At 44.4% G+C, this 97,843-nt stretch carries 80 protein-coding genes; 50 read left to right on the forward strand and 30 right to left on the reverse strand.

What is annotated here, in order from left to right; all coding sequences use genetic code 11:
* Window positions 1-109 precede the first annotated feature (109 nt).
* The 3 genes from KL866_RS04655 (at window position 110) to KL866_RS04665 (ending at window position 3,140) form a co-directional block, all read left to right on the forward strand.
* Window positions 110-1,564, forward strand: a complete 1,455-nt coding sequence (locus KL866_RS04655; RefSeq protein ID WP_214993804.1) for an Ada metal-binding domain-containing protein — start codon at window positions 110-112, stop codon at window positions 1,562-1,564.
* A gap of 2 nt (window positions 1,565-1,566) precedes the next feature.
* The gene (locus KL866_RS04660; RefSeq protein ID WP_251139840.1) at window positions 1,567-2,181 is read left to right on the forward strand and encodes a methylated-DNA--[protein]-cysteine S-methyltransferase; all 615 of its coding nucleotides are present in this window, start codon (window positions 1,567-1,569) and stop codon (window positions 2,179-2,181) included.
* Between the two features lie 74 nt (window positions 2,182-2,255).
* A complete protein-coding gene (locus KL866_RS04665; RefSeq protein ID WP_025257350.1) occupies window positions 2,256-3,140 on the forward strand; it encodes a DMT family transporter in 885 nt (294 codons plus the stop codon).
* Between the two features lie 17 nt (window positions 3,141-3,157).
* Here the strand turns inward: KL866_RS04665 and KL866_RS04670 are convergent, their stop codons facing one another.
* Window positions 3,158-4,579 carry a diguanylate cyclase domain-containing protein gene (locus KL866_RS04670; RefSeq protein WP_025257351.1) on the reverse strand — a complete coding sequence of 474 codons (1,422 nt, stop codon included), beginning with the start codon at window positions 4,577-4,579 and terminating at the stop codon, window positions 3,158-3,160.
* 232 nt (window positions 4,580-4,811) lie between these two features.
* On the opposite strand from KL866_RS04670, the gene glmU reads away from it, so the two are divergent.
* The 9 genes from glmU (at window position 4,812) to KL866_RS20540 (ending at window position 16,352) form a co-directional block, all read left to right on the forward strand.
* Entirely contained in the window at window positions 4,812-6,170 is a 1,359-nt protein-coding gene (gene glmU / locus KL866_RS04675) for a bifunctional UDP-N-acetylglucosamine diphosphorylase/glucosamine-1-phosphate N-acetyltransferase GlmU (protein WP_214993716.1), read from the forward strand.
* 352 nt (window positions 6,171-6,522) lie between these two features.
* Entirely contained in the window at window positions 6,523-7,563 is a 1,041-nt protein-coding gene (locus KL866_RS04680; RefSeq protein WP_025257353.1) for a Gfo/Idh/MocA family oxidoreductase, read from the forward strand.
* A 203-nt stretch (window positions 7,564-7,766) separates the two neighbouring features.
* Entirely contained in the window at window positions 7,767-8,576 is an 810-nt protein-coding gene (locus KL866_RS04685; protein ID WP_214993718.1) for a DeoR/GlpR family DNA-binding transcription regulator, read from the forward strand.
* A 2-nt stretch (window positions 8,577-8,578) separates the two neighbouring features.
* Window positions 8,579-10,411 carry a glutamine--fructose-6-phosphate transaminase (isomerizing) gene (glmS, locus tag KL866_RS04690; RefSeq protein WP_025257355.1) on the forward strand — a complete coding sequence of 611 codons (1,833 nt, stop codon included), beginning with the start codon at window positions 8,579-8,581 and terminating at the stop codon, window positions 10,409-10,411.
* Between the two features lie 187 nt (window positions 10,412-10,598).
* Window positions 10,599-10,955, forward strand: a complete 357-nt coding sequence (locus KL866_RS04695; RefSeq protein ID WP_311236122.1) for a lipid A-modifier LpxR family protein — start codon at window positions 10,599-10,601, stop codon at window positions 10,953-10,955.
* A 145-nt stretch (window positions 10,956-11,100) separates the two neighbouring features.
* Entirely contained in the window at window positions 11,101-12,087 is a 987-nt protein-coding gene (locus KL866_RS04700; protein ID WP_214993719.1) for an LLM class flavin-dependent oxidoreductase, read from the forward strand.
* Between the two features lie 124 nt (window positions 12,088-12,211).
* Window positions 12,212-13,234, forward strand: a complete 1,023-nt coding sequence (locus tag KL866_RS04705; RefSeq protein WP_025257364.1) for an ABC transporter substrate-binding protein — start codon at window positions 12,212-12,214, stop codon at window positions 13,232-13,234.
* Window positions 13,235-13,253: 19 nt separating this feature from the next.
* Window positions 13,254-15,179 carry an ATP-binding protein gene (locus KL866_RS04710; protein WP_025257365.1) on the forward strand — a complete coding sequence of 642 codons (1,926 nt, stop codon included), beginning with the start codon at window positions 13,254-13,256 and terminating at the stop codon, window positions 15,177-15,179.
* A 102-nt stretch (window positions 15,180-15,281) separates the two neighbouring features.
* The gene (locus tag KL866_RS20540) at window positions 15,282-16,352 is read left to right on the forward strand and encodes a GGDEF domain-containing protein (RefSeq protein ID WP_025257366.1); all 1,071 of its coding nucleotides are present in this window, start codon (window positions 15,282-15,284) and stop codon (window positions 16,350-16,352) included.
* Between the two features lie 47 nt (window positions 16,353-16,399).
* Here KL866_RS20540 and KL866_RS04720 read toward each other — a convergent pair whose 3' ends face one another.
* Window positions 16,400-17,398: an NADP-dependent oxidoreductase gene (locus tag KL866_RS04720; RefSeq protein ID WP_214993721.1), complete on the reverse strand. Its 999-nt coding sequence runs from the start codon at window positions 17,396-17,398 to the stop codon at window positions 16,400-16,402.
* A 402-nt stretch (window positions 17,399-17,800) separates the two neighbouring features.
* Between KL866_RS04720 and KL866_RS04725 the strand changes: the two genes are divergently transcribed.
* Window positions 17,801-19,135, forward strand: a complete 1,335-nt coding sequence (locus tag KL866_RS04725) for an OmpP1/FadL family transporter (protein ID WP_025257368.1) — start codon at window positions 17,801-17,803, stop codon at window positions 19,133-19,135.
* A 106-nt stretch (window positions 19,136-19,241) separates the two neighbouring features.
* On the opposite strand, the gene KL866_RS04730 is transcribed toward KL866_RS04725, so the two are convergent.
* Complete coding sequence (locus KL866_RS04730) at window positions 19,242-20,126, reverse strand: LysR family transcriptional regulator (RefSeq protein WP_025257369.1); 885 nt, start codon at window positions 20,124-20,126, stop codon at window positions 19,242-19,244.
* A gap of 277 nt (window positions 20,127-20,403) precedes the next feature.
* The gene (locus KL866_RS04735; RefSeq protein WP_025257370.1) at window positions 20,404-20,847 is read right to left on the reverse strand and encodes a DUF2721 domain-containing protein; all 444 of its coding nucleotides are present in this window, start codon (window positions 20,845-20,847) and stop codon (window positions 20,404-20,406) included.
* A gap of 310 nt (window positions 20,848-21,157) precedes the next feature.
* On the opposite strand from KL866_RS04735, the gene KL866_RS04740 reads away from it, so the two are divergent.
* The 6 genes from KL866_RS04740 (at window position 21,158) to KL866_RS04765 (ending at window position 26,956) form a co-directional block, all read left to right on the forward strand.
* On the forward strand, window positions 21,158-23,227 hold the full coding sequence (locus KL866_RS04740) for a TonB-dependent receptor (protein ID WP_214993729.1): 2,070 nt from the start codon (window positions 21,158-21,160) through the stop codon (window positions 23,225-23,227).
* A gap of 185 nt (window positions 23,228-23,412) precedes the next feature.
* Entirely contained in the window at window positions 23,413-24,705 is a 1,293-nt protein-coding gene (locus KL866_RS04745) for an NAD(P)/FAD-dependent oxidoreductase (protein WP_025257372.1), read from the forward strand.
* A 233-nt stretch (window positions 24,706-24,938) separates the two neighbouring features.
* On the forward strand, window positions 24,939-25,268 hold the full coding sequence (locus KL866_RS04750; protein WP_251139841.1) for a hypothetical protein: 330 nt from the start codon (window positions 24,939-24,941) through the stop codon (window positions 25,266-25,268).
* A 35-nt stretch (window positions 25,269-25,303) separates the two neighbouring features.
* Window positions 25,304-25,867 (forward strand): CBS domain-containing protein, encoded by a 564-nt coding sequence (locus tag KL866_RS04755; protein WP_025257374.1) that lies wholly within the window; start codon window positions 25,304-25,306, stop codon window positions 25,865-25,867.
* A gap of 135 nt (window positions 25,868-26,002) precedes the next feature.
* Entirely contained in the window at window positions 26,003-26,446 is a 444-nt protein-coding gene (locus KL866_RS04760) for a hypothetical protein (protein ID WP_025257375.1), read from the forward strand.
* Between the two features lie 75 nt (window positions 26,447-26,521).
* Complete coding sequence (locus KL866_RS04765) at window positions 26,522-26,956, forward strand: hypothetical protein (RefSeq protein ID WP_025257376.1); 435 nt, start codon at window positions 26,522-26,524, stop codon at window positions 26,954-26,956.
* Here KL866_RS04765 and KL866_RS04770 read toward each other — a convergent pair.
* Complete coding sequence (locus KL866_RS04770) at window positions 26,953-27,894, reverse strand: alpha/beta fold hydrolase (RefSeq protein ID WP_214993730.1); 942 nt, start codon at window positions 27,892-27,894, stop codon at window positions 26,953-26,955. The genes KL866_RS04765 and KL866_RS04770 overlap by 4 nt on opposite strands.
* Window positions 27,895-28,039: 145 nt before the next feature.
* Here KL866_RS04770 and arfB point away from each other — a divergent pair, with 145 nt between their 5' ends.
* The 4 genes from arfB to KL866_RS04790 all read left to right on the forward strand — a co-directional run bounded on the left by arfB (window position 28,040) and on the right by KL866_RS04790 (window position 31,511).
* Complete coding sequence (gene arfB / locus KL866_RS04775) at window positions 28,040-28,456, forward strand: alternative ribosome rescue aminoacyl-tRNA hydrolase ArfB (protein WP_025257378.1); 417 nt, start codon at window positions 28,040-28,042, stop codon at window positions 28,454-28,456.
* 126 nt (window positions 28,457-28,582) lie between these two features.
* On the forward strand, window positions 28,583-29,260 hold the full coding sequence (locus KL866_RS04780) for a hypothetical protein (protein WP_025257379.1): 678 nt from the start codon (window positions 28,583-28,585) through the stop codon (window positions 29,258-29,260).
* 122 nt (window positions 29,261-29,382) lie between these two features.
* Window positions 29,383-30,234, forward strand: a complete 852-nt coding sequence (locus KL866_RS04785) for a hypothetical protein (protein WP_214993732.1) — start codon at window positions 29,383-29,385, stop codon at window positions 30,232-30,234.
* Window positions 30,235-30,497: 263 nt separating this feature from the next.
* Window positions 30,498-31,511: an outer membrane beta-barrel protein gene (locus KL866_RS04790; RefSeq protein WP_214993734.1), complete on the forward strand. Its 1,014-nt coding sequence runs from the start codon at window positions 30,498-30,500 to the stop codon at window positions 31,509-31,511.
* Between the two features lie 42 nt (window positions 31,512-31,553).
* Here KL866_RS04790 and KL866_RS04795 read toward each other — a convergent pair whose 3' ends face one another.
* Both KL866_RS04795 and KL866_RS20160 read right to left on the reverse strand, forming a co-directional pair.
* Window positions 31,554-32,603, reverse strand: coding sequence for a S8 family serine peptidase (locus KL866_RS04795; protein WP_251139842.1), 1,050 nt, complete (start codon window positions 32,601-32,603; stop codon window positions 31,554-31,556).
* Window positions 32,604-32,704: 101 nt separating this feature from the next.
* Entirely contained in the window at window positions 32,705-32,992 is a 288-nt protein-coding gene (locus tag KL866_RS20160) for a hypothetical protein (RefSeq protein WP_251139843.1), read from the reverse strand.
* A gap of 315 nt (window positions 32,993-33,307) precedes the next feature.
* Here KL866_RS20160 and KL866_RS04800 point away from each other — a divergent pair, with 315 nt between their 5' ends.
* Genes KL866_RS04800 through KL866_RS04810 form a run of 3 tightly spaced genes read left to right on the forward strand, consistent with a single transcriptional unit; the run spans window position 33,308 to window position 35,188 of the window.
* Entirely contained in the window at window positions 33,308-33,805 is a 498-nt protein-coding gene (locus KL866_RS04800; protein ID WP_214993735.1) for an RNA polymerase sigma factor, read from the forward strand.
* Entirely contained in the window at window positions 33,802-34,677 is an 876-nt protein-coding gene (locus tag KL866_RS04805; protein ID WP_214993737.1) for an anti-sigma factor, read from the forward strand. The genes KL866_RS04800 and KL866_RS04805 overlap by 4 nt, the downstream gene beginning before the upstream one ends.
* Complete coding sequence (locus tag KL866_RS04810; protein WP_025257385.1) at window positions 34,667-35,188, forward strand: CC0125/CC1285 family lipoprotein; 522 nt, start codon at window positions 34,667-34,669, stop codon at window positions 35,186-35,188. The genes KL866_RS04805 and KL866_RS04810 overlap by 11 nt, the downstream gene beginning before the upstream one ends.
* Before the next feature lie 214 nt (window positions 35,189-35,402).
* On the opposite strand, the gene KL866_RS04815 is transcribed toward KL866_RS04810, so the two are convergent.
* From KL866_RS04815 to KL866_RS04825, 3 genes are all read right to left on the reverse strand, one after another.
* Window positions 35,403-35,594: a CsbD family protein gene (locus tag KL866_RS04815; RefSeq protein WP_012519989.1), complete on the reverse strand. Its 192-nt coding sequence runs from the start codon at window positions 35,592-35,594 to the stop codon at window positions 35,403-35,405.
* Between the two features lie 199 nt (window positions 35,595-35,793).
* On the reverse strand, window positions 35,794-36,567 hold the full coding sequence (locus KL866_RS04820) for a siderophore-interacting protein (protein WP_214993739.1): 774 nt from the start codon (window positions 36,565-36,567) through the stop codon (window positions 35,794-35,796).
* 421 nt (window positions 36,568-36,988) lie between these two features.
* The gene (locus tag KL866_RS04825; RefSeq protein ID WP_285801302.1) at window positions 36,989-38,152 is read right to left on the reverse strand and encodes an MFS transporter; all 1,164 of its coding nucleotides are present in this window, start codon (window positions 38,150-38,152) and stop codon (window positions 36,989-36,991) included.
* 896 nt (window positions 38,153-39,048) lie between these two features.
* Here KL866_RS04825 and KL866_RS04830 point away from each other — a divergent pair.
* From KL866_RS04830 to KL866_RS04840, 3 genes are read left to right on the forward strand one after another with little or no spacing between them, the layout of a single operon-like run.
* Window positions 39,049-39,630 carry a DUF3299 domain-containing protein gene (locus KL866_RS04830; protein ID WP_025257391.1) on the forward strand — a complete coding sequence of 194 codons (582 nt, stop codon included), beginning with the start codon at window positions 39,049-39,051 and terminating at the stop codon, window positions 39,628-39,630.
* Window positions 39,631-39,635: 5 nt separating this feature from the next.
* Window positions 39,636-40,082 (forward strand): hypothetical protein, encoded by a 447-nt coding sequence (locus KL866_RS04835; protein ID WP_214993741.1) that lies wholly within the window; start codon window positions 39,636-39,638, stop codon window positions 40,080-40,082.
* A 16-nt stretch (window positions 40,083-40,098) separates the two neighbouring features.
* Window positions 40,099-40,827: a DUF3299 domain-containing protein gene (locus tag KL866_RS04840; protein WP_214993743.1), complete on the forward strand. Its 729-nt coding sequence runs from the start codon at window positions 40,099-40,101 to the stop codon at window positions 40,825-40,827.
* An 18-nt stretch (window positions 40,828-40,845) separates the two neighbouring features.
* Here KL866_RS04840 and KL866_RS04845 read toward each other — a convergent pair whose 3' ends face one another.
* The 4 genes from KL866_RS04845 to KL866_RS04860 all read right to left on the reverse strand — a co-directional run bounded on the left by KL866_RS04845 (window position 40,846) and on the right by KL866_RS04860 (window position 43,941).
* Window positions 40,846-41,643 carry a 5'-nucleotidase, lipoprotein e(P4) family gene (locus tag KL866_RS04845; protein ID WP_214993745.1) on the reverse strand — a complete coding sequence of 266 codons (798 nt, stop codon included), beginning with the start codon at window positions 41,641-41,643 and terminating at the stop codon, window positions 40,846-40,848.
* 63 nt (window positions 41,644-41,706) lie between these two features.
* Window positions 41,707-42,648 (reverse strand): GTP cyclohydrolase FolE2, encoded by a 942-nt coding sequence (gene folE2, locus KL866_RS04850; RefSeq protein ID WP_025257395.1) that lies wholly within the window; start codon window positions 42,646-42,648, stop codon window positions 41,707-41,709.
* A 92-nt stretch (window positions 42,649-42,740) separates the two neighbouring features.
* On the reverse strand, window positions 42,741-43,217 hold the full coding sequence (locus tag KL866_RS04855; protein WP_251139844.1) for a MerC domain-containing protein: 477 nt from the start codon (window positions 43,215-43,217) through the stop codon (window positions 42,741-42,743).
* A 70-nt stretch (window positions 43,218-43,287) separates the two neighbouring features.
* Window positions 43,288-43,941, reverse strand: a complete 654-nt coding sequence (locus tag KL866_RS04860) for a DUF2796 domain-containing protein (RefSeq protein ID WP_251139845.1) — start codon at window positions 43,939-43,941, stop codon at window positions 43,288-43,290.
* A gap of 90 nt (window positions 43,942-44,031) precedes the next feature.
* Here KL866_RS04860 and KL866_RS04865 point away from each other — a divergent pair, with 90 nt between their 5' ends.
* Window positions 44,032-46,455, forward strand: coding sequence for a TonB-dependent receptor (locus KL866_RS04865; RefSeq protein WP_251139846.1), 2,424 nt, complete (start codon window positions 44,032-44,034; stop codon window positions 46,453-46,455).
* 39 nt (window positions 46,456-46,494) lie between these two features.
* A complete protein-coding gene (locus KL866_RS04870; RefSeq protein WP_214993749.1) occupies window positions 46,495-47,895 on the forward strand; it encodes a 5-methyltetrahydrofolate--homocysteine methyltransferase in 1,401 nt (466 codons plus the stop codon).
* A gap of 224 nt (window positions 47,896-48,119) precedes the next feature.
* Here the strand turns inward: KL866_RS04870 and KL866_RS04875 are convergent, their stop codons facing one another.
* Complete coding sequence (locus KL866_RS04875; protein WP_214993751.1) at window positions 48,120-48,542, reverse strand: DUF4440 domain-containing protein; 423 nt, start codon at window positions 48,540-48,542, stop codon at window positions 48,120-48,122.
* Between the two features lie 614 nt (window positions 48,543-49,156).
* On the opposite strand from KL866_RS04875, the gene KL866_RS04880 reads away from it, so the two are divergent.
* Complete coding sequence (locus KL866_RS04880; RefSeq protein WP_214993753.1) at window positions 49,157-49,927, forward strand: sulfite exporter TauE/SafE family protein; 771 nt, start codon at window positions 49,157-49,159, stop codon at window positions 49,925-49,927.
* Between the two features lie 78 nt (window positions 49,928-50,005).
* Here KL866_RS04880 and KL866_RS04885 read toward each other — a convergent pair whose 3' ends face one another.
* The 3 genes from KL866_RS04885 to KL866_RS04895 form a co-directional block, all read right to left on the reverse strand.
* On the reverse strand, window positions 50,006-52,123 hold the full coding sequence (locus KL866_RS04885; protein WP_025257402.1) for a TonB-dependent receptor: 2,118 nt from the start codon (window positions 52,121-52,123) through the stop codon (window positions 50,006-50,008).
* Window positions 52,124-52,193: 70 nt separating this feature from the next.
* Window positions 52,194-52,604: a hypothetical protein gene (locus KL866_RS04890; protein WP_025257403.1), complete on the reverse strand. Its 411-nt coding sequence runs from the start codon at window positions 52,602-52,604 to the stop codon at window positions 52,194-52,196.
* Between the two features lie 62 nt (window positions 52,605-52,666).
* A complete protein-coding gene (locus tag KL866_RS04895) occupies window positions 52,667-54,001 on the reverse strand; it encodes a sigma-54-dependent Fis family transcriptional regulator (protein ID WP_214993811.1) in 1,335 nt (444 codons plus the stop codon).
* Between the two features lie 151 nt (window positions 54,002-54,152).
* Between KL866_RS04895 and KL866_RS04900 the strand changes: the two genes are divergently transcribed.
* The 6 genes from KL866_RS04900 (at window position 54,153) to KL866_RS04925 (ending at window position 61,471) form a co-directional block, all read left to right on the forward strand.
* Window positions 54,153-54,761, forward strand: coding sequence for a DUF3365 domain-containing protein (locus KL866_RS04900; protein WP_214993755.1), 609 nt, complete (start codon window positions 54,153-54,155; stop codon window positions 54,759-54,761).
* Window positions 54,762-55,098: 337 nt separating this feature from the next.
* Complete coding sequence (locus tag KL866_RS04905; RefSeq protein WP_025257406.1) at window positions 55,099-56,679, forward strand: cytochrome ubiquinol oxidase subunit I; 1,581 nt, start codon at window positions 55,099-55,101, stop codon at window positions 56,677-56,679.
* The gene (gene cydB / locus KL866_RS04910; RefSeq protein WP_214993757.1) at window positions 56,676-57,812 is read left to right on the forward strand and encodes a cytochrome d ubiquinol oxidase subunit II; all 1,137 of its coding nucleotides are present in this window, start codon (window positions 56,676-56,678) and stop codon (window positions 57,810-57,812) included. Before KL866_RS04905 ends, cydB begins: the two co-directional genes overlap by 4 nt.
* Window positions 57,813-57,822: 10 nt before the next feature.
* The gene (cydX, locus tag KL866_RS04915; RefSeq protein WP_012519975.1) at window positions 57,823-57,936 is read left to right on the forward strand and encodes a cytochrome bd-I oxidase subunit CydX; all 114 of its coding nucleotides are present in this window, start codon (window positions 57,823-57,825) and stop codon (window positions 57,934-57,936) included.
* A gap of 179 nt (window positions 57,937-58,115) precedes the next feature.
* The gene (locus tag KL866_RS04920; protein WP_081765866.1) at window positions 58,116-59,888 is read left to right on the forward strand and encodes an ABC transporter ATP-binding protein/permease; all 1,773 of its coding nucleotides are present in this window, start codon (window positions 58,116-58,118) and stop codon (window positions 59,886-59,888) included.
* Window positions 59,885-61,471 (forward strand): ATP-binding cassette domain-containing protein, encoded by a 1,587-nt coding sequence (locus KL866_RS04925; protein ID WP_214993765.1) that lies wholly within the window; start codon window positions 59,885-59,887, stop codon window positions 61,469-61,471. The genes KL866_RS04920 and KL866_RS04925 overlap by 4 nt, the downstream gene beginning before the upstream one ends.
* On the opposite strand, the gene KL866_RS04930 is transcribed toward KL866_RS04925, so the two are convergent.
* Genes KL866_RS04930 through KL866_RS04940 form a run of 3 tightly spaced genes read right to left on the reverse strand, consistent with a single transcriptional unit; the run spans window position 61,461 to window position 65,417 of the window.
* Window positions 61,461-63,035, reverse strand: a complete 1,575-nt coding sequence (locus tag KL866_RS04930; protein WP_025257410.1) for a sugar porter family MFS transporter — start codon at window positions 63,033-63,035, stop codon at window positions 61,461-61,463. The two genes, KL866_RS04925 and KL866_RS04930, sit on opposite strands and share 11 nt — an antisense overlap.
* A gap of 1 nt (window position 63,036) precedes the next feature.
* Window positions 63,037-64,038: a LacI family DNA-binding transcriptional regulator gene (locus tag KL866_RS04935; protein ID WP_025257411.1), complete on the reverse strand. Its 1,002-nt coding sequence runs from the start codon at window positions 64,036-64,038 to the stop codon at window positions 63,037-63,039.
* A 20-nt stretch (window positions 64,039-64,058) separates the two neighbouring features.
* Window positions 64,059-65,417: a GH1 family beta-glucosidase gene (locus KL866_RS04940; protein ID WP_025257412.1), complete on the reverse strand. Its 1,359-nt coding sequence runs from the start codon at window positions 65,415-65,417 to the stop codon at window positions 64,059-64,061.
* Window positions 65,418-65,621: 204 nt separating this feature from the next.
* On the opposite strand from KL866_RS04940, the gene KL866_RS04945 reads away from it, so the two are divergent.
* Together KL866_RS04945 and KL866_RS04950 are read left to right on the forward strand one after the other, a co-directional pair.
* On the forward strand, window positions 65,622-66,884 hold the full coding sequence (locus KL866_RS04945) for a sugar MFS transporter (RefSeq protein WP_025257413.1): 1,263 nt from the start codon (window positions 65,622-65,624) through the stop codon (window positions 66,882-66,884).
* 12 nt (window positions 66,885-66,896) lie between these two features.
* Complete coding sequence (locus KL866_RS04950; protein WP_214993767.1) at window positions 66,897-69,449, forward strand: exo 1,3/1,4-beta-D-glucan glucohydrolase; 2,553 nt, start codon at window positions 66,897-66,899, stop codon at window positions 69,447-69,449.
* Window positions 69,450-69,525: 76 nt separating this feature from the next.
* On the opposite strand, the gene KL866_RS04955 is transcribed toward KL866_RS04950, so the two are convergent.
* The 4 genes from KL866_RS04955 to KL866_RS04970 form a co-directional block, all read right to left on the reverse strand.
* The gene (locus tag KL866_RS04955) at window positions 69,526-69,957 is read right to left on the reverse strand and encodes a DUF3015 family protein (protein WP_214993769.1); all 432 of its coding nucleotides are present in this window, start codon (window positions 69,955-69,957) and stop codon (window positions 69,526-69,528) included.
* A 32-nt stretch (window positions 69,958-69,989) separates the two neighbouring features.
* Window positions 69,990-71,825, reverse strand: coding sequence for a DUF4105 domain-containing protein (locus tag KL866_RS04960; protein ID WP_214993771.1), 1,836 nt, complete (start codon window positions 71,823-71,825; stop codon window positions 69,990-69,992).
* Window positions 71,826-71,971: 146 nt separating this feature from the next.
* Window positions 71,972-74,920 (reverse strand): TonB-dependent receptor, encoded by a 2,949-nt coding sequence (locus tag KL866_RS04965; RefSeq protein WP_025257417.1) that lies wholly within the window; start codon window positions 74,918-74,920, stop codon window positions 71,972-71,974.
* Window positions 74,921-74,987: 67 nt separating this feature from the next.
* Complete coding sequence (locus KL866_RS04970; protein ID WP_214993773.1) at window positions 74,988-77,672, reverse strand: glycoside hydrolase family 16 protein; 2,685 nt, start codon at window positions 77,670-77,672, stop codon at window positions 74,988-74,990.
* Window positions 77,673-78,065: 393 nt separating this feature from the next.
* Between KL866_RS04970 and KL866_RS04975 the strand changes: the two genes are divergently transcribed.
* On the forward strand, window positions 78,066-79,013 hold the full coding sequence (locus KL866_RS04975) for a cation diffusion facilitator family transporter (protein WP_025257419.1): 948 nt from the start codon (window positions 78,066-78,068) through the stop codon (window positions 79,011-79,013).
* A gap of 121 nt (window positions 79,014-79,134) precedes the next feature.
* On the opposite strand, the gene KL866_RS04980 is transcribed toward KL866_RS04975, so the two are convergent.
* The 4 genes from KL866_RS04980 to KL866_RS04995 form a co-directional block, all read right to left on the reverse strand.
* Entirely contained in the window at window positions 79,135-81,543 is a 2,409-nt protein-coding gene (locus KL866_RS04980; protein WP_025257420.1) for a TonB-dependent receptor, read from the reverse strand.
* Window positions 81,544-81,833: 290 nt separating this feature from the next.
* Window positions 81,834-83,561 carry a solute:sodium symporter family transporter gene (locus KL866_RS04985; RefSeq protein WP_214993775.1) on the reverse strand — a complete coding sequence of 576 codons (1,728 nt, stop codon included), beginning with the start codon at window positions 83,559-83,561 and terminating at the stop codon, window positions 81,834-81,836.
* 16 nt (window positions 83,562-83,577) lie between these two features.
* On the reverse strand, window positions 83,578-85,644 hold the full coding sequence (locus KL866_RS04990) for an alpha-xylosidase (protein WP_214993777.1): 2,067 nt from the start codon (window positions 85,642-85,644) through the stop codon (window positions 83,578-83,580).
* A 187-nt stretch (window positions 85,645-85,831) separates the two neighbouring features.
* Complete coding sequence (locus KL866_RS04995; RefSeq protein ID WP_025257423.1) at window positions 85,832-86,584, reverse strand: sulfite exporter TauE/SafE family protein; 753 nt, start codon at window positions 86,582-86,584, stop codon at window positions 85,832-85,834.
* 98 nt (window positions 86,585-86,682) lie between these two features.
* On the opposite strand from KL866_RS04995, the gene KL866_RS05000 reads away from it, so the two are divergent.
* The 9 genes from KL866_RS05000 (at window position 86,683) to KL866_RS05040 (ending at window position 97,200) form a co-directional block, all read left to right on the forward strand.
* The gene (locus KL866_RS05000; protein ID WP_025257424.1) at window positions 86,683-87,432 is read left to right on the forward strand and encodes a GntR family transcriptional regulator; all 750 of its coding nucleotides are present in this window, start codon (window positions 86,683-86,685) and stop codon (window positions 87,430-87,432) included.
* 422 nt (window positions 87,433-87,854) lie between these two features.
* A complete protein-coding gene (locus KL866_RS05005) occupies window positions 87,855-88,808 on the forward strand; it encodes an aldo/keto reductase (protein WP_029661573.1) in 954 nt (317 codons plus the stop codon).
* A gap of 9 nt (window positions 88,809-88,817) precedes the next feature.
* Window positions 88,818-89,825 carry a TauD/TfdA family dioxygenase gene (locus KL866_RS05010; RefSeq protein WP_214993779.1) on the forward strand — a complete coding sequence of 336 codons (1,008 nt, stop codon included), beginning with the start codon at window positions 88,818-88,820 and terminating at the stop codon, window positions 89,823-89,825.
* A 4-nt stretch (window positions 89,826-89,829) separates the two neighbouring features.
* On the forward strand, window positions 89,830-90,834 hold the full coding sequence (locus tag KL866_RS05015) for a YeiH family protein (protein WP_214993781.1): 1,005 nt from the start codon (window positions 89,830-89,832) through the stop codon (window positions 90,832-90,834).
* 67 nt (window positions 90,835-90,901) lie between these two features.
* Window positions 90,902-92,200, forward strand: a complete 1,299-nt coding sequence (locus KL866_RS05020; RefSeq protein ID WP_409173979.1) for a sulfite oxidase — start codon at window positions 90,902-90,904, stop codon at window positions 92,198-92,200.
* 51 nt (window positions 92,201-92,251) lie between these two features.
* Entirely contained in the window at window positions 92,252-92,650 is a 399-nt protein-coding gene (locus tag KL866_RS05025; protein WP_251139847.1) for a hypothetical protein, read from the forward strand.
* A gap of 148 nt (window positions 92,651-92,798) precedes the next feature.
* On the forward strand, window positions 92,799-93,881 hold the full coding sequence (locus KL866_RS05030; RefSeq protein ID WP_214993788.1) for a methyl-accepting chemotaxis protein: 1,083 nt from the start codon (window positions 92,799-92,801) through the stop codon (window positions 93,879-93,881).
* 77 nt (window positions 93,882-93,958) lie between these two features.
* The gene (locus KL866_RS20545; RefSeq protein WP_214993790.1) at window positions 93,959-95,464 is read left to right on the forward strand and encodes a sensor histidine kinase; all 1,506 of its coding nucleotides are present in this window, start codon (window positions 93,959-93,961) and stop codon (window positions 95,462-95,464) included.
* A gap of 152 nt (window positions 95,465-95,616) precedes the next feature.
* Entirely contained in the window at window positions 95,617-97,200 is a 1,584-nt protein-coding gene (locus tag KL866_RS05040) for a PAS domain-containing methyl-accepting chemotaxis protein (protein WP_214993792.1), read from the forward strand.
* A 25-nt stretch (window positions 97,201-97,225) separates the two neighbouring features.
* On the opposite strand, the gene KL866_RS05045 is transcribed toward KL866_RS05040, so the two are convergent.
* Window positions 97,226-97,843 (reverse strand): FtsX-like permease family protein (locus tag KL866_RS05045; protein ID WP_214993794.1); only part of this gene is annotated, 618 nt, incomplete at its 5' end.

The following is a 97,843-nucleotide window of genomic DNA, read 5'->3' on the forward strand; positions in this document are numbered from 1 at the left end:
TCATCTATACTTACCTATTTTTATAGAGTGCCGATTTTGTCGCACTTATAGCGCAAATGCACGATACACTATGTTCAGATATTGAACTAAAGGCGAGCGCTGTATGCTTATGTCAGATAATGGTGCTGTACAGGATGATAGGGCTTTAGCTAACGAGGTGTTAGATGAGTCTCTATTTTCGAAGGCTAGACTTAGCAGAGATCCGCGTTTTGACGGGCGGTTTTTTGTTGCGGTGAAAACAACGGGCATTTTTTGCAGACCCATTTGCCCAGCGCGTCTTCCTAAAGAAGAAAACGTTACCTATTTTGAGCATGCCACGCAGGCTATGGCACAAGGTTATCGGCCTTGTTTTCGCTGCAGACCCGACAGTGCGCCTCGTTCTGCGGCTTGGAAAGGCGTGGGGGCAACAGTAAGCCGAGCGCTATCGCTATTATCTGCCATTCCTATTGAGAGTGTGTCAGATATTGCCTGCCGATTAGGTATAAGTGAGCGCTACTTAAATAAGCTGGTCGTCAATGCCGTAGGTATATCGCCCAAACAGTTTCAAAATATGCAACGGGCTTTGTTTGCAAAGCAGCTTATTCAGCAAACCCATTTATCTATGACAGATGTATCTGTAACGGCGGGCTATCAGTCTCTTAGACAGTTACAGCGCGCAATGGAACAATATTGCGCAACCTCGCCTACGCAACTTAGAAAGAAGCAATGCGCTGAACAAAAAACGATATCTTTATTTTTATCTTATCGCCCCCCGTATAATTGGTATAACGTGCGAGATTTCTTAGCAACCCGCGCAATCGAAGGAATGGAGCACGTAACCGAAAACAGTTACCAGCGCTATTTTTCAAACCAATCTTGTGTTGGCTTTTTCAAAGCAGTACATGATGAAGCGCGCTGCGGGTTCAATGTTCATATTGATATGCCTAATTTAAGCAGTCTTCATAATGTTATAGAAAACATAAAGCTTGTTCTTGACCTTCACGCTGATCCGTTATTAATTGAGCAAAGCCTAATGCAGGCAGGGCTGTCAAAAAAGCAATTAACATCAGGCTTACGCCTTCCCAGCGCGTGGAGTGTATTTGAAAGCGGTTGCCGCGCTATTGTCGGGCAACAAGTTAGCGTAAAAGCGGCTATCGGTCAGGTTACGCTGCTAGTGCATCAGCTTGGCGAAAGGGTACCAAATGTCGTTTCTTCGCAAGACTTTGATACCGAGACGGGTGAGCGTTATAGCTTTCCTACACCAGAGGCCGTTGTGAGCAACAGCCTTGAGTTTTTGCGTATGCCGCAGGCCCGAAAAAGCGCGCTGCACAGTTTTGCACAATTATTTGTTGGCGATAACATGCCGGCCCATGAAGATATCCTTGCAATTAAGGGCGTGGGCCCGTGGACACTAGATTATTTGAAAATGCGTGGCGAGAGAGACCCCGATATTTACCTTGGTGGCGATTTAATTGTTCGTAAAATTGCGCAACAATTTCCTATTGATCCGGAAAAGGCAGCGCCATGGCGCAGTTATTTAACCCTTCAACTTTGGCAACTTAGCAACCAGCAAAAAGAGTCTTAATCATGATATACACAGGTTTCGCAAATAGTGTGCCAGGCCCGCTCAAAATAGAAGCTACTGACGAAGGGGTAACGGCTATCGCGTTTTTAAACTCAGATGAAACTGAGCAATTTCCCCCAGTGAATCCTTTTAAGCTAAGTGATAAAAGTGAAGTGACCACTTACACCGATGATGCTTTGAAAGCGATTCAAAAGCAAACCAATGAAAAGCAAAGCAACCTCCATGATGATAAGGTTTACGCGCATCCCCGTTCACGCACTAATGCAATCACCGATGAAGCGTGCCGTCAACTTGAGGCATACTTCGATGGGCAGCTTCATGAATTTGACTTACCGCTTGCTCCTAAGGGTACTGAGTTTCAGAATCAAGTTTGGCGTGCTTTACAACAGGTAAAGTATGGTGAAACGGCCAGCTATTTAGATATTGCAAAAGCAATAGGCAACCCAAAAGCAGTACGGGCCGTGGGAATGGCAAATGGTCGTAACCCTATTGCCATTGTAGTGCCATGCCATCGTATAATCGGTAGTAATAGAACCCTAACGGGCTATGCGGGTGGGTTACCCCGCAAGCAGTATTTACTTAATTTAGAGGGAGCCCAAGGGGTGTTGTGGTCATAAGAGAATGGTCATAAAAGAGCGGTGATAAAAAAATGGTTCATAAGAGATAGTGATAAGGGAATGGTGATAAAAGAATGGCAATAAAAGACATTATCTCGCTGTTGGTGTTAGCAGGTATTTGGGGCGGTTCGTTTATTTTTATGCGTGTTGCGGCACCTGAATTTGGTATCTATGTGTTGGTGGCTATTAGAACCGTACTGGCTACGGCAGTATTGCTACCTTTGCTGTTACTGCGAGGATCGGTTAGAGATATAAAGCGCCACTGGCTGGCCATTGCTTTAGTAGGCTTGGCAAATACAGCAGTTCCCTTTGTACTATTTAACTACAGCAGCTTGCATTTAGAGGCAGGCGTTAACGCCATTTTAAATGCAACTGCGCCCATGTTTGGGGCCATTGTTGCGTGGCTGTGGTTAGGTGACAAATTGACAAAGTCAGCGGTTGCTGGGCTTTTTGTTGGCTTTGTGGGCGTTACCGTTATTAGTCAGCAAAAACTAGGCGAGGGAGATATTAGTTTTGTTCCCATTTTAACGGCGCTTTTGGCCACTACGGGCTACGGTATTGCGGCGTGTATGATGAAAAAATGGCTGCAAGGGGTTAAACCTTTGGTTGTTGCTACGGGCAGTCAAGCTATAGCTAGCGTTATGTTAGCACCGTTTGCACTAGCAACCTTGCCAGATACAATGCCTAGCGTGAATGCATGGGTAAACGCAGTGGCATTAGCCATCGGTGGTACGGGCATAGCGTACATCTTGTATTTCAAACTTATTGCCGATATTGGCCCGGCAAAGGCCATTACCGTCGCTTACTTAGTACCGCTATTTGGTATTATTTGGGGTGTACTTTTCTTACACGAGCACTTGTCGGTACAGACTATTGTGGGCGGTTTAATGATTTTATTTGGTGTGGCGCTAACCACAGGCGTTCTCAAACGAAAACGCCTTAAGGTTAAACCTGCTTAAAGTGAAGTCAGCTTAGGTTAGTCTATTAGCTGCATTCTAACTAAATTGCTGCCGTCGCGCTTGGCTTGATAAAGCGCGTCTTCAGCATGTGCCGTTACCTCGTGCATGGCGCGAGGTGACGCAGTATATGAAATACCAATAGAAGCGGTAATTACAATTTCTGGTAGCTCTGGCAGGGGAGGAAGCGTAGCAATGCCATGGCGAAGGTTTTGTGCCATATCAAACGCCACATGAGGGCCAGTGTGAGGCAATAAAATGATGAACTCCGCGCTACTCCATCTACCCAGAACATCTTGTTCACGCATATTATCAGCTAAGTAAGTTACTACTTTATCGAGAATATCGTCGCCTGCGTTACGGCCATGGGCATCTACAATATCAGAAAGCTCGTCAACGCTTACCAACATAACGCTAAGCGACTTGTGCTCAGCCAACAGCGACTTATAAATTAGCTGCAAATTATCTTTCTCAGGAAGACGGTTGCTGTGACGTACCACTAAGTCTGGTTGCATGTCTTTTCTGAAATAATACAGAAGGTTGTAAATAAGTAAGAATAGCGAGAATACAACAACAAGCAGCGTTACTACGCTAAAAATAAACGCTTGAGAGATTTCTGCTTGGCGATCTTCTAGCGGGCTTAACAAAAATACGGTCCACCCGAATTGATTCAGCTTAACTTCGGCAATAAGGAAGTCTTTTTGGTCAATAGTGACTAACTTATTATTCAACGCTTGCTCGCTTTGAATAGTCATGGGAAGACTGGCGTACCAAGGTAGCTCAGATAAGTTAGTGAAGTCGGAATAAGAGGCAATTAAGCTTGGGTCTGAAGACAGCATAATGTCGCCTTCACCGTCTACAAATAAGAAATCATAGCCGTATTCCTGTTTGTATGTATCAAACACTTCGATAAAACTACGCAGGCTTTTTCCTACGCCAAAGAAGCCTAAAAAGCGGTCGTCTTCATCGTGAATTTTAATATCGATATAAAAGTGAGTATCTTCCCATTTACCTATATCGGCCACGGCATCAGTGGGGTAATCGCGATACTTGAAGTACCAGCTTACTTCACCTTCAATAAGGTTAATGATGCTGCCGTCAGAATTATACTGCTTTCTGTCTGCTTCACTGGCTATGAAAAAAGACAATCCGAATTCATTTTCAAGGCGATCCAATGTCTTGAAAACAGCTTCTTGGTCAATGGTTTCACCGTCCATTAAATCAACCAGTTCAGTCGAATGACCTAAGGCTTCAGAAATATGTAACGGCTTGAGAAGTTGCTCTACGATAAGCGATATAGCAGGCGATAATGACTGCTGCTGCGCTCGACTTTGTTCGGCAACAATTTTTGAAATACTGAAATGTACTAGTGTAACAATAGCGATAACCACTACCGCAAATAACACTAGAATACTTCTATGTAGTGTACGAAATGTGTTCACAGACTGCGCATGCTCCCTTGCCTGGCTGAACCTAACCTAAGTCCTGAGTATACCTGTTGCAATAATGAACTACTAGGCGGTTTGTTTTAACTTTAGACTAAATAACGAAGAACAAAAGGCCAAAGCAAAGCCATCCCGCCAGACCTCGCAATGAATATGTCACTGACATATTCATTGTGCTTGGTTAAACTATGCCTTGGTTTTCATTCTCTTTGCGAAATAAAGGAATTATATGGCTTTCTCAGTGGTTGTTTTAGCGGCGGGTAAAGGTACCCGTATGAAATCGTCGTTGCCAAAGGTTTTACACAAAGTGGGTGGTGTGCCTATGGTGCAGCGCATTATCAACACTGTTAAATCATTGGGTGCTGACAATATCCACTTGGTATACGGTCATGGCGGCGACCAGCTTAAGGCAACGGTTGTTGAAGATAACCTTAACTGGTGTTTGCAGGCTGAACAGCTAGGTACGGGCCATGCCGTGCAGCAAGCAGCTCCGCATATTAAAGACGATGAAGATGTACTTGTCCTTGTTGGCGATGCACCACTTATTCGTGAAGAAACATTAAGTGCACTAAAAGCTGCGAAGGAAAGCTGTGACTTAGCCTTGTTGACCGTGAATTTAGACGACCCTACAGGTATGGGCCGCATTATTCGCGAAAATGACAATATTACCGCGATAGTAGAGCACAAAGACGCTACAGAAGCACAGCGTGAAATTAGAGAAATCAATACCGGCATGATGATGATGTCTGGCAAAGACCTTAAGCGCTGGCTGGGCGAGTTAAGCAACGACAACGCACAGGGCGAATATTACCTTACTGATGTTATTGCAATGGCCGCCGCTGAAGGCAAGATTATTCAATCGGCTCAGCCGCAGTCGGCTGTAGAAGTGGAAGGCGTAAATAACCGTTTGCAGCTGGCTAACTTAGAACGAGCGCTTCAGCACCGTCAAGCCGATGAGTTAATGACGAACGGGGTTACCTTGTTGGATCCCACTCGTTTTGATTTACGCGGCCAGCTAGAAACCGGTAACGATGTAATTATCGACGTTAATGTGATTATTGAAGGTAAGGTTACGCTTGGCAGTAACGTTACTATTGGCGCTAACTGTATCCTTCGAAACTGTACCATTGCCGATAACGCCGTGATTGAAGCAAATTCTATTGTTGAAGAAGCCAGTGTTGGTGAAGCTTGTACAGTTGGGCCTTACGCAAGATTACGCCCTGGAGCAGTAATGCAGAAAAATGCCAAGGTGGGTAATTTTGTAGAAATGAAGAAGGCCACGTTAGGAGAAGGTGCCAAAGCGAACCATTTAACCTATTTAGGCGATGCAGAAGTTGGTGCCAAAGCGAACATTGGCGCAGGTACAATTACCTGTAACTATGATGGCGTGAATAAATCAAAAACCGTGATAGGCGAAAACGCTTTTATCGGCTCCAACTCATCACTTGTTGCGCCAGTAAACATTGGTAAAGGCGCGACTGTGGGCGCTGGCTCAGTAATTACGTCAACAGTAGACGAAAACGCACTAGCCGTGGCCCGTGGAAAACAGCGCAACATTCAAAATTGGCCTCGACCGACTAAAAAATAAAAACACTTCTTGGCCATAGATTGCTTTACAGCACTCAAGAATTAGGGCTGGCAAATACAAACCGTTATTTGCTAGCCCAATAACTTCAGCAGTTTTATCAAAAAACTTTACCGATACAACATACGGCTGATGTAAGCCTCTGGTGTAGGACATTAAAGCAAACATCTAGCGCTGGGTTTCAGCGCAAGGTTTCAGCACTAGCATTTAGCGCGTAGTCGCAAGGTTAACTATTTTAGTTAACCTTCCCACTTCAAGTTTTTCAAATAATGAACCATCCATAATTCTCACTATCTACATTTACTGATAGTGTGTGTTCACTTACTTTAAAATATTTATCTTTCATGGAGCTGCTATGATATCTACACTACTTGTCGGCTTTGGGTTTTCAGCCACTACGTTCCATTTACCGTTCCTAAATTACCTTCCGCAGTTCTCAGTAGATGTGGTTATTTCCTCAAAACCCGATGCGGTCAAAGCGGTTCTACCCCATGCTGAAGTGTACAGCTCGTTGGAAGAAGCGCTAAAAATTCACGATGTAGACTTGGTGGTTATTACAACACCGAATCATCTTCATGGTGCGCAAGCTCAAATGGCGTTAGAGCATAGTTGTCACGTGTTAGTAGAAAAGCCATTCACACTAAATAGCGAAGAAGCAGAAGCGCTAGTTGCTCTTGCAAAAGCACACAATAAACAGCTTTGTGTATACCAAAACAGGCGTTTTGATGGCGACTTTCTTACAATTAAGCTGCTTATCGATGACGGTCGGCTAGGTGAGATTAAACGCTTGGAAAGCCGCTTTGACCGGTTTCGGCCAGTACCACGGGATAGATGGCGTGAAAACGAAGGCCCGGGTAGCGGTATTTTCTGGGATTTAGGCCCGCATTTAATCGACCAAGCATTACAGCTTTTTGGTGAGCCAAAAGCAGTGTCTGCAAATATATTGACGTTACGTGAAAACGGGCAATCAGACGACACCTTCGAAGTTACGCTTCACTATAGTGATAAGGTTATACAGCTAGGTAGCTCAGCCTTTCAGGCAGGCGCAACACTTCGTTACGACCTACAAGGCACAAAAGGCAGCTTTCGAAAGTTTTATCTAGATCCACAAGAAAACCAGCTGCGTGCAGAGCTATCGTTTGACAATGAAAGCTGGGCGAAGACAGATGAAAAAGAACATGGCGTGCTAGCTATGCTCGCCAAAAATGGCGAGCTGGTGGAAGAAGTTATCGAAACACGAAAGGGGGAATACTTAACGTTTTTCAATCGTCTAGCTCACGCCATTGAAGACGGGAAGTTTTCGCCTGCTGATGCAGTCACCGTTGTACCTGTTATAAAGGTAATTGAATTAGCTATACAAGCAAGTGAGCAGAAGAAGACGCTGGTGTTTAAGTAAACAATTACCTTGATCAACGTTTCAATTTGACTTACGATGCTTTCACTTTGTAATTCATAGCTTTCGTTTTGAAAGATATGGGTTGTGATAAGCATATTTTTTACGAAATATTTATGGGGGTTGTGCGCTAATGTGTTGCGCTGGAGTGCCCCAAGGCGTAAGCAAAATCTAAATAAGTAATTCGTAAAGCCATCGAGGTTATATTGAAAAGTAGTAAATCAGTTGAACAGCGCCGCCAGCAGATAGTGGCCTGGGTTAAAGAACACGGTCATTCACAAGTTGAAGATTTAGCCGTGCGTTTTGCTACCTCTGAAGTCACAATTAGAAAAGATCTTGCAGCGCTTTCCCAGCAAGGCTTACTTATTCGCCAGTTTGGTGGTGCAGTGCCTGTACCGTCTATAGCTTCAGATACTCTTTCTTCTCAAGCTATCACTAATGAAACTTACCCAATCCAGACGACTAGCCCGATAATTAAAGCCATAGGCCAGTGCGCCGCAGGTTTAGTTAAACCGGGCAATAAGACAGTAATAGATTGCGGCTCAACCACCGCATCAGTTTTGCCTTTCCTATCGGATATCGATGATTTAGTGGTAATGACCAATACGTTATCGACTGCAAATTACCTTACCCAAAGTGCTAAAGAGCCTACGGTGTTAATGGTAGGTGGTACATGGGATGTGCAGTCTCAATCGTTTCAAGGTGCCATGGCTGAACAGTTAGTTAACGCCTATAGTTTTGATATTGCATTTATTGGTGCTGCGGGCATAGATGTAAATAGAGGCACTACCACCTTTAACGAACTTATTGGTGTGACCCGTGCCATGGCCAAGGCTGCTACAAAGGTGGTGGTATTAGCCAGCTCGAAAAAATTAACGCATAAAATGCCTAACCTAGAGCTGAGCTGGAAAAACATTTCTGTTTTGATCACTGATGAAGGCATTAGTGAGCAGGACAAACTTAATATTGAAAATCAGGGCGTGACTGTACTTATTGCAGCGCCGAGTGGAGAATAATTATGTGTGGAATTGTTGGCGCTGTTGCTGAACGTAACGTGGTAGAAATTCTTCTAGAAGGGTTAAAAAGACTAGAATATCGCGGCTATGATTCAGCCGGTGTAGCGCTATTGCAAAACGATGGCACATTGTCTCGTATTCGCCGTACAGGTAAAGTGCAAGAACTTGCTGATGCCGTAGCAGAAGGCGAAGCTTTGGGTACTACTGGTATTGCGCATACCCGTTGGGCAACCCACGGTGGCGTAACTGAAGCGAACGCTCACCCTCACTTTTCAACCGAACGTGTTGCCGTTGTTCACAACGGTATTATTGAAAACTACGTTAATCTAAAAGCCCAATTAAAAGAGAAGGGCTACACCTTTACCAGCGATACTGACACTGAAAGCATTGCTCACACGGTTCACGAAGAACTTAAATCGGGCAAAGATCTGCTTGATGCAGTACAAAGCGCGGTTAAAACTTTTCACGGTGCTTATGGCACCGTCATCATGGATAAAGAAGACCCAAGTCGCGTAGTGGTTGCACGCTCGGGCAGCCCATTAGTAATCGGTTTAGGGCTTGGTGAAAACTTTATCGCATCAGACCAAATGGCACTTTTACCAGTAACACGCCGCTTTATCTTTTTAGAAGAAGGCGATGTAGCTGAGATTACGCGCCGTGACGTTAAAATTTTCGATAAAGACGGCAATGCCGTCGAGCGCGAAGTAATTGAGTCAAACGTAGAGCACGATGCCGGCGATAAAGCGGGTTATCGTCACTACATGCTTAAAGAAATTCACGAACAGCCAACGGTTGTGCGCAACGCACTTAAGGACCGTATTGATGAAAACGGTCTTATCGCAGATGTATTTGGTCAAGGTGCTGACGAGATATTTAAAAAAGTACAGCACGTACAAATTATTGCCTGTGGTACTAGTTACCATGCGGGAATGACGGCGCGCTACTGGCTAGAGCAGTACGCAAACGTGTCGTGTAACGTAGAAATTGCATCAGAGTTTCGTTACCGAAAATCAGTGGTTCACCCAAACAGCCTGCTTATTACTATTTCGCAATCAGGCGAGACAGCCGATACGCTAGCCGCACTTCGCTTAGCCAAAGAGCTTGGCTATATGTCTAGTTTGACCATTTGTAACGTTCAGGGCTCGTCGCTAGTTCGCGAGTCAGACCTAGCCTTTATGACCCGCGCTGGCGCGGAAATTGGTGTAGCGTCTACCAAAGCCTTCACTACCCAGCTTGCTGCTTTCCTTATGCTAACCCTTGCATTAGGCAAAGAGAATAGTATGACTGAGGCCGACAGCAAGGCTATAGTTTCTGCGCTTCACAGCTTACCTGCCAAGCTTGAAGAAACCTTAGCTATCACTGGCGGCATCGAAGATTTAGCTGAAGAGTTTGCCGATAAAAACCATAGTTTGTTCCTAGGTCGTGGCGATCAATATCCCATCGCCATGGAAGGAGCGCTTAAGCTTAAAGAGATTTCTTACATTCACGCCGAAGCCTACGCGTCGGGTGAATTGAAACACGGCCCACTCGCGCTAATTGATGATGAAATGCCGGTAATTGTGGTTGCACCAAATAACGAACTGCTTGAAAAGCTAAAGTCGAACGTTGAAGAAGTGCGCGCTCGTGGCGGTATTATGTACGTATTTGCTGATAAAGATGCCGCGTTTGCAGGGGATGAAACCATGCGTGTTATTGACGTACCGCACTGCGACGAGCCAATTGCACCTATCATTTATACCTTGCCGCTGCAGCTATTGAGCTACTACGTAGCGCTTATTAAAGGTACGGACGTTGACCAGCCACGTAACTTGGCGAAGTCGGTTACGGTGGAGTAAAATGACAAATCTCTCACTTGTTGAGTTCTTCTATTCTTTTTTCAATTTCCTGAGCGAATAGCTGATAGTAATTCATATCGGGCAAGCTCCAACTTATGTAACCGGTGAGGTAAGTCTCCTCACCGGCTTATGAAAAGCTAGAAGAATTCAAACAAAAATCTGTCTAGTAAAGTCTGGTCGATTCAGAATAGGAAATACCGGTATATCTGAATTCTATGAACACGATTTTATAGCATTAGGACCACAAGTTGAAATGGTTGAAAGTGAGCCTCATTATGACAAAGGCATGTATTTTTATTTGGGGTATCGACTTTCTGGAAACATTTACAATGTAGGATTACAGGGGCAGTTTAGAAGTAACGACTACGAAATCGATGCTGGCGACATTAAGCGTATTACACATACTTACGGCTTTGGTATCGTAGCTAGGCCGTTTCAAAAAGTTGGTTTCTCTTTTGGTTTTACATGGCGCACGCCTGAGTTCGAGTCGCGTCTTTATGAACGTACCCACGGTTATGGGTCATTAAATGTATTTTGGAATTAAATATAACAGTACTTATTTATCCCACTTCAATCACTTCATCGACAAACCATCCCCACCCGTCTTACATGATCAAGGCAAACGTTGTAAAACAAAAAGCAAGTTCATACATACTAGTGATTACCAAGTTTAAGCATTGCGAGGCAACATGGCTATTCCTTATTCACTGCTCGATTTAGCGCCTATATCCGAAGGGTATAGCGTGAAAGATGCGTTAAACAACTCTAGGCTTATGGCTATAGAAGCGGAGCGCAGTGGCTATGAAAGAGTGTGGTTAGCGGAGCACCACGGTATGCATGGTGTAGCCAGCTCTGCCACCTCTGTAGTCTTAACGCACATTGCTAATGCTACCTCTACCATCAAAATTGGGGCGGGTGGCATTATGCTGCCCAATCATGCGCCCTTGGTCATAGCTGAACAGTTTGGCACCTTGGCTGAGTTATTTCCCAATCGCATAGAGCTTGGGTTGGGTCGTGCACCAGGTACTGATATGTCAACAGCAAGAGCGCTTCGTCGAAACTTACAAAGCGATGTCGATAGTTACCCAGACGATATTCTAGAACTTCAGCATTACTTGGGTACACCTAAAGAGGGTCAGCCAATTGTCGCAGTGCCTGGAGCGAATACACATGTTCCGCTATGGTTGCTTGGCTCTAGCTTATACAGCGCCCAAGTGGCGGCAAAACTGGGGCTGCCATATTCATTCGCTTCTCACTTCGCACCCGATGCGCTATTTGATGCCCTCCATGTGTATCGCAACATGTTTAAACCTTCGTCGCAGCTTTCAGAGCCAAAGGCGATGGCGGGTGTGATGGCTGTGATTGCCGAAACCGACGAAGAGGCAGAATTGTTATTCACGTCGGTGAAGCAGCAATTTATGAACATGCGACGTGGCCTTAACAAGCCGTTCGCCAAACCTATGCAAAACTTTGATGCATATTGCACGGCAACGGATGAGGCCATGTTATCAAGTGTACTCAGATACGCTTTGGTTGGTTCGAAAGAAACCGTGCGAAGCAAGCTCGCTGAATTTATTGAGGCAACAGATATTGATGAGATTATTGTGTCGATGCCAATTTACGATATAGAAGCGCGGTTATTTAGTGTTAAAGCGTTCGCAGACATCGCGTTATAGTGCTTAAAGAGTTATTACCAGTGTTAAGCATTTGGTCATAACTTCTTCTATGCAATGCTCAATAATAACTTTATGATATACAGTGATGTGTGTATTTTCATTTAGTTTTTACAGGTTTATAGTCATGCGAAAGGTCTGGATTTTCTTTTTCTCCGCGCTTATTTGTTTCGCGGTGACCTTGAGTTCTGCGCAAGCAAAAGAAGTGCTAGACCTTGTTATCCTTGAAACGCTCCCCGTTCCCATTGTAGCCGAATCACGGGCCGAATTTGAAAAAGAGCTTATTCGTATTATGCCCGAACACGACATAAATATAGCCACCTATAATGCTGAGGGGTCTGAGGAACGCGCTAAAGAAATATTAAGTGAGTTGGCGCACAAACCTGCTCCTGACCTTATTGTATCTGTTGCCACTCTTGCAGCTCGCGCCCTTAATACCTCTGAAGAATTTATTGATACCCCGAAACTTTTTATGGTTGTTTCAGCCCCCGTTGAAGAGGGAATAGTCCCTGCTATTGGAGCCGTGAGCAATCGCAATATGACGGGGGAGTCGCACGTACTCGATGCGAAGGTTAAGCTTGATATGTTGGATGGCGTGCTCAGAGCATCAAACCCCTCATCACCTTTCACCATAGGGTTAGTACATTCAACTTACCCCTCTTCGAGTAATTTGGTAAACCAATTGCTTGCGTTAGACAGCGAATATGAAAATATAAACTTGGTTGCAGTCAGCACGACTTATTTAGAAGGCGATGAAGGGCTGGTTGAAATGACCGATAGTATTGTTGATAGCTTAAACCAAAAGAGATCAGAACTTGACGGTTATTGGCTGTCGTCAGGTCCTTTGGCTGAAGCCAACGGCCTAGTTGAAAAAGTCAAAGAGACTTCAGGGTTGCTTCCTTTGTTTGCTGAAAGTATTTCATCTGTTAAAAAAGGCGCGCTTATTGGCGTGGTTTCTGAACCGGCTAGTATTGGAAAATCAGCAGCAAGAAAAGCGAAGCTGATACTGCAGAGAAAATCGGCGAGAGACATTCCCGTTGGTAAAATGGATACGTACACTGTTGCAGTAAATGTAACTACGGCAATTAAACTTCAACTGCCTATCCCATCAAGTTACCTAAAACTCTCCAAAGAGCATGTGTATCAATAAGGCCTAATTAGAAGCAAGTATGCGAATTAAATCAAAACTGCTAGTTATCTACATTCCAATTTTGTTAATTGGTATGGCTCTTGCCGGCTATTGGGCCTATCTGACAGCGTACGACTCGGTCCGCGAAAGGGAATACCAGCTTCTTACCCAAACCCTTACGCTAAACGTGTTAGAAATCATAGATGAAAGGCATAAGCTTCTTATTGAATCTGGGCTTGAGAACGTGCCCGTGTTTCGCGATGCTTACCAAAAAGAAGTTTTTGAAGAGCTGAAGTCGTTGCAGCAGGCAACCAACCGGCATTTTGCTATTAGTGAGAAAAGTACAGACACGGTCATATTTAGCACTGCTGAGAGTACGGTTGAATTGAATGTGGAAGATGCAAGCAGAACAATTATTGCTAACCGAGAAGTGGCGTTTGGTGAATCGAATGTCAACGATTCCGATGTACTTTTTGCCTGCGCTGAATTCGAACCTTGGAATTGGAAAGTTACCGTATTACAGTCTGCAGACTCTCTTCAGTCTTCGCTGTCTACCATAGCCACACTTACATCTTTAGTTACCCTTTTTACTGTAGTTATTGTGAGCCTTTTAATAGGGCGAGTTACACAAATATTTGTTGTTTCTCCCATTGAGAAAATTAAATCAGCAGCAAGTCGCATCGCAGTTGACCATAAAAAGGTTAGTATCGACCTTCAACAAAACGATGAACTTGGAACTCTTGCTCGTGATGTCGAAGCTATGTCTGGAGAAATTGAGCAGTATGTTGCACAAGCCCAACAGGCAAATCGTGCAAAAACCGATTTTCTAGCAGTAATGAGCCACGAGATCAGAACGCCGCTAAACGGTATTCAAGGCTTGGCTACACTGCTTCTAGATACACCGCTTTCAGACAAACAGCACCAGTATGCTAGCGATTTGAAGTCATCGGCATCTATTCTTGCTACTGTTATAAACGACGTATTAGATCTTTCTAAAATTGAATCGGGTATGTCGGAAATTGATGTGACAGAGTTCGATCTTGACTCAATGCTGAACGACCTGATTACACTATTAGGTACAAATGCGAGTGCGAACAGTACCCGGTTAGTTTATAAGAGCAAGAATTTAGAGTCTGTGGCGGTTACCAGCGATATTACTAAGCTTCGCCAAATCATTATTAACCTGGTGAGTAATGCTATCAAGTTTACTCACAAAGGTACGGTGAGTGTCTCTGCTAAACTTAAACAGCCCTCAACAGAAACCATGAGTGATAATCGTTTAGTCATTGCAGTTAAAGATACCGGTATTGGTATTGATTCAGAAAGGCTTGAGCATATCTTTGACAAGTTCACCCAGTCTGATTCGTCAATTACTCGTAAGTATGGCGGAACGGGTTTAGGTCTTGCTATTGCTAAGCAGCTTGCTCATATACTAGGTGGTGACATTAAAGTGGTAAGTAAAGTGGGCGAAGGTTCATGCTTTACCGTTACTGCAAATGTTCAATCTCGACTGAAATCAGAAACATTGACCGACTCTACGTCTGCGCGTCAAGCCCATGGCGCTAGCTTACCAAAAGGGCTTAAAATTCTATTGGCTGAAGACAATGCTATCAATGCTGTAGTGGCACAAGCGTTGTTAGAACAGCTAAACTGCGATGTTGAACATGTTGATAATGGACTGAAAGCCGCAGCGCGTGTCGAAGAAGGTGGAATTGATGTTGTCTTCATGGATATACATATGCCTGTTATGGATGGTATAGAAGCAACGAAACGCATTAGAAAGCTAGATGGTGAACTTGGTGAAATACCGGTGATAGGTCTTACCGCAGAGGCATTTAAAGAGCGCCACTTAACATTCAAGCAGGCGGGGATGGACGATATTGTCACTAAGCCTGTCACCGTTGAAGCACTGCAAGAAAGTTTGTCAAAACTGGCGCTTAGCCAAGAAGTCACTGATAATAGTTAAAGCAACTCTGCGTCAATGTGTTGCGTTTGTATAGCCAGTGGTGGTTGCCACCATCGGCTGTATTGAAATACTTATACACGACTTTATTTATTAAGGTGACGAGTGCAAATCCACAGACCCAGTGAACAACGCAGGCTAAGAATCGCTCTTATTATTGGCGCTATTCTGGTAATAGTGTTCATGGCAGCTGATTTAGTGCTATTGCCTAGCAGTATGTACGAATTGTACACCTTCGACCGTCTACTTCTTCAATTCCCTATTGTACTCATCGTTGTTGGACTGTCTTTTTGGCGCGAATTCATGCGGTATCGAGCGTACATATTTGCCGGCCTGCTTATTGCGCTTTCCTACAGCAACTATTGGTTAATATGGGTTTGCTGGGAAGAGCACAACTTTATTTTTCCCTACGAAGGCACCATCCTCTATGCATTCTTTTGTGTATTCGCGTTGGGTATTCCATTTAGGTTAGCAGCCGCAGCTAATGTCATTAATATCTTGGGGTTTTTAGGGCTAATGTGGGTAGCGCCGGTTTATGGTGACAGGGTTCCTATTTCAGCAGCTTTTGTATCAGGGTCATTATTTACATGCGTTTACGCTCGTTATCGGCTCGATCGCAGTGTACGCATGCTCAAAGAAACTAACGACCGTTTATTAAAGCTTAGCAAGTTCGACCCGTTATCTGATTTACTCAATCGACGCGCTCTGCGAGATCAAAGTGAAAAGTTGTTGGCCTTAAGTAAGCGTCATGACGTGTCGATGGCTGTATTAATGCTCGATTTAGATGACTTCAAAAAATACAACGACAGTTTTGGTCACCAACAGGGTGATGAAGCAATAAAAGAACAAGCGTGTATTATGAAGCAAGTATTTAAACGGGAAACTGATATTTTGGGCCGCTACGGTGGCGAAGAGTTTATTGTTGTTTTAAGCGATATCAGTAAAGAGCAGGTAGAAAAGCACGCGCAAGCACTATTGGATAAATGGAAGCAGGCTCAATTAAAACATGCGAAGGGAGCAAAGCACCCGTTTATGAGTTGTTCAATTGGTGTTGCTTACGCCAGTAAAGTTGGTGAAATATCCATTGATTGGCTTGTTGATGAAGCCGATAAATTACTTTATGAAGCTAAAGAAAAAGGTAAAGCACAGTATGTGATAACAGAAGCACAGTGCTAGCGTAAACACTGTGCTCTTAATTTAAACGGTACTCTTCGTTTAAAAAATTACAGCTTAAGTATCATTTTTCCGGTGTTTTTACCTTCAAACAGCATATTTAAGCCTTTTTCGGCGTTATCTAAACCTTCAATGGTATGCGCGCGGTACTTTATCTTTCCTTGCTGGACATAAGGTGTGAGTTTTTCTAAAAGCTTTGGAATTTCATCCCAATGATCTGGCATCGCAAACCCACGAATATTGATACGTTTTTTGATAAGCGGGATCCAGTTTGGCCCCGGAGCGAGGTTTTCCGACTGATAATCGGCAATCATTCCACATACAACAATACGCCCATGGGCATTCATTCGGTTGACGATATGCTGTTGAATCGGGCCGCCAGTATTTTCGAAGAATACGTCTATTTTGTCTGGAGTAAGCTCTGCTAGCTTTTCTTCTAAGTCATCAGTTTTGTAGTTGATTGCGCCGTCAAACCCAAGCTCGTTGACAATCCAGTCGGCCTTGTCGTCACTACCCACTACGCCAATTACGCGAAGCCCATCCGCTTTTGCTAGCTGACCCACTATTGAACCTACAGAGCCTGCCGCACCTGTGACAATAAGGGTTTCGCCTTCTTTGGGCTCGCCAAAATTAAATAGACCAGTAGTAGCGGTTAAGCCGGGTAATGCAAATACGCATAACGCCATTTCTTCCGTTATGCCATCTTGAAGTTTATTAAAGCCTGATCCATCACTTAGTACATACTCACTCCAGCCAGTCATGCCCATAACCTTGTCGCCAACTGAAAAGTTTGGATTATTAGACTCAACGACTTCGCCCACACCGCTAGAGCGCATAACATCGCCAAGCTCTACAGGAGGAATATAGCTTTCTCTGTCTTCACTCATCCAACCTAACATGGCAGGGTCTAGAGACATGTGGGTTTGCTTAATTAGAATTTGGCCGCCCTTTAGCGTCGGTATTTCAAGTTCTTTTGTTTCGAATAGATGAGGGCCAATTTTTCCATCTTCGGGACGCTTTACCAGCGTGATAGCTTTATATGTTGACATTGTATCCTCCTGTAACATGTAAAAAGTTTCTGGTGATGTGCCTAATGATTTGCCTAGTATTGAAACGCAATATGCATAGCTGAGATCACCCATCGATTGTAAAAATAGGGTGGGGCTTATTGTTATAAACACAACCAGTGTGCATGTGTAGTTATAAAATTAAGAGAAAAATGAAGTCAGTAACAGTAGTTATTAGTGATAGTGATAAATAATTTCATTAACAATATCGTGATCTTTGGTTAACTTAAGGTTATCAAGGTTGTTTATAAATGCGTCGAAGTTGTAGCTAAAATTGTAAAAAATGCGATAAAAGTGCGTAAATAACGTTTACTTGCATTGAACAAAAGTACTCATATCCGTAGAATGCCCGGTGCAATTTTCCCCTATTACAATGAGTATCTTATGAAGCAACAGTTTTCTTTACGTGCCTCAGTTTGCTTAGCGCTTGCTACCTTAGCCTCTTCTTCTGCGCTGGCAGCTGGTTTCCAAGTTAATGAACACAGTGCAAACGGTTTAGGCCGCGCTATGGCTGGCCAAGCGGCTAAGCCAGAGAATGCCTCGATTTTAGCAACCAATCCTGCAGCAATTGGTGTATTTAAAGAAGCTGAGTTCAGTGCATCGGTAAGCTTTATCGACCCGAATGTAGATATTAATGGCACTGCTACTTATGCATTGGGAGACATGCCTCTTCCAACTGATGCGACATCTCTTTCAACTTCAGCAACGGAAGATGATATTGCTGATACTGCGTTTGTACCTGGATTTTTCTATACCACTCCAATCGATGAAAAGTTCTCAGCTGGTGTTGGTGTGTTTACCACTTATGGTCTTCGCTCTGATTACTCAAACGACTTCGAAGCGTTGCCGTTTGCAGATGAAGCAGAAGTTAAAAGCGTAACGTTCAACCCAGCTATATCTTACAAAGTTAACGAACAGCTAATGATTGGCTTTGGTCTTAATGCGACCTACGCTGAAGCAGAAATTGGCTCAGGGGTTTCCGAGTCTCTATCGTTTGCTTTTAACGCATTAGGTACCACTGTACCAGCAGGAGCATCTCTTTTTAATCTTGAAGGCGACGACTGGGGTTACGGCTGGAACGCGGGTATTTTCTGGCAGCCTACTGACATGACTAATATTGCTCTTTCATATCGTGCTGAGACTAAGCTTGAATTGAGCGGTGAAGTGTCTTCAGATTTGAGAGCAGCACTTAACCAAGGTGGAAGCCTTGATTTGAACTTAGCTGCAATTACAGAGTTAGCAATTGATCAGAAGCTAAATGATCAATGGTCTGTTCAAAGCAGTGTTACTTTTACTGATTGGAGTACTTTCCAAAAGCTTGAAGCGAATCTTGAAAGTGGTGATGACTTTCTAATCAAAGAAGAAAATTTTGACGATTCGTGGCGTGCATCAATCGGAGTTACCTACATCTTAAACGATGAGATTACTCTTCGTGCAGGTTACGCCTATGACGATGGCGTGGTATCGGTCGAAAACCGTTCGCTAAGTATTCCTGATACTGACCGTCACTGGGTGTCTGCTGGTATGACTTACACAATGAGTGAAGACACCTCGATTGACCTAGCCTACGTATTTATTGATGGTCGTAAAGCAAATATCGATAAAAGCAGAACGATTGTTGAAGATGTAATGCCAGGTACTGACTTTACCACTAACTTTACTGGTACTCAGTCAGCTACTGCGCACATTCTAAGTGTTCAAATGAACACTCGCTTCTAATAAACAAAGAAGCCAAAGCGATACAAAAAGCAGCGTTTTTACGCTGCTTTTTACGTTTTAAGTCATATGTTTTTTGCTTACGGATGAATATTCCACTAACCAACGGTTAAATCTGTGCAAACAAGTCCTGCAGACAGGTAATGGCAGCACTAATTTTAGCGGGTATTAAATCGCGTTTAGGGGTTACCGCATAAACGGTATAGTCAGGTAACTCCCATTCTGTGAAGAGCTGCTTCATTTCCTCTGATCTGAGTAAATGTCTTACCTCTGGCTCAGGCAATACTGCATAGCCCAAATTATCTTGGGTAAGCTTAATTAATGTCTGCATTGAATTTACATCAATACGCTGAGCGTCCAATTCAAATTCGCCGTTGCTTTCATGCTTCATGACATAGTCTTCAATATGTCTGTGTGCAATGTAAGCGTGTTCACTTAACTGTTCTGGTGATTTTAGCGTTTCCTTAGCTAACGGATGCGCTGTCGACACGCACAGAATTCTTTTCCAGGTAGCAAGCTTTAAACTACTAAAATTAGTGTCAGAAACTGGGGCAAAGCAAAGAACAAGATCTGCACTTGATGCAATAATGTCCTTGGGCTCGTCGGTAACAGTTAAAGATATAGTAATTTGAGGAAATTCTTCACATAACTTTTTCAACGGCTCGCTCAGTAAACCGCCGCCAAAACCTTCAGGTGCGATAATGTTGATTTTACCAGTAGGGTCGTCTTGAAGGCTTTCGATTTTCTGTTGAGCCAGTTCCGCGGTTTGCAGCATTTGCTTGCTGGTGTTGTAGTATATACGTCCGGCTTCAGTGAGGCTTAAGCTTCGTGTATTTCGGTTAAAAAGGCTAAGACCTATGTCGTTTTCAAGCTTTCTCAATTGTTGACTAATTGCCGAAACCGTCATGTGTAGTTCTCGGGCTGCAACACTCATGCTACCGCTATCCGTCACTGCAACAAAAACCTGAAGAGAGCGAAGTAATTTAGTATTCATGGCGCAGTTTAATCCTTTCCGTTAGCCGTCATTTTTTAAGTCTATATTTGTAGCAAAATTAAGACGTTGATGGACGAATTTTACCTTATTCAAAAGTTAATCAGCGTTTTTCACTTTGTTCTTTACTTAATCCTTACATAAAACCCTAATTGCTATTGAGCTAAGTCAAAAACCACATCTATGAATAGATAAAAGCAGCTAGAGTAATTAAAAATTTTCTAACTGCTTTTTGAAATAGCTACTACATTCGGCTTGTCTTGCAAAATAAGCACTAAAATTACCGAATAGTTCTGACCATATTTATGGTGTTAGTTGCAAGTTTCACTTCAACCAAAAAGACAATAAGTGCACTTATTAGAAACATCATAGCGAGTATGAACAATACGATAATTGGCGTTTTTAAATTTACGACCCAAAGCGACCCCGAGAACAGCGCCATAATGACCGTGCACACAAGAAGCCCAGACGCAACACATAGGCCAATAGCCCAATTTATGACTTTAACTCTGCGCCACAGCACTTTGATTTCTTTCTTGGATCGGTCGACGATGTGTGGGTCTGACAAGGTGTGAATTTGCCTCTCTGCAACTCTTACTCTATCCGATATCCGTCCTAATCGAGAGGACATTACGTTAAGAAAGCCCGCAATACCGGTAAGTAAAAATACGGGGGCGACAGCAAATTCAATAAGCTGTGAAAGACTAGGAATAAGTGTGTCCAATGGTTCCTCCAGCGAACATAGTTTGATTGTTTTACTTCAGACAAAGGGTATTTAACTTATTGTTAAACGCTTCTTTGATGCATGGCCTATTGTTGTGCGTTATACATCGTCATGCGAATGCGTGAGTAGAGCCGCTACTTACGGCTTTGACAGCAAAGTCAGCAAAGATTGCGCCAACGATCAAAGCAGATAAAAGGCGCGACTATATAACCTACGCACTAGTTTATCGGTTTTTTACCCATTCTTGTTTAAATTAACGGTACACTAACGTCAGTTGCTAAAAAACATTTTGTCATCAAAAGGATAGTTAATGCGCCTTCCCTCAAGTTTCTCTCTATCATTGCTAACCGCTTCTCTTTGCTCGTCGGTAGTTTATGCTGAGCAAACAGATGAAGTTGAAAGAATAGAAACTACGTCTTCTCGTATACAAGGTAGTATGAATGCTTCTGACTACGCGGTATCGTCTATCTCAGAAGAAACGCTTTCATTGCTTTCATTTCAGCATATTCAAGAGACGCTTAACTATATAGCGGGGGCTGGTGTTCAGCGTGGAAATGGTCAAGAATATTTACCAGCCCTTCGCTCACCAGTATTAACCGGCGCCGGAGCATGCGGTGGTATTTTAGCAGCAGAAGACGGGATTGCGCTGCGCGCAGCAGGCTTTTGCAATATCAACGAGTTGTTTGAAGCCCATGGCGAGCTTGCTGAGCGTATTGACGTAATAAAAGGCCCTGCATCAGCGCTTTACGGGTCTAATGCCATTCACGGCGTTATTAACGTGATCACGCCAGACTCTACACAAGGCAATGGCGTGCTTAGTGCTGATTACGGTTCTTATGGCTTTCACCGCATTAAGGTTAAAAAAGGTAAAGACTTTGGCAGCAGTGGTATAGGTATTGCTGCTAGCGTAACCCGTGACACCGGGTACAGAGATGAAGAGGGCGTTGACCAAGAGAAAGTCTCGCTGCGCCACCGAATTGAGTGGGATAACACAGTTATAACAAGCGGCCTTACTTATACCCACCTAGACCAAAATACTGCGGGCTATATAACGGGGTTTGAGAGTTATAAAGATAGGCAAATAGCTAAAAGCAATCCTAATCCAGAGGCGTTTCGAAAGGCAGAAAGTTTTAGGTTGTGGAGTAAACTAGATACTAGTTTCAACGGCGGTCACGCCCTTTCAATTACACCTTATGTGCGCAACCAAGATATGCGTTTTCGCATGCACTTTCTGCCTGGAAAGCCTCTTGAAACGAATGCGCAACAAGGGTTTGGTGTACTGTCCCAATTCAACTACGTTATCAATGACAGCCTAAGCGCAGATGTGGGGTTAGACGTTGAATATACTGAAGGTGAGCTCACCCAATCCCAAGATGGCATTACCGACGGTTCTGCTTTTTTAGTAGAAACGATACCTGTAGGTAAGCACTATGATTATGAGGTAGACGCCACGTTACTCGCACCGTTCTTTACTTTTAACTGGCAAGCAGAACGTTGGGCTATTTCTGCTGGCGGGCGTTTTGAATCCATGAAATACGACTACATCAATAATATGAACGTTGGTCGTGTACGTGAAGATGGTACAGAATGCGGATTTGGCGGCTGTAGATATTCCAGACCTGCAGACAGTGAAAATGATTTTGATAATTTCAGCCCAAAACTCTCAGTCCGGTATCAATTAAATGAGCAAACTCAGTTGTTTGGAGGTGTTGCAAGAGGGTATCGCGCCCCTCAGGCTACCGAACTGTATCGTTTACAGCGCGGGCAACTTGTAACGGATCTTGATTCTGTAATTGCTGACAACATTGAAGTGGGCCTAACAGGCGCTCTGTTTAACGGTAGCTATACGCTAAGCCTCTACAGCCTGCAAAAAGACAATGTTATCTACCGCGACAGCGACTTTTTCAATGTGAGTAACGGCGAAACCTGGCATAGAGGGGTAGAGCTAGCTTTTGACCAGAAGCTTAGCGAGGCGCTGCGCTTAGACTTTGCTGGAACTTACGCAAGGCACACTTATGAACACAGTCAACTTTCAGGTGAACAAGACATTAAAGGTAATGATATCGATACCGCGCCCAAGCTTCAGTTTAACACTCGCTTAAGCTTTGATGTGTCGAAATCGATACAAACGCAATTAGAGTGGCAGCATGTTGGACGCTATTTTACCGACGCTGAAAACCTAAACGAGTACGAGGGGCATGATTTAGTGCATGCTCGGGTTCGTTACAGTGTGAGTGACGATATTACGCTGTATGCGCGGGTGAATAACCTATTGGATACGGACTACGCTGAGCGCGCTGATTTTACCAGTTTCACTGGGGCGCGTTATTTTCCTGGGCGCCCTCGGAACTACATGATAACGGCATCGTTTACCTTATAAATTTAAATAGATATGTTTAATAGATAACTATTAATCCCAAAAATACAGACTATTGCCGCGACCCGCTTGTACCCCTCAAGCTTCAGGCGTAGTCTGTAGCCATTAGCGTGGGTCTCATTCATGCCATGTATAACGCTTTTAACGGTAAGGCGGTATAGGTGGAATGATTGTTAATAGGTATACCCATGCAAAAAATAGTAATTGTTGGTGGCGGTGCTGGTGGTCTTGAATTAGCCAGTCGCTTAAGCCGCACCCTCGGGAGAAAGAAACAGGCCGAAATTACCCTTGTCGACCGCAGTCGAACCCATATCTGGAAGCCGCTCTTACATGAAGTGGCCGCCGGCGTAATTGATAAACATTCAGACGGTGTGGACTACGCAATTCATGCTGCAGCTCATCACTATCGCTTTCAATTGGGTGAAATGTGCTCGCTTGATGCACAAGCAAAAACAATAACCCTGTCGCCATTAATAGACGAAGAGGGTACGCAGGTTTTGCCTGAGCGGAAAATTCACTTCGACCAACTTGTGCTAGCGATAGGCAGTGTGAGTAACGACTTCGGGACTCCTGGAGTTGCTGAGCATTGCTACTTCCTAGATTCGCTAAAACAAGCGGAACGCTTTCATCGAGGGCTTCTTAATCAGCTCATCCGCATTAATCAGCAAGAAGACAAAGACGCCAGAATTGATGTCGCTATAGTAGGGGCAGGTGCAACGGGTACTGAGCTAGCCGCTCAGCTTCACCACGTGGCGAATTTGTCGAAGGCTTATGGCATGCCAGAGATGTCAGCTTCGCGCCTTAAAATTACCATTGTGGAGGCAGGAGAGCGCATTTTACCGGCATTGCCAGAGCGTATAGCAAATTCTGCGAGAAAAGCGCTGCATAAATTGGGCGTAGACATTAAAGAGCGAACCATGGTGGCTGAAGCCGATGCTGAAGGGCTAATCACCAAAGATGGTGGGCGTATTAATGCGGATTTGATGGTGTGGGCGGCAGGCGTTAAAGCGCCTGACTTCATCACGAAGCTAGAACTTTTTGAAACGAATCGAGCAAATCAAATTCTTGTTGATAAGCAGCTTCGCAGTACATCGCATCAAAACATCTGGGTTTTGGGGGATTGCTGTGGCTTTCAGCAAGAAAATGGAAAATGGGTGCCGCCGCGGGCGCAATCAGCGCACCAAATGGCGGATATTGTTGCGCATAATATAACGTCGTTTTTTACCCATAAAGGCACTAAAGATTTTACTTATAAGGACTACGGGTCGCTAGTTCACTTGAGTAAATACAGCACGGTGGGAAGCTTGATGGGCTCGCTATCTAACAGCAGCATGTTCATCGAGGGGCGCTTAGCTAAGCTGGTTTACGTTTCTTTGTACAATATGCATCAGTTTGCCGTACACGGAAAAATTAAAGGTGCGCTAAAGCTTTTGGTGAAGAAGTTAAGTCAGGCCATCAGCCCTAAATTGAAGCTGCATTAAACATTCAAAGTAAGACGCCTCGGTTTCGAGGCTTCTTTACCATCTATCAAACAAACAGATGTCCAATTTAGGTTGTTTTGACTTGAACTCTATTTAAGAAGCAACGTTTAATGGTCGATAAAATGCGCTAAACACCTCTTTTAAATACATGAATTACTCTTATAGTTTATAAGAAGGGTCACAAAAGTGACTTCTTAGATTCAACATCGTTTTATCAGTAGAGGTTGTACGCTTTGCGCGTTTCAAACGTTTTGTTGGCTGTCATTCTGCCAGCCCTATTTTCATCACTGGTTTCCGTCTCTGTACTAGGAGAGGGAAGAAGTGTGCAAAGTATGGCAGGGCAATCGAATAGTGCTACTACGCTTTCTAGTTTTATTGATGAGTTGGAGATCTCTGCTTTTGAGATATCTAACGATGACATTGACGACGGTATCCCTTCGACCGATATAACCCATGGCGTGGAGAAATTCCGGTTTTCAGCTGGAAAAATTACCAGTCTAAAATTCTCTGCCAAACGCTGGGCTAACATTATAAGAGGCCCCCCTATTTCGCTTAATCACTAAAAAACGATTTTTTATTTTTGATTAGGAGAAAAGGTATGCACGCCTTAAATCTATATAAAACCGAAGCAATCGATACACTGGCATGGCCGGTTGTTGAAAATACTATTACTGTTAATTCTTCTGCAATGGCGGTATTTACCGACTTTAAGCAGCACTTGCCGCATGTCATCGACGCGCGGACCCCCGCAACCAAAGTTGAGTCGATTATGCGTCAGTCGCATGTTCGCATGATGTTAGTGGTTAATAACGAAAATCGGTTCATAGGTATTATTACCAGTCACGATGTGGGTGAGCAGCAGATAATTAAGCGCATAAGCGAGTTCAAGGTTAAACGTGAAGAATTAACTGTTACTGATTTTATGCGCCCTAAAACGTCGCTTATGTCATTTGATTTCACAGAACTGACTCATTCTTCGGTGGGTGATGTCATAGAAACACTTAAAGATTACGGACAGCACCATTGCTTGGTAATGGACAGAGATAGCCACGAAGTTCGGGGGGTTATCAGCGTTAGTGATATTGCTAGAGAATTGCGCTTACCGCTCGATATTCAAGGCCGCCCTACTTTCGCAGAGCTAATTAATATTCTTGCAGCGTAAATTTTCATTTCGTTAATTTTGAGCCATACTTTTACTGCGTGTTGTTTATAGGCACGCGCAGTAAAAGGCATATATCTGTTAATGTTATTTAAGTATGTTCCTATCCTACGTATATCAATATTGTTCGGTGGTTGTATGAAGTATGCTCATGGCGAATTTATCATCACTCGGTGTGGCGATGCGGTAGTAACGCAAGCCTATGGCCCTTGGAATAAAGAATGTGTTGAACACTTCGTAACAGAATACCGCACTATCGTTGAAGAGCTGTTTGGTAAAGTGTGGTGTAGCATCGTTTGTGTTGCTGGAGAGTCACTTCTCATTCCCGATGCAGAAATTCTTTTACGTGCCCGAATCGAAGCAATGCACCCGCTAGGCCTAACTCACATTGCGGTTGTGTTACGTGACTCAACTGCTAAAGCAACCACCAAAGCTCAGCTCAAACGAGTGTACTCAGGGCTTAATATTGAATTCACGTTCGTTGAGGCTATTGAAGAAGCTGTCTCATGGGCAGAGCAAGGTGGATTTACTATAAACTCCAAAAACATTTCGTCGCATTTAGAAAAAGTGGCATCGAAGTAAAGGTTCAACCTGGTATGCATTTCGCAATGTTTTACAGCATCTAACTAAGATTGTTCGATAAAACGAGGCGAAACTATGAATAGATCACCATTTCCTACCAGCGTTGTTACCAAAGCGTTCACCTGGGCCTATCAAGAACTTGGTTTAAATATCAAGCAAGCCTCTGAAATAATGGGTATTTCTCCCTCATCTCTTGCGCAAACTACACTGCTCGGTTTTGAGAGTGGCACTGCGGAGTATCGCAAGCAATTAGCATTTATTCGTATGTATCATTTACTCATCTCTTTGTCAGATGGGGATAGTGAACAAATGAAAGTGTGGTTTAGCAGCTATAACGTCACCCTTGACAAAAGCCCTTGCCAAATGTGCAAGGAATACGATGGTATTGAGCGTGTGGCCGATCAATTGCGTAAATTAAAACAGTCTGAACCTGGCAGGCAAAGTGCGCTTACTGTTGTTGAATTTTCTCACACTGACCAAAGTTCAAATGTGGGTGCGATACTTCACTAGTCAGCTTTTACAGCCCTGCTGTCAATCTCGATAATAAAGTCTGCACACGCGTCGACTTGCGTAATTGGGATCATGTGTCCAGTGCCGGGAATGATTTTTTGCGTCGCAGAGCTTAGTGCTTGGGTTACCGCACCGATGTGCTCACTTGGCTTCAAGATAGTATCGTTTTCGCCGTATAACACGCCCACAGGACATTGTATTTCACCGTAATGGGCTTGCTGCCTATGTAGGCTTCCTTGAGCCGATACTGTATCTCTACTTCCTTCATAGAAACTGCGAGAGTGAAGTGCTAGCAATCCGCCTCCCTCAACAGAAAAAGAAGCTGGAACGGAGTCAGGGTGAAAAATTTGAACAACTTGCTTTCTACCCAGCTTAGCTCTTAATGGGCTGGCAATCGTTTTAGTTATAGTATTGCGAATAAATTCATTAGGTATATAAAGTATTGAAAGAGGTCCAGCACCACCTTTAAGGGGAGTCGTTAACGGGCAAAGTAGTGAAACTGATTTTATTTGGTCAGGAGCGTCTAATGCCATCCTCAATGCAACACCGCCGCCCATAGAATGTCCGGCTACAGCCACGTTCTCTATATCCTCTTTTTTCATCCATTCTAGTAACATTTTGCTTTGCTGTTCAAAGCTGGCTGATGTGCTTTTGTATCGGCTTGAAAAGCCGCTACCAGGACGGTCTACAGAGTAGACTGTGTAACGCGACGCAAGAGTTTTGGCTAATTCGTGAAAGTTGTTACTATTACCAAGTAAACCGTGAATAAGCACTAGCGCTGGCCCATCTCCTTGCTTTTGCCAATGAATAATTCCTCCTTGAACAGGAGTGAGTTTCCCCAATGGTCTAAACGCTGATTCAATATTGCTGTCCATTTTTACAGTAAACCAAATGAGAGCTACCAGAATACATATAATGAGTAGTAAAACGATCAGCATGTTGTGTTCCCAAGGAAAGAGTGAAAATTAACCTATCGGTTAACCTTAAAACGGTCAAGTAAGTAATAATAATAGTAATTAATAGATGTTGTATTACTAACACTACATAACTAGTACGCCATGTCGTTACGCAATAGGAAACAAGATGGAACTAAAAATAACACCTTCTATCTCTATAGGTGAAAATGAAGCCGATTTACAGGCCATTCGCGCACAGGGTAGCGGTGGTCAAAATGTCAATAAAGTTAGTAGTGCTATACACTTACGCTTTGACATTAAAATGTCGTCGCTACCCGATAAGCTCAAAGAAAAATTGCTCAACCTTAAAGATAGTCGCGTTACTAATGACGGAGTTTTTGTGTTAAAGGCGCAAAGCTTCCGGACGCAGGAGCAAAATAGAGAGGATGCATTGGCGAGACTTGTTGCGTGGATAAAAACGGCAACCGTCGTACAAAAGCCGCGTATAAAAACTAAGGTGAGCCGCGCAGCAAAAGCACGTCGTGTTGATGTAAAAAAACAACAAGGCGCAAAAAAATCTATGCGTAAGAAAGTGGAATTTTAAACAAAACTGAACTAAAGTATCAGACTTATTTACTGTCATTTCGCAAGACAACGGAAAATTCTTAAAATAATAAATGAATGTGTCTTGTGCTTATGCTAATTATTGGAACTTAGGGAAGCATACAAAGTGACGCGTTCGAACGTAATTCCTATGGTGCTATTTGCAGCCATAGTTGTTTCGCTTGGGATTAACACACCGCAAGCCGCAAATGAGATTATTGCTCGTTTGTTTAATAAATCTATTTCTAATACTGAACTGCAGCCTACTCAGGCTGATGTCGAGCGCTTTCAGTCGATTTTAACTGACAAATCAGAAAAAGAAGTGCGTAACATTTTGGCTCAACGTGCGCTTGGTTCTAAAATTACCGAATCTGTGCTTGCTGATTTTGCCGATAAAAATTCAATAGCACCCGATGAAAGTGAAATCCAGTCTGCATATTCAGTAATTAAGCTGTGGACCGTTGATTTAGACGGCGATGGCGCATACCACAATGATGAGCTTGAGCGTTATCGCTTGGCTATGGCGGAAGGCATGGCAAAAAGCTGGAAGGTGTCTAAAGTGCTGTATGAAGCCTATGGGGGTGACGTAGTCTTCCAACAAGATAATCCTTTAACGCCTGTTGGAGCTTATCAAAAACTGTTTGAACAGTATCGGGAGCAAGGTGAGTTCGTTATTTATGACCCTGTTTTCAAAGCGGCATTTTGGAGCTCGGTGAAAATGAAATACGCGAAAACCTATGATCCAGAAAATATAGATTTTTCTCTCCCTTGGTGGGAAAAGAGCATGACTGCTTCAGAAAAATAATTTAAAAGGCCCTGTTTTTACAGGGCTTTTTTATTGTTCGCGAAAAAACAACTCCCCAGCGGAATAAAACCTTTCCTTCAATCGTTATCTCTGTGTCCTTTATGAAAAACGGAGATAATCGGATGAAAAAGTTAAATACTGCAATTGCACTGGCGTTAGGTATCGCGTCAACTTCAGCGCTGGCTCAAGAAGCAAACTTTTCAGCTAATACTTCAGCTAATGCTTCAACGTCTACATCAGTTTCTCTAACAAACGCGCAAGCTACAGCTCAATCAAGAATGCAGACATCGGTACAAGGCGAAACAGATACACAAAGCCAAATGTCTACGGAAAGTTCAGCTAACGCTAGTGGACAGCTATCGGCAAGCCGAACAGGCAATGACATATCAAGTGGGCAAGAATTGAATCAAGCCCCTGAAGCCGATACCGAAGACAATAGCGAAGGCAAGTTAGATCAAGCATCGGAAAATGAAGTAGCACAAACGACTACTTCAAACGCTAGCCTCTTAGCAAATAGCACTCAGCAGCTGTCTACAGTTGCAGCATCTTCACTGGTATCCAATTCGCAAACGTCGATTGATGGAGCTGTTTCTGCAACATCAGAAATGGCAACTTCGATGGCCGTACCGGTGGCAGCAACACTTACTAGTAGCATGACGGGGTCTCTATCAGCGCTTTCATCGGCTTCAGAAAACGTTGAACAAGTCGGTGAGCCAGGAAGTGAAGTGGAAAATGCAGAACAGATGGTGCAAGGCTCGGCATCGGGCCAAATCGGCCTGCTAGTAAACAATAGCGTAGAAAACGCGGTAGGAAATACGCTAGAAAGCTCTATAGACGGCGTAGTTGCAGGTACTGTCGAACAAACTGTATCAGCGACTGTCGATAATACTGTAGAGAGCACGGTAAACAATACAGTGGCAAGCACTGTAAACGACAATGTAGCTTCAAGTATCTCAGGTGCACTCGGCCTTTGATTTACCGGCTTCAAACATTTATTTGGAGTTGGGCAAGCTTGAACTAGCACGTTAAAAAGCCATCTCAAGATCTGAATGCGGTTTGTCTAGATAGAAAGGCAAGCCGCTAATTAAGGCCTAGGCTATAGGTGCCGACACATTATCGAGCTGTTGTGCAGTCCTAGTTAAAGCGAGCTTCTCAAGTCTAATCTCACATCCCTCTTGCTTGAACAAAACATAGCAACAATCGCTAAGTTTCACTTTCTCTGTGGTAGGTAACAGCAATGCAAACATTTCAACATTCGCCAACAAAAATCAACTTTACTTGTGTCAGTCACAAGCACTTCTCGCTCGCCGTTATTATTGTTTTACTGAGTTGTGGCGCAGCCTATGCGAGCGCTGACAGTCAGTCGCATAATGCTAAAGAAACGAGTCACGCAGACGTAAAGCAACAAACATTTTCACTTTCAGGCTCTGCCTATGTTGGGTATCGCTTTGATAGCAACGTGAGCGTAAGCGAGCTCGATACTAATTCAGATGTGGCTGACGGCGCACTGCAGTCAGAAGCACGGTTAAAGGTCTCAGTGAAGCCCACTGAAAAGTGGGGAAATGTGCTATCGGCAAGTCAGGCGAATACTAATTATCAAACGCTAAGCGAGTTTGCTCTTGACCTTACCACTTTGTCTGCAAGCACAAGCTATACGTTTGATTTCGCCAAATTAGGTGCTCACTATTATCACGCTAGCGCTAAACTTGATGGGAGCGACTTCCTAACCTATCAACAGTATGGTTTATCTGCCGGAAAATTGTTGGGCCAGCGCACCTATTTACGCGTTAGTAGCGACCTTATCGACAAACAGTTCGAGAACACGCCTGAAGATGCGCCAATTCGAGATAGCGAGGCTGTTGCCGTGCGCAGTGATCTGTTTTACTTTTTCGAAGGTGAAGATTTTTTTCAAATCGCACTTAAACTTCAAAATGAAGACGCTCTAAATAATGTGTTCGATTACACAGGTAAGGGTGTCGATCTTGCGTACACCTATCCTCTAGCTGTGTTTAGCAAACCCTTGAAGCTTACGGTTTCCTATCAACTAGAAGTAAGAGATTACGCCACAGAACAAGATGGAGGTATAGGCAGGGAAGACGACAAGCATGTGGTAGAAATGAGTGCAGACTACGCCATTCACAACAATGTCGATATCAGACTGTCTACTCAATACGGAGACTTCGCCTCTAGTGTCGAAGGCGCAGATTACCAAGAGACCATCGCTGAGTTAGGTATTAACGTTCATTTTTAATAAATCTTAATGTAAACCTTAAGGTGGCTAGTGCCTTTAAACTTAAGGCAGTACACCAAAACCAAATACGCTGTCTCGTCCGGGAGCTCCCGCATCCAACGCTAGTTTCTGCAGCCCCAGCAAGGCGGCGTTCCTTTCTTTCTCTACACGTAAAAAACATGCATACAAAGCGGTGGCGCGCGGTGAAGCCATCGAAGTTCCCGTTTGCCTAACCGTTTCTCCGTTAGGATGTGCTGCATCTACCGAGACACCAAACGCAGCAAAATCAACGTAATCACCTTGGTTCGCCCATCTGTAAATTGCCTTAGATTTATCAACTGCAGTAATAGCGAGTGTTTCTGCGTAGGCAGCGGGATACAAGGGTAAAGAAGCCGGACCCGCGTTGCCCACAGCAGCAATAATTTGAATACCGTTTTTATCTAATTGTTTTATAACCCGCGCTAAAATGGGGTTGTCGGGCCCCGCAAGGCTCATGTTTATGGCATCAACCTGCTGTGATGCTAAATAGTTAAGGCCTTCAATTAACGACATCAGCGTTGCGCCTTGGCTAACACTATTGCGCGAATAAAACACACTTGCGTTAAATACTTGGCTTGATTTAGGTAGCGACGCCGCAAGTAAACTCGCTACTGCCGTACCGTGATCTGAGGAAAACGCTACAGCATTTTCTTGGGATGTTGGCTGTCCAGAAACTTTTCCGTTGCCATCACCTTCACTGCTCGTATTACTATCTTGACCGTGCTCGCTCTTCTGACTTTGACCAACAATAAAAGAGGCTTGTGTTAGGCTAACGTGCGAAAGCATGGGGTGGGTAGGCACAACATGGGTATCAACCATTCCGATGCGCAAGGGTAACGAACAAGATTCAAACTTTTGCGGTGAAGCTTCTGACTTACGTTTAGACTCTGGTTTGCTTTTGTTCGTAGTCACTTCGCTTTGCGATAAGTAAATATGATTACGTCCTATTTGAGACTGCAGGTTTTTGGGTAAGCTGTTGCGAATATACGACACTTCATCCTCATTCCCCGTTATCTTTACTTTATAAAGCCACTGAGAGAGTGCAGGTAAGAACTGTGCCTCTTGTATTTCCATATTCATACCATTGAAATACGCTTTATCGGCTTCTTCACCAATAAAAAGCCACTCTTTTTCAACAGCAAGAAAACCTTTCTCGACCGTTACTTCATTAACAATTATCTGGCCTGATTTAGATAAAATAGTTGTTGCTGCAGGGGCAATAAATTGGGGTTCGATACATGGCTAAGTGCCCCCGAAGCCAGCGTAGATAAGTCTCTAACGTCCTCTGCCGATGATTGCGCTTTTTGTCTTGCTACCTCGCGAATGGACTTTAAGTCGGAGGGCGTTTTGTCAATTACAGGCTGTACAGGAGACACCACTTGGTTCAACGTTCCTGCTAGTTGTGCTTGGGATATTGGAGCCGCAAACAACCCTACAATTGCCACAAAGAGTCTGTACTTCATTTTGCTACCTTTACGTCAACATTGGAGCAGTTCGGTGTTTTAAGAAGGGATGGCATAAATTGTGCCATGGTTTCTAGTAGAGGCCTGTGGTTCATCGTGTACAAATGTGGTTTTAAAAGTTCACTGAAGGTCAACAGGCATTAACCACTACCTTACAGTGTAGTAACGAATAAAAAGAAAAAAAATTCCAATGCGAACTCGAGCGCCAACACGTTTTAATCCTATTTTAAAAAATTGATTAATACGTGGAATAAAAACAGAAGTGGCTCGTTAATAGAGTATTGATAACGGAAATCTTCACGAAGGTACATGAAAATGAAAGATGAGTTGACCGAACTCGTCCCGTCATTGCGAAAATTCGCATATTCACTGACGGGAAACATCCATGATGCTGATGATTTACTTCAGAACACGCTAGAGCGGTTACTAAAAAAACCGATTCCAGAGCAGGTTACGTTAATGGCATGGGCATTTAGAGTATGCCGTAATTGTTGGATAGACGAATACAGGGCAAAAAGAGTAAGGGCTAACGCCAGCGATGGCCTTTCATATGAAGCGCAATCAGCAAATAACAATGTAGATATGGATGAAGCGGTAACCCACTCTATAACGCTGAAGCAGGTTTCAAGAGCGATGGACGAACTGCCATGTGAGCAAAGAGAAACTCTTTCTTTAGTTGCAGTGCAAGGGATGAGTTACGCCGATGCTTCAGAGGTTTTACAGGTACCGGCGGGCACCATTATGAGCAGGCTTGCTAGAGCAAGAACGAAGATATCTAACTTACTAAATGGACGAAATGAGGTGCTATCGTGATCTTAACTGACGAAAAACTCTCCGCGTTTTTAGACGGAGAGCTAAATTTTGCAGAGATGGACACAGTTCGCGAAGCTATAGCCCAAGACGTTACTATTTCAGACCGCCTTGCCGCACTTGCTGAAGTAGATAGAGTAGTAAAAGTAGCTGCAGAAAAGGCTACTGCTGTAGCGTTACCTAATGAAATCGTTGCGCTTTTGAATAATGAAAATCGAGGAAGCGGCGAAAACGGAGCTGATCAAAAAGAAACGCTAGTGTCTGATGCAAGCGCAGTTAGTAAGCATAGCGCTAGTCAAAGCTCAATGAAGAATGCAACTGACAACGTCGCGCCATTTGCGCAAAAAGCGAAGAACTCTTATGACGCAAAGCGAAAACAAGCAAAGTGGAAAGGAGTGTCTCCACTTGCAGCAATAGCCGCTAGTGTAGCTGTGTTATCCGGTTTGGTGTTCTTTAATCAACAAAGTGCTGAGACTGCGCAACCTTCGCATTGGGCGAACGTGTCGTTTGTACTTGATAGTCATCTTTCAGGTGAAGCTAAGACATTTGAGGGCGGCGTAACTGTTACTCCTCAGCTTTCTTTTTTAAATACTGATTTTAACTATTGCCGACAGGCTGAAGTGGCATCACGAAATGAACGAAGTGTACTGATTGCTTGTAAAGATAAACAAGGAGCGTGGCAACTCGCCGCAAGCAAGCTAGATGTACTGGGTTCTAGTGAAGGTCAATATCACACTGCCACTAGCACCAAATCGTTAGAAGATGAGTTAGACAACATGATGGCGTCTGCGCCATTAAACCGAAAGCAAGAGAAAAACGCAATTGAAGCAACTTGGCTAGCTGATAAAGCCGAAGGAGTAGATGATGAAAACTAATATTATATTTGTACTTGCGGTATTAATTCTGGCGGGCTGTGCAAGTCAACCCGATTATAGACAAGCAGATAAAGGCGGTTTTGGTTACAACGAAAGTAAGTTAAGTGATACCCAATACCGCGTGCATTTTAAGGCAAAGGGTACGGATAAGGGAAAAGCAATGGATTACGCTATGCTGCGCGCAGCAGAGCTAACCTTATTAGAAGGTTATGACTGGTTTGTAGTTACAGACCGAGAAACTTTAGTGGACAAGGAAACAGTGAAAGCCTCGCCTGCTGCAGGGTTTAGCCAGCGTTATGCACGGGTTACTGACTGCGGTGTACTTACTTGCCGTACGTCTTATCACCCTACAACCCAATTCGAAACTGGTGTGTATGTTGGTGGCTCTCAAAAAAGTGAAATCGAGAGTGTTTTAAACATTGAAATAGGTAAAGGTACTCGCCCAACGTCGGCAACCAGTTTTGACGCAAGAGAAGTACGCGAAAATCTAGAGCCAAAGATAGAAGAGTAGGTTTGCTTTTTACAGGTAGCTAATAAACAACGGCTTATGGTTATGTAAGCTTACTTGAATAGCACACCACAGCCTTAAACTTAATTACTGATTTTAAAACAAACGAAAAGGCCACAACATTAAGTTGTGGCCCTCTTAAAATTTGCTCTAACAAAAGCTAATCTCAGTTAAAAATACGGCCTTTGTTTAATTACCCTAGGGCAAATACAAATCATTAGTTGAAGTATGCATCTACTTCTTTCTCAGCTTCGTCACGGCTTTTGCCATACTCCTGCTGAATCTTACCAACTAATTCTTCACGGCGACCATCAATCACGTCTAGGTCGTCATCGGTAAGCTTACCCCATTTCTGTTGTACCTTACCTTTCATTTCTTTCCAATTACCTTCAATACGATCATTGTTCATAACGTGCTCTCCTTATCCAAACAATTGGTTGAGAAAACTGGCGAAAAAAGTGGCCAGTTACACTAGTGAAAGCAAATGGTATTCCATGGTGTAGGTTTTTGATAAATAGTCAATTATCTTATTTTTAAAGTGCTGGCAATATGTTTTTCATGCAGAATTTACAAACCGTTGCAAACACTACAGAGCAATAAATCAAACATCAGGCGAACGTTTTGGCGAATGCTTCGCTATCCTGCCTCTTTTCTATTTTATGCTGGTCTTCGCTACGACCTTTTTTCCAATAGCTACTTATATAAACATTCTCATGAGCCACGGCTTTCTCATCCTTAAGCCATACTCTGATGGCTCGCATGTCAGCGAATTCGCATGCTACCCAAACTGTAGGAGTACCTTCTAGCCAATCAAGCTGTGTTATGCGATGTGGTAAAGGCTGTTCATGCTCCCATATCACCGTAATTCCTTCGGGTGTTTCAAGCGCAACCGCGTCTCTTGGATCTTGAATTTTAATTACCGCATAGCCTTTGGCATGTGAGGGAAGCGTTGCCAGGTGGTTTCTAATACTGGGAAGTGCAGTCATATCGCCTGCCAATAGCACCCAGTCATAATGTTCATTTAAGCCTTTGCTTGAGCCTGGACCTGCTAATGTAATGACGTCACCAGGTTTAGTACTTGTAGCCCACGCTGAAGCAGGCCCCGTTTTTCCGTCATTTGCATGAATAACCATATCTAGAACCATTTCAGGTTTATCAGCATCGAAGTAGGCAACCGTGTAAGTGCGCATTGCCACTTGGCTCATATCAGTAGGTTCGGTAAGTGGGTTTCCGTTTTTATCGAACATAAGCTTTACGTAAGCGCCAGCGGCGACGGCAGGAAAAGAGCGAAGATCTTCACCACCCAGATGAACACGCTGCATAGTAGGGGTTATACGAACAGACTGCATAACAATAGCTTGGCGAGGTTGTGGTTTAGACATTAACTTCTCCTTAAAAATTCAACCGATATTTTATTTGATAATGGTTCTCATTACTATTTCTTAAGATGAGATGATAACGTTTGTTAAATTCTATTTTTTAGATTAAAGAAGAGTTTTTTGGGTATTACTACAACAATTAGGGTCGTGATAACGAAAGTGGAGCTTGAGAAAGCTGCTGCGGTAAAAAAGGATCAGGCAAAAGAAAAGGGGCTAATAAGCCCCTTAAAAAAACCACAACATAACTTGGAAAACACATTTACACACCACAAAGACGCACACTCAACGACTTCATGTATAAAGTAAGATAGCCAAATCCTGAAAAGGTTCCGCTTTTTTAAAAATAAATGATAAAAAAATAAATATCTTTGAAAAACGTTGATAAAACACACGGGTGTGCGCCTTTGGTTTCGGCTTTTAAAACTTACTTGGTGCGGCTAGCTCTTCGCAGCGTTATAAAGACCACACATGTTGTAACGGCAATTAATGCTGACGCTACAGCAAAAGGTAAAGTGATATTGAACTGGTAAATAGCAGCAGCTAAAGGTGGCCCTATTACATAGCCCATGGCGGTGGTAGCCGTAATTAACCCCGTTATAGTAGCTTGTTGAGAAGGCGCGCAATAGGTTGTTGCCGCTGCAGCTAATGATGGGTAGGCCATACCCATACCTAGCCCCATCAAAGCCATGGCAATATAAAGTACAAACAATGAGTGTTGAAGGAACAGTAACAGGTAGGCCAATCCCAATAATGGAAGTGCGAGCGTGATCATAGTTTCTTTACTTAAACGCCCTTTTTGTACCCACCCAAATTGCGCAGTAAGAGACGCTGCGGCACTCACCATCATAGCAAAACCCACTTGTCGAGCGGCTTCAACAGGCGTGTAATGATAAAAGTCGATAAAAAAGAAGCCTAGCGACTGCTGCATCATTGCCATGGCGCAGAATACGCAAATACACGCGGCAATAAACACGTAAGGCACTTTAGTGCGAGGTTGTTTATCTTCGTTTGTATGCCAGGTAGTCTGCTGCTGGGATAAAGGTGGTGAAATCGGTAGTTTAAAATACACCAATGCCAAAGCTAATAGAGTTAAGACAACAATACTGTATAAAGGTGCTAATAAACCAAATCCGACTAATAGCCCTGCGTAAGCTGGCCCAACAATTTGACCTACATTACTTGCAGAGGTTACCTTACTAATAGCGCTTACTCTGGCCTGGGGCGAACTTATAGCCACAGCGTAACCTACGGCAGATGGCGGTGTTGCAGACATAATAGTAGACTGCAAACTGCGACTTATTAGTAACGCCAAAAACAAATTAGTACCGCTAATAAAGCCAGAAAATCCTGCCATCCAAGCGCTTGCAAAGGCAAATGTACCCAAGCTATAGCCGGTTAACCCCACCATTAAAATGCGTTTAAACCCTACGCGCTTTGCTACTTTACTCCATACATTAGTGCCAAATGCGAAAATTAACGCGGAGCTCGACATGATTGTTGCTATGTGAAACTCAGAAAGGTTGGCTTGGCGCCCCATGGAGGGAAGCGTAGTTAGCATGACGCTTTGACCAACAGATGTAGCAAGCAGTGCGCAAAAAAGCACTTTAAAAACAATGGAGGATGCAGAAGGCGATAACACGCAGGAAGCCCTTTTTGTAGGCGGCGACAATCTTGTTAATATTATCACAAATGAAGATAAAAAAATGCCCGCCAAAGGCGGGCCAAAATCAGAGGTATGTAAAGGCCGGGATGGGCCCTTGAGGGGAGAGGAATGTCGTCGGGTGACAACTCACTAATAATATCGACGACATTACCAGTGTCCTCACTATGGTCTCGTTGAAGTAACACACATGTACGCTCAACGAATCCAAATAGGGTCAACAATCCTTTGCTGCACGAGACATCACTGTCAGTGCTTGCGATGAAGGTACTCAGAGCTTGTTTGCAATCCTTATGAAACAAGAGCAATGCATCCTGCGAGTTTATCTAGGTTTTCTTTTACCTAACCTCCTCATCGACCAGCAATTTAACGAATCTTCTACAGTCATCCTTCAATTCCAAACACTGACTAGTCCAATTATCCTTGGTGACCATTCCATTTGCTTCCTATGTCGTCACCTTCAGTATTTAAAATCTACGTAACTTGGCCTCTCCGTCACTAAAGCCGTCCTGGCTACAAATTACGTTCTGTGTTTATCCGTTAGTCTAATGTATGCGTGTTCTGTGCCAAACCTTAATAAAATTTTAAATTTATCTATCTCACTGAATTTTATCCATATTTTGATTTGTTTTCTTTTTTTATTCTTCAAGATATACAGCGGAGATATTAGTACTATGTAGAATTTTCCCGGTGGCGTGTAGCGTTTTACAAACACACCGTAGACGCTTAAATAACATTTTGCAGAGATAAACGTTTCTCGCATAATACTGGACTGTGATATGTTATAACGTGTTCAACATATATATAGTATTTAGGTTGCGTTAGTGAAATCTTCTGTCACGCTCTTTAGCGTAAAATTCGGTTTAATTGCAGTGTTACTGAGTCTAGTAAGCGTACTTAACTTAGCCTCGGCTACTGTTTATGAGGAAATAGACTGGGTAGCGCTTATGCCTGAGGATGACTTGAGTGCGCTATTGAACAGACCAGAAATTTTAAACGATATCGCTGATGGGTCCGCCGCTGACTCTATTGATGATTTTACCTCGAAGCAGCTAGAAGACGAACAAGCGCAGCGATACCAGCAAGCGCTAGTGTCGGCGCGAGTGATAGATGCTTTTGACGGAAAAGCCATCCGCATACCCGGATTTATTGTGCCTTTAGAGCAAAACGAAGAACAAAAGGCTACAGCCTTTTTCGTAGTACCTTATTTTGGTGCTTGTTTACATATGCCGCCACCGCCGCCAAATCAAATCTTGTATGTTGAATATAAGGAAGGCATTGCAATAGAAAACTTGTACGACCCTTATTGGTTTGAAGGCACGGTAAAAATTGACAACCACGAAAGCGCACTAGGTACATCTGCCTATTCATTGGTGCTAGATAGCTTTGCACTTTACGAGGAGTAACTGAGATGAAAAAGACACTAGTTGCAGCCACAGTCTTATCAAGCCTAATAGCATTTTATAGCACTGCATGTGAACTACACGCAAGCATGGGGAATATGCAGTTTGGTTTTCAGCACCCTATGATGCAGCAGCATTTGGCGACGGCGAAAGAGCCGCTTATCTCGCTTAATATTGATAGGAAGCGTGAAGTCATTAAGCTTGAAGAATCTGCTGTACCGTTGCGATTTACAATTCCCTCGAACTATAAAGAAGTGAGTGTAGATGTATTGGCAAGCGACGGTGTAACGCTACTTTCACCACAGCGATTCACTCTGCTTTCAGCTAAAGGCGAACAAGCTATTAGCTTTCAGGCCCAAAAAGCAGGTACACACGAGCTCGTACTTAAAGTGTATGCACTTAAAAAGAATGTGCCGGTAACTTACACGCGTAAAGTCAAAATTTTAGCGAGTTAAAGTGCTTGGAGAAAGTATGAAGCGAGCCACTTTTTTTTCATTGGCCTCTCTTGTAGTTTTCACAGCATTGGGCACGTTGGTAGGGCTGGGGCTCAGTGGCAAATTGAATAGCGTTATTGAAAGCTTGTTTGATAATAACGCCGTTATTTACCAAGACGGTAGCAGATTAAAATCAGCTCAACAATATATGCCGCTATCCTGGGATGCGCTCTTACCTGAAGCCGAAAAGGCGTTATTGGGCAAGGCCCAATCTACTAAAAATTCGCAACAGAATTTACCTCTTCATGAGCAGGTATTTCAGTCTATTCAGCGTACGTTTGACGACGAGTACCAGCAAGCGCTTATCTCAGTTAATACGGTAGATTCATTTAACGGTAAGTACATCGAGCTTAGTGGGTTTATTGTGCCTGTTGAAGCTAATGCAGAACGTGAAATAACGGCATTTTTCATTGTTCCATATTTTGGAGCGTGTATTCACTACCCGCCGCCCCCACCTAATCAAATTGTGTTTGTTTCATTGAATAATGACCATCAACAAGGTGGTATTAGTGGAATAGACATCCAGCAGGCTTATACCTTCTCGGGTAAGTTTTCTACAGGACTTTATGAAGACCCTCAGGGAACATCAGCTTACTTACTGGATGTGTTAGAAATAAAGCCCTATAAAGGGCTTGGAAATGGCATAGACGATGAAAAAGCAGAATTAGGAAACGGCGCTTTTCATATAGAAAGCGATAATCGTTAATTCTGCGTTTTTAGTTAATTACCAAGAACCGTACATTGGGTTTGGCAGAATGAAAATCTCTGTGCCAACTTGTGGCATGAGCGAGTCCACATTCGCAGACTCTTGGGTTACGCCGCCCACATCTTCAATATTGTCGCCAATTTGCATGATAATAGTGTGAGGTGCGGCCCACGTAGATGACGCGTCTTTAGACGTATTTGAACATGCGATTTTACCTTGAGTAAGCTGTGTTCTGCGTAAGTCTTTGTCATTAACCATACCTTCTTGTCCGACTGCTTCTTTGTCTGCAGCAATGCGGCCAACCACGCAAGTATTGCTGGTGGTAAGCGGTAGACCTTGCGCCAATAGGTTTGCCCAAGTGTGGTTATCAAGAGTCTTATCACGATTCGTAATAAGCGCCACTTTTCCATTTCGCTTAACAACCTCGTCGATAAAATCAGCGACGCCAGGCACCAGTGTGGCTTCTTCACGCTTTACCCAATCAGCCCAGCTTTTTGATGAATAACCCAAGCCGTTACTCTCGCGCTCTTTTTGGTAGGTACTATTGTCCAGCACGGTTTCATCAACATCCATGACTACAACGTCGCCTTCAGCGAAACGCGTTGGCAGTGCGGCAATTGCCTGGTTGTAAACAAAGCTTGAGAGGACAGGGTACTCTTTGCTACTGGTTTGGTATAGCACAGCGTTAGAAAGCGTATGTGCTTTTTCACCCGCCAGCGAGGTTGATGGTGTTGACGAGCATGCCGCGATAACTGACACCGCAGCGCTAATGCACGCTAGTTTGCTGATATCAGTAAATTTATTAACAGATAACAATGTTATTTTCCTTTTATCGTTTCTTCTGCCTGCGTATTTCAACATACATAACCACGTATGAACTTATCGATGAACTGGGCCTGATATTTCAGCAATGGCGTCGTGTGCATGCAGACTTTCTTGATGTTCTACTTTTACACGAAAGTAGGTAGCTTGGTAATACGTACTTAACGCGGCATGTAGACGTCTTACCGAATCTTCAACAAACATTAGGTTTTCTGCATTACGTTTTGCAAACGCCTGCTCATCTTCCCGCTTAACCGCGGTTTGTAGCGGCGTGCCTAGCGCGTTCTCTACTAAATCAATAATACCAATAAAATCAGGAATATCTTTGTTAGCTAAGTCCAAAGTTATGTCGGCAAAAGAGCGCTGCGCATGAGCTGTGGCGATGCTGGCTTGTTTAGAAGCCAGCCAAGCGCCCACTTCTTCTACAGTTAGCTGCTGCCCCTCAAATTGCTTGCTCTCAAATTGCGTCGCAAAGGCTTCTGCAAGCGCTTTGCGTGAAAGTGATGCAGAGCACGGGCACGTACTGGAATAAGGCACTCTTAGCTTAAGCTGCGCTTTGTAATGTTCTGATGAACGCATTACATACAGTGAAGCAGGGTAGGACTGATACCCTGACGTTTTGCTAATAAGCGCTGGGCGCGACACGGTGAGTTCAAAATGCAAATTTAACTGAGCGCTTTTACTGAGCCCATCTTGTGACTCGATAAGCGCGTTCATTAAGCTTGTTAGTGCCGACTTGTGAAGGTCCTTATTGCTCAAGTACTGCTGAAGTAGATTGTACAAGCGAGACATGTGAATGCCTTTGGCGTTGGGATGATCTAAACTTACTGTCACATCTACTTTTGCCTGGCTTGCTAGACGCTCTCCACGTTTACCTAACACGTGAAGCGGTATTGCAATACCCTGCATACCAACACTATCAATAGCAGGAACTTGAGCAGTAGATTGCTCAGTTGTGACATCGGGTAGTACCGTGTCGCGATGATTGAAACTAGACAAAATTACCTCTGACTAAAACCTTAAAGACCCTTACATCGCTATATTTGTAAGCGTCGCTCAAAAGAATACGCGTTTTTGAGGAAGTGATGAAGCTAATAGGTGTGTGATTGTGCTGTCTCGTGCTCTTCGCAGGTCGACTTTCGAGTATATTTTCTAAGGCGATAATTAACGATATGCGCACTAACGATAATAGATGAAGCAATTACCGTTATAATGACTTCACCATTTTCACCAAGTACTTCGTGTCCCAAACCTAGCCATTCGACGAGCAGCGGACTGCTTAATAATGTGAGGCCGAAAGCGCCAGCTAGTACTACCCATTTACTTCTATGATGTAGATAGCCCACTGAAAGCGCAAAGGCGCCAATAGGCAGTACAAAGAACAGCAGTATCTGGTGGAAAGTTTCATCATTGAGGATAGATACACTTGCTAATGCCGGTATAGAAATCAATAGAATAGGCGTTAGTAAGCAGTGGATTACGCAAAGCGATGAAAGGATCATAGCGAGTCTGTCTGAAATAAACTGCACTTTCGGCATTGTGCTGACTCCTTGAGATATTGAATTCATAGTATTTCCAGATATTGCTAGCGCGCATTTTCAATTTTTGAAACATGCGCCTGAGAGAGTGAAAGAATGACTAGTTGCTAATGGATAACCTAGGCTGACTTGATGTTATTTCCATCGCGCCTTGCCCTTTGTTGGTTACCCAAATTGCATTAACGTGCTGCAGGCTTGGCCAATTGGCAAACCCTGTCATCTCAATACGATCCAACGGGCCTTGGCAGCTAAGCAAATAGGCCACGCGAAAATCAGAATGGGTGTTGTGATGGGCGTCGCTTTCGTGTTCACTGTCATGCTCATCATGCTCATCATGCTCATCATGCTCATCATGCTCATCATGCTCATCATGCTCATCATGCTCATCGACCATCTCCCAAGGGCTTTCAAGGGCGGTATCGAGTAATTCACATGTGCTGCTTAGGGTAAAGATGTCGTCAAAGCGCAGAAAAGTGCTTCGCGTTTCTTCATAACGTTTTTTCTCGTTGGCCGTGGTTGGCTTGTACTCAAAACCCAACACGTCGGCTGCAGGCAACTGAAGCACAAACTGCCACTCATTTCCGGCCTGCAAAACTTGTAGTTTACCTTCGCCATGCGTATGAGGTGCAGCATGAGCAGTTCCGGTACTCGTTCCCACTAAACTCATTCCGGCAAATGCACTCACCTTAAGAAAAGCTGAAGAGGTACGCAGTACCGTTTTAGATTTTTTCCACGTAATAGAAATGGTTTTCATTTTTACCTCTTGCGTAAGTGTTACAGTATAACATACCATAAAAACAAGGTTGATACATTATCACATTACACGAATTCAGAGGTTAGAATAATGAAACTGTCTCGATTGGCGTTAAGTTTGTCGCTTTTAGCGCCTGCGTCGCTATTAGCGTCCCCGTCAGTGCTAGCACAAACACTTTCTGGCACGGTAACCAATGCATCCGGAAAGCCCCTCGCCAATGCCACTGTTGAAATTGAGGCGCTAAAGCGTGTTACCAACACCAATGAGCTGGGTGAATTTACTTTCTCTGACGTAGAGGAAGGTGACTACGCGCTGCATATATTTGCATCTGGTTTTGCTCATTTACATGAAGAGGCGAACACTGCGGGTGGCACTAACTTTGTACTAGCGCGAAGTGCTATTGAAGTGATTGATGTGCATGCCACCCCTATGCACTTGTCTGTCATGGAGTCGGCTACGCCGGTGAGCGTGTTATCTGGTGAAACCTTACGACGTCAACAAGCTGCCACACTTGGCGATACGCTAGAGAAACTGCCTGGCGTACAATCTAACTTTCATGGCAACGTTGCAAGCACGCCAATAATTCGAGGCCTCAGCGGTCCACGCGTATTGATCACGCAAAACGGTTTGGATGTGAGCGACGTTTCCCGTGTTGGTCCAGACCATGCGGTAGCAAGTGAAGCCTCAACCGCTAAACAAATTGAAGTGCTGCGTGGGCCAGCCACCCTTTTCTTTGGAAGCGGTGCAATAGGCGGAGTGGTTAACGTGGTTGACCAACGGGTGCCAACCTCCACCGAAACCCGCGGAGAATTTTTACTAGAAGCCCAAACCGTCAATGACCAGAAATTGGGTACCTTCAATGTTACAACAGGTTCAGAAAATATAGGATTCTATGCCGACGGTTTTTATCGCGACTCAAATGACTATGAAACCCCAATGGCGCCTGATATTGACGACCCGGATGGCGAACATGTAGTTGAGAACAGTAACGAAGAGTCCCACGGATTTACGTTAGGCACCAGCTACCTATTTGACCAAGGTTATGTTGGTGTAGCGGTAGAAAGGTTCGAGCGAGAGTACGGCGTGCCTGGTCATAGCCATGGTGATGACTCATCAGTGTTCGCTGATCTTGAGCAGACTAAGTATCAACTTCTCGGTGAGTACAACTTTTCTCATGATTTTTTGCAAAGTGTTCACTTTAGAGCAGGCTATACCGATTACGAACACGCTGAAATAGAAAGTGGTTTTGTCGGTACTACGTTTAGCAATGAAACCGAAGAACTTCGCGTTGAGCTATTGCACAAACCCATTGCCGGCTGGCGTGGCGGTGTAAGTCTTCACTACAAAGGCGCGGACGTTTCGGCACAAGGTGAAGAAGCTTTTACACCGCCTTCAGAAATGGAGATGTTCGCTATAGCTTTGATGGAAGAACGCCATTTTGGTGACTTCTTGGTTCAGTTGGGGGCCAGAGCGGAACGAGTAACACTAGACGCTTCGAGTGTGCTGCTGCCTGAGTTAGATGCTCACGACCATGACGATGAACACGAAGAAGACGAGCATGATGATGAACACGACCATGATCACGATCACGACGATCACGACGAACACGAAGGCAGTGAGTTTGTTCGACAGTTCGAGGTAGACCAAGAGTTTACGCCTATATCACTATCAGCGGGTGTGGTTTACACCATTAACGAAAACTATAACGTGGGTGTTTCACTTTCTCGTTCAGAACGCGCACCGTCGGCTTCTGAACTCCTTTCTTTCGGCCCGCATATTGGCACTCGTACCTATGAAATTGGCGCCTTGTTTGACTTATCAGAGGAAGGGGAGTTTGTGCTCTCTCAAACGGCTATCGATCTTGAGACGGCCAACAATATTGACCTAACGTTCAGAAAAACACAGGGCGATGTTGGCTTTGTATTTAATGCTTTTTATAACCAAGTAGATAACTATTATTTCCAGGAAGAAACTGGCTTATTCGCTGAAAGTGGTCATGACCATGATCATGGAGAAGAAGAGCACAGTGATGAAGAGCACAGTGAAGACGAACATAGCGATGAACTACCTGTTTATCTGTTTGGTTCAGCTGACGCTATTCTTCATGGTTTTGAGTTACAAGTTGCATGGCAAACCACTGACAACTTAAAGCTCGATTTCTTCGCCGACTATGTTAAAGCTCGCCTAAAAGATGGTGGCGCACTGCCGCGGACTTCGCCAATGCGAGTGGGGACACATGTTGCCTACACCCTCGACAACATTCGAGCCGACTTAGACATTACGCATTTTGCCAAACAAGACGACATCTCAACCTTCGAGACTGAAACAGACGGTTACACCCTTGTTGATGCATCGATTACCTATGACATTCCAATGGGTGACGTCGACTTATCTGTTTACCTGAGCGGTGAAAACCTCACAGACGAAGAAGCGCGCGTTCACACTTCATTTTTGAAAGATATTGCACTCCGTCCAGGCAGAACCTTTGCCTTTGGCGTACGCGGTTATTTTTAAAATCAGCTTAAAAAAAGAATTATTGATAGGGATACACACATGAAAACTAGACTTACGCTAAGCGCTATAGCCAGTGCGCTTTTGCTTGCAGGCTGCGGTGATGCAGAAACCAATATTGTAGAGCTGGATCCTATTGAGGTACCAGAGGATGATCATGATCACGATGACGACCATGATCACGACGACGATCACGACTCAGACTATGAAATAGAAAGCGAAGGCAGATTAGTAGTCGCCGATGCTGCTTCAAATACGCTTACCGTTTTTGATTTAGATGATGATTCAGTGCTTGATACCTTCTCTGCAACCCATGATGGAAGCAGTGTAAGCGCCTCAGCAGACTATCGCTTTGCGGTAATTAACAGTCGAGCAAACGGGTTAACTGAATTTCTTGATGGTGGATTGTGGCGTGAAGACCACGTAGAGCACCTGCATGACTATGAAGAAGCCCCAAGTTTCTCTGATTTTTCACTAGAAGGCAGCCAGCCTACCCACGTAATAACACACGATGGTCAGCTTGCTGTCTTTTACGATGGTGATGCCGATACTAGCATGCCAGCTGCGGTAAAAGTGGTAACTGATACGCAAATTGCCAGCGAAATTACTGATGTGCCTACTTTGGAATTTACCGTGAATATGCACGGCGTCGCCGAACCGCGTGGGGATATGCTAATTAGTACTGTGCGTCGAGATGATGCACAGTCTCGTTCAGCCAACACTATCTTGCCAGACAGCGTTGCGGTATACCACTGGCACGATGGTGAGTACGAAGAAGAGCAACGTTTTGATGGTGAATGTGCTGACTTACATGGTGCTGCTCAAAACGAAATCGCTGTGGCTTTTGGGTGCAGCGACGGAGTGCTGGTACTCAATGAAGATGATGAAGTATTTACCAGCGTGCTTATCGACAACATCGATGATCTTGGCGACCTGCGCATTGGCACAATGTATGGTCATGAACACGCAGAAGCCTTTATTGGTATTGCTTCTCAGCACGGCGGTGGTAGTGCCATTTTGGCTAATGTGTCGCCTGTAACCAGCACAATGAGCGTAATTGATTGGCAGCCAGAGACTGATGCTCATGCAGTATCATACGCTTTCTCAATGGGCGGCGAATTCTTTGCTATTTTAGATGACAAAGGTTTTGTAACGCTGCTAGAAGCGCATGAAGAAGACGGTGATACTCACTGGGAATTTGCGCATAAAATTGATGTAGCCAGTGCCAGCGCGGCTAACCTAACAGACGACCAGTCGTTTAGCATGGCGGCATCACAGCATGAAGAAGCCTTGTTTGTTGTTGACCCTGTTACTCAAGCTATCCTTGCCGTTGATTTGGAAACCGAGACCACTGAAACCTTGCTTGAACTAGACTTCGAGCCTGCAGGTGCAGTTTGGTTAGGTATTGCTGAAGAACACGAGCACGACGACCACGATCACTAATCTGACGAAGTGTTTTACAAACGCTAATAGGTGTTTGAATCTAGCAATACACAAATTAAGGGCATAGCGATATGCCCTTATTTTTTGAATTTTTCATATTCATTATGCATTCGTTAATTTCGTTTATAACAGCCCTCGCGTTATTCTTCGCCTTATATAAAAAAACGTCTGTTTCTCAATTGCTTTCTACCGTTATTGATTCTGAATTCCTATGTTGGTGTAGGTCACGCAAAATCCAACAGATCGGTACCGAAGAAGTTATCGATGATACAGCGCCATTCACCAGTCGCATCTTTTTGCAAAACATAAACAGCGCGCTTGCCTTCGCAGGGTAGGGCGTGGGGTGTGGCTTTGGGCACAAGGTAAAGCTTGGCTACCACTAGCGCTACGTCACCGGCTTGTATTACCCGTTCATCCCCAGTTGTAACAAAATGGTCTGGCATAAATTTTTTTTGAAATTTAAGTAGTGCGTCAACGCAGACGCGCTGCGTGGCGTCTTCTTCAGTGGTTTGATTTTGCGTTGAACCGGACATGGGGGTAGCGACCACCTTTGCATCGCTAGCATAACATTGGGATAAGGCGTCTTGATCGCCGCGGTTTACTGCGTCGTGAAGCTGCTTCAATACGTGAGATATTGGGTTGTTCATGGCTGTCGTTCCGTTGTTTTTACCGCAAGACGAGCCAATAAAAAACCCGCCTTTGCGGCGGGTTTAGTGAATTCTATTAACGCACTAGCTAACCCGCCTATTCCGTAGAATAGCGAGAATAATAATCAGCGCAGAAGCTGAGTAAACAGTATGTGTATTCGTGTTTTTAGGCATAGTATTTAAAAACAGTGTGCTGCTAGTGAGTATTTAGTGGCCTGAGTATCCTGCGCACTAAAGAGAAAGTCAATGTGTTTTTCAGGTACAGAACTTAGACCTAAGTTAGTCAGTTAGTAAGCGGAAAGAATTGGTCTTAGTCTAGCTTAGGCTTCAAATATGGTAATGCGATTAATCGAGCCCGGCTTTAAACAGTCATAGATGTCTTTATCGGTGAAGCCGCTGTTGTGGAGAATTTGCCTAGCTACAAGCTTGGCATCTTTTGTACTGTGCTTGTCGCATATTATCTGAAGTGCTTTGTTTTAATAACTAATAGAAGGCATGATGTATAAACCTACGCGCCACGCGTTACCATTATATGATATTGAAACGATATTGTGTGGTGTTGTGATCACTAAAGCCTCGCAAACAGCGTGACGAATTAAGGTGGATTTTGACTCTTGGAGTTACTTTATAGCTGGTTAACGGCCAACGATACATTATCGATATCATCGTCGGTGGTACTTGTTGTTACATCGTTTTTTACGTCAATGATGACAGCAACACTAGGTATTGGAGGCGGGGTGTTATTGCTGGCGGTAATGGCCGGCACCATGCCTATTAGCGCACTGATCCCAGTTCACGGGCTAGTGCAGCTGGGTTCAAACGGAAACCGCGCACTGATGACGGCAAAGCATATCGACTGGAGTATGCTGAAGTATTTTTCTGTAGGTGCAATTATTGGCGCTTTTCTGGCGTCATTTATTGTGGTTCAGTTACCGCTAGTTATCATTCAATTTGCAGTTGCCGCATTTATTTTATTTTTAGTGTGGGGAAGTAAACCCAAAGCACAAGAAATGAAACCGGCGGGTAGAACGTTGGCGGGGTTGATGACTACATTGGTTTCAATGTTTGTTGGTGCCACGGGGCCTTTGGTGGCGGCGTTTGTACATCGAAATAATTACAACAAAATGCAGATTACCGGCACGTTTGCCAGCTGCATGACACTCCAACATGGCCTTAAAGCCTTTGTTTTTACCTTTGTAGGTTTTTCTTTTGCGCAGTGGGCGGGGCTTATCATCACCATGATTGGCAGTGGTGCGCTCGGTACGTTTTTCGGCTTGAAGGTGTTAAAGCGAGTTCCTGCAAAAAAATTTATACTGGTGTTTAAAGTTGTGGTGACGCTGTTAGCCCTGCGCCTGCTATGGCAAGCTATAACAAGCTTGTTATAGAAAAAAGAGCTTAAGAAGTTAGCTTCTTAAGCTCTACATTTTCTTAGTCTGTTTTTGTTGCTTGCCTTTGGCTTTTACTTAAAAGCGATAGCTCAGCGATAGATGCCATTCGCGCCCAGCACCAGGTACACGCTCACCTACTTCAACATCGGCATTCATTACGCGGTTAACGCCCGCTGTGTGTGGGGCGTATAGTTTATCGAACAGGTTATGAATAGTTGCCGTAACCTGAAGATTTGACTGCGCATTATCAAAAAGCGTTAAAAGGCCCGAGATATGAAATAAGCCATAACCTGCTGTGGATGCTTCATTTTGCAGTGCCGAGATATGGTTTTGTGCACCTGCTAATTCAGATGTAAGCTGCATCTGAAGCGGCGCATCAAACACTAGCGTATTCCATTGAACTGTTGTTGTTAACTGCTCTGGCGCAATGCGAAACAAAGCATCGTTAATGTCATCACGGTTACCATGCTGAATTGTTGCTACTGCTCGCACGCTCAGGTTTTCACTAAGCTGACCTTGCACCGTCATATCCGCACCTTTTATAACAGCGTCGGTATTGGTCCACTGGAACGGCTCTGTACCAGCCATCATGGTAGATACCATGTTTGCTGCCATATTCGAACTGGGTGAACCTGTTATGTAATCCTCTATATCTTGATAGAAAAGGCGCGGCGATATAGTCCAGTTTTGATAGGTGTAATCAACACCCACATCTAATTTACGCGCAGTTTCATTGTCTAATTCAAGGTTACCTATGTAGTTAAATCCGTCAGCCATGCCACCAGAAATGCCAAGTGGCAGCCAGGTATAGCGCTCGAAATAGGTAGGGGCACGATTTTTCTGAGAAATACCAAGGACTATATCAAGAGCGTCGCTTGCATGGTATCGGGTGGTAGCGGCTATATCTAACATATTGTAGTTTTTGTCACGCTCAGCGGCGTTGAAATTACTGACTAACGTAGCAATTGCTGGGTTCATCATCACCATGTTAGAACCCGCTTCTCCGGCATCCATATTAACGCGGGTGTATCGCGTACCAAGCGTAGACGAATACGCTTCTTTATTTACTGCCCATTGGGCGTAAATACTCGCGGTATCTCTTTGTACATTAGTAAAGTTATCTACAAAGAACATACCGTTATTGGGGTTAGTAATAACAGAGTTGTTACGGCTGTGGTGCAGATAAGCACCCAATTCAAGCTCACCACTATTTAACGGCATAACGTACTTGGCATCTAGCCCTTGAGCGATAGCGTCAGCATTGTTTTCTCTTGCCATGCTCTCAGACATCACCATGCGCTGGGAAAAGTTATCCATGGCATGTTGGTTACTGTTACCAAACCAATTTATAGCAAAGTACTCTGCTTCGCCGACGTTATAGCGATAACCTAGTCGGTACCATGCTGCATCAATAAAGCCTATATCCATGGCAAGCGCTGGTGTTCCGCTTTCATTTGTATTGAGCTGTTGGTAGCTAGCGTCGAATTGGTGTTTTCCCCATTCATAGCCAAGTCTAAATTTGCCGCCATTTCTTTGGTAGTGGCTATTAGGTATAACGCTGTTATCGCCTGATTCTCGTTCGTCACGCTGCTGATGCATGAACGCGCCGCTAACGAAGGCTTGGTCGGTTTTGTAAAGTACATTGCCCTGGTATTGTTGCCCGCTACCCGGGGCAATTAAGCTGGCATTTACACTGCCAGTAGCACCGCTTCCTAAAGCGAAAAGCGACGCCGCATCGGCGTTAATGCGAAGCTTGCCGCCTAGTGTTTGTACCCCAGCGCTCACCGGTACAATACCGCGATACAAAGTGGCGGTAAGTCCTGGCTCTGGAAGTACGTGGGATAATGGCGAGTCCATGGAGTTAGGGCCTGCGCCTGCTATATCAACACCGTCGATGGACACCCCGACTCTATTGCCAAACAAACCTCGGTATTGAATAAGGCCTGTAACTGGGCCGTTTCGGGAAACAGATACCCCAGGCAGTTGCGCTAACTGATCGCCAAAATCAGCATCTATATTGGTTGCGGCGGTTACCGCTTCTCGCTCGATTTCTTTTGTATTGTCGTTAAGCGAAGAGCCAATAACTGTAATGACTTCCGTTGAAGCACTGTCAATGAACTCGGATGCGTTTGCATAAAGGTGTGTAGATGTGCAGGCAGCTGAAACAGCGAATGCCAGTAAAGAATACTTCATAACAATTCCATTAAATAAACGAACTATGTGCATGGTGAAACCATGCGCGTTAAGTGTGTTTTAGGTTTTGTTACGCGAAAGGTGGAGCGCGGCCTAGTGGGGCGGCAAACGCAAATAATGTGTAGGGCGCTGCTGCAAGGCGAGATACTAAGGCGCGATAGCGCACAAGGGATAGTACCGCCATCGAATCTGCCGGTGCATTGTCAATATGAGGAAGGTCTGCCAGCGTACCGTTGGTACAGTCTACATGCTCGACAGGTGCTTTTAGCAGCTCTGGGCTAATATATACAAACTCACCTTCAAGCTCTGTGGCACTAAGCGATATGTAGCGCATGGTTTTGCCTGTACAGATAAGCTCGATGTCGTCACCCACCAACCCACGCGCATGCTGCATAGTATGCGAAGCAAGGCCAAGCGCTAATGCATTTTGCAAAAGCATACAAAGGCAAAGTGTTAAGGCTATCAGGCGTTTAATCGACATTTTTTATCTTTTTAGATTGCGCACGTTCATCATAGCTTGTGAAGACAGTTTATTTCCACTGATTAATAGTGTTCTTTGATACCGGCTTTCTTAAGTTTTCGATAAAGGGTGCGAGTACTTACGCCTAATTGCCCGGCAAGTTGGTTTATATCGCCTTCAAACCCTTTAAATACGTTTTCTAGATAAACCGTTTCTACTTCATCTAACGTCATGACTTTATCTATGGGGAAAAAGCCTTTTCCTTCTACGTTATTTTGTGAGTGGTCGTTAGTTATTTTATCTACTTGGCTTAGCTCTTCGCCTGTTAAATCATCGTCAAAATCAGGTATGTCAGATTCGTATATTACGGTTTCATCAGCGAGCAATATGGCTTGGTCAACGATGTTGCGCAGTTCTCGAATATTGCCGGGAAAACAATAGTTAGTCAGTTTTTCTAAAGCATTCTTACTAAATCGCTTTTTTTCTTGTGATTGTGAGAGAAAGTGCTTCGCGATTAACGAAATGTCTGACTTTCGCGCCCTAAGCGAGGGAAGGTTAATGGGAAAACCCGCAATTCGGTAATACAGATCTCGTCTGAACTCACCTTTTTCAACTAACTGCTTTAAGTTCTTATGTGATGCACAAACAAGTCGAAAGTTTGCTTTCTTTGTAACAACACTACCCACTGGGCGATAGGTTTGGGTCTCGAATAATCTTAGCAGTTTAACTTGCATAGGTAGCGGTATATCACCGACTTCGTCAAAAAATAAAGTGCCACCTTCAGCCGCTTCTACCAATCCTTTTTTATTGGTAGTCGCTCCAGTGAACGCCCCTTTTTCATAGCCGAATAGCTCACTTTCAAGTAAAGAGTCAGACAATCCGGTGCACTCAATCACAACAAAAGGCTTGCCTGCACGACGACTGCTAGAATGCAGTGCTTGCGACACCAACTCTTTTCCGGTGCCAGTTTCGCCGTGCAGCAATACGGCTATATCTGAATTTGCGGCGCGATTTATTTTGTTCAGCATAGTTTTAAATGCTTCAGATTCGCCTATCATTTTCCCTGCTGCAGGACGATTAGATGCAAATGCAAGTTTGTCCAATATTTCTAAGTAACCTAATAAGTCGCCGTTACCGTCGAATATTGGGCGCATCAAGATATCGCAATAACTTTGACCTTCGCTAGTGGTATGAATATGAACAACACTAGCCGCTCTGCTAGTTTTTTTGCTTTCCAGCATGGGGCACTGTTCGCCGCACTGGTCACAGGGCTTACTATTTCGGTGTGAGACCTGATAGCAAGTACTATAACCAAGCTTAATATCAACCGGATAGGTGTCCCGGTAGGCGGCGTTGACAGCTTCAATGATGTAGCTCTGATTGATGAAAATAGCCGGTTTATCTATTGCATCTATCATTGCTTGTACAATTGATATATTCATTATTCGTGCATTAGCTAATTCTAATTTTATCTTATCAATTTAACATATTGGCACAAAGCTTGTTCTCTGTTTGAGATAAATGACTTGGCCCTAGTGCCAGTAACTTAGCTAACAGGATCGTTATTTTATGAATAAATATGTAGCTTTATTAGCGTTGGGTTTGTTGTTAAGTGGATGTAATATATATGAAAAACCTCAAATTAATAGCGCTGATAAAAAAAGTGGTGAGGAACAAATAAAAGTTCAGCAAGCCAAAGCGCATGTAAAAGCTCTTGGCACAGGGCTAAAAACGCGACTTCAACAGGCTATAAAGACTGGCGGCTTGGAAGCAGGTGTAGAAGAGTGTCAATTAGCTGCAGGCCCCATTGCTGATACTCTGAGTCAAGATGGGTGGCAAGTAGGGCGTACATCATTAAAAGTAAGAAACCCAAATAATGCGCCGGACGTTTGGGAACGTGAGCAGCTAGCGTATTTTTCCGGTCTTTTGGATAAAGCCAAGTTGAGTAATGAGCAGCCACGGAAGCCTCTAGATACCTATCAATACGACAGTGAAAGCGGAGAGTTCCGTTATATGATGGCTATTGAGCAGGGCCAAATTTGTATGGCGTGTCACGGCAGTAATGTAGATCCTGCTGTGAAAGAGGTTATTACAAAACACTATCCTAATGACGAAGCTACGGGGTTTAATCTTGGTGACTTACGCGGAGCTTTTACGCTTAGCTACAAGCCTCAATAGTTATTGGCTTCATCTGCCAACAAAAACACTTTTCCTCCCAAAGCTACTCGCCATATGTTGTGTCATTTTTGTCGGTAAATTGACAAAAATGACGCAGCTGTCATATGAAACTCTTGCGATGGATCAAAGTGCTCGATTCTCTACCGTGGAATAATTCTTCTGCAGTGTACGAAAATAGCCTTCTCAAAAATACTCCGCTTTTAAAAGCTAATAGTTTGGCGAGTGGCATAAACCGTGCTCTAGCAATACAGAGAATTCAGTAAATATTCGCTGAATACCAAAAAGTTAATTTACTTCAGGCGCTTGCCGCGCACACGAGAGAAAAGGGAGATAACCCATGAGCGATACGTTAATAGAACTATCGCGGTGGCAATTTGCATCAACTGCAATGTTCCACTTTATTTTTGTACCCCTAACGTTAGGGCTTAGCTTTTTACTTGCCATTATGGAATCCGTTTACGTAATGACAGGTAAAGAAATATACAAGCAAATGACTCAGTTTTGGGGCAAGCTGTTTGGAATTAACTTTGCCATTGGTGTAGCTACAGGCTTAACTATGGAGTTCCAGTTCGGTATGAACTGGTCTTACTATTCTCACTATGTGGGCGATATCTTTGGGGCACCACTGGCTATTGAAGGATTGATGGCGTTCTTCTTAGAATCGACATTCGTAGGTTTGTTCTTCTTTGGCTGGGACAAAATGTCTAAGGTTAAACACCTTATGGCTACCTGGTTAGTCGCTATCGGTTCTAACTTTTCTGCGCTGTGGATCTTGATTGCCAACGGCTGGATGCAATACCCAGTAGGCGCTGAATTTAACTTTGAAGCCATGCGTATGGAAATGACCAGCTTTGCTGAAGTTGTTTTCAACCCGGTTGCACAGGTTAAGTTTGTTCACACTGTATCTGCAGGTTACGTTACCGGCGCTATGTTCGTGCTGGCCATTTCAAGCTACTACCTGCTTAAACACAAGCACATCGCTTTTGCACGTCGTTCATTCGCTATAGCCGCGAGCTTTGGTTTAGCGGCGACCTTATCAGTTATTGTGTTGGGTGATGAAAGTGGCTACGAGCTTGGTGACGTACAAAAAGTGAAGCTGGCTGCTGTCGAGGCTGAATACGAAACTCACCCAGCTCCCGCACCGTTTACCGTTTTCGGTATCCCTAACGACGAAAAAGAAGAAACCGAATACGCACTTCAAATTCCGTGGGCGATGGGCATTATTGCTACCCGTTCGTTTACTGAAGAAGTGAAAGGAATTAAAGATTTAAAAGAGGAAAATCGCGAGCGTATTCTAAACGGCATTAAAGCCTATGAAGTGCTTGATGACGTAAGAAACGGCACCGCTACAGCAGAGCAGCGCGCTGCCTTCGAAGCGAATAAAGACAGCCTAGGTTACGCTATGCTGCTAGAGCCTTTTACAGATAACGTTTCTAACCCTTCAGATACTGCCGTTCAACAAGCTGTTGACTACAGTATTCCTCCTGTGGCGCCGCTATTTTGGAGCTTCCGCATCATGGTTGCTGCAGGCTTTATTATGCTTGCCCTATTCTTATGTGCTTTCTACTACAGCACAAAACATAAAATTACTCAGCCTCGCTGGCTGCTAAAAGGCGCGCTCTATGGTTTACCATTGCCTTGGATTGCCTGTGAAGCGGGCTGGTTCGTTGCCGAGTATGGTCGTCAGCCTTGGTCTATCGCAGAAGTACTGCCGGTGCATACCTCTGTGTCTAACTTAGCTATTAGCGATGTGGTAACCACTATCGTGGCGTACACCGTTTTTTATACAGTTATGTTTATTGTTGCTTTTTACTTAATGAAAAAGTTTGCGAAAAAAGGTCCAGTCCCACCTGAGGATAAGCAGCATGAAAGTGAGCTTGATTTAATCGACCTTGATAACCAGGGAGCAAAAGCATGATTGATTACGAACTATTAAGAGTTATCTGGTGGGGCCTAGTTGGCGTTCTGCTCATTGGTTTCGCCGTGACTGATGGCTTCGATTTAGGTGTGGGTGCATTGCTTACCCTTATCGGCAAGAATGATAAAGAACGTCGTGTAATGATAAACACTATTGGACCACATTGGGACGGTAATCAGGTGTGGTTCATTACCGCTGGTGGTGCAATCTTTGCTGCTTGGCCGATGATTTATGCTACGGCGTTTTCAGGTTTTTACCTTGCTTTAGCGTTAACGCTAATTGCTTTATGGATGCGTCCAATTGGGTTTGATTATCGCAGCAAATTGCCTAACCCGCAGTGGCGCAAAGCTTGGGACTGGGCCCTGTTCGCGGGCGGTATCATTCCTGCGCTTATCTTTGGTGTAGCGTTCGGTAATTTATTATTAGGCGTACCTTTCGAGCTAGACAGCACCCTGAAATCAACTTACTCAGGGTCGTTCTTTGGTCTGCTAACGCCTTTTGCCTTAGTAAGTGGCGTATTGTCAGTAGCGATTTTGTTAAATCACGGAGCGACATGGCTTCAAATGAAAACCGACGGTTTTATTGAGGTTCGCGCTCGAGCGGTATCGGTAGTGCTTAGCTTAGTAGGTGTAGCACTGTTTGTTATTGCAGGTTTTTGGGTGGCATTTGGGCTTGATGGTTTTGTCATTACATCCGCAGTAGATACTATTGCCACGTCAAATCCGCTTAAGAAAGAAGTTGCGATTGAAGCAGGCGGCTGGATGAGCAACTACAGCCAATACCCCTTCATGATGATTGCTCCTGTTTTAGGTATTGCCGCGGGCCTTGCCTGTGCTTTCTTCTCTAAAAAAGGCAACGCGGGTATGGCGTTTGTATCAAGTGCACTGTTTATTACTGGCGTAATTCTCACTGCTGGCTTTTCAATGTTCCCATTCCTTATGCCGAGCATCACCATGCCAGAAGCGAGCCTGACTGTATGGGACGCAACGTCTAGTCACCTAACGCTAAACGTTATGTTTATTGTGGCCTGTATCTTTGTTCCTATTATCTTAAGCTACACAGCATACAGTTTTTACGTAATGCGCGGTCGCATTAAAAGCGATGATCTCGACCAATCTCATACGATCTATTAAGGAGAGTGTTATGTGGTATTTTGCTTGGATTTTAGGTGTTTTACTGGCGTGCTCTTTCGGCATTATCAACGCAATGTGGTTAGAAGCTACAGAAAATATGGATAGACCGGAAGACCAAGAGTAGAAGTGGAAGTAGGCTGGCTGCAAGAACACGCCGTGAACCCGTCCACGGAGGCTTTGCGGCCAGCCCACCACCCCTTCGAAGAGGGTGAAAAAGAAATGAAACAACGAAAAAGATAGAAACGAACAGTGATTAAAGAAAAGGTTCCCAACAGGCAAACACTTACTCAGTGGTGTAAGGATATGGATAGCGCGCACACGCTTGGCTTGCGCCGTTCTCTTATGTCACAAGTCGTAGTTAAGTGTTTGTCGCTTTTTTCTTTAATTATTGGCTTTTACTACTTTTCTAACATTGCACAAGACTGGGTGGTGAATAAAACACCCGCGTTACAAAGTGATGTAGCGGGCTTATCTGTTTGCTTGGGAATAACCTGGGTGCTTCAAGGCGTAGCGAATCGCTTGTCGTGCCAAGCGAAAGGCTCGGTGCTCAACAAGCTGGAGCAAAAGTTAAGTAAGGTGTTTGTTTCCCGCCAACATGCCTTGGTTCGACAGCACTCAGTTTATTATTGGCAAACGCTATGGTTACAGCATCTACAAGCTTTTACAGATTGGGCATTGGAATATCGTGTTCAGCAAACAATAGCCGTTGTAGTGCCTTTATTAGCATTAACCGTAATTTTTTATGTCAATCCGGTAATTGGTTTTGGGTTACTTATCACACTTCCTGTTGTACCGCTTTTCATGATTATTGTGGGAAAAGGTGCGGCTGCACTGCATCGTAAACATTTTGTTGCTCTTGAAAGGCTAGGAAGCTTGTTTACAGACCGTTTAGCGGCGCTACCTATGCTGGCAAATTTTCAGGCACACCAAAGACAGACAGTTCTGCTAAAAGAAGCGAGTGAAAACTTAAATACCCGTACCATGCGCGTGGTCAGTGTCGCGTTTTTATCTAATAGCGTACTCGACTTTTTTGCCACGCTTGCTGTGGCGTTGGTTGCGGTATTTATTGGGTTTTCGCTACTTGGTGAGCTTGAAATTGGGCCTTCTATAACCTTGCAGCAAGGCTTATGGGTTTTACTTACCGTACCTTTACTACTAAGTGAAATGAGAAAACTTGGGCAGATATATCATCAAAAAGCACAGGCTGAAGCAGCGCAAGAAGAACTGGCTCCCTTGTACTCAAACGTGCCCAATACGGTTCTACTACAATCTCATGCTCAAAGCGCCGATAACCCTGAGGAAATGTCACGGTTGCTAGATGCATCTAACTTCAACGTGTTCGACTTGCGTGACCCTGCTTCAATTAATGGAGGGCACGTACAACCTGCCTTACTAAATGCTAGCTCCTTGAAAATTTCAAAAGGCGATAAGGTGCTCCTTAGTGGGAAATCTGGAGCGGGGAAAACCTTATTGCTAGAAGCGCTTAGCGGTCAAAGGCCGGCAACTCATAAATTCGAACAGTCAGTAGTGTGGATCACGCAGCACCCTGTTATTACGCCAGGTACAGTGCGAGAAAACTTATGCCTTAACGATAATTATTCTGACGACACCTTAGTTAAAGCTCTTCAAAATGTTGAGCTTGAAACCTGGCTAGCACTATTGCCCTACGGGCTTGATACGGTAATGACAGACTACCCTCAACTTTCTGGCGGTGAAGCACAACGATTGTCACTGGCAAGAGCGCTATTGCGTGACGAAAGTATCTGGCTTCTCGACGAGCCAACTGCGCATTTACCCGATGAGCAACATAATAGGCTAGCTCAGTTGATTAAGCGTTTAGGCGAGAGCAAAACGTTGATATGGGCCTCTCATAAAGCATTGCCAAGTAATTGGTTTAATCAGTTTTGGTCGATTGAGAAAAAAGCGTCGATAAGCCATGAAAAAAGCAGATCGGGTGATGAAAAAGGTGATTGTGACGTAGGCAGCAGCAATAGCAATGCAGTTAGTGTAGTGAAAGTAGTAAATAGTATTGTAAATAAAAAAGGCGGCCTATCAGAAAAGGAGCGTAAGTTTTGAGTAACGATAAACCCGCTTATCTAACTATACTACTTGCTCTTTTACACGGCATAGCAGGGGTTAGTATTCTTGTTATTTCTTCGTGGTTTATCGCGATTAGTGCTATTGCCCCATTGGGTTTTAACTATGTAATACCTGCTGTGGTTATTCGTGTATTGGCCCTTCTTCGTATAGCGTCAGGTTATGCCAGTATGTGGGTTGGACACAACGACTTGCTAGCACGTATTGCAAAAGAGCGTTTGCTCGTTTTTCGCCAGCTAGAAAACAATCAAATTGCTGATAAGGCGTACACCACGGAAGCATTAGCTCAGCATACCGAGGAGCTGGCGGGTAAATGGATTGCATGGGTTGCACCTTTATCAAGCGTGATATTTATATTCTCAGGCTTGTGCGTTACGGCAATGTACTTCGCCCTCCCTGGAACATTTTTTATAGTGGCACTGTTTGTTACCTGGTTAGCTGCTGTGGTAGTGCAGGGCTTGGGCGCATTAACTATTGCGAACGAGGCCAATAAAGCAAACAAGCAGTTTCGTCAGCAATCTGCCGACTTTTTCAATCGCAGTGCCATTTGGCACCTCGACAAATCGATGGTTCAAAGTGACGCTGCAGCATCAAACCCCAAGAGCAACAAAATACCGAGTGCTAACCAGGTATGGCGCTATCAACTCGCGCAAAAAGCTAAGGCACAAAGTGCAGCGTGGTGGTTTCAGGGTATAGCGTTTTTATTTGTTACTTTAGTTATGTCCGGTGTTTTACCCGTGACCTCGGCTTTTGTATTTGCGCCTGTCGCTATAATTGTACCTATGGTCTTATTAGCGGCACCAGACTGGGCAAGTACTGGCTTTTTAAGTGTAAGTAAATTTGCGCAGTACAAACAAAGCGTCGGTGTCCTCAAAAAACTAAACGCTACGCCAATTAAGCAATACCGTGATAGAGAGATAAAACATTCACTTAGTTTGATTCAGTATTCGGCTAAGGGTCGTCATGCAAGTATGGTTAATGCGTCGCTACCGGCGAAGGGTACTGTTTGTATTTCGGGAGCATCAGGATGCGGTAAGTCATCGTTACTACAGTCAATTATTGGATTATTGCCAGCAACAGGGCAGCGTGAAATAGATGGGGTAAGCATGCCAGAGGGCATGGTGACAAACTGGCGCTATGTAGAGCAGGAGCCTATTGTATTGTCGGGCAGTGTGTCGTTAAACCTAGATCCTGCAGGTAACAATATTTCACAACATGACATGAGTGAATTGTTGACTCAGCTTGGGTTGAAAGAGATTTTGCCCTTAACGAACTGGGTAGGTAAAGCTGGAAGACCTCTATCTGGTGGAGAGCAAAAACGTTTGGCATTAGCTCGCGCAATATTAGCAAAACCACCAGTTCTTGCCGTAGATGAGCCTTTTGAAGGGTTGGATTCTTACACACAACAAAAGGTGAGCGAGGTACTAAATAGTCTTTCTGCTACTACATTGATTTTAGTTGCATCCCACACAACACCAGACGCACTTAATGTAAAAACGCACCTTCAACTAAGCGAAGCAAATACTAAAACCTTGTTGCACACAAAGTGTGCTACTTCATAGCATCGTGTTCAAAGTTTCTTGTAATGTCTTCTAAGCTTCTTCCCTTAGTTTCAGGAAAGAGCTTAGCAACCAAAATTAAGCTGATTAATGCAAAACTGCCGTAAATGGCAAATGTTGTGGCTGCGCCTAAGTTTGCTAATTCCCAAGGAAAGATAATTTGAACGAGAAAGCTGGTTAATGAGTTAATGACGCCCACCAAAGAAATAGCTAAACCGCGAGTTTGATTAGGGAAAATCTCGGCAAGCATTGCCCACATCACAGGGCCTAAAGACATAGCAAAAGAGGCGACAAACGCAATTATGCCAAAGAGCACCAAGGGCGCGTTCATATTTATACTACTAGTAAGCAATGGCTGCTGGTAGGTATCAAACTCTTCACTTGATAGAACGGTGTTAAGTGCCCGTTTAAACTCCACGTCCGAATAATACACATCGTTTGTTAGAGGCTCTAATTTACTTGCTACACTGGGCGTCTCTTGTTGGATAGTACTAACGGCAGCTTGCTGGACTTGGTATGTGGCTTGTTTAAACCCATAGGTGCATATAGCCATACTTATCACTACCCCAGAGAGACCTATTAACAGCAAGGGCTTTCTGCCCCACTTATCAATTGTCAGCATAGCCACTACAGTGAAAGCCACATTCACCACGCCAATCCAAACCGCCTGCATGAAAGCGGCGTTGGTACCTACACCGCTTTGTTCAAAAATAGTGGGTGCATAGAAAAAGATAACGTTGATGCCGGTAATTTGCTGTGCAATGGCAATAATGATTCCCACCATCAAAGGAAAACGCATAGCTTTGGCTTTTAAAAAGCCAAGGCGCTCACGTAGTGACCAAGACTTCTCATTAAGCGAAGATGCAATATCCTTAACCAAGGCATGGGCTTGCGTCTTATCGAAAAGGCGGTTTATCACCTGCTCTGCTTCTTCTTGCCTACCTTTTAATACCAACCATCGAGGGCTGCGTGGGATAGTAAATAGCAGGCCAAACCACAGTGCGGCTGGAATGACTTCAAGACCTAGCATGTAGCGCCATAGATGAGCGTCTAAACCCCAATCGGTAACCCAAGCTGCTCCACTGCCGCTAAGCTGCAGCAAGTAGTAGTTAGTGAAATAGGACAGGGCGAAACCAAACACAATGTTGAGTTGATTCACCGATACCATTTTTCCACGGTTTTGTGGTGAGCTAATCTCTGAAATATATAGTGGGGCAATGATTAGCGAGCAAAATGCTATGCCGCCAATAAACCGAGCAAGCACTAGCAGTTCGAAATTAGGGGCGAGGGCAGAGCCTATGGATGAAAGTAAATACAGGAAAGCGACAAGAATGAGGGCTTTTCGTCTGCCGATAGCATCGCTTATGCCGCCCGCAAAAAGCATGGCAACAAGTGCGCCCAACGTGGGTGAGCTGACTACAAAACCTTGCTGCCAATCACTTAGGTTAAACTCTGCGTCAATAAAGCCATTGGCTCCGGCTATTACGCTGGCATCAAAACCAAATATGAACCCACCAAGGGAAACAATGAGCGTGTAGTATAGCGAAGGAGACAGGGCTTTATTCATTTTATAAGTTGCCTAATGTGTCCCTATCAACAACTTCTGGAACAAATAAGTGCTCAATTGGGATAGGACTTTTAATGTCATAAACATGTTCAAGTACCCAATAAGCGGCCATTTCTCCCATAGCGTGAATAGGGTTATTAATTGTTGTTAGTTTAGGATAGAGATAGCGCGAAAATAGCACGTTATCGAAACCAACAATGGAAAGCTGATTTGGGATATCAAACCCAGCTTCTCGTGCCGCCGTCATTGCGCCAGAGGCCATTTCATCGTTTGCGCACACAAGCGCGGTGAAGTCTGGGAAGGTCGCTTGAAGGTGCTGCATCCCTTCCTGCCCCGTAGACTCATGGAAGTCACCTTCGAACAAGCTTTTGTTGTCAAATGTGAGCCCGGCTTCTTCAAGAGCTTTCTTGTGACCTGCAAGACGGTCGCTCGCATCTTTTTTAAATAGCGGACCGCTAATGTAAGCAATTTTAGTATGACCTGCGTCAATGGCCGCTTTTGTTGCTAAGTAACCGCCTTTTACGTTGTCTACAACAAAGCAATTTTGATCAAGCTCGTCTACTTTCCGGTTTATCACTACAACCGGAACTTTACTCTCGACGAGCTTTTTCAAGTAGTCGTCAGATACGGCCTCAGCGTGTAAGATAAGCGCATCACAACGGCGGCTTTTCAAGAATTCTATGGCTTCGTGTTCACGCTCTTCATCAACGTGACCCGCTGTGATAATTACATGTTTACCGTTTTCTTTTAGCACATGCTCAACCGTGCTCATCAAGTCACCAAAGTATGAACCATGCAACTCGGAAACCAGCAAACCTACGCTGTTGGTGCGGTTTGATGCCAGAGATTGGGCAATGGCGTTGGGCTGATAACCCAGCGATGCCATAGCGTCCTCTACTTTTTTACGGGTGCGTTCGCTTACTTTCGCGTTTCCATTCATAACGCGAGAGACGGTAGCCAGCGATACACCAGCTGCTTCTGATACTTGGTAAATTGTTGCCATACGGTTTCTAGTAATTGTCCTTATTTAGTACCGCTAATGTACCCATTTATACGACTCTTCACCAGTTTTGAATATGCTAAAGCACTTTGTTTTAAGGTGCGTTTTTGTGTTTCGTAGTCAACATAAACAATACCGAAACGCTTTGAATAACCCAGCGCCCACTCAAAGTTGTCCATCAGGCTCCATGCAAAATACCCGCGAATGTCCACGCCCTTTTCCATAGCTTGGTTTACGGCATTTAAGTGAGTGTGAAAATAAGCCGTACGCGTATCATCTAAAACTTCACCGTTATTAAGGACATCGTCCATTGCCGCACCGTTTTCTGTAATGTAAATGGGCGGTAAGTCATAGCGCTCGTTGAGATCAACCAGCAGTTCGGTAAATGCATCAGGGGTAATTTCCCAGCCCATAGCGGTTAGCTTGTTTGTTACTGGTGGAACAATCTCGAACCAACCGTTACCATCACTTTGATACAGGGTGCGGGTGTAAAAATTAATACCCAAATAATCGATAGGTTGAGAAATAATATCCATATCACCCTCAAGTATTTCTGGTTTACTACTATTATCGAGCATGTCGATAACGTCAGGGTATTTGCCTTCTATAATCGGCTTTAAATACCACTGATTATGGTAGTCGTCGGCCAGCTCAGCAGCGCGATTATCTTCGCTAGAATTCGTTGTTGTATGGCAATTGCTAAAGTTAAGCACAATACCGTTTTGGCTATTCGGGCAGTGGTGGTTGATTACTTTTAATGCTAACCCATGTGCAAGCAGCAGGTGATGCGCTGCTTTACGCCCGTTGCCCATGCCTGTTTTTCCAGGCGCATGTATACCGGCTTCATAGCCTAAATAAGCAGAGCAAAATGGCTCGTTTAACGTAGCGTAAGAATAAACTTTCTCGCCCAATGCTTTTGCCACAGCTTCTGCGTATTTTTCAAATGCGTAGGCGGTATCGCGGTTTAACCAGCCGCCATTGTCTTCAAGATACTGCGGTAAATCCCAGTGATAAAGTGTAACGAACACTTTCATGCCGCGTTTAACGACTTCGTTAACTAGGTTGACGTAAAATTGCATACCGACTTCATTAACGGTGCCGTCTTGCAACATGACGCGAGGCCAAGAGATAGACAGTCGATAGGCATCTACACCCAATGTATCGATAAGCGCTACATCTTCCTTCCAAAGCGCAACGTGATCGCAAGCTACATCACCGTTAGTTGCATCTGAAATAGCTCCGCTTTTTTCACAGAAGGCGTCCCAAATGCAGTCCAACCTTCCTTTTCTGTCACCTTCTATTTGAAAGCTTGATGTTGCTACACCAAACAGAAAGTCTCTAGAAAGCATCATAGAATTGGATGGAAGGTTAATGTCTTTCATCGTAAAAATGTCCTAGCAATAACAATTTCGTCATATTTGCTTTGCTAATCGCTAAGCAAATAACATCATATTTACATTGAATTCGATAACGCTTCATGTAATATCTACTCAATGTAAGCGCTTACAAAATATTTCGTAGTAACATGTAAGCGCTTTCAAATGTAAATTTATCATTAATTCGAAAAATAGCAACAGAGGTTACTTGTGGACACACCAGTGCAGCCGAATATTTCATCCGCCCAAGAGCAAGGGGCAAACGGTGGTTACCGTTTTGCGTTAATCTCACTTACCACGTTGTTTTTCATGTGGGGGTTTATTACCTGTCTGAACGACATTCTTATTCCCTACCTAAAAGGGGCTTTTAACCTTAGCTTTACCCAAGCAATGTTGGTTCAATTCTGCTTCTTTAGCGCTTACTTCATCGTATCGTTACCAGCAGGTATGGTTGTGTCGCGCATTGGTTATCAAAAAGGCATTGTGCTTGGCTTAGCGATAGCATGTGTAGGGTGCTTGCTATTTTTCCCAGCTGCTTCAAGCCAGATATATGGAATCTTTCTCTTAGCGCTTTTCGTTTTAGCTTCTGGAATAACTGTACTGCAAGTATCGGCTAATCCTTACGTAACAGCCCTTGGCGACCCTAAAACGGCGTCGTCACGGCTTACTATGACTCAAGCGTTTAACGCTTTTGGTACCACTGTAGCGCCATTCTTTGGCTCTTACCTTATTTATGGCGCCACAGGTGAGCACGGTGGCGGCACGCCGAGCGCCTCAGACGTGCAGGTACCATACTTAATACTAGCGGCATCGTTACTGCTACTTGCGCTAATTTTTATGTATCTAAAGCTACCTAAGCTTAATCACACAGGCGCAAGTGCAGGTGTATTTAAAGGCGGCGCATGGCACCACAAACACCTTGTATTAGGTGCGGTGGGTATATTTATGTACGTAGGTGCTGAAGTTGCCATTGGTAGTATGCTAGTTAACTACTTGGCCAGCCCTGCGGTGGGCGGCCTAACTGAAGCTGGCGCGGCAAAACTGCTGGCGTATTACTGGGGTGGAGCCATGGTAGGGCGCTTTATCGGTGCTGTAGTCATGCAAAAAATCTCTGGTGGTTATGTATTGGCCTTTAATGCTTGTATAGCAATTGGTCTTATTTTGCTATCGCTTTCAAGTACGGGTGACTTAGCACTTTGGAGTATATTAGGCGTAGGTTTATTTAACTCAATTATGTTCCCTACCATTTTCAGTCTTGCACTACAGCAACTAGGTAAGGACACGCCGCAAGGTTCAGGTATTTTGTGCCTGGCTATAGTGGGCGGTGCTATCGTTCCACTCTTTCAAGGTATGCTGGCCGACTCGATTGGGGTTACGCTTTCATTCCTATTACCCGCTTCGTGCTATCTTTACATCGCTTATTATGGCCTTGTAGGCAGTCGCGTATCTAAATTTCAAACCACTGAAAAGTAACGAGGATTAATAATGCGAAAAAGTCTAATCGCGAAGGTTGTTGCAGGTGCATTGGTCAGTGTCTTAGTTAGCGCTTGTGCATCCGATGAAGACGCTTCTTCAGTTAACAGTGCCGTAGAAAAAACGAATAAAGCCAGTGAGATATGGCCTAAGCTAGATATCGAAGTAAAGACAGACCCTGCGGTAGAAAAAAAGGTAGAAGATATTTTATCTACCATGACGCTTGAACAGAAAATTGCGCAAATGATTCAACCTGAAATTCGCAATATTACTGTTGAAGACATGCGTAAGTATGGATTTGGCTCTTACCTCAATGGTGGTGGCGCGTTCCCGAATAATGACAAGCATGCAACTCCCGAAGATTGGGTGGAACTTGCCGAAAAGCTCTATCAAGCTTCCGTTGACGACAGCATCGATGGCTCGACAATCCCGACAATGTGGGGAACAGATGCCGTTCACGGTCATAACAACGTTATCGGGGCGACTCTATTTCCCCATAACATAGGTTTAGGTGCGGCAAACAACCCTGAGCTAGTAGAGAAAATAGCTCACATTACAGCGAAAGAAGTGATGGCGACGGGCATTGATTGGGTATTTGCGCCAACAGTTGCTGTGGTACGTGACGACCGTTGGGGTAGAACCTATGAGAGCTACTCTGAAGATCCAGCGATTGTAAGAGAATATGCCGCTTCGGTGGTTAAAGGTCTTCAAGGCGCGGCTGACAAAGACTTCTTAAGCGATCAGCGTGTAATCAGCACAGTAAAACACTTTGTAGGTGACGGTGGTACCGTAGGTGGAGACGACCAAGGTGACAACGTAGCTAGCGAACAAGAGCTGTTCGATATACATGCCCAAGGTTATGTAGGCGGATTGACCGCTGGTGCGCAGTCTGTCATGGCGTCGTTCAACAGCTGGAACGGCGATAAATTGCACGGTCACAAGTATTTACTAAATGATGTACTTAAAGACCAAATGGGTTTTGACGGCTTCGTAGTAGGCGATTGGAACGGCCACGGGCAGGTTAAAGACTGTAATAATGAAGACTGCGCGCAAGCTATCAACGCGGGTCTGGATATTTTCATGGTACCTAATGATTGGAAGGTACTGTATGACAACACCCTCGCTCAAGTAAAAGATGGCACTATCGCGATGACGCGTATCGATGATGCAGTGAGCCGCATTCTTCGTGTGAAAGTACGAGCGGGCCTTTTCGATAAGCCTAGCCCAGCAAATCGACCACTTTCAGGTAACCGTTCATTAATTGGCAAAGCTGAACATCGTGAAGTAGCAGCGCAAGCGGTACGTGAGTCACTTGTACTGCTGAAAAACAAAGATAAAACTCTGCCTCTTTCTGCAAATAAAAGCATATTAGTGGCCGGTGATGGAGCCGACAATATTGGCAAGCAGTCCGGTGGCTGGAGTATTACGTGGCAAGGCACCAATAATACTAATGACGACTTTCCTGGAGGTAGCTCTATATACGACGGTATCAAAGAGCATGTCGAAAATGCAGGTGGTAAGGTTCAGCTTTCTGTTGAGGGCGATTTTGAAACTAAGCCAGATGTTGCCATTGTCGTGTTCGGTGAAGAACCTTACGCAGAAGGCCACGGCGATAGAGAAACGCTTATCTATCAGTACGGCAATAAGAAAGACTTAGCGCTACTTGAAAAGCTGAAGTCGCAAGGTATTCCAGTAGTATCTGTATTTATCAGCGGTCGCCCAATGTGGGTAAATGCTGAGCTCAATGCGTCTGACGCTTTTGTTGCTGCTTGGTTGCCGGGCTCCGAAGGTGCTGCGGTAGCGGACGTGCTGTTTGGTGAGCAAGACTTTAAAGGAAAGCTATCTTTCTCTTGGCCGTCAGAGCCTCAGCAGATTGTTAACAAAGGCGATGAGAGTTACGAGCCGCTCTTACCTTATGGTTTTGGTTTAACTTTTAGCGATGAGAATGTATTAAGCGATACGTTAAACACTGAAATCAAGGTGAGCACTGACAGCAACAAGCCGATGGAAATTCTAAATGGTGCCGTGCAGTTACCGTGGGTACTATGGCTGTATTCAGGTGATGAAACCCTACCAGTGAACGCAAGCACTCACACCGTTGGTGCGCTGTCCTACCGCACTGTGGATAAAGTAGTGCAAGAAGATGCGCGAAAAGTTACCTTTGATGGTTCTGAATTTGCAGCAATGCGTTTTGCGAGCAAGAGCTTCTTCCGCGAAGATTTAAGCGCACAGCTACTTAATGACGGTGCGTTAAGCTTTAACGTTAGCCGTCACTCAGATATTAATGCGCCTGTTACCGTGGGCATGAACTGTGAGGGCGAAGGGGATGCTGCGGGCAGCTGTTCAACGCAGATTGATATTAGCGAGCAGCTTAAAGCAATGCCTGCTGATACATGGACAAACGTGAGCATTGACCTGCAGTGCTTTGTTGACGAGGGCATTGACTTCACTGGTCTTGTCGTACCGTTTGAACTAGGCAGCTCAGGTAAGGCGAGTGTGAGTGTGGCAGATATTCAGTTTACGCCAAGTGCAGCAAAATCAGCGAGTATAAGCTGTCAGAACTGACGGAAGTTTAGGCGTCAATACTAATATTTGATGAACGTCGCTAGTTTAAACACTGGCGACGTTTGTTTTATAGCTATTAAATCGCAGCAATAACTGCGTTGTAGTATGCTTCTGGCTGTGTCTGTGCATCAACAGAAGTGCGGATCGCAGCTACAACATCAGCTTTACTCTCTTCATTCACTTCTAGGATTTCCAGCATTGCATTTACGTGCTCGCCTTCACCCATTGCAGTTTGCTCAAGAACCGCGTCAAAGTTGTCTTGAATAAACATCGCAACTTTAGTGCGCTTTCCGTTACAAGAATCTTCAGAAGATACCTTAGAAGAAATAGCTGTAGTACCAAGGTCCCATATGACGTTAGAAAGTGCAGCAGCTGTGCCGTTGTCATCAAAAATTGCCGCGCCAATACCACAGTGTTTCCAAGGGTTTACGCCTTCTACATTGTCTTGCGCAAAAGCATTTGAAGATAGTGCTGCAACTGCTAGTGCAATAGATACAATCTTTCTCATTTTTAAAACTCCGTTTTGGTTTTATTGTTTTATTAAAAATAGTGTGACAAAGAAACCGAATATTCGAACTCTTCGTCATAGCGTAACAATGCCCTGACATCAAATTGTTGATTGTTAAAAAAGCGTTGCTCCCACATTGCGTAGGTGCGCTTCTGGTCAGGTGCATTGACATACCTCTGATGTCCCACGCTAAAGGACATAGCATATTGTGGCGAAATATGAGTAACGCCACCAAACTCAGCCCCTACCGCTAGGTAGCCGCCAAGGTTGTTCTTACTTAAAGCGGTTGTAGAGAAACCGCCATATAGTGCAACACCTGTTCTAGGTGAATAGCTCTTACCGACAAGCCCGTCAATATACAAAGAACCGTCATCGTTTTTTGAAGACAATTCACGGTAACCTGTCGCTAGTTTCCACGCCAATTTGTTGTCGCCAGGAAGACCAGTAGTGGCCGCATTCAAGTTAGTTATGCGTAGAGCGGTTAGCTCAGTAAGATTAATCCGAGCTTCGCCATCGACATATAATTTCACATCAAAAGTTGAGAGTTCCGAAAATGGTATTCGCGCTGGATTAATCGTAAGTAAATCATAATAATTTGCTCTAAACCTTACACTGGCCCGGGTACCTGAGCTGTTATTGTGAACTACTCCCATTTGTATAAGCGTTGTATCTTGAGCATCGTGAGGTGGCGTAAGTTCTATCGGAGAAAAATTGCTTTTTCCTGGAGATAATCTAAAGCGTGAATCTACAAACACTTTCCTTTTTCGTTGTGAAGCGGAAAGTTCATCGTCATCTTGCGTTTGTGTAAAATATGAAAAGTAGTCGAATGCTGTATCTATAACACGCTTTTTTTGCTCTTCGTTTAGAGGAGCAAGTATTTCTGTAAGTGAGTAAAGTGAAATTTCATCAGCTTTTAATGCTTCTGTCAGTGCCGCCTGCTCTTTGTTAGTTAACTGTGCGAACCGTGTATACAGTGCCTCTTGCCTAGACGGGTGGTATTTAACCGATTTAATAAGGCTAGGATGGTTTTCTTTAATTGTGGTGACAATGTCGAATGGCATTACCCATGGCTTAGTCTTTGGCAAATAAGATCGATTGGTAGCAATGGTGAGAAGCTTAGCAATTTGATACGCACAATTCTGTTTGAAGAAATAATAGGTCATTGGGACTTGCTCTAGTTCCCAAAGATGCGCTAATAAAAATGTAATTTCTCTAGTACTTAGCGAAAGAGAATATTCCCACAAATCTCTAAGCTCACTTTCAGTATAAGTTAGTGTTTGATGATGGTATTTCTGGTTCGCAAAATAGCCATCATACCCGCCAAATATACCGTTAAAAATATAAGCAATAGGGTGTTCGTTTTCAGGATAACGGGCACCGTAATTATATGTATTATCTAGTAGTTCACTTTGCTCAGTATTATTAAACTTCAAAAATACATGACCATACATGCTGGCTGGATTTCCTAGATATCCGGACGCGTATATTAAGCTCATGTCAGTTGCATTGATGTTCGATAAGAAGGTATCGAATTGCGCACATTTTACTTTAGCTAGTGGTTGAACGTACTTAGAGATAAACAATGATCTAGCTGGGAACTTACATTGCTCACTTGGAGAGTTTTGAAAGGCGTAAAGGGTGGCTTTTAATTCAGCATGAGCATCAATTGAGCCTTTTTTTGAATAGAAAAAATTCGCTGATTTTATGGCTGAAGATGCTGTACCAACTAGTGGCTTCTCATAATGCAACAATGATAGCCATGTTGGGTGTTGTGATGCGGCTTCTATTAGTGTCTGGGCGCTAGCAAAAGAAAAAAGCTGCGACAAAACAAATATGGAAACTACAAGGAAACGTTTAATTCCTTCCATGAAGTGCTTTACTAATCCGTAAATTTATTATTTTAATTATTCGCTAAATTTGCTAGCGGCACTGATAATACACAAAGTTCTAGCGAGTATTCAACAAAAAAGGCCACAACGATGTTGTAGCCTTTCAACTTAATTAGATATACGGATTAAAAAGTATATCTAGCACCTAGCGTATAGCGAGGGCCGTATTGGCGAGCAAATAAGAACTGCTCTTCAAATCGGCCGTAACCACGCTCGGTTTCGTCGTTGATGTTTACACCTTCTAGGAATACCGTTAGGTGCTCATTAACATCGTAATTGATGCTGGCGTCAACCTGACCAAAGGTGTCGAACTGAGTGGCTGGGTTATCCGCCGAGCCCTGCGCTTGACCAATACCAACAAGATAATCTGAACGCCATGCGTAGGTTACTTTAACTGACAGGCCTTCTTTTTCGTAGAACACCTGGAAGTTGGCAGAATCACTGATACCTACTAGCGGGTTTTGCTGTTCAAGGTCGTACGGGTCATATTTTACATCACCGTCAACAAGCGTTGCGTTAGCGCCAAAACCAAAGCCTGTTTCACCAAACGTATGTTGAACAGCAAGCTCGATACCTTCAACTGTTCTAGAGTCACTAAGATTACGAGGCTTCACCACGTTCCACTCGATAAGCGGGTCGTCTGAATTCGGCTCAACTACGCCTTCAGCGTTGGCGTAACCTGCCGACAAGAAGTAATCGTAAATGTTGCTGTCAGTGGCTTGAATACCTTCTGCTTGAAGCGCTGATACCGCTTCTTGCCATCTTGGCCCTTGATAAATGTCGTTCAGACCGTCAAAGGTTTCAAGTGCACCTTGCGTATCGATGTAGTTTTTAACCGACTTTCTGAAGAGGCCGACTGACGCATAGCTTGCTTCGTCGTAGTACCACTCGAAAGATAGATCTAAGTTAGTTGACTCATAAGGCTTAAGGTCGGTACTGCCTTCAGACACGGTTCTAGAACCAATTTTAGGGCTTCCGCTAAACGAACGTCCGCCTTGCAAAAAGCCGATAGGTGCACGAGTAATCGATTTACCCCATGAGAAGCGGGCTACAATATCGTCCGTCACATCGACTTTCACGTCGAACATTGGAAGCAGAACATCATACTTACCGGTAAAGTCCTGCTCTTCAACGCCCTCTTGGAAAACAGTGATCCACTCACCAGCAGAAACCCAATTCACCTGAATAGGAACACGAACTTCAGCTGTGCTAGGTACCTCAGTTTCTTCGTAGCGAAGGCCAGCGTTAACCTGAACATAGTAATCGCTAACTTCAAAATCCCACTCGGTCTGCACGTATATAGAGTCGGTGGTCTCTTCTACATTGCTTACCGAAGGATCGCCGCTGAAATATGGGTCAATAGAATACGCATTGCTTTCACCCACAACGTCGGCAGTGATGAATTGAAGCTGACGGGCAATGGCTTCATCAAAGTCAAAGGTGTAGTAATAGCCTGGGTTCATACTTGCACCGCCGCCGTCAAAGGCGTCTAAGAAGCCTGAGGTGTCGTTGCGAACAAACATACTGTCTGGGAAGATTTCAGTGAACGACGGGCTAAAGCCAGGTCCACCACGTAGTCCGCTCCAAGCAGTGAAGCCAGATAGAGACTGTTCTGTGCGAGCCACACCGAAATCAATTTTGACTAGCGGGATGTCCCACGCTGAGTTATACCAGGTCCCGTCTAACTGCAGCTGCTCAATGTCAGAACGTCCTGGCGAATAGATAAACTGGCTAAAGTTAGAGTCTATTTCACCCGGCATAATTTCATTAGTACCGTTATTCCAGTTTACATAGACTTGAGGGATTTCACCTTCACGGTAGTCATAAACTTTAGACTCTAACTGATTTGAACCAAGAATGATCTGCCCAGCGCTACCCAACCCTTCGTCATAACCATTGTCGGTTTTGTTGTAAGAGTCATGGTAATCCAAACGGAAATGCCAATCGTCATTTACCATCCAGTCTAAGTTTACGCCCAGTGAGCGTGCGTCAACGCGAGTGGTATTGCGGCTTGCGGTAAACGAGCCGTCATCGCCGCTGATATCTGCATAAACAGCTGTGCCGTTCTCATCAAGCTCGTAGGCATTGATGTTAGCGCCAAAGTTATTCCATATACCCCAGCCCACAGTGTTAGTACCTGTTGTTGCACGAGACGCGGTGTAGTCTATGGTCGCGGTGAACTCATCTACAGGGCGGAACTGGAAGGTAACTTGACCATTTGAACGTTCACGCTGTACATCATTAATGCCGTAGTTCATGTCTCTTGGGAAGAATGCAGCATCCGTAATATTCGTACGGTTATCGACAACATTGCTTGGGTCTATATTTTGAGGAAGGTCGTCATTCTCTTGAAGTACCCAACCTTGGATGCTAGCGGCTTGTTGTTGGAAATCACGCTCTTGGTGAGAGAATGAAACGCCGAACCCGAACATGTCGTCCGCAAAGGTATTGGTGTAAACACCTGCGATTTCTGGGGTTACATCGTCACCAGCTTCATTAGACGTATCGTAAATACCTTTCACCGAAATAGTAGCGTTTTGCCCTGACTGGGCAAGCGGCTTCATGGTAATGATATTTACCGTAGCACCTAAACCGCCACTCGGGTTTTCGGCACGGGCAGTTTTTTGAAGCTCTAGCGTGCTTACGCCTTCAGATGAAAGGTTGGCAAGGTCAAACGAACGGGTAAAACCGGTCCCCGGCATTTGGCGACCGTTTAGGGTTACCAGGTTGAACTCAGGACCAAAACCACGAACAGTAATTTGGCTACCTTCACCGTTATTACGGCTAATGGTTACACCGGTAATGCGTTGCAGTGCTTCGGCTAGGTTTGTATCAGGAAATTTGCCTAGCTCTTCAGCTGATATGGCGTCTACTACACCACTTGAACTGCGCTTTAAGTCCATTGAGCGGATCATACTGCCGCGAATACCGCTAACTTGAATAACTTCTACTTCGCCTTCTGCTGGCGTTGCTGTTTCTGCTTCTTGAGCGTATGTGGGTAGCACAAGAGAAGAGCCCATCAACAAAGCCATTGATGTGGCAAGCTGGGTCTTTTTAAAAGATGTGTTTTTCATAATTGCCCTACTAATTCTTATCAATTTTGTATGTTGCCTAAGCACCGCTTAGGCAACACATGCTTTGTTATTGCGCTGCAATTTCAACATTATCAATGCGGTACACTGCGCCTTCACCTGAACCCCAAGCCGGGAACATCATGATGACGTTAATTGCGCTGATATCTAAGCCCGCATCGTAAAGAGTCTGTAGCGGAAAGGTATAGGTCTGCCATTCGCCTTCAACCGGGTCTGAACCTTCAAGGCTATCTGAAATGGGTAGTTCTACCGCTGATGACACGTCTATAGATTCAATTTTGAATAACCAGGGCGCTGAGGCATTGTTAGGCAAAGCGCTTACTTTCATTTCGAATCGCACTGCACCATCAGTTAGTAGTGCTGACGCATCGTAAGAGTGACCATCATCAGCAATGATGCCCATTACCGTTGGCGTTGCGCCAATTCGGAACTCAGCTACAGTGCCGTGGTCGGCATCATCTACTTCTTCTGTTGGGGTTGAGCCACCGCAGCAATCCCAAATACTCCACTGATCTGCCGCAGTGTCTGCAAACAAGGTAATACCAGACGCTGAAGGCGCGTCTTGACCACTGTCCGGGTGATATATTTTTACGTTGTCCAGTCGATACACGGCGCCTTCACCAGTGCTCCAAGCAGGGAACACCATGATGACGTCAATGGCGCTAACATCTAAACCACGGGCCTGCAAATCTGAAATAGGGAACGTATATGTCTGCCACTCACCTTCAACAGGAGCTTGACCTTCAACACTGTCTGCCAGCGAAAGTTCTACAGCAGTTGATGCATCGTTAGACTCAACTTTAAATAGCCATGTTGAATCTGGGTTGTTTGGAGTGCTTAACACACGCATTTCAAACTGTAGTAAACCACCGTCAGTTAGGGCTGTGGCATCAAATGGGGTATCACCACCACCAACAGCAGAACGAGTATTAAAGCCCATTACGGTTGGTTCTGCGCCAATACGGAATTCCGCCGTCAAGCCGTGCTCTTCGTCATCCATTTCTTCAGTAGGCGTTGAACCACCACAGCAGTCCCACATAGGCCAGTCAGGGTTTTGACCATCTTCAAAAATAGTTAGCTCAGGGTATGCGACCGCACCATCCTGTGAAATCTCTACATTAGTAATTTGGTAAACGGCACCTTCACCAGCACCCCAGTCAGGGAAAATCATGATGGTATCAATGGCACTAGTATCTAGCTCTGCTTCAGCGAGCATACTGATAGGAAATTGATAGCTTTCCCATACGCCCACTTGCGGTGTAGCAGGTGCAGTCTCTGATGGGCCAACGTAGCCGCTCATCAGTGAGAAAGATGCATCAGTGGTTGCTTCTGTACTTTCAACTTTCAGGTTCCAGTTTGCTTCAGCGTTATTAGGTGCAGAAACAAGTTTTAAATCAAATTTTAAGCTACCAATGCCTTCAAGGGGAGATGCATCAAATGGAGAGGCTTCACCTTCTGGGTCAGTAAGAAACGCATCGCGGCTGATAAAACCGACTACCGTAGGCTCTGCGCCAAAGGTAAATTCATAAACTTGGCCTTGTCCCGCATCTTCAACTAGCGCTGGGGTAGAGCCACCACAGCAATCCCACGCTGCCCAGTTTGGGTTGGGCGTACCACCAAAAATAGTCAAGTCTTGTGGAATGCCGGTAGAAGGCGGTGACGGGATGGGAGCTGCGCCTTCAACTAATGCATCATCTACACTGTCGTAACCAGGGCGCACCGTTTCACAACCTTTACCTGTTTCGGGGTTTGACGCACACTCATAAACGCGCACGTAGTCAATTTCGAAAGTTTGACCGTCTACGAAAGCATCAGCATCTATACCTGTTTCGTTAACTGCTTCAGGCCAGCTTCCGCCCACAGCGAAGTTAAGGATCATGAAAAACTCTTGATCGTAAGGGGCATTATTCCATTGGGTTTCAAGTTCACCGGTAATTTGGTCGAAGTACTCGGTATACCATCCGCGATGTGAAAGACCTGTTGCATCACCGTTTGCGTTATAGCGCACTTCAGAACGACGCTGAGTAGCGTACAAATAGCCGTCCATGTACCAGCGAATTTCACCTTCCTGCCATTCTATGGCGTAGGTATGGAAATCATCAGCCGGGTTGGCACCATCGGGAAGAGAATAAGCTTGACCAGAACTATCATTGTTTGGCCATTCTTGACCATAGTGAAGGGTGCCATAAATGTGGTTTTCAGGGTTACCTTCTGCGTCTGCTGCTTTCAGGTTTACCGCTTCCATAATGTCGATTTCACCAGAGCGAGGCCAACCGCCATATACAGAATCAGTAGGCATCATCCAAAATGCAGGCCAGCTACCTTGACCTTCTGGTAGCTTAGCGCGCATTTCAAAACGACCGTATTTGAAATCGGCTTTGTACTGAGTAATTAATCGGGCTGACGTATAGGGTTTAGGTGCACCTTCTTCGGCAGGCAGCGCAACAATTTTTAGGCTTCCATCAGACACAAATGAGTTGTCTTCACTGTCTGTATAGCATTGGGCCTCATTGTTACCGCCACCGTCGCAGTTTACTTCGTGGGTCCAGTTATCATCGTCAATACTGGTTCCATCGAACTCGTCGCTCCAAACAAGCTCCCAGTCGGTAACGGGAACCGTTGCGTCAACAACGTCGATATCCGTAGAGGTTGTTGCTCCACCTCCACAGCCAAATAGGGTTGTGACTGAGATCGCGGCTGCTATCCGCGAGAGTTGAGATGCTTTTTTAGTCATTGTTTTCAGCCCTGATCAAAAGAAATTGGGTTTTTATGTTGTGGCAAATACCACGTAAAAAGCTTGTGTAAGCGCTTACAAAATAGTTCAAATAAAAATGGCTGTTTGAAAGCGCTTACATTACATTAAGCCACTGACACGTAAAGATCAATACTGTTCTCAAAAAATTAACATTTAGTAGAATGATTATTTATCGCGGGTATTTTATAAAAATTATTTTAATCAATGGTTTAAATGTATTTAATTAATGTTTTTAAAATGATGGATTTGACGATTCACTCAGCATTTACAAATGAAAAGACATGGTTGTTAATAAGGTGTTCTCATTATTTTGCTCGCACCGCATCATACTTCACGATAAGCTTTCCCTAAAGATCAAAATGAGCATAGCCCATGCATAATCACCACCATCATCATGCTGATATGACGTCCTCTGGGGAAGATTCCGCGCGTATCGGATGGGCTTTTTGGCTTAACTTTATCTTCACCATTATTGAATTTATAGGTGGTTGGCTTACTAATAGTGTGGCCATAATGGCAGACGCTGTTCATGACCTAGGTGATTCCCTCTCAATTGGGTTAGCCTGGTACTTGAGTAAACTAGGCCATAAAGCCTCCACCGAAAAGTATACCTATGGCTTTAAACGGCTAAGTTTAATGGGAGCGATGATTAACGGTCTCATTTTAGTGCTTGGTTCAATTTGGGTGATGTCTGAGGCAATTCCCCGTCTCTACAACCCAGAGATGCCTGTAACAGAAGGCATGATAGGGCTTGCTATATTGGGAATTATGGTAAACGGCTTCGCGGCCTATAAACTTCATGGCGGCCATACAATGAATGAGAAAGTGCTTAACTGGCACTTAATTGAAGATGCGATGGGGTGGGTGGCGGTGCTTGTTGTTGCCATTGTACTTCATTTTGTAGAGTGGCCTATACTCGACCCAATATTATCGATAGGTTTTACCCTTTTTATATTGATAAACGTAGTGAGATACGTTGTGCAGACAATGTCCTTGTTCTTACAAGGTGTGCCCGATGTTTCTACACAAAAGGCTATTAGCCGAGCGTTGCTGTCTATGGAGCATGTTGAAGAACTTCACCATTTACACTTTTGGTCTTTGGATGGTGAACAACATGTGCTGACCGCTCATATCGTCATTAATTGTTCTATCGACAATGAAAAGTTACGTCAGTTAAAAGCTGAGGTGCATAGACGTCTTGCGCCATTTACGCTTGCACATACAACCGTAGAGTTTGAACTACCGGGAGAGCCATGCCGTGATGAGAATGATCATTTGCATGCCCATTCTCACCATCATGAGCACGTTGAGTTAAATTAGTACGCTACAAATACAAAAAGCCGTTAGTTTATTATGCTTCTTACTACCTAAGCGCTCGCACTAACGCAATCAAAAAAGAGGGGCGAATATACGCCCCTTTTAACACACACGTTTTAGGAATTTAGAATTGTGCCTTGAAGGCTATGCCGTAGTAACGGTCTGCGTCGCGAGGGATTTGATAACGGAAGTTATCGCCGCTATACGTCGTTGCATAGCTTTCATCAAGCAAGTTTTTAGCAATCAAAGATACGCGGAATGCATCGTCTTTGAATGAGAAACTCACGCTTGCGTTAAGCATGCTGTAGTCAGGTAACAATGAGTGAGGGTTAAATTCACCTGTGTTGCCCGGTAAGTCAGAGTACTGCTCGTCGGTGTAAATATACGACGCGTTGTAGTAAACATCGAAACCGTGCTCTGTTTCCATAAAGTATTCAGCGGTTAGCGAGTATTTCATGTCAGGTGAGAAAGGAACATCAAGACCTGAACGGTCGGTACATGTCGCTTCTTCAGGACAGTTGAACTCATCGATTTCTGCTTTGGTGTATGCGGCACCACCGATTAACGTTAGGTTGTCGGTTGCGTTCCACATCATGTCAAGCTCAATACCTTGCGTTGTAACATCACCGGCATTAGTAAGACGGGTAATACATGCACCGTCAGAACAGTCGAAGTTATTCGCTTGGAATCCTTCAATGTCGGTACTAAACAAAGCAACGTTTAATAGTAGGTCGCGGCTTGCGTACTTGTAGCCTATCTCGAAAGCGTCAGATTCTTCGGCGCCAATAGGTCGACCGTCATTCGCTGGGTTAAAGTTATAGTAAACATTGAAACCCGGGCCTTTGTAGCCTTGTGAGTAGGTTGCATAAACCATCTGATTTTTGTCAAGATCGTACTGTAGGCCTACACGACCAGACAGATTGGTTTCATCTACCACACCTTCGGCATCAGTATTTTCGGTAGCTGGGCGTACACCAACACCACGACGTCCATATTCATCGTTGCTAATGCGACGATGCTTATACGACACTTCATCATCGGTATAGCGAAGGCCGAAGATAAGGCGCATATCATCGCTTAAATCGTAAGTACCATCGCCATATACCGCCCAGTTATTAAACTCGGTGCTCATAAATGCAGTGGCAGAAACGATATCGTTTGCATTGCACGATACGCCTAATGAATTGGCATAGGCATCAAGGTCTGATAGTGCGTTGGTTAGGTCGTCTCCTGACAAATTATTTTCTGCGTAAAAAGATAGTGCCTGATCTAGCTGGCCACTGTTGTTTTGGCAGCTTGCATCGCGGGTGAAGTTACGCTCTGAGTCCATGTTCCAGTAGAACATACCAGCAAGGAAGTTAAATGGGCCTGCTAGGTTAGAAGCAACACGGAACTCTTGAGAAAACTGACTCCACTCCTGTTCACCCACATCGTGTAGTTGGAATGGTACGCCAAACACAGGCTGATCGCTGTCACCAGCAATTGAGGTGAAGTCACCTTCGCGGAACTCAGTATTTTCCCACGAGCGCTGGGCAGTGATTGAAGTAAAAGTATAATCGCCTACGGTTTTATCAACTTGCACAGAGAAGGCTGAGTGGTCGTCAATAGTACGAGACTCAAAGTCATGGTCAATTTGACGCTGTTCTAGATCAATACCATCAGCAATGGTTGCGCTGTTCGGTGCTGCAGGTGAATCTGGATTTCGACCACTTGATACGCCTTCTAAATCTGCACAACAGTCGTCATCAGCACTGTAAAATTCACTAATAAACTTAACTTTTAAATCGTTGGTTGGTTCGTAAAGCACAACAGCTCGCGCGCCTTCACGGTCGTAACCGTTTACCGTCTCGTTGTTATAAACGTTGTCGATATAACCGTCGAATTTACCTTGAAAGACGGTCAAGCTCGCTGACAGGTCGTCTGTTAAACCACCGCTCACCGTACCTTTTAAACGATATTCGTTGTCTTGGTAGAATTCGGTAGAAAGGCTACCCGTTAGCTCTTGAGAAGGGTCTTTTGTAGTGATGTTTACCACACCGGCTGAAGCATTCTTACCAAAAAGTGTACCTTGGGGACCGCGCAGCACTTCAATGCGGTCAACATCGTAAAGGTCGGCAAAAGCCTGTCCGGAGCGGCCTAATACAACGCCATCTACCACAGTCGCGACACTTGGCTCGGCAGCGATACTAAATGAAATTGTTCCAATACCTCGAACCGTTAATGCAGAGTTACGGGTTGTGGTACCTTTGCGGAAGCTTACCGATGGGACGAGAGCCTGAAGATTCTCAACATTATTTGCAAAAGCCGACTCTATCTGGTCGCCGCGTAATACTGATACTGCTACAGGAACATCGCTAATACTTTGTACACGTTTTTGTGAAGTTACGACAATCTGCTCGAATGACTTATCGTCTTTAGCTGCTTCGGTTTGTTCAGTCTCTGCATCTTGCGCATAGGCATTTGCGTTAAGTAGCAAGCCAGATGTCATAGCAAGGGTTACCGCCTTACTGATGATCGATCTTTTTGTATTCATGTTGTTCTCCAGGGTATTTCGCTTATCTCGCTCTAACTAACAATGGCCAACATTTTTCGTGTATATCAACCGTTGTAAGTAGACGGTGTTTGGTTTTTTTATTTTTTTAGCTACACAAGGTGCATCATCTAAAATGCCGCACTATGCATTTTTCATTACCAGTCTTTATAAAAGATATCTTTCGTCTGATGTCTTATATAAGAGTGATTAAGTTAAACAATTGTTAAGCTGTTTGCAAACGTTATGTTAATTTTTTTGTGTTTTTTCTATACAGAAGCAAAGCGTTCGGTCTAAGCCGGTTGGGAGGCAAGGCGCTTTAGGCCTTGCTCGTATTTTACGCGCCACCATTTAAGGCTTAGCCCAATTGCGATAAAACATGTCACCCATAATCCAATAAGCGCAGGTATAAAGACGTTACTAATACCGCCTACAAAGCCGACAGGGGAGAACATCAGGTAGAGTGTAGAGATAAGGCCAATCAGCACAATAGCGCAAGGTATAGCATAGCGCCACGGAGTCATATTAACTTCGGCCTTCGGTGTAAAGTGCCATGGCGTCGCCATTGGATAGAGCTTGCCTATAGTTAACATAATGGCCAGTTCTATAGCGAATAAGATGGCATAAATGTGGATGAAATTAATATCTACTTCCCACACAAACTTTAATAGCCCGTAAGCGATGACGTGGAAAATAATAGCCACTTTTGCGGCGAGGGCAGGCACCCTTTTGGTGAACAAACCAACTAGCACAATGGTGATAACAGGAATATTGTAGAACCCAGTGAATATACGGATGATTTGCCACAATCCCTCAGGTGCAAACATAAGAAGCGGCGCAGTGATGAAAGAAAGTACGGCAATTACAATACTGGTAATTTTAGCGACGCGAATTAGCTTTTCGTCACTCACTTTATCTTTCTTAAAGGGCTTATAAACGTCTAAGCAAAAAAGTGTGGCAGCACTGTTAAGCAGTGAATTAAAAGAGCTAAACACCGCTCCAAGCAATACGGCTAAGAAGAAACCTGATAAATACTGTGGCAGTACGTCTTTAACCAAATGCGGGTAGGCGAGGTCGATAGTTTGAAGGTTTTCATCTTGGTATAGATGATAAGCAATAACGCCAGGTAGCATCATCATAAAGGGCACAAGCACTTTAAAGTAGCCTGAGAACAACACACCTTTTTGACCTTCAACCAAGTTTTTAGCCCCAAGCGTGCGTTGAATTACGTATTGGTTTGTGCCCCAATAAAACAGGTTAGCCAATATCATACCTGTAAAAATAGTGCCAAAAGGGACCGGATCGTCTGCGCCACCTATGGCATTGAGCTTTTCGGTTTCCGTTGTCGCAATAGTCGAAAGACCGTCGCTAAAGCTTCCGTCGCCCAAAGCAATTAAACCAAGTATAGGGACTAATAAGCCCACAATTAAAAGACCTACACCGTTAATGGTATCTGACACGGCCACTGCCTTTAAGCCACCGAAAATAGCGTAAAGCGCGCCTATGGTGCCTACAATTACAATGGTCATTACTAGGCCAACTTCGTAACTTACGCTGAAAAGAGCTGGCACATCGAACAGGCGCAAAACGGCAATTGAACCTGAGTAAAGCACCGAGGGAATAGTCACTAACGAGTAGCCCACCATAAACAAGACTACAGTCATTCTTCGCACGCTATCGTCGAAGCGGTCCCGTAAAAACTCTGGCAAGGTGGAGAAAGCGCCCGCTAAGTAACGCGGCAAGAAAATTAGCGCCATAATAATGGTAGAGATACCTGCGGTAACTTCCCATGCCATAGCACTAAGATTATAGCCGAAGGCAGAGCCGTTTAAGCCAATAAGCTGCTCTGCAGAGAGGTTGGTAAGGATCATGGACCCAGCAATAAAAGTACCGGTTAGCCCTCTTCCTGCAAGGAAGTAACCGTCTTGCGTGTTTACTTCCCCTTTAGTTTTCATGTAAGAGATAACAGCAACTAGTGCCATAAATGCCATGCATGTTAGTAGGGTAAGGGTGATATCCATGAACTGCTCCTATGCGCTACGCTGGCCAATGTGTCGTGTTCGACATATCCATATCGGTATGTTGAACATCTGGGCCTAACACAATGCTGCTGCCTTTTTGGATGAACACGGCAACATCATTAAGTGCCAGAGTTTCTTCTTTGTATTGCTCACCCTGTATCACTTCATCGGTACCGAAGCGCACCCACTCGCCCTTAGGTAAGTAGTATTTAATTTTACCGCCTGGCACTACACAAGGCACAACGAGCAAGTCATCGCCACACATAAATTGTTGTTCAAAAGCGTGAGAAACCGGCTGGTCAGGAAATGCTAGCGCCATGGCTCGCTGGACAGGCAGACCCGTATGAGATGCTTTTTCTGCGGTTTCTTTTAAGTAGGGAATAAGCTTGTAGCGCAGCTTTAATGCGTTAAAAACTGCATCTGAAGCTTCATCGCCATAAGACCAGGGTTCGCGAGGACCTATACCGTGTAGTCGCATGTGGGCGCTAAATACTGACGCTTGCGCCCATCGTACATATAGCTCGGCATCGCGAGTATCTTTGTAAAAACCGCCGATATCTGTGGCAAAGAAAGGCCCGCCTGACATACCCCAAGATAAGCTGCCACGAATACTTGCCGCGAGGCCGTGCCAATCGGCTTGCGGGTCGCCGCCCCATTGTGATGGATAGCGCTGGCTTCCTGTCCAAGCTGAACGACTGAATAAGAATGGACCAGTTTTGCAGTAAGCCTCAGCTGCCTCATAAACGCAGCGGTTGTAGAGCATGCTGTAAACGTTGTGCAGGCGATTGCCTGAATCACCGCTGTACGACAGCATATTGTCGTCTTCTAGTTGCTCGCCAAAGTCAGCCTTGATCATGTCTACGCCAAGGTCAAATAGAGGTTTGTGCGAGGTTTTCCAAAACTCATAAGCTTCTGGGTTGGTAAAGTCTAAAATACCTGAATCTGGCAGTGGTGTAAGCACTTCACCAAATGGGCTTAAATCCCACTCATAGCGATACGCTTCGCCAGTGCGCTTATCTTTTATCAGCCAGCCTTTTTCTGCAGCTTTTTTATAAAGAGGGTTTTTCACTGAAATCATGGGGTATTCCCATACACAGATCTTAAAACCTAACGCCTTGAGCTCATCAATAACCGGCTGGGGGTCTTCGTAGCGCTTGGGGTCCCACTCAAAAGCAAAGCGTGTATCAGTATCTTGCCAAGCACGACCATCAAGAGTAATAACATCGCAAGGCATATTCTTTTCGCGTACTTCCCGGGCGACGGCGAGCAGTTCATCCGCATCTTTATAATAAGCTTTAGAAAGAATGACGCCCAAACTCCACGTAGGCGGTGTAGGGGCAAAACCTGTTAGTTCGCTATAGGTTTTAATGCTTTTCGCAGGTGAGTCTTGATGAAATAAAAACATGTCGAGTAGATTATCTTCTACTAAACATACATACGCTCGCTGTGACCAGAGCGCATATCCCACGCCATGAGTCACAGGCGCTGGAGTATGTACAAAAAGGTTCCAACCTTCTGGGCTCCACGCATACGGAGTATTTTTGTATGACTTCTCCGCGTTTACGCCAAGGGCGTCGTGATTGTACGAACGAATAAGCTGACCACGTTTATCAAGCTTGCCCCATTTCTCGCCAAGACCATAAACAGACTCATCATAGCCAAGCTCTAGGCTCACTAACCAGCCGCTGTCTGTTTTAGCAAAGGGTGGTAAACGATGCTGACGCACAAAGTGACCGTCGGTGGCGCTTTGTTGAACAAGCACGTCATCTTTGTACAACTTAACATGTAGAGGAGAAGCAAAAATTTCTAAACGATAATCGCCAGCGGCAAGGGTGCTGTGTGATTTGTCACCTGAAAGCACTAGCGATTGCTTATCGGGTGCTTGAGTAAGCATACCGAAATTATCAGTGGCGTTTGCGTCACTTTGAATACGTAGACCAAACTGGCTGATAGTTAAACTCAACTCGCCATATTGCGTAGGGACGATGAGTGTTTTATCGTCAGACAAAAAGGGCTGCTCAGTGATGTCAGCAGCTTCAATATCGTTCCAGTCTGGTTCAGTTACACAAAATGCATTACTCATTTTTACATTACCCTTGATGTCTTATATAAGACATAAGTTAATGAAATGTAACTTGGGTGTCAATCTGCAATTAGAAAATTATGAAAATTTAGATCGATGTTAAGTGATCAAGCATCTAATGGCGTTCGAATGATTTGCTAGAACTCAACAATGCTATTTCAGGTATGAGTAATAATAGGGCGACGTGTTAGAAACTAATATTTTTTATAATAAGTGTTACGCCACTTAATGCGAGCATGGTCAAGGCTAGCAGCCTAACTGATGCGGCTGGCACGCGAACCGCGAGTATTCGCCCAACTCGAGTGAAAACAAGGATTACGGGTATAGCAAGGATCGCAGAGATGAAAACGTCTTTAGAAGGTAAAGTGCCAAAGGGTATTATCGCGAGGCGTATGAGTGAAGTAACGCTAAACACGGCCAATAGTGTGATTCTAATTTCATTGATTGGCCAAGCCTGTCTATAACACTGAAATACGACTGGAGGACCGAATGTAGAGAAGAGCCCTCCCAGCAATCCGCCTAAAGCACCTGCGATAGTGAAACCATAGGCGCGACCTGATGGCTGCGCACGTTTCCTCTTAACAAGCAAAAGACCACAGCAGCTTAAGATTGCCACGCCAAGCAGTAGGTTCAACCACGTTGCCATGCCAACAGATAAATACTCTAACAGCGCATAACCTACGCCCATGAAAGGAATACCGCTAAGAAGCAAAATAGTAAACGCACGCTTGTTTATTTGCTCGGTGTTTCTTACTACTAAACTTACAGAGTTGAAAAGGCTTAAAAAGCTCACCATGAAGGTGGTTGCAGTGAGGGGTAAGATACCAAACAAAGTAAAGCTAGACACCACCATAAGTCCAAAGCCAAACCCACTCAAGGTTTGCAAAAGCGTCGCAAGACCTAAAAGAGCGAACATGGGGAGTAGTGTTTCCAAAAGCATGTATGTTATTCCTATGATGTATGTGATTTAAATCAAAAATGCGCTATAACTCTTGTGTATGATATAAAAACAATAATTAAGCGTTTAGGTTAGGGTTCATGTCTTCATCTCAATTCGATCACAAACTCAGCGGTCCAAGTCTTGCCTTTCAGCCTTTGTATCAACAGGTGGCGGAATACATCAAGCAGCTTATTGTCGAGCGTCGCTGGCAACCCGGTGAAATGCTGCCTAGTGAGTTTAAACTTGCAGACGAATTCAAAGTGAGCCAGGGAACAGTTCGCAAAGCATTAACACTGCTTACCGATACTAAAATTGTAACCCGCAGGCAAGGCGTGGGTACATTCGTTTCTGAACATACTGCTCAAGACGCTTTATTTCGTTTTTTTCCGTTACAAGCCGACGGTAAGGGCGCCGATTTACCTAAAGCAGAGCTAATTAGTAAAGAGCTGGTAGAGCCGAATGAAACGGTTCAACAAGCACTTGCACTAATGGCAAAAGATAAAACCATAAAGCTTAAACGCAGGCGCATACTAGAAAACGAGTTCTGTATGCTCGAAACCATATTTTTGCCTTTCAAAATGTTTCCTGAGTTAGACAAACGAGAAGACATTCCCCACACTCTGTATCACTTTTATCAAACCGATTATAACCAAACCGTGTTCAAAACCCGTGACAGTATTAAAGCTGTTCTTGCATCAAAGAGTGATGCGAAAAGCTTAGGAATTGAGAAGGGCACACCTTTACTTATGGTCACTCGTGTCACAGAATCCATTGATGGCAAGTTAATAGAGTATCGCGAAAGTAAGTGCAGAACCGATCACTACCATTACCAAGTAGAGCTTGATTAATCTACTTCACCCCACCTTTTGCTACGCTACCTACTCGGTTAATTATTGCTAAGCAACGTTATCGAGGCTAAGGTTTGATGCCCAGGCTCCGCCACCCCTTGTCTACTTTCTATCTGCCTATTTATTTTAGAAAATTATAGCTCGTGTCTGTTGCCGATGCCGCAGACATCCATCTAGAAATCTATATATCATAAATGCCCGCCCCCAAAACTGGCGGGTGTATAGCGTTTATGCAACCCAGCCACTGAACACCAAGTAACATCTTTTTATTTAGTTTGTTAACACTTTGTTGACATCGCAATGTCTGTGTAATAACTTATGTCTTATACAAGACTAAAGTTTGAAGCTGAAGTTATACAAGAGCATACTGTTAAAGTAAAACTAATTAGCTTAATGCAACAAATTCTAAGGTGAATGAAACGATGAATAAGATACCTGAGGTAGGTTTTGGCTTTTGGAAAGTAGATACCGCCATTTGCGCCGAAACAACATACCAAGCAATTAAGGCTGGCTATCGCCACCTAGACTGCGCAGCAGACTATGGTAACGAAAAAGAAGTGGGCGAAGGGATAAAGCGCGCTATTGATGAAGGCTTGTGTACCAGAGAAGAGCTGTGGGTAACGTCGAAGCTTTGGAACACCTTTCACGCTCCAGAGCATGTAGCGCTGGCGCTTGAAAAAACGCTGTCTGATTTACAGCTCGATTACCTAGACTTGTACCTTATTCATTTCCCTATCGCGCAGAAGTTCGTGCCCATTGAAACGAGATATCCGCCTGAATGGTTTTACGATACGGACGCGGCTGAACCTAAAATGGAGCTTGCTCCTGTGCCGCTTCACAAAACATGGGAAGCCATGGAAGCGCTAGCAGATAGCGGTAAGACAAAACAAATCGGTGTGTGTAACTACAATACCGGCTTGCTAAACGACTTAATGAGCTATGCGCGTATTAAGCCAGCTATGCTTCAAATTGAATCTCATCCGTACCTAACGCAAGAACGTTTAATTCGTTTAGCAAAAGACTATGGCTTAAACGTTACCGCGTTCTCGCCATTAGGTGCACTTTCTTACCTAGAGCTTGAAATGGCAGATAAAACAGAATCTGTGCTTCAGCAAGAAGTAGTGAAAGCTGCGGCACAAGCCCACGGTAAGACGCCAGCACAAATTGTATTGCGTTGGGGCATTCAGCGCGGTAACGCCATTATTCCGAAAACGTCAAAAGTAGAACGTATGAAAGAGAACTTGGCGCTTTTCGATTTCTCACTTAGTGAAAGTGAAATGCAGGCTATTTCAGCATTGAACATGAATCGTCGATTTAACGATCCGGGCCACTTCTGTGAAGCTGCCTTTAATCGTTTTCACCCCATTTACGACTAGGAGTTAACTATGAAAAACGTCAATGACAGCTCTGCGGTAGCGTACGCAAGCGTACCTACTCAGCACAATTACAACGGCGGCGTGTTCCCTGAGATAGTCGTGAACAATGGAAGCTGTTCCACTGTAGAAGAAACAGTTGCCTTTGTTAAAGCGAACCAAGTAGAACTTGAAGCAAAGCTTGCTAAATCTGGTGCGCTGTTGTTTAGAGGGTTTCCTCTAGATTCAGCAGAGACCTTTGACGTTTTTTCAGCAGGCTTCGGCTACGCTAACTTTACTTATCAAGAGTCGTTATCTAACGCGGTCCGTATCAATTATACCGAACGTGTATTTACCGCTAACGAAGCGCCCAAAGATGTGGAGATTTTTCTACATCACGAAATGGCGCAAACACCTATTTCTCCAAGTAAGCTTTTCTTCTTTTGCAAAACCGCAGCAGATGAAGGCGGTGCTACGCCGCTGTGTCGTTCAGACAAATTGTTTGAAGCACTAAAAACAGAAAACCCTGAATTAGCGCGCGACTTTAAAGAAAAAGGTCTTAAGTACACGACCACTATGCCTGCAGCTAACGACGCAAACTCTGGCCAAGGACGCAGCTGGAAAAGTACGTTAAGTGTTGAATCAGTGGAAGAAGGTGAAGCTAAGCTCAAAGAACTAGGTTACAGCTGGGAGTGGTTAGAAGATGGTAGCTTAAAAGCGGTAACGCCTGTGCTTCCCGCCGTTATCGAGCTTGATGACGGAGCAGAAGTATTTTACAACCAGCTTATTGCTGCCTATATGGGCTGGAAAGGCGTTCGCGAAAACCCTTCATCAGCGATCACTTTTGGTGACGGTAGCGCTATTCCGAAAGAAGGCTTAGAGCGTGTAGCTGAGCTTTCAGAAGACTTTACTTTCGATTTAGAGTGGCAAGACGGTGACGTGGCTATTGTAGATAACTATCGCGCAATGCATGGTCGTCGCCCATACTCTGGTGACCGCAAACGCGTAGTGCTTGTGGCATTGGTTGCATCAGAGCGTTAATACCATGAATGACATAGCCGTAAAGTGCAAAAACATTTGGCCCGGGCTGGGTATTGCTTCCATCACAGGCATGGCCGCTTTGTTTTTAAGTGAGCACTACAATGCCCCTGCTATGTTGTTCGCATTATTGTTAGGCATGGCGGTATCGTTTCTTTATCAAAACGATACGCCATGCGCTTGCGGTATCGACTTTACCGCAAGCACCTTGCTTCGCGCAGGCGTCGTTTTACTTGGTTTAAGAATAGCACTAGGCGACTTAGCGGTTCTTGGTTGGCAAACGGCGCTCATGCTCGCTGGCGCTATATTTACTACCATTGTTTTAGGTGTAGGGCTGGCAAAAATACTGGGTCTTCAAAAGCGCTTTGGCGCGCTTACCGGTGGTTCTGTTGCAATTTGCGGTGCCTCTGCCGCACTAGCTATATCTACCATACTGCCTAAAGGTGAAAACCACGAGCGAGATACGCTACTTACCGTTATAGGTGTAACGGCCATGTCTACTATTGCCATGGTGCTTTATCCCATAATAGCGGGGCAGTTAGGTATGACGGATACCGAAGCTGGTATCTTTCTAGGCGGCACAATTCACGACGTGGCGCAGGTGGTAGGTGCAGGCTACTCGGTGTCAGAAAGCGCGGGTGACATGGCGACCCTTACCAAGTTGGTTCGCGTTGCTATGCTAATGCCGGTGGTGCTTATTATGATGATGGTTATCAAGCATTTCTATAAAGCAAAGAGCCAAGCAGAAAACGCTGAAGTCCCTAAAATGCCACTTTTCTTAATTGGCTTTATTGCACTAATGCTGCTCAATAGTTTTGTGACTTTACCTGATTTCGTGATTGATACAGGTACGCAGATCTCTCGTTTCTTTTTGGTCGTTTCCATCACTGCTATTGGCATGAAGTCAAACCTTGGAAAACTCGCCGAAGTGGGTGTGCTACCCATTATCATGATAGTCGTTGAAACCCTATGGATTGCGCTGCTTATTCTAGGCTTTTTATATGCAATGTGACGGTGATTCTTCGTTTTGCGGCGGCGATTTTTTAACACAAACCGTTAATACTGATGAGGTAGTCTAAGTGAAAAAACATGGTCTTCACGAACTTTATGCCAAAGACCCTGTAAAAGCCGATGAGCAGGTTTTTCAAAGAACTAGTGATAGGCTTACACGCCGAGGCTTTATCAAAGGGTTGAAATCGCTATCTTTGTTGCTGGGCGCCGAAGTGGTGTATGGGCAATTTATGCCGGCAGGGCTAATTCCTGCAGCATTTGCTCAGTCCGATACCTCTTTTTCTATAAAAGGAAAAGATGGCTTAACCATACTCAATGACAGACCATTAAACGCAGAGACTCCCGCCCACTTATTGGACGATGCGGTGACACCCGCCTCGCGTTTTTTCGTAAGAAACAACGGTATTCCACCGCAAGCGCCAGATGCGAATAGCTGGACCCTTACCATAGAAGGGGAGTCAGCAGCACAGTCCAAGACCTTTACCCTTGAAGAGCTTAAAACTCAATTTAAGCATTATACCTATCAGCTAACACTAGAGTGTGGTGGCAACGGGCGGGCCGAGTTCTCACCGGCAGCCACAGGTAACCAATGGACGACGGGAGCGGTAGGCTGTCCACGCTGGACTGGGGTAAGGTTAAAAGATGTACTAAAAGCGGTGGGTGTAAAGGACGATGCGGTTTACCTTGGCTATTATGGTGACGATCAGCATTTAAGTCGAACGCCGGGAAAGGCAGCTATTTCACGAGGCGTGCCTATTGATAAAGCGATGGAAGATGAGTCGTTAATTGCATGGGCAATGAATGATGAACCGCTTCCTTTGATGAATGGCTACCCACTACGACTGGTATTTGGTGGCTGGCCTGCATCGACGTCAGGAAAATGGCTTAAGAAAATAGTGGTTAGAGATCGCGTACACGACGGCGCGAAAATGTTAGGAAAAGCCTATCGAGTTCCTTGTAAACCTGTTGCGCCAGGAGCGAAAGTTGCCAATGAAGACATGTGTATTATTGAAGCCATGCCGGTTAAATCACTAATCACGTTTCCCAAATCAGGCAGCGATCACGCCTTAGCCAAAGAGCTCGATATACGTGGTCATGCATGGAGTGGTGAGGGCAAAATTGCTAAAGTGTTTACCTCTATAGATTTTGGGCAAACATGGCAGCTTGCTCAGTTGAGCGCGCCGGCTAATAGACATGCGTGGCAGCAATTTAGTACACAAGTAAATTTCCCCCAGCAAGGCTATTACGAGGTGTGGGCGAGAGCACAAGATGAATATGGGAAATCTCAGCCAATGGTTTTGCCGGGATGGAATCCAAAAGGCTATTTAAATAATGCCTGTCATCGTATCGCTGTGCGTGTTGTGTAAGTTAGACAATGCCAAGTTTTATTTACGTTAACGGACAGAAAAGGCGGTAATATGGATAATTTAACAATTCGAGTTATCGCTTTGATAGGGCTTCTTTATTTACCATTTGCAGTAGCCGACTACAAAACCAAAAAGCCGACGAGCAATACAAGCCAGATAAAAGAGCATGTGCAACCCGCTCTTGATCCGCAATCTGGGCTCGTTAAGGCAGAAGGCTTTAATTTAGTGCTTGCACACTGTAGTGCGTGCCATTCTCCGACTCTTATTACCCAAAATGCCATGAGCCGTGAACGATGGCTTGAGACTATCCGGTGGATGCAAGAAACGCAGAAGCTATGGCCACTAGGTGAAGCAGAACCCTTGATATTAGATTACCTATCAACGTGGTATGGTCCTAAGAAAAGTGCCCGTCGTGCTCCCCTGCCTACTCATTTGCTACCCGCCCATTAAAAACAGGGCTAATAGTTTAATTAAACTCCTCAGATTTAGAAGTTTCTGCCGATAAACGAATAATAACGCTACTTCGGACTAATAGTTAAAAAGTACTACATTCTGTTATTCTGAATAAAGTAATTCAATGAAAGATTGGTAACTACACATGTTTGTATCACGCAGTAGATTCGAAGAAAAAGAAGCGCAAGTCCAGCTATTAGAAAAACGGCTTCAAGAAACGTTAGATAGGGTGTCCTTGCTTGAAGCTGAAAATACAGAGTTGACTACGGCTTTAGAGACTGCGCACGACAAAGAAGTTTCATCGGCCAATTCCACAGTGGTTAAATGTTTAGTTGATTCACTGTCACAAGTTGAGGGTGTTCGTGAGACGGTTTTACGTTCTTACGAATGTATCAACGCCGAAAGTCAGTCTATTGTTGATATAAACGATTTGTTTAGCGAGTCGGCGACTACGCTTAGCAAAATCGTTTCGGACATGAGCGGGCTAAACCTTCAGATGGGCAGTATGAGCGAACGTATCTCAGGTCTATCGACAACCGCTGATAATATCAATAAGTTTGTAACAACTATTACCAGTATCTCTGATCAAACCAATCTACTGGCCCTGAACGCTGCTATTGAAGCAGCTCGTGCTGGTGATGCTGGACGGGGCTTTAGTGTTGTAGCTGACGAGGTAAGAGCGCTGGCAACAGAAACTAATAAATCAGCAACAGAAGTATCAGAGCTTGTAAACGGCATTATCCAATCAACATCAAAAGCGGTGTCAGGCGTTAATGAACTGCGCGGTAACAATGAACAGTTAGAAACAGGTATTAACCAGCTTAACAGTAGTTACGAAACTATGGTGCAACATTGCGACAGCATGAAGAACACCATTAGTGAAGGCGCAATGGCTACCTTTATCCAAACTGTGAAGTTGGATCATGTTGTGTGGAAATCTGGGGTCTATGAAGTGCTCTGTGGCTTCAGTAATAAATCAGCAGCTGACTTTAGCGACCACGTTAGCTGTCGTTTAGGACAATGGTATAGTGAAAATGCAACTAACCCTATCGGTCAGACGACAGCCTTCAGAGAGATTGATGCGCCTCACGCAAAAGTGCATAGTAGTGGTGTCGAAGCTATACGTGCCAAACAAGCAGGTAACAATGCAGAGGCAGATGCTAAACTGATAGAAATGGAGCAGGCGAGTGAGCGTGTAATGATGCTTCTTGATCGCCTGACAGCTTAAGACTATCAAGTGGTGAAGCATAGATAAAAACGTGAGCTATTAAAAAACGAGAGGCACGCACATTGGGGAGCTATTAGGTGAGTGAAACATCCTATTCCACCGAAAACGAACGTATTCGTGCGCTTGAAGCCCGCGTCAATTCACTAGAGCGCCAGCTTAAACGTCAAAAGATTGCACGTAAAAACGCTGAATCTTTTCTAGAAACCTATTCCCAAGATGCTTACCTTGCCAATCAGGCATTACGAACAGCGCTCAATGATTCTAAAAAAAGAGAGAGGGAGCTTCTTTACCTCAACCGAACAGCCTCCCAACTTACTCAGGCGACATCGGGAGACAGTTACATATTTTCGGCGCTTGAATCGGCAGTAGAATTTAGCGGTGCTTTTTGTGGTAAAGCCTTTACCGTAAAAGATGGCGAACTCATTATTGGCAACGATGACAGTGTGTTGGTTCAGGGGCAGGGCTGGATAACGTCTCACACTTTAGCGCAATTTATCCAACAAGAAACGCCATTAGATTTACGAGAAAGCTATTCCCATTGGTGTGTTAGTGCGGTAATGCAGCCTGAAATAGATAAAGAATCTCGCTTACTTCACTTTATGCATGAGATGTCGAAGGGGGAATATACGTGGCTAGTATTGTTGACGAAAGACGATAACCTAGAAGAAGAAACGCTTTACGTTTTAGACACTACAAAACACTACCTCGATATCACTTCTCGGTATCACAACAAGAAAAGTGAATTAAATACCAGACAACTAGAATTGAGTAACATAAAAAAAGATCGTGACTTTCTCGAAGAGAGATTGGTCAGTGCAGATAAAATGGCCATGTTAGGTCAACTGGCTGCTGGTATCGCCCATGAAATTAATAACCCTATTGGCTACGTGCGAAGCAATACTGTCGTTGCAAAAGATATCTTTAATGATTATCAACGTGCACTTGAGGAAATAGGTAACCTGTGTCAGCAAGCTGGTGGGGAAATAGAAGCGCATTTTCTAGCATTAGAGAACCGCTTTTCTCTTAAAGAGAGTGCAGCAGAAATTGCGGAAATGTTCGACGAGTCTCATGAAGGTATTGAGCGAATTATCGAAATCGTGAAAGCATTAAGAAGCTTTTCTTATCCAGGTTCGGGTAAGCATTCTAAAATCAGTGCTATCGACGCCATGAATACGGCCATTAAGCTGACTAACAATTTACATCGGTATCGCAATACGGTGCTTTTTGAAATTCCAGACGAAGATGCCTTTTTTAACGGGAATTCGGGGCAGATTCAGCAAGTACTAGTAAACTTCTTAACCAATGCGATATATGCCACGCCTGAAGGGAAAGGCATAACGCTAAGAGTAAAGAAGGAAGAGGACAGTGTCTCTCTTGTTGTTGAAGATGAAGGCATGGGCATGTCAAAAGAAACGCTTAGTAAAGTGTTCACCCCGTTTTTTACTACCAAACCACCAGGTGAGGGCACTGGACTGGGTATGTCAATTTCTATGACCATTGTCGAGGAGCATAATGGTAGGATTGATATTGTCAGTGCTGAAGGCAGAGGTACAAAAGTGTCTGTCGTATTGCCATTAGCCTAAAGTATAAACTGCTTTCTTAACTTACTGATAAATTATATATTCTCTTATTCTCTGCTTAAACTAGACAGTAACTGTTTATGTTCTAGTCTTATGAGAAAGCAAAGTCTCTATGCTTAAAGGACGAACGCTTTGCAAAATGGAGAAAGTATTCAATGAGAAATAATCAGCCTGTCACTCAAAAAGAGTATAAATTCCCCCCTCATCACCGCCTTATTTCATCAACCGACAAGCGTGGCGTTATTCAACATTGCAACAGTGAGTTTGTGGAAGCGAGTGGTTATACCCGCGAAGAATTAATAGGAAAAAACCATAACTTGATTCGTCACCCCGATATGCCAGTGCCTGTTTTTAAGGAAATGTGGAGAACGCTAGAATCTGGACAAAGTTGGCTGGGGCTGGTTAAAAACAGAAGAAAAAATGGCGATCACTACTGGGTATCGGCGTTTGTTACACCTGTTTACGAGGGCAAGACAGTCGTTGGGTATGAGTCTGTTCGCGTGCCTGCGTTAAATGATGAAATTGCCCGAGCTACAAGGGTTTATGAAAGAATAAGAGAAGGCAAATCGCCTGTATCGCCAGCGGTTCGTTTTATACAATTGCTTTCGCATCTAGCGCCATCATTAGTACTAAGTGCGCTAATGATTATAACCTTGGCGTTCACACATGGCCTAGGTGCCGCTGGCATAGCGCTACTTGGTGCTGCTATTTTGATGGTGACTCAACAAACTAAAGCCAAAAAAGATTGGCACGGATTACTTGCGCTTAGCCCAGAAAGCTACGCAAATGAAACGGTGTCACAAACCTATTTTCCTGATCCGCCTCATGTAAGCCAAGCTAAACTCGCGCTAGGCTGTGAACTTGCCAGAAATCGCACCGCATTGACTCGAATAAAAGACGCTTCAAAGGGTCTTGAAAACATAGCTAACACAACACATCAACAAGCTGAAAGTACAAGTGCAGCGGTTGTTCAGCAAAATCAAGCCACCCAGCAAATAGCGTCAGCAGTGACCCAAATGAGCCAGGCTATTCAAGAAGTTGCTGAACGTGTTGAAAGCAATGCAAAGAGTGCAAAAACTGCTGCGTATAATGTAGAAACAGGTAACCAAAAAGCGGAACAGGCAATGCAGGCAATTGTTGCATTGCGCGAAGCGGTAGAATCAATTTCGACTACGGTAACTGAGTTGGCTCAGTCAACAAGCGATATAGGTGAAGCGGCTAACATTATTTCGACCATTGCCGAGCAAACTAACCTGCTAGCACTTAACGCGGCGATTGAAGCGGCAAGGGCAGGTGAGCAAGGAAGGGGCTTCGCGGTTGTTGCTGATGAGGTACGTACCCTAGCTTCAAAAACCCGCGAGTCTACCGATAAAATTCACAATATCATCAATGAATTGGCTGAGCGTTCCGACCGTGCGGTACGGGTATCAACAGAAGGGTTAACTTCCGCAGAGCACGGTAGTGCAATTGTTGAAGAAACCAGAGGGGCATTGTTTGAAATTAATAACGCAGTAAAAGGTATTGCTGATGCTACGATTGAAATGTCGTCGGCCGTGGAAGAACAAAGCACTGTGGCAGAACATATTAATCAACAGTTGGTAGAAGTGGCTGATGGCGCTTCTGAAACTCAGCGTTCCTCAGAGGCATCGCTAGCAGCGAGCCACGATTTACGCACTACAGTGAATCAGGTTCACGAGCTTATCTTGCGCTTCAGTACAGACAAACAGGAGGGAGAGTAGACCTCTCCCCCCGTGTAATCTTCGACTAGTTCGTATTGAGTCCGGCATGTAGGCCGCGTTTATAGGCAACAACGGCTGGGAATAGAGAAACTAAATAGGTGCATCCAAGTATCAGCAAAATAATTATGGCGCTGCTTTGCCCGAACAGTGGGCTACTTAAAAACAAACCGTAGGTACTGCTCAACCAAGGTTTTAATGCGCTCATTAACCCAGCGACTAAGCCTAAACTGAGCGCGGCACTAAAAATTGTAAGCAGCATAGCTTCAATCTGAATAAGTAGTAGTAGGGTGAATGGCCCAGCTCCAATAGTGCGTAAAACAGCTATTTCTTGGTAACGCTCACGCATAGTTGCAAGTAGCATGGTAGCTAGCCCAATTAGCGCGCAGATAACGATAAGACCGGAAAGACCAAGCAGTAACGACTCTACATTTCCCATAATCTGCCAGAGCTCAGCGAGCGCCATGCCCGGTAGTATAGCCATTAACGGCTCTTTTTTACTTTGGTTAATTTGATACTGCAGCTGCAGAGCAGTTACCCGATGTTTAAGCCCAAGCATCACAACAGATACTGACTCGGGAGCAAAAGCTTCGCTATTGTAAGCATTATGTTCATCGGTATGCTTGTCATGCTCATGCTCATGCTC

Origin of the sequence: Alteromonas sp. ALT199, from assembly GCF_018619335.1 — a bacterium.
Classification (GTDB): Bacteria; Pseudomonadota; Gammaproteobacteria; order Enterobacterales; family Alteromonadaceae; genus Alteromonas.

Coding starts and splice junctions, on each gene's coding strand:
- KL866_RS04655 (WP_214993804.1), top strand. CDS start 110: ATGTCAGATAATGGTGCTGTACAGGATGATAGGGCTTTAGCTAACGAG.
- KL866_RS04660 (WP_251139840.1), top strand. CDS start 1,567: ATGATATACACAGGTTTCGCAAATAGTGTGCCAGGCCCGCTCAAAATA.
- KL866_RS04665 (WP_025257350.1), top strand. CDS start 2,256: ATGGCAATAAAAGACATTATCTCGCTGTTGGTGTTAGCAGGTATTTGG.
- glmU (WP_214993716.1), top strand. CDS start 4,812: ATGGCTTTCTCAGTGGTTGTTTTAGCGGCGGGTAAAGGTACCCGTATG.
- KL866_RS04680 (WP_025257353.1), top strand. CDS start 6,523: ATGATATCTACACTACTTGTCGGCTTTGGGTTTTCAGCCACTACGTTC.
- glmS (WP_025257355.1), top strand. CDS start 8,579: ATGTGTGGAATTGTTGGCGCTGTTGCTGAACGTAACGTGGTAGAAATT.
- KL866_RS04700 (WP_214993719.1), top strand. CDS start 11,101: ATGGCTATTCCTTATTCACTGCTCGATTTAGCGCCTATATCCGAAGGG.
- KL866_RS04705 (WP_025257364.1), top strand. CDS start 12,212: ATGCGAAAGGTCTGGATTTTCTTTTTCTCCGCGCTTATTTGTTTCGCG.
- KL866_RS04710 (WP_025257365.1), top strand. CDS start 13,254: ATGCGAATTAAATCAAAACTGCTAGTTATCTACATTCCAATTTTGTTA.
- KL866_RS04720 (WP_214993721.1), bottom strand. CDS start 17,398: ATGTCAACATATAAAGCTATCACGCTGGTAAAGCGTCCCGAAGATGGA.
- KL866_RS04725 (WP_025257368.1), top strand. CDS start 17,801: ATGAAGCAACAGTTTTCTTTACGTGCCTCAGTTTGCTTAGCGCTTGCT.
- KL866_RS04730 (WP_025257369.1), bottom strand. CDS start 20,126: ATGAATACTAAATTACTTCGCTCTCTTCAGGTTTTTGTTGCAGTGACG.
- KL866_RS04740 (WP_214993729.1), top strand. CDS start 21,158: ATGCGCCTTCCCTCAAGTTTCTCTCTATCATTGCTAACCGCTTCTCTT.
- KL866_RS04745 (WP_025257372.1), top strand. CDS start 23,413: ATGCAAAAAATAGTAATTGTTGGTGGCGGTGCTGGTGGTCTTGAATTA.
- KL866_RS04755 (WP_025257374.1), top strand. CDS start 25,304: ATGCACGCCTTAAATCTATATAAAACCGAAGCAATCGATACACTGGCA.
- KL866_RS04760 (WP_025257375.1), top strand. CDS start 26,003: ATGAAGTATGCTCATGGCGAATTTATCATCACTCGGTGTGGCGATGCG.
- KL866_RS04765 (WP_025257376.1), top strand. CDS start 26,522: ATGAATAGATCACCATTTCCTACCAGCGTTGTTACCAAAGCGTTCACC.
- KL866_RS04770 (WP_214993730.1), bottom strand. CDS start 27,894: ATGCTGATCGTTTTACTACTCATTATATGTATTCTGGTAGCTCTCATT.
- arfB (WP_025257378.1), top strand. CDS start 28,040: ATGGAACTAAAAATAACACCTTCTATCTCTATAGGTGAAAATGAAGCC.
- KL866_RS04785 (WP_214993732.1), top strand. CDS start 29,383: ATGAAAAAGTTAAATACTGCAATTGCACTGGCGTTAGGTATCGCGTCA.
- KL866_RS04790 (WP_214993734.1), top strand. CDS start 30,498: ATGCAAACATTTCAACATTCGCCAACAAAAATCAACTTTACTTGTGTC.
- KL866_RS04795 (WP_251139842.1), bottom strand. CDS start 32,603: ATGGAAATACAAGAGGCACAGTTCTTACCTGCACTCTCTCAGTGGCTT.
- KL866_RS20160 (WP_251139843.1), bottom strand. CDS start 32,992: ATGAAGTACAGACTCTTTGTGGCAATTGTAGGGTTGTTTGCGGCTCCA.
- KL866_RS04800 (WP_214993735.1), top strand. CDS start 33,308: ATGAAAGATGAGTTGACCGAACTCGTCCCGTCATTGCGAAAATTCGCA.
- KL866_RS04810 (WP_025257385.1), top strand. CDS start 34,667: ATGAAAACTAATATTATATTTGTACTTGCGGTATTAATTCTGGCGGGC.
- KL866_RS04815 (WP_012519989.1), bottom strand. CDS start 35,594: ATGAACAATGATCGTATTGAAGGTAATTGGAAAGAAATGAAAGGTAAG.
- KL866_RS04820 (WP_214993739.1), bottom strand. CDS start 36,567: ATGTCTAAACCACAACCTCGCCAAGCTATTGTTATGCAGTCTGTTCGT.
- KL866_RS04835 (WP_214993741.1), top strand. CDS start 39,636: ATGAAAAAGACACTAGTTGCAGCCACAGTCTTATCAAGCCTAATAGCA.
- KL866_RS04840 (WP_214993743.1), top strand. CDS start 40,099: ATGAAGCGAGCCACTTTTTTTTCATTGGCCTCTCTTGTAGTTTTCACA.
- KL866_RS04855 (WP_251139844.1), bottom strand. CDS start 43,217: ATGAATTCAATATCTCAAGGAGTCAGCACAATGCCGAAAGTGCAGTTT.
- KL866_RS04860 (WP_251139845.1), bottom strand. CDS start 43,941: ATGAAAACCATTTCTATTACGTGGAAAAAATCTAAAACGGTACTGCGT.
- KL866_RS04865 (WP_251139846.1), top strand. CDS start 44,032: ATGAAACTGTCTCGATTGGCGTTAAGTTTGTCGCTTTTAGCGCCTGCG.
- KL866_RS04870 (WP_214993749.1), top strand. CDS start 46,495: ATGAAAACTAGACTTACGCTAAGCGCTATAGCCAGTGCGCTTTTGCTT.
- KL866_RS04875 (WP_214993751.1), bottom strand. CDS start 48,542: ATGAACAACCCAATATCTCACGTATTGAAGCAGCTTCACGACGCAGTA.
- KL866_RS04885 (WP_025257402.1), bottom strand. CDS start 52,123: ATGAAGTATTCTTTACTGGCATTCGCTGTTTCAGCTGCCTGCACATCT.
- KL866_RS04890 (WP_025257403.1), bottom strand. CDS start 52,604: ATGTCGATTAAACGCCTGATAGCCTTAACACTTTGCCTTTGTATGCTT.
- KL866_RS04895 (WP_214993811.1), bottom strand. CDS start 54,001: ATGATAGATGCAATAGATAAACCGGCTATTTTCATCAATCAGAGCTAC.
- KL866_RS04900 (WP_214993755.1), top strand. CDS start 54,153: ATGAATAAATATGTAGCTTTATTAGCGTTGGGTTTGTTGTTAAGTGGA.
- KL866_RS04905 (WP_025257406.1), top strand. CDS start 55,099: ATGAGCGATACGTTAATAGAACTATCGCGGTGGCAATTTGCATCAACT.
- cydB (WP_214993757.1), top strand. CDS start 56,676: ATGATTGATTACGAACTATTAAGAGTTATCTGGTGGGGCCTAGTTGGC.
- cydX (WP_012519975.1), top strand. CDS start 57,823: ATGTGGTATTTTGCTTGGATTTTAGGTGTTTTACTGGCGTGCTCTTTC.
- KL866_RS04920 (WP_081765866.1), top strand. CDS start 58,116: ATGGATAGCGCGCACACGCTTGGCTTGCGCCGTTCTCTTATGTCACAA.
- KL866_RS04930 (WP_025257410.1), bottom strand. CDS start 63,035: ATGAATAAAGCCCTGTCTCCTTCGCTATACTACACGCTCATTGTTTCC.
- KL866_RS04935 (WP_025257411.1), bottom strand. CDS start 64,038: ATGGCAACAATTTACCAAGTATCAGAAGCAGCTGGTGTATCGCTGGCT.
- KL866_RS04940 (WP_025257412.1), bottom strand. CDS start 65,417: ATGAAAGACATTAACCTTCCATCCAATTCTATGATGCTTTCTAGAGAC.
- KL866_RS04950 (WP_214993767.1), top strand. CDS start 66,897: ATGCGAAAAAGTCTAATCGCGAAGGTTGTTGCAGGTGCATTGGTCAGT.
- KL866_RS04955 (WP_214993769.1), bottom strand. CDS start 69,957: ATGAGAAAGATTGTATCTATTGCACTAGCAGTTGCAGCACTATCTTCA.
- KL866_RS04960 (WP_214993771.1), bottom strand. CDS start 71,825: ATGGAAGGAATTAAACGTTTCCTTGTAGTTTCCATATTTGTTTTGTCG.
- KL866_RS04965 (WP_025257417.1), bottom strand. CDS start 74,920: ATGAAAAACACATCTTTTAAAAAGACCCAGCTTGCCACATCAATGGCT.
- KL866_RS04970 (WP_214993773.1), bottom strand. CDS start 77,672: ATGACTAAAAAAGCATCTCAACTCTCGCGGATAGCAGCCGCGATCTCA.
- KL866_RS04975 (WP_025257419.1), top strand. CDS start 78,066: ATGCATAATCACCACCATCATCATGCTGATATGACGTCCTCTGGGGAA.
- KL866_RS04980 (WP_025257420.1), bottom strand. CDS start 81,543: ATGAATACAAAAAGATCGATCATCAGTAAGGCGGTAACCCTTGCTATG.
- KL866_RS04985 (WP_214993775.1), bottom strand. CDS start 83,561: ATGGATATCACCCTTACCCTACTAACATGCATGGCATTTATGGCACTA.
- KL866_RS04990 (WP_214993777.1), bottom strand. CDS start 85,644: ATGAGTAATGCATTTTGTGTAACTGAACCAGACTGGAACGATATTGAA.
- KL866_RS04995 (WP_025257423.1), bottom strand. CDS start 86,584: ATGCTTTTGGAAACACTACTCCCCATGTTCGCTCTTTTAGGTCTTGCG.
- KL866_RS05000 (WP_025257424.1), top strand. CDS start 86,683: ATGTCTTCATCTCAATTCGATCACAAACTCAGCGGTCCAAGTCTTGCC.
- KL866_RS05005 (WP_029661573.1), top strand. CDS start 87,855: ATGAATAAGATACCTGAGGTAGGTTTTGGCTTTTGGAAAGTAGATACC.
- KL866_RS05010 (WP_214993779.1), top strand. CDS start 88,818: ATGAAAAACGTCAATGACAGCTCTGCGGTAGCGTACGCAAGCGTACCT.
- KL866_RS05015 (WP_214993781.1), top strand. CDS start 89,830: ATGAATGACATAGCCGTAAAGTGCAAAAACATTTGGCCCGGGCTGGGT.
- KL866_RS05025 (WP_251139847.1), top strand. CDS start 92,252: ATGGATAATTTAACAATTCGAGTTATCGCTTTGATAGGGCTTCTTTAT.
- KL866_RS05030 (WP_214993788.1), top strand. CDS start 92,799: ATGTTTGTATCACGCAGTAGATTCGAAGAAAAAGAAGCGCAAGTCCAG.
- KL866_RS05040 (WP_214993792.1), top strand. CDS start 95,617: ATGAGAAATAATCAGCCTGTCACTCAAAAAGAGTATAAATTCCCCCCT.